Source organism: Flavobacterium sp. LHD-80 (genome assembly GCF_030929605.1).
In the GTDB taxonomy this organism is placed as follows: Bacteria; Bacteroidota; Bacteroidia; order Flavobacteriales; family Flavobacteriaceae; genus Flavobacterium.
In genome coordinates, this window is sequence record NZ_JAVFVS010000012.1 from 230,686 (window position 1) to 346,028 (window position 115,343).

106 protein-coding genes and 5 tRNA genes (1 of these 111 running past the window's edge) are annotated in these 115,343 nt (G+C 33.6%); 52 read left to right on the forward strand and 59 right to left on the reverse strand.

Annotation, left to right across the window (positions count from 1 at the left end):
• A protein-coding gene (locus RB619_RS17940; protein ID WP_308100025.1) for a SulP family inorganic anion transporter crosses the window boundary here: on the reverse strand, positions 1–1,221 show its 5' portion. 309 nt of this gene lie to the left of the window's left edge; only the first 1,221 of its 1,530 coding nucleotides appear in the window; the start codon lies at positions 1,219–1,221; its stop codon lies beyond the left edge, outside the window.
• A 110-nt stretch (positions 1,222–1,331) separates the two neighbouring features.
• Positions 1,332–1,544, reverse strand: a complete 213-nt coding sequence (locus RB619_RS17945; protein ID WP_308100027.1) for a hypothetical protein — start codon at positions 1,542–1,544, stop codon at positions 1,332–1,334.
• Between the two features lie 509 nt (positions 1,545–2,053).
• Between RB619_RS17945 and RB619_RS17950 the strand changes: the two genes are divergently transcribed.
• The 9 genes from RB619_RS17950 (at position 2,054) to RB619_RS17990 (ending at position 9,531) form a co-directional block, all read left to right on the forward strand.
• Entirely contained in the window at positions 2,054–2,536 is a 483-nt protein-coding gene (locus tag RB619_RS17950) for a hypothetical protein (RefSeq protein WP_308100028.1), read from the forward strand.
• Between the two features lie 545 nt (positions 2,537–3,081).
• Positions 3,082–3,261, forward strand: a complete 180-nt coding sequence (locus RB619_RS17955; protein WP_308100030.1) for a DUF3606 domain-containing protein — start codon at positions 3,082–3,084, stop codon at positions 3,259–3,261.
• A 172-nt stretch (positions 3,262–3,433) separates the two neighbouring features.
• Entirely contained in the window at positions 3,434–4,207 is a 774-nt protein-coding gene (locus tag RB619_RS17960; RefSeq protein WP_308100032.1) for a DUF1883 domain-containing protein, read from the forward strand.
• Between the two features lie 327 nt (positions 4,208–4,534).
• Positions 4,535–5,776, forward strand: a complete 1,242-nt coding sequence (locus tag RB619_RS17965) for a TMEM143 family protein (RefSeq protein WP_308100034.1) — start codon at positions 4,535–4,537, stop codon at positions 5,774–5,776.
• 99 nt (positions 5,777–5,875) lie between these two features.
• Positions 5,876–6,340 (forward strand): Mpo1-like protein, encoded by a 465-nt coding sequence (locus RB619_RS17970; RefSeq protein ID WP_308100036.1) that lies wholly within the window; start codon positions 5,876–5,878, stop codon positions 6,338–6,340.
• 261 nt (positions 6,341–6,601) lie between these two features.
• Complete coding sequence (locus tag RB619_RS17975; protein WP_308100038.1) at positions 6,602–7,348, forward strand: hypothetical protein; 747 nt, start codon at positions 6,602–6,604, stop codon at positions 7,346–7,348.
• A gap of 67 nt (positions 7,349–7,415) precedes the next feature.
• A complete protein-coding gene (locus RB619_RS17980) occupies positions 7,416–8,096 on the forward strand; it encodes a metal-dependent hydrolase (RefSeq protein WP_308100040.1) in 681 nt (226 codons plus the stop codon).
• Positions 8,097–8,302: 206 nt separating this feature from the next.
• A complete protein-coding gene (locus RB619_RS17985; RefSeq protein WP_308100042.1) occupies positions 8,303–9,154 on the forward strand; it encodes an alpha/beta hydrolase in 852 nt (283 codons plus the stop codon).
• Positions 9,155–9,339: 185 nt separating this feature from the next.
• Positions 9,340–9,531: a hypothetical protein gene (locus RB619_RS17990; protein WP_308100044.1), complete on the forward strand. Its 192-nt coding sequence runs from the start codon at positions 9,340–9,342 to the stop codon at positions 9,529–9,531.
• 235 nt (positions 9,532–9,766) lie between these two features.
• On the opposite strand, the gene RB619_RS17995 is transcribed toward RB619_RS17990, so the two are convergent.
• Positions 9,767–10,162, reverse strand: coding sequence for a hypothetical protein (locus RB619_RS17995; RefSeq protein WP_308100046.1), 396 nt, complete (start codon positions 10,160–10,162; stop codon positions 9,767–9,769).
• 492 nt (positions 10,163–10,654) lie between these two features.
• On the opposite strand from RB619_RS17995, the gene RB619_RS18000 reads away from it, so the two are divergent.
• Positions 10,655–11,692: a hypothetical protein gene (locus RB619_RS18000; RefSeq protein ID WP_308100048.1), complete on the forward strand. Its 1,038-nt coding sequence runs from the start codon at positions 10,655–10,657 to the stop codon at positions 11,690–11,692.
• Positions 11,693–12,119: 427 nt separating this feature from the next.
• Entirely contained in the window at positions 12,120–12,914 is a 795-nt protein-coding gene (locus RB619_RS18005) for a hypothetical protein (RefSeq protein WP_308100050.1), read from the forward strand.
• Positions 12,915–13,142: 228 nt separating this feature from the next.
• Here the strand turns inward: RB619_RS18005 and RB619_RS18010 are convergent, their stop codons facing one another.
• From RB619_RS18010 to RB619_RS18085, 16 genes are all read right to left on the reverse strand, one after another.
• Positions 13,143–14,234 (reverse strand): glycosyltransferase family 2 protein, encoded by a 1,092-nt coding sequence (locus RB619_RS18010; protein ID WP_308100052.1) that lies wholly within the window; start codon positions 14,232–14,234, stop codon positions 13,143–13,145.
• Positions 14,235–14,551: 317 nt separating this feature from the next.
• Positions 14,552–14,625, reverse strand: a tRNA-Arg gene (locus RB619_RS18015).
• Between the two features lie 74 nt (positions 14,626–14,699).
• Positions 14,700–15,149 (reverse strand): GatB/YqeY domain-containing protein, encoded by a 450-nt coding sequence (locus tag RB619_RS18020; RefSeq protein WP_091492577.1) that lies wholly within the window; start codon positions 15,147–15,149, stop codon positions 14,700–14,702.
• A gap of 228 nt (positions 15,150–15,377) precedes the next feature.
• On the reverse strand, positions 15,378–17,360 hold the full coding sequence (gene ftsZ, locus RB619_RS18025) for a cell division protein FtsZ (protein ID WP_308100056.1): 1,983 nt from the start codon (positions 17,358–17,360) through the stop codon (positions 15,378–15,380).
• A 96-nt stretch (positions 17,361–17,456) separates the two neighbouring features.
• On the reverse strand, positions 17,457–18,878 hold the full coding sequence (ftsA, locus tag RB619_RS18030) for a cell division protein FtsA (protein WP_308100058.1): 1,422 nt from the start codon (positions 18,876–18,878) through the stop codon (positions 17,457–17,459).
• A gap of 6 nt (positions 18,879–18,884) precedes the next feature.
• Positions 18,885–19,607 carry a cell division protein FtsQ/DivIB gene (locus tag RB619_RS18035; RefSeq protein ID WP_133526767.1) on the reverse strand — a complete coding sequence of 241 codons (723 nt, stop codon included), beginning with the start codon at positions 19,605–19,607 and terminating at the stop codon, positions 18,885–18,887.
• Positions 19,594–20,943 carry a UDP-N-acetylmuramate--L-alanine ligase gene (murC, locus tag RB619_RS18040; protein WP_308100065.1) on the reverse strand — a complete coding sequence of 450 codons (1,350 nt, stop codon included), beginning with the start codon at positions 20,941–20,943 and terminating at the stop codon, positions 19,594–19,596. The genes RB619_RS18035 and murC overlap by 14 nt, the downstream gene beginning before the upstream one ends.
• Positions 20,944–21,079: 136 nt before the next feature.
• Positions 21,080–22,168: an undecaprenyldiphospho-muramoylpentapeptide beta-N-acetylglucosaminyltransferase gene (gene murG / locus RB619_RS18045; protein ID WP_308100067.1), complete on the reverse strand. Its 1,089-nt coding sequence runs from the start codon at positions 22,166–22,168 to the stop codon at positions 21,080–21,082.
• Positions 22,169–22,213: 45 nt separating this feature from the next.
• Positions 22,214–23,524, reverse strand: a complete 1,311-nt coding sequence (locus RB619_RS18050) for an FtsW/RodA/SpoVE family cell cycle protein (protein WP_308100069.1) — start codon at positions 23,522–23,524, stop codon at positions 22,214–22,216.
• A gap of 76 nt (positions 23,525–23,600) precedes the next feature.
• Positions 23,601–24,932 (reverse strand): UDP-N-acetylmuramoyl-L-alanine--D-glutamate ligase, encoded by a 1,332-nt coding sequence (gene murD, locus RB619_RS18055; protein ID WP_308100071.1) that lies wholly within the window; start codon positions 24,930–24,932, stop codon positions 23,601–23,603.
• Positions 24,933–26,165, reverse strand: coding sequence for a phospho-N-acetylmuramoyl-pentapeptide-transferase (gene mraY / locus RB619_RS18060; protein WP_308100073.1), 1,233 nt, complete (start codon positions 26,163–26,165; stop codon positions 24,933–24,935).
• Positions 26,166–26,264: 99 nt separating this feature from the next.
• Positions 26,265–27,728 carry a UDP-N-acetylmuramoyl-L-alanyl-D-glutamate--2,6-diaminopimelate ligase gene (locus RB619_RS18065; protein WP_308100075.1) on the reverse strand — a complete coding sequence of 488 codons (1,464 nt, stop codon included), beginning with the start codon at positions 27,726–27,728 and terminating at the stop codon, positions 26,265–26,267.
• Positions 27,725–29,731, reverse strand: a complete 2,007-nt coding sequence (locus RB619_RS18070) for a penicillin-binding protein (RefSeq protein ID WP_308100077.1) — start codon at positions 29,729–29,731, stop codon at positions 27,725–27,727. Before RB619_RS18070 ends, RB619_RS18065 begins: the two co-directional genes overlap by 4 nt.
• Positions 29,722–30,069, reverse strand: a complete 348-nt coding sequence (locus RB619_RS18075; RefSeq protein WP_035651754.1) for an FtsL-like putative cell division protein — start codon at positions 30,067–30,069, stop codon at positions 29,722–29,724. The genes RB619_RS18070 and RB619_RS18075 overlap by 10 nt, the downstream gene beginning before the upstream one ends.
• Before the next feature lie 15 nt (positions 30,070–30,084).
• A complete protein-coding gene (gene rsmH / locus RB619_RS18080; RefSeq protein WP_308100081.1) occupies positions 30,085–30,993 on the reverse strand; it encodes a 16S rRNA (cytosine(1402)-N(4))-methyltransferase RsmH in 909 nt (302 codons plus the stop codon).
• Positions 30,968–31,441, reverse strand: a complete 474-nt coding sequence (locus tag RB619_RS18085) for a division/cell wall cluster transcriptional repressor MraZ (RefSeq protein ID WP_026730580.1) — start codon at positions 31,439–31,441, stop codon at positions 30,968–30,970. The genes rsmH and RB619_RS18085 overlap by 26 nt, the downstream gene beginning before the upstream one ends.
• Positions 31,442–31,818: 377 nt before the next feature.
• On the opposite strand from RB619_RS18085, the gene RB619_RS18090 reads away from it, so the two are divergent.
• From RB619_RS18090 to RB619_RS18100, 3 genes are all read left to right on the forward strand, one after another.
• Positions 31,819–32,583 (forward strand): alpha/beta fold hydrolase, encoded by a 765-nt coding sequence (locus RB619_RS18090; protein WP_035651753.1) that lies wholly within the window; start codon positions 31,819–31,821, stop codon positions 32,581–32,583.
• 43 nt (positions 32,584–32,626) lie between these two features.
• Complete coding sequence (yihA, locus tag RB619_RS18095; protein ID WP_308100084.1) at positions 32,627–33,247, forward strand: ribosome biogenesis GTP-binding protein YihA/YsxC; 621 nt, start codon at positions 32,627–32,629, stop codon at positions 33,245–33,247.
• A 130-nt stretch (positions 33,248–33,377) separates the two neighbouring features.
• Entirely contained in the window at positions 33,378–34,010 is a 633-nt protein-coding gene (locus RB619_RS18100; protein WP_308100086.1) for a hypothetical protein, read from the forward strand.
• An 835-nt stretch (positions 34,011–34,845) separates the two neighbouring features.
• Here the strand turns inward: RB619_RS18100 and gldC are convergent.
• Positions 34,846–35,181 carry a gliding motility protein GldC gene (gene gldC, locus RB619_RS18105; RefSeq protein WP_155102616.1) on the reverse strand — a complete coding sequence of 112 codons (336 nt, stop codon included), beginning with the start codon at positions 35,179–35,181 and terminating at the stop codon, positions 34,846–34,848.
• Positions 35,181–36,137, reverse strand: a complete 957-nt coding sequence (gene gldB, locus RB619_RS18110) for a gliding motility lipoprotein GldB (protein ID WP_308100089.1) — start codon at positions 36,135–36,137, stop codon at positions 35,181–35,183. Before gldB ends, gldC begins: the two co-directional genes overlap by 1 nt.
• A gap of 99 nt (positions 36,138–36,236) precedes the next feature.
• On the opposite strand from gldB, the gene nadE reads away from it, so the two are divergent.
• Together nadE and RB619_RS18120 are read left to right on the forward strand one after the other, a co-directional pair.
• Complete coding sequence (gene nadE, locus RB619_RS18115) at positions 36,237–37,043, forward strand: NAD(+) synthase (RefSeq protein WP_308100090.1); 807 nt, start codon at positions 36,237–36,239, stop codon at positions 37,041–37,043.
• Between the two features lie 94 nt (positions 37,044–37,137).
• Entirely contained in the window at positions 37,138–37,767 is a 630-nt protein-coding gene (locus tag RB619_RS18120) for a response regulator transcription factor (protein ID WP_026730588.1), read from the forward strand.
• Positions 37,768–37,851: 84 nt separating this feature from the next.
• Here RB619_RS18120 and dnaG read toward each other — a convergent pair whose 3' ends face one another.
• The 5 genes from dnaG to RB619_RS18145 all read right to left on the reverse strand — a co-directional run bounded on the left by dnaG (position 37,852) and on the right by RB619_RS18145 (position 43,634).
• The gene (gene dnaG / locus RB619_RS18125) at positions 37,852–39,921 is read right to left on the reverse strand and encodes a DNA primase (protein ID WP_308100102.1); all 2,070 of its coding nucleotides are present in this window, start codon (positions 39,919–39,921) and stop codon (positions 37,852–37,854) included.
• Between the two features lie 129 nt (positions 39,922–40,050).
• Complete coding sequence (locus RB619_RS18130) at positions 40,051–41,082, reverse strand: hypothetical protein (protein WP_308100104.1); 1,032 nt, start codon at positions 41,080–41,082, stop codon at positions 40,051–40,053.
• A 116-nt stretch (positions 41,083–41,198) separates the two neighbouring features.
• Entirely contained in the window at positions 41,199–41,921 is a 723-nt protein-coding gene (locus tag RB619_RS18135; RefSeq protein ID WP_308100106.1) for a hypothetical protein, read from the reverse strand.
• Positions 41,908–42,468, reverse strand: coding sequence for an RNA polymerase sigma factor (locus tag RB619_RS18140; protein ID WP_308100108.1), 561 nt, complete (start codon positions 42,466–42,468; stop codon positions 41,908–41,910). Before RB619_RS18140 ends, RB619_RS18135 begins: the two co-directional genes overlap by 14 nt.
• 188 nt (positions 42,469–42,656) lie before the next feature.
• A complete protein-coding gene (locus RB619_RS18145) occupies positions 42,657–43,634 on the reverse strand; it encodes a polyprenyl synthetase family protein (protein WP_308100110.1) in 978 nt (325 codons plus the stop codon).
• Between the two features lie 157 nt (positions 43,635–43,791).
• Here RB619_RS18145 and RB619_RS18150 point away from each other — a divergent pair, with 157 nt between their 5' ends.
• Entirely contained in the window at positions 43,792–44,652 is an 861-nt protein-coding gene (locus RB619_RS18150) for a hypothetical protein (protein WP_308100113.1), read from the forward strand.
• A 237-nt stretch (positions 44,653–44,889) separates the two neighbouring features.
• Here the strand turns inward: RB619_RS18150 and rlmN are convergent, their stop codons facing one another.
• Positions 44,890–45,939 (reverse strand): 23S rRNA (adenine(2503)-C(2))-methyltransferase RlmN, encoded by a 1,050-nt coding sequence (rlmN, locus tag RB619_RS18155; protein ID WP_308100115.1) that lies wholly within the window; start codon positions 45,937–45,939, stop codon positions 44,890–44,892.
• Between the two features lie 226 nt (positions 45,940–46,165).
• Here rlmN and RB619_RS18160 point away from each other — a divergent pair, with 226 nt between their 5' ends.
• The 3 genes from RB619_RS18160 (at position 46,166) to RB619_RS18170 (ending at position 48,109) form a co-directional block, all read left to right on the forward strand.
• Positions 46,166–46,759 carry a YceI family protein gene (locus tag RB619_RS18160; RefSeq protein ID WP_308100117.1) on the forward strand — a complete coding sequence of 198 codons (594 nt, stop codon included), beginning with the start codon at positions 46,166–46,168 and terminating at the stop codon, positions 46,757–46,759.
• Positions 46,760–46,989: 230 nt separating this feature from the next.
• Complete coding sequence (locus tag RB619_RS18165; RefSeq protein ID WP_308100119.1) at positions 46,990–47,355, forward strand: hypothetical protein; 366 nt, start codon at positions 46,990–46,992, stop codon at positions 47,353–47,355.
• 112 nt (positions 47,356–47,467) lie between these two features.
• Entirely contained in the window at positions 47,468–48,109 is a 642-nt protein-coding gene (locus RB619_RS18170; RefSeq protein ID WP_308100121.1) for an O-methyltransferase, read from the forward strand.
• Between the two features lie 215 nt (positions 48,110–48,324).
• Here RB619_RS18170 and RB619_RS18175 read toward each other — a convergent pair whose 3' ends face one another.
• The 7 genes from RB619_RS18175 to RB619_RS18205 form a co-directional block, all read right to left on the reverse strand.
• The gene (locus RB619_RS18175) at positions 48,325–48,888 is read right to left on the reverse strand and encodes a phosphatase PAP2 family protein (protein WP_308100126.1); all 564 of its coding nucleotides are present in this window, start codon (positions 48,886–48,888) and stop codon (positions 48,325–48,327) included.
• 1 nt (position 48,889) lies between these two features.
• On the reverse strand, positions 48,890–49,237 hold the full coding sequence (locus tag RB619_RS18180) for a twin-arginine translocase TatA/TatE family subunit (protein WP_026730602.1): 348 nt from the start codon (positions 49,235–49,237) through the stop codon (positions 48,890–48,892).
• Positions 49,238–49,492: 255 nt separating this feature from the next.
• A complete protein-coding gene (locus RB619_RS18185; protein ID WP_308100129.1) occupies positions 49,493–51,739 on the reverse strand; it encodes a M1 family metallopeptidase in 2,247 nt (748 codons plus the stop codon).
• A gap of 66 nt (positions 51,740–51,805) precedes the next feature.
• Complete coding sequence (locus RB619_RS18190) at positions 51,806–52,312, reverse strand: DUF6702 family protein (protein WP_308100131.1); 507 nt, start codon at positions 52,310–52,312, stop codon at positions 51,806–51,808.
• A complete protein-coding gene (locus RB619_RS18195; RefSeq protein WP_308100133.1) occupies positions 52,309–53,064 on the reverse strand; it encodes a hypothetical protein in 756 nt (251 codons plus the stop codon). The genes RB619_RS18190 and RB619_RS18195 overlap by 4 nt, the downstream gene beginning before the upstream one ends.
• Positions 53,054–53,782: a carboxypeptidase-like regulatory domain-containing protein gene (locus tag RB619_RS18200; RefSeq protein ID WP_308100134.1), complete on the reverse strand. Its 729-nt coding sequence runs from the start codon at positions 53,780–53,782 to the stop codon at positions 53,054–53,056. The genes RB619_RS18195 and RB619_RS18200 overlap by 11 nt, the downstream gene beginning before the upstream one ends.
• A complete protein-coding gene (locus tag RB619_RS18205) occupies positions 53,769–54,539 on the reverse strand; it encodes a carboxypeptidase-like regulatory domain-containing protein (RefSeq protein ID WP_308100136.1) in 771 nt (256 codons plus the stop codon). Before RB619_RS18205 ends, RB619_RS18200 begins: the two co-directional genes overlap by 14 nt.
• Before the next feature lie 164 nt (positions 54,540–54,703).
• Between RB619_RS18205 and pepE the strand changes: the two genes are divergently transcribed.
• Positions 54,704–55,411: a dipeptidase PepE gene (gene pepE, locus RB619_RS18210; RefSeq protein WP_308100138.1), complete on the forward strand. Its 708-nt coding sequence runs from the start codon at positions 54,704–54,706 to the stop codon at positions 55,409–55,411.
• A 136-nt stretch (positions 55,412–55,547) separates the two neighbouring features.
• Here the strand turns inward: pepE and RB619_RS18215 are convergent.
• Together RB619_RS18215 and RB619_RS18220 are read right to left on the reverse strand one after the other, a co-directional pair.
• Positions 55,548–55,620: transfer RNA gene (locus RB619_RS18215), tRNA-Gly, on the reverse strand.
• Positions 55,621–55,691: 71 nt separating this feature from the next.
• Positions 55,692–55,764 (reverse strand) — tRNA-Gly (locus RB619_RS18220).
• Between the two features lie 134 nt (positions 55,765–55,898).
• On the opposite strand from RB619_RS18220, the gene RB619_RS18225 reads away from it, so the two are divergent.
• Positions 55,899–56,336, forward strand: coding sequence for a GNAT family N-acetyltransferase (locus RB619_RS18225; RefSeq protein ID WP_308100140.1), 438 nt, complete (start codon positions 55,899–55,901; stop codon positions 56,334–56,336).
• Position 56,337: 1 nt separating this feature from the next.
• Positions 56,338–57,930 carry a L,D-transpeptidase family protein gene (locus RB619_RS18230; RefSeq protein ID WP_308100142.1) on the forward strand — a complete coding sequence of 531 codons (1,593 nt, stop codon included), beginning with the start codon at positions 56,338–56,340 and terminating at the stop codon, positions 57,928–57,930.
• Here the strand turns inward: RB619_RS18230 and RB619_RS18235 are convergent.
• Positions 57,919–58,641, reverse strand: a complete 723-nt coding sequence (locus tag RB619_RS18235) for a murein L,D-transpeptidase catalytic domain family protein (RefSeq protein ID WP_308100144.1) — start codon at positions 58,639–58,641, stop codon at positions 57,919–57,921. The genes RB619_RS18230 and RB619_RS18235 overlap by 12 nt on opposite strands.
• 322 nt (positions 58,642–58,963) lie before the next feature.
• On the opposite strand from RB619_RS18235, the gene RB619_RS18240 reads away from it, so the two are divergent.
• Entirely contained in the window at positions 58,964–61,393 is a 2,430-nt protein-coding gene (locus RB619_RS18240) for a DUF5916 domain-containing protein (RefSeq protein WP_308100146.1), read from the forward strand.
• 139 nt (positions 61,394–61,532) lie between these two features.
• A complete protein-coding gene (gene gpmI / locus RB619_RS18245) occupies positions 61,533–63,050 on the forward strand; it encodes a 2,3-bisphosphoglycerate-independent phosphoglycerate mutase (RefSeq protein WP_308100148.1) in 1,518 nt (505 codons plus the stop codon).
• 236 nt (positions 63,051–63,286) lie between these two features.
• Here the strand turns inward: gpmI and RB619_RS18250 are convergent, their stop codons facing one another.
• Positions 63,287–64,537: a DUF445 domain-containing protein gene (locus RB619_RS18250; RefSeq protein ID WP_308100149.1), complete on the reverse strand. Its 1,251-nt coding sequence runs from the start codon at positions 64,535–64,537 to the stop codon at positions 63,287–63,289.
• A 198-nt stretch (positions 64,538–64,735) separates the two neighbouring features.
• Here RB619_RS18250 and map point away from each other — a divergent pair, with 198 nt between their 5' ends.
• From map to apaG, 6 genes are all read left to right on the forward strand, one after another.
• Positions 64,736–65,554 (forward strand): type I methionyl aminopeptidase, encoded by an 819-nt coding sequence (map, locus tag RB619_RS18255; RefSeq protein ID WP_308100151.1) that lies wholly within the window; start codon positions 64,736–64,738, stop codon positions 65,552–65,554.
• A 67-nt stretch (positions 65,555–65,621) separates the two neighbouring features.
• Complete coding sequence (locus RB619_RS18260) at positions 65,622–65,996, forward strand: GxxExxY protein (RefSeq protein WP_308100153.1); 375 nt, start codon at positions 65,622–65,624, stop codon at positions 65,994–65,996.
• A gap of 81 nt (positions 65,997–66,077) precedes the next feature.
• Positions 66,078–66,851, forward strand: a complete 774-nt coding sequence (locus RB619_RS18265) for a methyltransferase domain-containing protein (protein ID WP_308100155.1) — start codon at positions 66,078–66,080, stop codon at positions 66,849–66,851.
• Positions 66,852–66,967: 116 nt separating this feature from the next.
• Entirely contained in the window at positions 66,968–69,868 is a 2,901-nt protein-coding gene (locus RB619_RS18270; protein WP_308100156.1) for a DEAD/DEAH box helicase, read from the forward strand.
• Between the two features lie 82 nt (positions 69,869–69,950).
• Positions 69,951–71,210: a DUF5103 domain-containing protein gene (locus tag RB619_RS18275; RefSeq protein WP_308100158.1), complete on the forward strand. Its 1,260-nt coding sequence runs from the start codon at positions 69,951–69,953 to the stop codon at positions 71,208–71,210.
• A 79-nt stretch (positions 71,211–71,289) separates the two neighbouring features.
• Positions 71,290–71,676 carry a Co2+/Mg2+ efflux protein ApaG gene (apaG, locus tag RB619_RS18280; protein ID WP_012023834.1) on the forward strand — a complete coding sequence of 129 codons (387 nt, stop codon included), beginning with the start codon at positions 71,290–71,292 and terminating at the stop codon, positions 71,674–71,676.
• Here apaG and pdeM read toward each other — a convergent pair.
• The 4 genes from pdeM to RB619_RS18300 form a co-directional block, all read right to left on the reverse strand.
• Positions 71,673–72,308, reverse strand: a complete 636-nt coding sequence (gene pdeM, locus RB619_RS18285) for a ligase-associated DNA damage response endonuclease PdeM (protein WP_308100161.1) — start codon at positions 72,306–72,308, stop codon at positions 71,673–71,675. The two genes, apaG and pdeM, sit on opposite strands and share 4 nt — an antisense overlap.
• Before the next feature lie 6 nt (positions 72,309–72,314).
• Positions 72,315–74,774 carry a ligase-associated DNA damage response DEXH box helicase gene (locus tag RB619_RS18290; protein WP_308100163.1) on the reverse strand — a complete coding sequence of 820 codons (2,460 nt, stop codon included), beginning with the start codon at positions 74,772–74,774 and terminating at the stop codon, positions 72,315–72,317.
• A gap of 183 nt (positions 74,775–74,957) precedes the next feature.
• On the reverse strand, positions 74,958–76,559 hold the full coding sequence (locus RB619_RS18295; protein WP_308100165.1) for an ATP-dependent DNA ligase: 1,602 nt from the start codon (positions 76,557–76,559) through the stop codon (positions 74,958–74,960).
• 186 nt (positions 76,560–76,745) lie between these two features.
• Positions 76,746–77,795 carry a ligase-associated DNA damage response exonuclease gene (locus RB619_RS18300; RefSeq protein WP_308100167.1) on the reverse strand — a complete coding sequence of 350 codons (1,050 nt, stop codon included), beginning with the start codon at positions 77,793–77,795 and terminating at the stop codon, positions 76,746–76,748.
• 192 nt (positions 77,796–77,987) lie between these two features.
• On the opposite strand from RB619_RS18300, the gene pruA reads away from it, so the two are divergent.
• Positions 77,988–79,613, forward strand: a complete 1,626-nt coding sequence (pruA, locus tag RB619_RS18305; RefSeq protein WP_308100169.1) for an L-glutamate gamma-semialdehyde dehydrogenase — start codon at positions 77,988–77,990, stop codon at positions 79,611–79,613.
• Between the two features lie 83 nt (positions 79,614–79,696).
• Here pruA and RB619_RS18310 read toward each other — a convergent pair whose 3' ends face one another.
• The 3 genes from RB619_RS18310 to RB619_RS18320 are packed head-to-tail and all read right to left on the reverse strand — an operon-like array spanning position 79,697 to position 83,229.
• A complete protein-coding gene (locus RB619_RS18310) occupies positions 79,697–81,439 on the reverse strand; it encodes a CocE/NonD family hydrolase (protein WP_308100171.1) in 1,743 nt (580 codons plus the stop codon).
• A 12-nt stretch (positions 81,440–81,451) separates the two neighbouring features.
• Positions 81,452–82,171, reverse strand: a complete 720-nt coding sequence (locus RB619_RS18315) for a LytTR family DNA-binding domain-containing protein (protein ID WP_308100173.1) — start codon at positions 82,169–82,171, stop codon at positions 81,452–81,454.
• Positions 82,168–83,229, reverse strand: coding sequence for a histidine kinase (locus RB619_RS18320; RefSeq protein WP_308100175.1), 1,062 nt, complete (start codon positions 83,227–83,229; stop codon positions 82,168–82,170). Before RB619_RS18320 ends, RB619_RS18315 begins: the two co-directional genes overlap by 4 nt.
• 276 nt (positions 83,230–83,505) lie before the next feature.
• Here RB619_RS18320 and RB619_RS18325 point away from each other — a divergent pair, with 276 nt between their 5' ends.
• The gene (locus tag RB619_RS18325; protein WP_308100176.1) at positions 83,506–84,237 is read left to right on the forward strand and encodes a hypothetical protein; all 732 of its coding nucleotides are present in this window, start codon (positions 83,506–83,508) and stop codon (positions 84,235–84,237) included.
• A gap of 80 nt (positions 84,238–84,317) precedes the next feature.
• Here the strand turns inward: RB619_RS18325 and rsmG are convergent, their stop codons facing one another.
• Positions 84,318–84,947, reverse strand: a complete 630-nt coding sequence (gene rsmG, locus RB619_RS18330) for a 16S rRNA (guanine(527)-N(7))-methyltransferase RsmG (RefSeq protein WP_308100178.1) — start codon at positions 84,945–84,947, stop codon at positions 84,318–84,320.
• Positions 84,948–85,054: 107 nt separating this feature from the next.
• Between rsmG and RB619_RS18335 the strand changes: the two genes are divergently transcribed.
• From RB619_RS18335 to RB619_RS18375, 9 genes are all read left to right on the forward strand, one after another.
• Positions 85,055–86,152 (forward strand): acyl-CoA desaturase, encoded by a 1,098-nt coding sequence (locus tag RB619_RS18335; protein WP_308100180.1) that lies wholly within the window; start codon positions 85,055–85,057, stop codon positions 86,150–86,152.
• A gap of 74 nt (positions 86,153–86,226) precedes the next feature.
• Entirely contained in the window at positions 86,227–87,417 is a 1,191-nt protein-coding gene (locus tag RB619_RS18340) for a pyridoxal phosphate-dependent aminotransferase (protein ID WP_201998461.1), read from the forward strand.
• 472 nt (positions 87,418–87,889) lie between these two features.
• On the forward strand, positions 87,890–88,345 hold the full coding sequence (locus RB619_RS18345) for a PA2169 family four-helix-bundle protein (protein WP_308100183.1): 456 nt from the start codon (positions 87,890–87,892) through the stop codon (positions 88,343–88,345).
• A gap of 131 nt (positions 88,346–88,476) precedes the next feature.
• Positions 88,477–89,061, forward strand: a complete 585-nt coding sequence (locus RB619_RS18350) for a hypothetical protein (protein WP_308100185.1) — start codon at positions 88,477–88,479, stop codon at positions 89,059–89,061.
• A gap of 146 nt (positions 89,062–89,207) precedes the next feature.
• Positions 89,208–91,076 carry a U32 family peptidase gene (locus RB619_RS18355; protein WP_308100187.1) on the forward strand — a complete coding sequence of 623 codons (1,869 nt, stop codon included), beginning with the start codon at positions 89,208–89,210 and terminating at the stop codon, positions 91,074–91,076.
• A gap of 546 nt (positions 91,077–91,622) precedes the next feature.
• Positions 91,623–91,982, forward strand: coding sequence for a hypothetical protein (locus RB619_RS18360; RefSeq protein ID WP_308100189.1), 360 nt, complete (start codon positions 91,623–91,625; stop codon positions 91,980–91,982).
• The gene (purT, locus tag RB619_RS18365) at positions 91,979–93,139 is read left to right on the forward strand and encodes a formate-dependent phosphoribosylglycinamide formyltransferase (protein WP_308100191.1); all 1,161 of its coding nucleotides are present in this window, start codon (positions 91,979–91,981) and stop codon (positions 93,137–93,139) included. The genes RB619_RS18360 and purT overlap by 4 nt, the downstream gene beginning before the upstream one ends.
• Positions 93,140–93,142: 3 nt before the next feature.
• Positions 93,143–93,463, forward strand: coding sequence for a DUF6370 family protein (locus tag RB619_RS18370; RefSeq protein ID WP_308100193.1), 321 nt, complete (start codon positions 93,143–93,145; stop codon positions 93,461–93,463).
• Positions 93,463–94,038 carry a Crp/Fnr family transcriptional regulator gene (locus tag RB619_RS18375; protein WP_308100195.1) on the forward strand — a complete coding sequence of 192 codons (576 nt, stop codon included), beginning with the start codon at positions 93,463–93,465 and terminating at the stop codon, positions 94,036–94,038. The genes RB619_RS18370 and RB619_RS18375 overlap by 1 nt, the downstream gene beginning before the upstream one ends.
• 225 nt (positions 94,039–94,263) lie before the next feature.
• Here RB619_RS18375 and aceA read toward each other — a convergent pair whose 3' ends face one another.
• Complete coding sequence (gene aceA, locus RB619_RS18380) at positions 94,264–95,544, reverse strand: isocitrate lyase (protein WP_308100197.1); 1,281 nt, start codon at positions 95,542–95,544, stop codon at positions 94,264–94,266.
• Between the two features lie 466 nt (positions 95,545–96,010).
• Entirely contained in the window at positions 96,011–97,612 is a 1,602-nt protein-coding gene (aceB, locus tag RB619_RS18385) for a malate synthase A (RefSeq protein ID WP_308100199.1), read from the reverse strand.
• Between the two features lie 208 nt (positions 97,613–97,820).
• On the opposite strand from aceB, the gene RB619_RS18390 reads away from it, so the two are divergent.
• The 4 genes from RB619_RS18390 to RB619_RS18405 all read left to right on the forward strand — a co-directional run bounded on the left by RB619_RS18390 (position 97,821) and on the right by RB619_RS18405 (position 101,677).
• Positions 97,821–99,302, forward strand: coding sequence for a helix-turn-helix domain-containing protein (locus RB619_RS18390; RefSeq protein ID WP_308100201.1), 1,482 nt, complete (start codon positions 97,821–97,823; stop codon positions 99,300–99,302).
• A 6-nt stretch (positions 99,303–99,308) separates the two neighbouring features.
• The gene (locus RB619_RS18395; protein WP_308100202.1) at positions 99,309–99,665 is read left to right on the forward strand and encodes a hypothetical protein; all 357 of its coding nucleotides are present in this window, start codon (positions 99,309–99,311) and stop codon (positions 99,663–99,665) included.
• Positions 99,666–100,166: 501 nt separating this feature from the next.
• Positions 100,167–100,883, forward strand: a complete 717-nt coding sequence (locus RB619_RS18400) for a pirin family protein (RefSeq protein ID WP_308100204.1) — start codon at positions 100,167–100,169, stop codon at positions 100,881–100,883.
• A 260-nt stretch (positions 100,884–101,143) separates the two neighbouring features.
• Complete coding sequence (locus RB619_RS18405; protein ID WP_308100206.1) at positions 101,144–101,677, forward strand: YceI family protein; 534 nt, start codon at positions 101,144–101,146, stop codon at positions 101,675–101,677.
• A 167-nt stretch (positions 101,678–101,844) separates the two neighbouring features.
• On the opposite strand, the gene RB619_RS18410 is transcribed toward RB619_RS18405, so the two are convergent.
• Positions 101,845–102,705, reverse strand: a complete 861-nt coding sequence (locus RB619_RS18410) for a helix-turn-helix domain-containing protein (RefSeq protein ID WP_308100208.1) — start codon at positions 102,703–102,705, stop codon at positions 101,845–101,847.
• 95 nt (positions 102,706–102,800) lie between these two features.
• Here RB619_RS18410 and RB619_RS18415 point away from each other — a divergent pair, with 95 nt between their 5' ends.
• On the forward strand, positions 102,801–103,163 hold the full coding sequence (locus RB619_RS18415; RefSeq protein ID WP_035651659.1) for a DUF983 domain-containing protein: 363 nt from the start codon (positions 102,801–102,803) through the stop codon (positions 103,161–103,163).
• A gap of 71 nt (positions 103,164–103,234) precedes the next feature.
• Positions 103,235–104,110 carry an ACP S-malonyltransferase gene (fabD, locus tag RB619_RS18420; protein WP_308100211.1) on the forward strand — a complete coding sequence of 292 codons (876 nt, stop codon included), beginning with the start codon at positions 103,235–103,237 and terminating at the stop codon, positions 104,108–104,110.
• A gap of 94 nt (positions 104,111–104,204) precedes the next feature.
• Here the strand turns inward: fabD and RB619_RS18425 are convergent, their stop codons facing one another.
• From RB619_RS18425 to RB619_RS18450, 6 genes are all read right to left on the reverse strand, one after another.
• Entirely contained in the window at positions 104,205–104,531 is a 327-nt protein-coding gene (locus tag RB619_RS18425) for a hypothetical protein (RefSeq protein ID WP_308100213.1), read from the reverse strand.
• Positions 104,516–104,707 (reverse strand): hypothetical protein, encoded by a 192-nt coding sequence (locus RB619_RS18430; protein ID WP_308100215.1) that lies wholly within the window; start codon positions 104,705–104,707, stop codon positions 104,516–104,518. Before RB619_RS18430 ends, RB619_RS18425 begins: the two co-directional genes overlap by 16 nt.
• Positions 104,708–104,759: 52 nt before the next feature.
• Positions 104,760–105,665 carry an EamA family transporter gene (locus tag RB619_RS18435; RefSeq protein WP_308100217.1) on the reverse strand — a complete coding sequence of 302 codons (906 nt, stop codon included), beginning with the start codon at positions 105,663–105,665 and terminating at the stop codon, positions 104,760–104,762.
• Positions 105,666–105,786: 121 nt separating this feature from the next.
• On the reverse strand, positions 105,787–106,800 hold the full coding sequence (galE, locus tag RB619_RS18440; RefSeq protein ID WP_155102556.1) for a UDP-glucose 4-epimerase GalE: 1,014 nt from the start codon (positions 106,798–106,800) through the stop codon (positions 105,787–105,789).
• A gap of 16 nt (positions 106,801–106,816) precedes the next feature.
• Positions 106,817–107,257: a nuclear transport factor 2 family protein gene (locus tag RB619_RS18445; protein ID WP_308100220.1), complete on the reverse strand. Its 441-nt coding sequence runs from the start codon at positions 107,255–107,257 to the stop codon at positions 106,817–106,819.
• Positions 107,258–107,260: 3 nt separating this feature from the next.
• Positions 107,261–108,394, reverse strand: a complete 1,134-nt coding sequence (locus RB619_RS18450) for a DegT/DnrJ/EryC1/StrS family aminotransferase (RefSeq protein ID WP_308100222.1) — start codon at positions 108,392–108,394, stop codon at positions 107,261–107,263.
• A gap of 134 nt (positions 108,395–108,528) precedes the next feature.
• Between RB619_RS18450 and RB619_RS18455 the strand changes: the two genes are divergently transcribed.
• Together RB619_RS18455 and RB619_RS18460 are read left to right on the forward strand one after the other, a co-directional pair.
• A complete protein-coding gene (locus tag RB619_RS18455) occupies positions 108,529–109,770 on the forward strand; it encodes a glycosyltransferase N-terminal domain-containing protein (RefSeq protein WP_308100224.1) in 1,242 nt (413 codons plus the stop codon).
• A 349-nt stretch (positions 109,771–110,119) separates the two neighbouring features.
• On the forward strand, positions 110,120–110,335 hold the full coding sequence (locus tag RB619_RS18460; protein WP_109191883.1) for a hypothetical protein: 216 nt from the start codon (positions 110,120–110,122) through the stop codon (positions 110,333–110,335).
• Between the two features lie 209 nt (positions 110,336–110,544).
• Here the strand turns inward: RB619_RS18460 and RB619_RS18465 are convergent, their stop codons facing one another.
• From RB619_RS18465 to mutS, 4 genes are all read right to left on the reverse strand, one after another.
• Positions 110,545–110,922, reverse strand: coding sequence for a DUF1508 domain-containing protein (locus RB619_RS18465; protein WP_308100226.1), 378 nt, complete (start codon positions 110,920–110,922; stop codon positions 110,545–110,547).
• Between the two features lie 230 nt (positions 110,923–111,152).
• Positions 111,153–111,238: transfer RNA gene (locus tag RB619_RS18470), tRNA-Leu, on the reverse strand.
• Positions 111,239–111,249: 11 nt separating this feature from the next.
• A tRNA-Gly gene (locus RB619_RS18475) sits at positions 111,250–111,325 on the reverse strand.
• A 161-nt stretch (positions 111,326–111,486) separates the two neighbouring features.
• Complete coding sequence (mutS, locus tag RB619_RS18480; protein ID WP_308100230.1) at positions 111,487–114,093, reverse strand: DNA mismatch repair protein MutS; 2,607 nt, start codon at positions 114,091–114,093, stop codon at positions 111,487–111,489.
• Between the two features lie 157 nt (positions 114,094–114,250).
• On the opposite strand from mutS, the gene RB619_RS18485 reads away from it, so the two are divergent.
• Positions 114,251–114,679: a DUF1573 domain-containing protein gene (locus tag RB619_RS18485; protein ID WP_308100239.1), complete on the forward strand. Its 429-nt coding sequence runs from the start codon at positions 114,251–114,253 to the stop codon at positions 114,677–114,679.
• Positions 114,680–114,762: 83 nt separating this feature from the next.
• A complete protein-coding gene (locus RB619_RS18490; protein ID WP_308100241.1) occupies positions 114,763–115,299 on the forward strand; it encodes an RNA methyltransferase in 537 nt (178 codons plus the stop codon).
• Positions 115,300–115,343: the final 44 nt, after the last annotated feature.

Genomic DNA, 115,343 nt, shown 5'->3' on the forward strand with positions numbered 1-115,343 from the left:
AAAATGTCTGGCACGAATTCTTTTGGCACTTTCCCAAGCAAAAACCAAAGCCGAGATAATTACACCAATTAAAACCGCTAAAGCTAAATTATGCAATACAATTGTAATTAAGGCAACTAAAATCCCAACAAAAATATCATGTCTTGGCATTTTGTTTATAATTCTGAAGCTTGCCCATTCAAAAGTAGTAATGGCCACCATCATCATTACTCCGACCAAAGCTGCCATTGGCAATTTTCCGATAACGGGAGCTCCAAAAAGAATAATTATTAAAATGGTTAAAGAAGCAATTATTCCCGAAAGTCTTGCCCGTGAACCTGCACCAAGATTCACTAAAGTTTGCGCAATCATTGGGCAACCACCCATTCCGTAGAAAAATCCGTTTAAGATATTCGAACTTCCCTGCGCAATACATTCACGATTACTATTGCCGCGAGTTCCAGTAATTTCGTCCACTAAATTCAGTGTAAGTAAACCTTCAGTCAAACCAACTGCGGCAACAATTACTGAATATGGAAATATGATTTTTAAAGTCTCAAACGAAAGAGGAATATTCGGAATATGAAAAGGTGGAAATCCGCCTTGAACAGAGGCAATGTCTTCAACCGTTTTGGTTTCGATATTAAAGATAATAACCAAAGCAAAAACAACCATAATTGCCACTAAAGAAGCCGGAACTGCTTTTGTGATTTTAGGAAAAACCAAAACAATAGCAATCGTCAGTGCAACTAATCCCAGCATAATATACAGCGGAGTTCCCTGAAGCCAAGAAACCTGACCGTTAATCACAGTTTTAAATTGCTCTAACTGCGACATAAAAATCACAACCGCCAATCCGTTTACAAAACCAAACATAACAGGCTGAGGAACCAATCGAATAAACTTTCCGAGTTTAAAAAGTCCGATACAGATTTGAACCACACCACCAAGCGCGACGGCTGCAAAAACATATTCTATTCCGTGTGATTTCATTAGGGCAATTAAAACAATCACCGTCGCTCCTGCTCCGCCCGAAATCATTCCAGGTCTTCCGCCAAAAATAGCCGTTACTAATCCGGCAATAAAAGCCGCATACAAACCAACCAAAGGTGGAAATCCAGCCAAAATAGCAAATGACAACGACTCTGGAATCATAGTCATAGCGACAGTTAAACCAGCTAAAATTTCGTTTTTGTAATTGACTTTTTGAGTAAAATCGAAGAGTTGGAACGCTTTTTTCATAGACCGCAAATGTAGAGAATATTGGCCGAAAAGAGAACAAGGTATTTGTATCAAAAAAACAGATTACTCAAAGCACAAAACATGATTAATACTCTTTTTAATAAAATAAATTATTCCAGCCTGACACAGGTATACCCCAGACAATGTACATAATCAATTATATTATCGCATTCAAGGTCAACACCTTCGACCCTTAATATCTTATCGCAGTCTTCCAAATCAAAATTAATTCTGTAATCTGGAAACTGACTCTGAATAACAGCAATAACATAATTTTTATCTGCCTCTTTCTGTACATTTGTTTTGAAAACTTCCACTACCATAACCTCTTAGATTTGAGCAATTTAAAGTTAAGAAAAAACTTTCGTTCAAACAATTAGAAAATGTAGCAATTCGGAAATTTTACAATTACATAATAAACTCAAAAACTATTTGTAAAATCACGTATAAATACCTAGTACACAGTCTTTATTAATCACTATACTTGTGTTATAAAATTGTAAATATTATCATGATTTTCGGTAGGTTGAAAATCCAATAAATGTTTATACTAAATTTTGGGGCATAAAGTGAGACAGCAAATAGGCAGCATTTGTGAGTCTCACTTTTATTTTTAAGTTATTATCCACTTCCAAATAATTTTCTTTAAAAGAAGCGTAAACATTAGTGATGTTTGCGCTTTTTAATGACCAAAAGAAATTTATGACCAAACTAATATTTATTAGTACTATCCTAAACTATCACAACTAAACCGCATTTAGGCCATTAGGTAATCTAGTCCTCTTTTAAGTTTACAGAAATAATTTATTTTTTAACTTAAATCAAAAAGATTATGCCTTTAGAAAACCTCAACGGACTTCATTACACTGCTGCCGAAAAAACAAATGTTATTGCGTCAATGACCAGCATGGAGAATTCGCTTACTGCAAAATTTAAAAACCTTACTCCCGAAGAAAGAACGAAGTACGGAAGCGTAAACGAGCAAAACAAACTCTTAATTAACAAAGTAAAAGATTTTAGAAACAGCCAACCCGCAATGAGCAGTCCTGATGTTGACTGGATGGAGTTTCAAAATGATTGTGACTCAAGAGAGTTCCTACAAAACACCATTATGCGTTTAGAAGCTTTGCTGGGCAATCTTAAAAACAACAAAACCCTCCACGATTATGATTGTTATCACGCTGCCTTAACCGATTACGACTACAGCAAATACAAAGCAGGAAGCAAGGCTGCAGGGTTTGAAGTTAAAGTAAAAGAGCTGGCGCAGTTTTTTCCAAGAACTTCTTCAACAAAGCTAACTGACGAACCAGCATAATATAATGTGATTTTAAAAATCAAACCTCCAGAAAATAAATTTTTGGAGGTTTTTTTTATGCTTTATCTCTTCACGCATATGCGTTTAGGTCTTTTTATGAAGTGTTTAAGTTAATTGGCTATCTTTTATTGTCGCGAACCCAAAACTTTAGGCTCTCTGACGTAAAATTTTAGGTTAGCGACCTAATAGTTTAGACTTATTATCTAAAACTTTAGCCTTTCTGCATAAACTTTTCGCCAAATAACCTAAACACTTCATAAAAAGACCTAAACGCTTCGATAAAAACACGTATAAATACTTGTTGGTTGGGGTTTTATTTATTGATATAATTGTTTGAGAATAAATTTAGTGGAATATGGATTTCCGTAAAATATAAAATTACTGAATATTGAAATTTGTTTTCAATGTAGGCAACTATTATAGTAACAAGATTAAAAGACACCTAAATAATGAATTACAAATCAATCTATTTTGACTAGTCGAAAAATTCACAAACACTCATAAGCTGGAGTGGAAATCAGCTAAATTTTAATATTATCATAGATATGTGGAATGATGATTTAAGTAAAAAAAGGCCTCAAGATTCAAGCAAGATTAGTCTTACGGAATCATGGGAGGTTACCTATTGGTGCGGAGCATTGGGTGTTTCAGAAGCTAAATTGCGAGAAGCAGTTAAGGCAGTTGGTCATTCAGCAGCAGCAGTAAGAGGATATCTTGGCAAGTAACAAACCGAGAAAATGTTCTAGGAGGGAGTTTTAAACTTCCTCTTTGTAAAATACTTACAACCCTTTTTCACTTTAATCTACTTAATTACAGTGACGCTTAATGCAACTCCGAGTTATATGATTTACAAATACTCCAATATTAAAAATCTACTATTAAATTAAATCTATCATTATGAATTTCACACATTACGACCTAGGAAGAAAAGAACGAGGACAAATTATAGAAATCACATTATCAGGTAGCGCTGCCAATGTGAGATTGATGGATAGCTCAAATTTTCAGAATTACAGAAATGGAAGAACTCACAGATATAGTGGTGGTCTCGCCAGAAAATCACCAATTCGTCTTGTGGTTCCAAGCACAGGAAATTGGCATGTAACTATTGATATGAATGGACTAAGAGGCACTGTTAAATCAAGTGTAAGAACTTTGCCTGGGGCTTTGCCTGATCTAAGACAACCTGCTCTTTCCACGGTACCCTCTTTAGTTCATAAAGATGATTATTTCCCAGATAATGATGATAATGGTGAAAAAGAATATGACGTCTTTATATCCCATGCATCGGAGGATAAGGACGAAGTTGTAAGACCTTTAGCTAATGCCTTAAAATTAGAAGGTTTACGAGTATGGTATGACGAATTTGAATTAAAAATTGGTGATAGTTTGCGTCGAAAAATAGATAAAGGATTAGCGAATAGCAAATTTGGAGTTGTTGTTCTTTCGAAGAATTTCATAAAAAAAGGATGGACAAACTATGAACTAGATGGAATTATTACTAAATCAGTAAGTGGCGAGCAAATTGTATTACCAATTTGGCACGATATTACAAAAAAAGAGGTCATGGATTTTAGTCCATCTCTAGTTGATAAATTAGCCAGAAATACCGCATCTTATACCGTCGAAGAAATTGCAATCGAGATTGCAGAAGTAATTCGAGAATCATAATCTTTATCAAAAAAAAAAAAAACGTATAAATACCTATTGCCTCCATTTTAATTAATGGTAATATTGCAACCGAATAATTTTTACTGTAGAATTTAATTTTCCGAAAGGTAAATTAGTAAAATATTGTCATTTTTTTTGAACGCTAAAATGAGATTTCAGATCGCTTGCTACGATTCGAAATCTCTTTTTTTTGTAAATATTATAAACCGTTTCCTGCTTTCGGAAAGTTAAACTTGATACTGAACTGCAATCAAATAGGAGAAGCTATTAAAACTTCATACATTTGTAGCTTCCATGCCTAAGAACAAGTTAAGCCCAAAAATCAATATGACACGAGAACATTATATTCCATTCAACAAGGAATTCTTACTCGAACAACAAATTACTGCTCTTGCAGAAGACACAGAAAAAGCTGCTGCTTTTAGAAATCTATTCGAAATAATTGAGCATTATTATCATTACGAATCTTTTAATCTCAATAAAAATCTAAAACAAAACTACGCCTTATTTGATCCGGATTTAAGCGAAAAAGAACGCGAAGGATTTATTGGCAAAAGTGATTTTTCTGTCTTTAAAGAAACATTGCAAACAGTTTTAGACCGCGGTAATTATCACAGAATTGACAAGAAAACTCTAGAAACAGCTTTTGCAGAATCTGATTTGATTGGCCTGGATTTATCGATTGATTTTAATGCTTTTAAAGATTATGAACTATACGTTCGCGGTCATCATCAAGCAACAGAAAAAATTTCGAAATACTTTTTCTGGAAGAAAGAAGTCGAAATTGAATACTACGATCGTGTCTTAATTTATTTGAATTATAGCGACGCTGATTATTTAAGCGAAAAGAAAGTCAAATTAGGAAAAATGCCTATCGACCCGGGTTCTATTGCTTTGAAAATCTTTAAACGAGTTCCTAAAAACGATCTTGAAACGATTTTCCCAAATGCTATTCCGAGAATGTCTTTGAAGGATAAATTGTTGCTTTGGGTTCCGGGAATTTTTGGTGGAATTTCGTTATTAAGTGCCAAAGTAATTCCGGCCTTAATTAATATGTATAATGCTTATGAAACTGGCGAAGCTATCGATTTGCTAAACAGCAAAACTTCACTAAATCAAGGTTTAATCGCTTTAGGGATTTTGTCTATTTATTGTTTCCGCCAATACAACAACTTTGTAAACAAAAAAATAAGGTATTCTAAAATTCTTTCTGACAGTTTGTATTTCAAAAACCTCGGAAACAACAGCGGTGCTTTTTATTCCCTTTTAAATTCATCTGAAGAAGAAGTTTTAAAAGAAACCATTTTAGCTTATTCTTTTTTAAACCGAAGCACGCATCCGCTTACGGCTGAGGAACTGGATGCGCAAATAGAATCTTGGTTTGAATTAAAATTAAAAACCGAATTAGATTTTGATGTAAATGATGCTTTATTGAAATTGAAGAGCATTGGCCTTGGAAATGAAAACAACGGAAAATGGAGCGTTATTCCGTTAAACGATGCGCTTATCAAAATTGACGAATTGTGGGATAATGTGTTTGACTATAATAAAGTGAGTCTAGAAAACTAAAAACTCAAAAAAATCTCATTCTTTAGTTATTGTTTTCATGTCATAATTGTAAAAGAAATTTCATTAGATTTACGACAACTAACTATTAAAACCACAAAAATGAGAACATTAGATCAATGGTTTGCAGAATATGCTGTAAGTCACCAAAACCCAAAAAACAAAGCCATACATTACATTTGCGTACCGGCCATCTTCTTTTCAATCGTAGGATTGTTAATGAGTATTCCGAGTAGCATTATTGCCAATACTTTAAAACTGAATGCACCAATTATCGAAAATTGGGCTTTTGTGGTTTTGCTTTTTGTTCTAATTTTTTATATCCGATTATCTGTGGGAATGGCTATTAAAATTGCCGTTTTCTCAGCAATTTGTCTGGTTGCAAACTATTACATTGGTCAGTTTGTACCGTTATGGATCTTCTCAATTGGCGTTTTTGTTATTGCATGGATCGGACAATTTTATGGTCATAATATCGAAGGCAAAAAACCATCTTTCTTAAAAGATCTTCAGTTTTTATTGATTGGTCCAGCTTGGGTTGTAGAGAATTTGTTTTCTCGAAAATAGATTTTAATGGCACACGGATGACGCAGATTAAAACGGGTTAAAACGGATTTTACACAAGCTTGTCATTTCGAGGGACGAGAAATCTCCGCAAGAAACTCCATGATCTAAATCGTCAATCTTTGTAGAGCTACTCGCGAAGATTCCTCGTTCCTCGGAATGACAAAAATGCGTTAAAAACAACACAAAAACATTATTAATCACTAATTACCAGATACTTACAAAATATTCTCATAACTTTATCTTTCGATAAATAAAATAGTTATGAAAATAAATGCCAAAGAAGTCAAAATTGAAAGTTATGATGTTTTTACCTATAGACGCATCAGACGCGCGATTGGATATCTAGGAATAAGTCTGCCCATACTTTTGGTAGGCTTTTCTTTAATTTCTTTTTTTCAAACGCAAATTCAGCCTTCTATCAGCGATTATTACTACACAAATTTGAGGGAGATTTTCACCGGAACTTTGTGTGCTGTCGGTTTATTTTTAATCCGATACAAAGGCCACGGAAATACTTCAATTTGGAAAAACGATAATTTATTGACCAATGTTGCCGGAATCATGGCCATTGGCGTAGCTCTAATTCCGACAAATCCCGCTGATTTTTCTCAAAAAATATACACTTTCATTCCATCGGCTAAAACTTGGCTTGGCTGGCTTCATTATGGTTTTGCTGGCGTTTTCTTTTTAATCTTGGCTTTGCTTGCAATCAATGTTTTTACAATTGGCCAAGTAAACGAAACTAGAACTCCTAAAAGCATTTTAAATGAAAACAACATATATAAATTTTGCGGTTACACCATTTTAGTTTCATTAATTCTCGTTCCCATTTCTGGAAAATTTAAACTGTTTGCTTATTCAACTTTGGTTTTTGAAACTATTGCGCTTTTTGCTTTCGGAATTGCTTGGCTCATTAAAGGGCGCGCGCTTGGCGATCAAGGAAAAATAGGCCAGAAATTATATCAAGAAAATAATGCTGTTGATACTGAAAAAATATTGGAAGAATGAACGGCATATCATTTGCCCCTAAAATCTCAAACTATTTAATAATTATTAATTTCTAAATTATACTATTATGAAAGTAACGTATTACGGGCATTCTTGTTTTTCGGTTTTGGCTAATGGAAAACATCTCCTCTTTGACCCTTTTATCACACCAAATGAATTAGCAAAAGACATTAATGTTGACGAAATAAAAGCCGATTATATTTTTATTTCGCACGCACATTATGACCACATACTTGATGTTGAACGAATTGCAAAAAATACTGGAGCCAAGGTTTTAGGCAATTTTGAAATTTACAACTGGCTCTTAAAAAACGGAATCGAAAATGCGCATCCAATCAATCCCGGCGGGAAGTTTGATTTTGACTTTGGAAGAGTAAAATGTGTTATTGCACAGCATCCGAGCAGTTTTATGGATGGAAGTTATGGTGGCATCGCAACTGGTTTTGTACTAACAACTCCCGACGGAAATTTTTATTACAGCGGCGATACAGCGCTTACGCTGGACATGAAGCTGATTCCGAAATTTACCAAATTAGATTTTGCTGTTTTCCCAATTGGCGACGGACTCACAATGGGAGTTGAAGAAGCCATTGAAGCTTCAAAACTTGTTGAAGTGACAAAAATACTAGGCGTCCACTATGATACTTTTGGTTTTATTATTATGGATCATCAAAAGGCAACTGATGCTTTTACAAACGCAAATCTTCATTTGTTTCTTCCAAAAATTGGAAGCACAATTGAAATTTAATTTTTCTAAATACCGCTAAATGACATTCTTTTAGCGAAATAAAACAAAAAAATAATCTCAAAAATATTGCGAATGCCTATTGATAAAAATATTTTATGAAAGGCATTAAAATTGTTTTCATTTAATTTATTAGTAACCAAAAACGCAAAAAATAGCGAGCTTAAATCAGCACTATTTCTTTGATGTTTAAAATAAATTTATCAATTATGAATGCACATAAAACAACCGCCACTACTTCGGAAACACAATTTGCTGATTTATCAGACAGAAAGATTGCTTATAGATCAATTGGCAACGGAACTCCGCTTATCTTAATTAACCGATTTAGAGGAACGATTGATACCTGGGATCCTTTATTTCTGGATCTTCTTGCCGAAAAATACAGGGTAATTACTTTTGATTATTCGGGAATTGGTTATTCAACTGGAACTTTGCCAACAGATGTAAAGGAAGTTGCTAAAGACGTAAAAGATCTGGCAGATTATTTAAAAATTGAGAAAGCCATTTTTATAGGCTGGTCGTATGGCGGGCTGGTTACGCAAGCCGCAATGCATCAATATCCAGACTTGGTTACGCATACCGTATTGCTAGGAACGGGACCAATCGGAAAAAGAGTTGTCCCACTTGAACAATCTTTTCTAGATCACGCTTTAAAACCAATAAATGACCTTAATGATGAAATTGTACTTTTCTTTGAACCAGAATCTGAAGAAAGCAGAAAAGCAGCAAAAGCGTCACACGACCGAATTGTACAACGAATTGATGTTTCTAAAATTCCATCAACTATGGATGTTTTTCAACTGTATTTTGCAGGAGGAGAAAACGCCGCCGAAGACAAAGAAAATTACAGAGATAAACTGAAAACCACAAAAACACCAATTTTGATAATTTCTGGAGATCACGACACTAGTTTTGCTGTTGAAAACTGGTATCCGCTTACGAGACAATTACCTACAGCGCAATTAATTTTATTGCCTCAAACAGGGCATGCGCCACAACATGAGCACGTTAATCTAGTTGTAAACTATATTGATCTTTTCTTAGAGAGTACGAAATAGTTTTAAAACATAAAATCAAAATGGGGTAAAAAGAGAATTTCTTTTGCCTCATTTTTTTATAAAACCAATTTTTATTACTACATAAAAACTTAGGAATAATTTGTTGTAAAACATTCCCTATATTAGTAAAGCAAAATTTTAAAACCATTACAAACAATATTGACCAATCTTTAAAACCTTAAAATATGGAAAATAAAAAACCAATATCATTTACTTTGCTAGTTGTAGTAATCATTTTAGGTGCAACATTGTATAAGCAATTCGATTTTAAAACACTACAATTTGAAAAACCAGCGCTTGCAACTCTTTATCTAATTGTTTTCGTAGTGTCGCTTTACTTTCTAATAAAAAGACCTAAGAAAAGTTCTGAAAAATAAATAAAGGCATAATTTTTCAGCTAGAATAGAAAAATTACAAAACAAAAAGCGCAAACTCTAAATTTTAAGAGTTTGCGCTTTAGTATGTTTTATCTGCAGAATTTTTTAAATAAAAAGTTTTATAATCACTAAACAATAAACGAGTCTACGTCAACTCTTTACTCTTTACTCTTTACTCTTTACTCTTTACTCTTTACTCTTTACTCTTTACTCTTTACTCTTTACTCTTTACTCTTTACTCTTTACTCTTCTTACTTTCCGACAATTGTGCTTCTAAATATAAAATTACTTTTTTAAGACTTTCAATAGTTTCTTTTCGGGCTTCAGCAAGCTCTTTGTAATTAATGGCTTCTTCAGCATCTTCTTGAATGGTTTTATTGTATGAAGTACTTTCCTCGTGTACAGCATTTGAATTTAACATACTTCCATTTCCTGTTAAAAGCCATTCAACATTAATATCTGGATACTTTTTTAAGATATTTTCTAATTTATCAACACCTATTGTCTTATTGTTTTTCAATTGACTGGCAAAAGAACCATTGGACATGCCAACCTCTTTCTCAAAAGCACTTATTCTAATGCCTTTAAAATCAAGAAATTGCTTCAATCTTTTTAAAGTGTTTTCAGTCATCTAATATTAAATTTAGAAAATTTCCTACATTTTCTATTGTTTTAGGAAATATCTTACTATATTTGTCCGGTTGTTAATACAAACACCGCAATGAGCAAAAATATAAAATCTCGACCAAGTTATAATCAAGATATCTTAAAGATTATAAAAGACAGGCATGGATATTCGTATGATTATATCCGAAAGTCAATTCGAGGCGACCGAACAGGTATAATTTGCGATATGCTCAAAGCTGAATATCACAAACTTAAAAACGAATCAACAAAAGCTATAGAAATTAGAGCCAAGAAATTATAAATATAAGCTCAATAATTACGTCTTCCTCTTTCTCATAAAAAATTATTCGTCTTATTTTGTTATAATCAAAACATTTAGTGGCAAAAAAAGAATAAAATGACAAGTATTTTTATTTTTTTTTTAATTTAACAAAAATAAACTTATAAATAATTATAACTTTTTATCAAGAATACTAAAATCGTAGAAATAAAAAAAATGAAAAAACTTACATGCCTTTTATTATTAATTCAAAGTGGATTTTTAATTGCACAAAGTAAAACAGTTGTGAGCTCAAATGGAGAAAAAGTAACCATTAGCCCTTATGCAAATAATGGATTAACCGCTAATAGTGGCTATATACAGTTAGGCGGTGCCTTAACTCATCCTTCTGTTTTAGCAACATCCTCAACTAATACTTTAACTTTTACAGGATTGACAACAGGTGCCGCCTCTGACAATATATTAGTAACTGATGCAAGTGGGGTTTTAAAATCAATTCCCAGATCAAGTTTTGGAGGTGATAATCTAGGAAGTCATCTTGCCGAAAAAAACTTAAATATGGCAACTTTTGACATTCAAAATATAAGAAATGCTTACATCAAAAATGATTTACAAATATTTGATCGCACAACTTCTAATACAAATTATTTCGGAATATATAAAAATAATGGTTTTTTTGGTATTTGGAATAACTCAAAAAACACCAATGCACTAACAATTGATGAAAGTACAAACAAAACTAGTCTGAGTTCTGCACAAATTGCAAAAGGTATAGATGGACTTGCGCCAGCAGCAGGCGCAATTGCTACAGCAGCAGATGCCTCTGGAAATATAGTATGGAAAACACCTTTAACCAAAGATGCTAAAACCCCTAAATTGGTAGCGGTTGCAAAAGTTGCCACTTTTAGAACTACAGGTACTAATGTTTTTTTTGACAGTTATGTGATTAATCCTGAAAATGCATTTTCAGGGAGTATTTCAACTGGAACTTATTATACAATTCAGAATAGCGGCTTGCATCAAATATTTGTTAATTTAACAGTAGCCACTCCAACAGGGGATTGGTATTTAAGAATATTGAGAAACGGAATTGTTATCGCAGCTATTGACGCAGCTAAAGCCTCAGGAGCATCTGCACCATTATTTGCAATTGATGATTTTGTAGTAGGTGATAGAATTAGTGTAGATATGGGCGGGAATGCAACAGGCTATACACCAGGCCTAACCAAAATTGCAATATTTAGATTTGAGTAAAAAAATAACCTTGTAAAATACAAACTATTTCAATCTCAAAAAAGGTCATGACTATTTTGTATCTGACATACTTAAGAGACATAATTATAAATAGAGACAGACCTATAATGGCGCCATAGCAAAAAAAATAAAAACAATTAATAAGGTATCATATCATAAGACAATTAATTATCGATACTCACAGCATTAAAACTTAAAAGAGTCAATAATAAATATTGACTCTTTTAATACCAAGCAAAAACAATAGAAAAGACACAAACTTTTTTCTTGTCTTAATTTATCACAACTAGAACTTTTAAAGGTAAAAGCTTCTGCAAGACACATTTAATTTTGCATTTGTTTTTATGAGAGAAAAAAGAGGTACAAAATATCTTTTCTGTCTCATATATAAGACTTTAAAAATCATAAATAGTTAAAATAATTTAAAATGAGAAAAATTACCTGCATGTTATTATTAATCCAGAGTGGATTTATGATGGCACAAACAAAAACGGTTGTTACCCAAAACGGAGAAAAACTAACCATTAGCCCATTGGCCAATAACGGGCTATCGCAAAATAATGGTTATACACAATTAGGCGGTGCGTTAAACCATTCAACCACTATTCAAACCAGCTCAACAAATACCCTTGCTCTATCAGGTTTAATTAGTAGTACTGATAATAATGATGCACCAATAGTAGTTGCTAATGATGGTACACTAAAAAAAGGAGCTTTTCCTGTTATAAACATTGTACCAAATGAAGTAGGAACAGTAATTGCCATAGATGGAAAACTTGAAGTAGCACAAGAAATAACCGCAATGATGTCATCTGACTTTGTTACTTCTGGAAGCGGTATTATAAAAATTGGAAACATAAACAATGTAATTATTGATAATAAAAATAAGTTTATTGGAAATTCAAGCACGAATCAATTCAGTGTTGCTGATGTAGGTACGTATCTGGTTACAATAAATGTTCAGCTTTTCGGAACAACAACAGGGAACCCTGTAATTGGTATTGTAGATAATAATACCGGTCAATGGGTAGCGAGAGTTAATGATGGTATAGGTACTAACGCATACACTTTCACACTTATAACTTCAATTGTTATGGATCCTTCTCATACTTACTCTTTTGGTTGTGCAAATAATGTTGGAACTCTAACAGTTAGAGCTTTTAGTACTGGAGGTACAGGAAATGGTCCAATATCTTTTTTCTCTGTTAAACGTTTAAAATAAAAATCGCCTAAAAAAGCAATAATTAAAGGTTGAGAGATTTACAAAACAAAGTAAATTTTTAAATTAATCACCACTCAGAAATCAAATTTTGAGTGGTGTTTTTACGTTTAAGAAATACCTGTAAGCTCTAAAAATCAATAGCACTAGAACATTAAATTCCTTTAAAAAGCAATTCTTGCTAGAGCGACAAAACTTTGAATGATTAAATTATTTACTGGCAAAAATGCATCAAGGCTTTATATAGAATTGCAGATTTTTTTTATATTGTTCAACATTTGGATAAGCAGAAATTAATTTCTGTGTGCAATATAACCCTTCGGCAAAAAAACCAATATAATAGGCATGGACACTAACAATTTCAATCGGGCCATTTCCTCCATTTGCATTTTTATCTATAAATAATTTATCTTCTTTTGTTGACTCTACTTTTATAGCCAATGATGCATACATATAAGCCCTAACGTGATCATTTTTTTCATGATAATATTGCGCCAAAGCAAAGACCGGCTCTGCCCGCCATGGGCGTTCTTGAAAGGCTTCTAAAAGAATTTTTTCGGCATCTACAACAGAAGACAATTTCAATAAACTTGCCCCCCATTTGTATTTAGCATACCAACGCTCTTCCTCCCATCCAATAACATTGTATCTAGCTTCATACCATTGCTTTGCAGTGTTATAATCGCCAATATCATAATAAGAATTAGCTAAGTAAAATAAATATCTTGGATTCTCTGGTTCTGTTTTAAGAGCCTCTTTTAAAAGTTTTATGTCCCTTTCATATTTATCAACTTTAGCCCCTCCGTCACCAATATCATTAATCTTTAATGAGCTCAAAATAGTATCTTGCAAGTCGCCAATATATAAATATTCATGTGTAGGAGCCATGTATTTCATTTCAACATCAGCTCGCACCAAACGAACGTTAGAATACTCAAAACTATTATCATGACACTGCATAATACTATAAGCTGGATGATTTAATTTGTTTTTATCAAACAATGAATCTACCATTAATTGCATATCAGCATCTAAAAATAACAAATACCAATCTTCCAGCTTATTATCCGTATTTATTAGATACTCTTTTGCATAATAAACAGCATTTGTTCTATTAAACCCAAAATTTACCCATTGATCTTGGACTACTTTATAAAGAATTCCTTTGGATTTTGCCCAATCTTCAATTATTTCAACAGTATTGTCTGAAGAACCTGTATCGCAAATCACCAAGGCATCTATAGTAGTTTCTACTGAATTAAGCAGACGCGAAATAATTTTCGCCTCATTTTTAACAATCATATTTAAAAGAATCTTTGCCATTTTATTTTAGATGAGTAGTAATTATTAAAAAACACAAAAAGTGTCCGTTTAAAAAGAAAGAAATAACCTATAGTTAATTTATACAACATTAACAATAAATATATTAGAATACAAAAATAACACTTTTACAACATGCAAAGATAGTAAAAATACTACAAAATTATTTTATCAAGCTAATTAAATATTTCCCAAACTAAACGCATTTTTTGAGTATGTGCTCTTAATTTTTAAATCATGATTATAACAGATTGAAAGACCGATAAAATAACCCCAAAAAAAAGCCTGAGAATCTATATTCTCAGGCTTTACTTTTTTAGTGACCCCGGAGGGGTTCGAACCCCCAACCCTCAGAGCCGAAATCTGATATTCTATCCAGTTGAACTACGAGGTCAATTTTATTTTAGAGTTCAGATTTTAGAGTTCAAATTCAATCTAAAATCTGAACTCTGAAATCTAAAATTATATTTACGAAAGTAATTTCTTCACAATTGTAGAAATGGTTTTTCCTTCAGCAGTTCCGCCTAATTGAGCAGATGCTAATCCCATAACTTTACCCATTGAAGCAATTCCAGAAGCTCCTGTTTCTGCAATAATTTTTGCAATTACAGCTTCTACTTCTTCTTCACTTAATTGAGCAGGTAAAAACTTCTCGATTACCGCTACTTGAGCCAATTCTGGTTCAGCTAAGTCAGGACGGTTTTGTTCTGTAAAAATTCTTGCGCTTTCTTTACGAGTTTTAACCAATCTCTGAAGCAATTTAATTTCTTCATCTTCTGATAACTCTTCTTTAGATCCTGAAGCTGTTGAAGCTAATAATAATTCCGACTTAACTGCTCTCAAAGCTTCTAAAGCTACTGTATCTTTTGCTTTCATGGCCGTTTTAATCTCGTCCATGATTTGTGTTTGTAAACTCATGTTTATGTTTTATTTAAAATAAGCAAATGCCTATTAATTGATATATTAATTTGGAATTTGTTCTCGACTAGTTTATCCTGAGCGAAGCCGAAGGGCTCGAACTGACAATAAGATTCACTTTAAAAACCTATTTAGGAAGTCAAATTTCTAAATTCAGTGCGAAGATAAAAAAAATAACCCGAAAATTAAATCCAATTTTCGGGCTATCCTAATATTATGATTTTAAAATTAATCTACGTTGTCGTGCAAAAATGAATTATTTGAACGCAATTGCAAATCATTATTGCTGTCTGTTCCAACTGAAATTCTAGAATTAGTATTGTTTGACTGAGAATTAGACAAATCAATTCCTAATCTTTTGTAAGCAGGCTCTTTTTCCAACTCATCAATTCTTGAAACATTATTGTGGAATTTATAATTAAATTCTTTTAGTTTCTTTCTTCTTTCTTCAGCTCTTAAACGAAGTGTTTCTTCAATTGTCAATTCCATAGGAGAAACCTCTGCAGTTGTTGTAAAATCAGGCTGACTTGCAAAATCAACTCTTGGTTTCAACTGAATATTTAATTCTTCAGGAACAACATCTTCAACCACTTTTTCAACTGGTTTTGAAGCCATCAAATCATTCTCCACTTCCATATATTCTTCTAACGAATACTTGATAATTCCGTTATCAGAAAGTTCAGTTACCGGAACAAATGAAACCGGGTCGTTTACTTTAATATTACGAGTTTCGTTTGTTAATTCAAACATGATTTTAGTTTCCTGTTCAGCAACTGGTTCTTTTTTAACCTCTGGTTCTGATCTAAAAAGTGGCAAATCAAATGAAAAAGTAGTTTGTTCTTCTTTTTCAAAAGTTCTTTGCTGCACTGGCTTCACTTCTTGAAAAGCCTGTACTTCTGGAGTTGAGATTTTAAAATCGATATCTGTTATTGGAGAAACAATTTCAAACGTCACATCAAGATTTTTAATAAACTCAGACATCACAACCAACTCTTCTTGATTGATTGTTGGAGGTGTTACCGGAGCAACTGGAGTTTGCGCTACGGGAGCAACCGTATCTTCCATTAATTCAAAAACAACTTTATCCTCAGATTTTGCAGTAGGTGTTTCAGCATTTAAATCAAAAGAAGTAAGTGGTCTATTCGTTAAATTATGAACACTTCTTTGCTCGTCTTCTAACGTGTGAATGATTTTCTTTGGCTCCGTATTAACGATTTCGTTTTGTTGTTCAACATCAAAACCAGTAGCAATAATAGTTACAGCAATAGCTTCACCAAGAGTTTCGTCTTCACCAACTCCCATGATAATATTTGCGTTGTAACCTGCTTCTGCTTGTATGTGATCGTTGATTTCTCCGATTTCGTCAAGCGTTATTTCATTAGATCCAGAAACGATAAGCAACAATACGTTTTTGGCACCTGTAATCTTATTGTCATTTAACAACGGAGAATCTAATGCTGATACAATCGCATCTTTAGCTCTGTTTTCTCCTTCTGACACCGCAGATCCCATAATAGCCGTTCCGCTGTTTGCTAAAACTGTTTTAGCATCGCGTAAATCGATATTTTGAGTATAGTGGTGTGTAATTACTTCAGCAATACCTCTAGAGGCAGTTGCCAAAACTTCATCTGCTTTAGAGAATCCGGCTTTGAAACCCAAATTTCCGTAAACTTCTCTTAATTTATTATTATTAATTACGATCAACGAGTCAACTTGTTTACGTAATTTTTCGATTCCTAAAAGTGCTTGTTCCTGACGTACTTTCCCTTCAAACTGAAACGGAATCGTCACGATACCAACTGTTAGAATTTCTCTTTCTTTTGCTAATTGCGCGATAACCGGAGCAGCACCTGTACCAGTACCACCACCCATACCAGCGGTAATAAATACCATCTTAGTACCACGGTCTAACATTTTTTCAATATCGGCAATACTTTCAATAGCAGACTGCTGTCCTACGTCAGGATTTGCTCCTGCTCCAAGACCTTCTGTCAAATTCATACCTAACTGAATTTTGTTAGGCACCGAACTGTTTTGCAGTGCTTGTGAATCGGTATTACAAACGATGAAATCAACGCCTTTAATACCTTGTTTAAACATATGGTTGATAGCGTTGCTACCTCCTCCACCTACACCTATTACTTTGATTACATTTGATTGGTTTTTTGGTAAATCAAATGAAATGCTTCCAAATTCTGAGTTGCTCATCATCTTTTTGGTTTTTAATTCTTATTTAGTACATTTTTTACTTCGTGACTTGGGGCCAGAAAGTAATCCTTCTCTTTATTATCTCTATTCGGCTTATATTTATTCAGCGTTGTCTAAAAAATCTTTGATTTTATCGACGTATCTGTCAAAAAATGATCTCCTAATTTTGGTTTCTGTAGATTCTGCTTCTACTTTATTTGTTCTTGTCTCTCTTGGTTCTTCAATAGTTTCTACTCTTTCAACGTAGTTTTCTTCTACTTCGTATCGTTGCTGAATAGGTTGTTGTTGCTGCGCTGGAGCGTTTCTGTAAACTACTTTTGACTGTTCATTTACAATTTCCATTCGAACAGCACTTTGTGTACTGTTTTCGATGCTGTTCATCACTAAACCTACCGCTGTTGCAAACAATGGGCTCGAAATTTCTTCGCTTGAATTTCCAGCTAAATGCTCATTTGGATATCCAATTCTGGTATCCATACCAGTAATATACTCTACTAATTGTTTAATGTGTTTTAGTTGAGCTCCACCACCTGTAAGAACAATTCCTGCAATTAATTTTTTGCGAGGATCTTCGTGTCCGTAAGCCTTAATTTCTGCAAAAACCTGTTCAATAATTTCCACAACACGCGCATGGATGATTTTTGATAAATTTTTAAGTGAAATCTCTTTTGGCTCTCTTCCTCTTAAACCTGGAATAGAAACAATTTCGTTGTCTTTATTTTCTCCCGGCCAAGCTGATCCGAATTTTATTTTTAAAAGCTCTGCTTGTTTTTCGATAATCGAACAACCTTCTTTTATATCGTCAGTAATTACATTTCCTCCAAAAGGGATTACTGCAGTATGACGAATAATTCCATCTTTAAAAATGGCTAAATCTGTTGTTCCACCTCCGATGTCTATCAAAGCTACACCTGCTTCTTTTTCTTCTTGACTTAAAACTGCATCTGCCGAAGCTAATGGCTCTAATGTCAATCCTGAAAGTTCAATTCCTGAACTCTGAATACATCTTCCAACATTTCTGATTGAAGAAGCCTGACCAACTACAACGTGAAAACTAGATTCTAATCTTCCACCGTACATTCCGATTGGCTCTTTAATCTCAGATTGTCCGTCAATTTTAAATTCCTGTGGTAAAACGTGAATAATTTCTTCACCCGGCAACATTGCCAATTTATTTACCTGATCAATTAAAAGCTGAATATCTTTTTCGCCAATAACCTCTTCAGGATTACTACGGCTAATGTAATCTGTATGCTGTATACTTCTAATGTGTTGTCCGGCGATACCAACAACAACATCTTTAATTTTATAACCTGAATTGTTTTCTGCTTCAAGTATTGCTTGCTGAATTGACTGAATAGTTTGCGTAATGTTGTTTACAACTCCTCTCGCAACACCCAGACTTTTGGATTTCCCAATACCCAAAATTTCCAATTTGCCATACTCATTTTTCTTGCCTATCATGGCAACTATCTTTGTCGTTCCAATATCTAGACCTACTGCAATGTTATCTTTTTCCATTTTCTATTATTTTGTGCAAACTACTTGTTCCGTAAACCTAAGGTCAATTTTATTGTATTTGTATAACGAACTATCTAAAACTGCTTTTTGAAAAAACGCTTTATAGTTTCTAAATTTTTTATCAACATTCATCGTTCTGCCAAAATCTATGAAGTAATCATAGTTTCGATTAAACATTTTTAGGCTGCCATTAGGCATAATTTGTATCGCAATGATGTTTTTTTTCAAAAACGCATCGTCATAAATTGTGCGAAATAAAGCAGCTAAATCTTCGTTATTTTTTTCATTTATCGCCCCCGAAACAAGAGGAACTCGCGCTGTAAAATTGTCTGACAAAGGCATTTTATTCCCCTCGTAGTCAATATAAAAAGATTGATCACCATCATAAACTCGCGCTATTGGTGTCTTCTGTTTTACTACCGCTTTTAGAACTCCGTCGATACTTACAAAAACATCTGACTTCTCAATCATGTCTTGCGTATCAAGGGTTTTTTCTATCTTATTCAAATCTAGTTCATCTTTTCTAATACTGGAAGCGTCTCTTTTATTTTCTATCAACAATTTATTAACCGTTTCAGCCTTTACAAAAAGCGCATTTTCTCCTACAAAAACAACCATAGATTTTTTCAATTTTCTATCTCCATTTCGATGCTGAGCGAAAGAATATAGAAAAAGTACAAGCCCTAAAATGAGTACTAATCGAATATTTGTCCAATTAAATATTTTCATTTAGCATTTTTTTGATTGACGGAACCATTTCTCCAATATCTCCAGCTCCAATTGTCACAATTATTGGCGCATCACTGGCTTTGATTTGCGCTAATAAATCATTTTTTGCAACAATTTTTTTGTTCGAATTTGTCATTTTCCCCAACAGCCATTCTGATGTAACCCCTTCCATCGGCAATTCACGCGCTGGGTAAATATCCATTAAAAATACTTCATCAAATTGTGAAAGGCTTTCTGCGAATCCCTCAACGAAATCTTTTGTTCGACTGAATAAATGAGGCTGAAAAATCGCCAACACTTTCTTTCCTGGATACAATTCCCTAACTGCCTGATGAACAGCATTTATTTCCGTTGGATGATGTGCATAATCATCTATATAAACTAACTTATCTGATTTAATTTGATAAGAAAAACGTCTTCTGATTCCTCTGAATGAAGCAATGGCTTTTGCAATAGACTCGGTCGGGGTGCCGAAAGTTTTTGCCATCGCAATAGCCATTAATCCATTCATTAAATTATGTTTTCCAGGCAATCCAAAATGAAGATCTTTCATAATTTCAGATGGCGTTTGCACATCAAAAACATAACTTCCGTCTTCAATTCGAACATTATAAACCTTATAAACTGCATCTTCATTTATAGCGCACTGAACTCCTTCTAAAGGCAATTCTTTGGTTATAAAAAGATTGTTTTTATCTTCTACTTTTGAAGCAAATTCAACAAACGAAGCCTCGATTGCATCACTTGTTCCATAAATATCCAAATGATCTGCATCCATTGAAGTTACACACGCAATATTTGGATGCAAATGCAAGAACGATCTGTCGAATTCATCAGCCTCAACAACTGTAACTGTTTTCCCAGTTCCAATTAAATTTGAATTATAGTTTTCTACAATTCCACCAACAAATGCCGTAACATCTGCTCCACTTTCATATAAAATATGTCCAAGAATACTTGATGTTGTTGTCTTACCGTGTGTTCCAGCAACTGCAAAACTAAAAGTGTCTTTGGTGATAATCCCTAAAACCTCTGCACGCTTTTTAATTTCGTAATTTCTTTCAATAAAATAATTCCACTCTGAATGCGATTTTGGAACAGCTGGCGTAAAAATCACCAGCGTATTCTCAACATGATAATCAGTCGGAATCAAATTGATATTATCTTCAAAATGAATATCAATACCACTTTCAATTAATTCACTTGTCAGCATTGATGGCGTTTTATCGTAACCTGAAACCTGTTTCCCGATATATTTGAAATAGCGGGCCAGAGCACTCATTCCGATGCCTCCAATACCAATAAAATAAACGTTTTGTATTTGATTTAAATTCATTTCTTATTTGCTTTTTTTTCGCTTTAAGCAATAAGCTTTAAGCTTTAGGCCTTTTCTACCCTTGTCTTTATTATTTTATTCTTTTTCTTTAAGCAACAAGTTTAAAGCTTACAGCCTATAGCTTACTGCTTATAGCTTAACGAATTAACTTCACAATTTCAGCTACAATATCTTGTGTCGCTTTTGGCATTGCCAGTTTTTTTATGTTTGAGCTTAATTGTTTTTGTTTTCCTTCATCTTTCAGAAGCGCTTCAAAAACAATACTAAATTCATTGTCTAATTCTGATTCTTTCAATAAAATGGCACCTTTAGCATCAACAATTGCTTGCGCATTTTTTGTTTGATGATCTTCAGCAACATTTGGCGACGGAATAAAAATTACTGGTTTCCCAACAATACATAATTCCGATACTGATGATGCTCCAGCACGTGAAATAATCACATCGGCAGCTGCGTAAACAAAATCCATTCTTTCAATAAAATCAACCACTTTTACATTTGGCTGATTGTACTTTTTATAATCCTCAAAATATAACTTTCCGCATTGCCAGATTACCTGAACATCTTGCGAAAGAAAATTTTGTAATTCTTTTTCAATTAACTGATTGATTCTTCGTGCGCCTAAACTTCCGCCTAAAACCAATAACGTTTTTTTATTCGGATCTAAACCATAAAACGCAATTGCTTCATCTCGCTTGCTTTCAATATCAATCAAATCCTGACGAACTGGATTTCCAGTCAACACAATTTTTTCTTTTGGAAAAAATCGTTCTAAATTTTGATACGCGACGCAAATTGCATTTGCTTTTTTGCTCAATAATTTATTTGTTATTCCTGGAAAAGAATTCTGTTCCTGAATAACAGTTGGAATTCCCGCACCGCCTGCCGCCTGCAATAATGGTCCGCTGGCAAAACCTCCTGTTCCAATAACTACATTTGGCTTAAACTGCTTGATAATTCTTCTTGACTCTAATAAACTTGTTGCCAACTTTAATGGAAACATCATATTCTGTAAAGTCAATTTTCGTTGTAAACCTGCAATCCAAAGACCTTTTATTTCATAACCTGCCTGAGGCACTTTTTGCATTTCCATTTTATCTTTGGCACCTACAAAAAGAAATTCAGCATCAGGAAATTGTAATTTTAATTCATTTGCAATCGCAATTGCAGGATAAATATGCCCTCCTGTTCCTCCTCCGCTAAGTATGAATTTATACTTTGTCATCTTTCTAAGAATTACAACTTTTTAAAAAATCTTTATATTTTAATCTTATCTGTTCAAAACTGCATTCATCGGATTTTTGGAATTATCTTCGATTGAATACATTGCTTCTTCTTCGTAAAGTTCGTCAGCAGGTAAATCTTCTTCTGCTAATTCTTTATCAATTAATCTTTGAAGCGCTTCTTTTCGTCTTTCTTTCTCTTCTTTTTCCTCAGCGATTTCTTCTTCTTTTTTAGTCACACTGATGATAATTCCAAGACCTAAACACGTCATCCAGATTGAACTTCCTCCTGAACTTATCAGCGGAAGCGTTTGTCCTGTTACTGGCAACAATTCTACAGCAACCGCCATATTAATCATCGCCTGAAATATCATTGGAAATCCGAGTCCGACGACGACTAATTTCCCGAATAACGTATTGGCTTTGTGTGATGCGATAACAAATCGAAACAAAAGCAATAAATACAAAATTAATATTGCCACACCTCCAACTAAACCATATTCTTCGACTACAATTGCATAAATAAAATCGGAAGAAGATTGTGGTAAAAAGTTTTTCTGAACACTTTTTCCTGGCCCGAGTCCTCCAAGTCTTCCAGATGCGATTGCAATTTTTGCTTTCTCAATCTGATAATCATCCTCATCAGGTTTATCTGTGGTAAAGTTCATAATACGACTTTCCCAAGTTGAAACCCTGCTGAAAAATCTAGAATCAGGAAAGGCTTTCGCTACCAAAAGGAAGAACGTCAGCATAACAAGTCCTGAACCTATAATAATTCCAATATATTTTAATGGATATTTTCCAATGAACGTAAGCATTAAAACCATTGCAAAAATCAATGCAGTGGTAGAAAAGTTTGCAGGCAAAATCAATGCCAGCGTAATAAATACCGGAATCCAAAGCTGTATAAATGACACTTGAAAAGGTTCGTTCTCCTCTTTCTTTTTTGACAAATAACGAGCCACAAATATGAACAAAACAATGGAAGCCAAAGTCGAAGTCTGAAATGTAATTCCGATAAACGGTACCTGAATCCAACGGCTTGCATTTGCTCCTGCAATAACAGTTCCTTTCAATAATGTATAAAGCAACAAGAACCAAACAATAGGCAAAGCAATTTTTGAAATCGCTCTAAAATAATGATATGGTACTTTGTGCACCCAATAAATAATCAGGAATCCAATACAAATGTGAGCCAAATGTTTCACCAAATACCCCAATGTATTCCCCGTTCCATGACCAATGTATGCCAAATTACTACTCGCACTAAAAACAGGCATAAACGAAAACAGCGCTAATAAAGCCACGAATGACCATATTACTCTATCTCCTTTTAATTTGTTAACCAATTCTTTCATAGTGCTTAGTTTCAGGTTTTTCTTGTTTCAAGTTTCAAATTTCTCCTAATGTGAAACTTGAAACCTTAAACTATTTTTACAAATTATGTACTGCTTGTTTAAATTGTTTTCCTCTGTCTTCGTAGTTTTCGAATAAATCGAAACTTGCGCAAGCTGGAGACAATAAAACAGCATCACCTTTTTCTGTTAATCTTTGAGCAGTTTTTACCGCATCGTTCATATTGTTCACTTCAACCATAATATCAACAACGTTCCCAAAAGCATCAATAATTTTACGGTTATCGATTCCTAAGCAGATAATTGCTTTTACTTTCTCACGAACTAATGACATTAATTCGTTGTAATCATTTCCTTTATCAACACCTCCAACAATCCAAACTGTTGGCACATTCATACTGTCTAAAGCAAAGAAAGTTGCATTTACATTTGTTGCTTTTGAATCGTTGATATATTGTACGTTTTGTATTTTTAATACTTTTTCTAAACGATGTTCTACACCTTGGAAATTAGATAAACTTTCACGAATTGTTGCATTTCTAATTTGCATCAATTTTGCTACAGAGCTTGCTGCCATTGCGTTTTTCATATTATGTTTTCCTTCTAACGCAATGTGTTCCGTGTCCATTGTAAACTCTTCTTGGTTGATCTTTATTTCCATTTTGTTGTTATTTATAGAAGCCCCCTCTGCAAAACTTTTTGTTAATGAGAAAGGAATTAATTTTGCTTTCGTTGTATTATTTTTTAACCATTCTGCACTTGCTTCATCGTCTGCATCATAAATCAAGTAATCCGTTTCGGTCTGATTCATTGTTATCCTGAATTTCGAATCGATATAATTTTGATATTTATACTCATATCTATCTAAGTGATCCGGGCTAATATTCGTAATTATGGCAATATCTGGTCTATAATCTATGATTCCGTCTAACTGAAAACTGCTTAATTCAAGAACGTATGCATCAAACTTATTTTCGGCCACTTGCCAGGCAAAGCTTTTTCCTATGTTACCTCCCAATCCAACATTCAAACCAGCTGATTTCAGTAAATGAAAAGTCAACATTGTTGTTGTTGTTTTACCATTACTTCCTGTAATTCCAATTGTCAGTGCTTCTGTATATGGTTTTGCAAATTCAATTTCTGAAATCACCTTTACTCCAGCAGCAATTAATTTTTTTACAATCGGAGATTTTTCAGGAATTCCAGGACTTTTCATCACCACATCGGCATTCAGAATAAGATCTTCAGTGTGCTGTTCTTCTTCCCAGGCAATTTTATTAATGATAAGAACTTCTTTGTAACTCTCTTTAATCTTTCCAAAATCAGACACAAAAACTTCGTATCCTTTTTTCTTCCCCAGAATAGCGGTTCCAACACCACTTTCTCCTCCTCCTAAAACTACCAGCCTCATCTATCTTAATTTTAAAGTAACGATTGATAATATGGCTAACATGATGGCAACAATCCAGAAACGGGTCACAATTTTACTTTCGTGATATCCTTTTTTCTGGTAGTGATGATGTAACGGAGACATCAAGAAAATTCTTCTTCCCTCACCGTATCGTTTTTTAGTGAATTTGAAATAACTCACTTGCAGTACCACTGAAAAATTCTCTACTAAAAAGATTCCACACAATAACGGAATCAATAACTCTTTACGAACGGCAATTGCTAAAACTGCAATGATTCCACCAATCGTCAAACTTCCCGTGTCTCCCATAAAAACAGATGCAGGATAAGAATTGTACCAAAGAAAACCAATCAATGCTCCTACAAATGCTGATATAAAGACCGTCATTTCTCCCGAATTTGGGATGTACATAATATTCAAATAATTGGAAAAAATAATATTTCCCGAAACAAATGTAAATATCCCGAGCGCGAGTACGGAGACCGCAGAGGTTCCGGCCGCAAGACCATCAATTCCATCAGTTAAATTTGCTCCGTTAGAAACCGCTGTGATAATAAAAATTACAACCGGAATAAAAATTAACCAAGCCCATTTTTCATAACCTTCGCCTGTCCAAGCTAATAATTCAGCATAATCAAATTCATTGTTTTTTACGAAAGGAATAGTCGTTGCCGTTGATTTTTCTTCCACCGGTGCCGGTAAAACCACTGTTGTATTAGTAGATGTTTTAAAAACATCTGTTCTTCCAGTATCTGTACGAACAGTTACTGCAGGATTAAAATAAAGAACAGCACCCACGATTACTCCCAAACCAACTTGACCAATTACTTTGAAAATTCCTTTAAGCCCTTCTTTATCTTTTTTGAATATTTTGATATAATCATCAATAAAACCAATTGTCCCCATCCAAAGTGTAGTTACAATAAGCAATACGATGTAAATATTATGCAAACGAGCAAACAACAAAACAGGCACAAGTGTTGCAAAAATGATAATCAGTCCACCCATTGTTGGCGTTCCTGCTTTTTCATTTTGACCTTGAAGACCTAGCTCACGAACTGTTTCACCAACTTGTTGATTACGCAAAAAGTTAATGATTCGTTTTCCATAAATCGTTGATAAAAGCAACGAAAGCATTAATGCTAAAGCTGATCTAAAAGTGATGTACTGAAAAACTCCCGTTCCTGGCACATCTAATGTTTTGTCTAAATATTCAAATAAATAGTATAGCATATATATTGGTTTATTTGGTTAATCGTTGATTTGTTTATTCGTTTGTTTTTGATTTAATAATTATCCGATTAAACGAATAATCAATTCACCGGTTAAACTTTATTTTTTTAATTGATCTAAAATTTCTTTTACAGTTTCCATATCATCAAAATGATGGCGAACACCGTTTATTTCTTGATACGTCTCATGTCCTTTTCCTGCAATAAGAATAATATCATTTGGCTGAGCCAATTGACAAGCCGTTTTTATAGCTTGTTTTCTGTCTGTAATTCTTAATATTCTTTTGTAATTATGAGCTTCAACTCCTTTTTCCATTTCGTCTAAAATCACTTCTGGATCTTCGTTTCTTGGATTATCGGAAGTTAAAATTGCTTTGTCACTCAAGTCTGAAGCAATTTTTGCCATAATTGGTCTTTTCGTTTTATCTCTATTTCCGCCACAACCTACAACTGTAATCAATTGTTCGTTTTTTGTACGGATATCATTGATCGTTTTTAAAACATTATCTAAAGCATCTGGCGTGTGTGCATAATCGACGATTGCTGTAATGTTTCCTTCTGAAACAATATATTGAAAACGTCCCGAAACACTTTCTAAATCAGACAGTAAGCGTAACGCTTCAAGACTATCCATTCCTAATTCAATTGCAGTTCCATAAATTGCTAAAACATTGTATGCATTAAATGTTCCAATCAATTTTACCCAAACTTCATTATCATTTACTTTTAGCAGTAAACCAGACAATTGGCTTTCTAAAATTGTTGCTTTAAAATCGGCATACGATTTCAAGGCATATGTAAACTTTCTTGCAACCGTATTTTGCAACATTACAGTTCCGTTTTTATCATCAATGTTTGATAAAACGAAAGCCGTTTTTGGCAATGAATCAAAGAACGATTTTTTTACATTTCTATATTCTGCAAAAGTTGGATGATAATCTAAATGGTCGTGCGACAAATTCGTAAAAATACCGCCAACAAAATGTAATGCCTCTGTTCTTTTTTGATGAATTCCGTGTGAACTCACTTCCATAAAACAATGCGTTACCCCAGCTTCGATCATTTCATTTAAATAATGATTAATCGTAATAGAATCTGGTGTTGTATGCGTTGCAGGATATTCTGTTTCGTCAACCATAATTTTTACAGTTGATAATAACCCAACTTTAAAACCTGCTTTTTTAAACAATTGAAACAACAATGATGCGATTGTAGTTTTACCGTTTGTTCCCGTTACTCCAACTAATTTTAATTTTTCAGATGGATTTCCGAAATAATTTGCAGCAATAAAAGCCAAAGCTGCATTCGTATCTTGTACCTGAATATAAGTAATCCCTTTTTCAATAGTTGAAGGCAAAGTATCACAAATAACTGCAATAGCACCAAGTTCAATTGCTTTTTGAATGTAATCATGTCCATCAGAAAGTGAACCGCGAATGGCAACAAAAATATCACCTGATTCTACTTTACGAGAATCAAATTCAATTTTTTGAATGTCAATTTCTGTCGAACCTGTTACCGACTCGATTGCTACTTTATATAATATGTCTTTCAGTATTTTCACGATAATTCTAATACTATAATTGCGTTTCTACTAATATTTTGACCAGCTTGAATCGATTGATTCTTCACTTTTCCTACTCCGTTTACTTTTACTTTTAAACCTAAATTTTCAAGTAAAGCAATTGCATCCATTCCTGGCATTCCTTTTAAATTCGGAATTACACTTGTTTTTGTATTTGATACTTTTTCAAACTTAGCATAACTGATTTCCTGTTTTGGAATTTTAGAATCCAGCTGCTTTATTTTATTTGTTGAAGGCGCATCTGTAAATATTTTTTGGGCAATTCTTTTAAAAACTGGACCCGCAACGTCTGCTCCGTAATAATTATTTTTTGATGTATTAGGTTTATGAACCACTACAATACAAGAATATTTTGGATGATCTGCTGGAAAATACCCAACAAAAGAAGACGCATAATACATTCCTTCTCTTCCCGCTTTACCATAATTCACCATAGCTGTTCCTGTTTTTCCTGCCATTGGAAAATCTTTCGAATACAACTTAGACGCAGTTCCTTTTTTTACCACATTTTGCAAAACTGCTTTTACTTTTTTAAGCGTTTCAGGCGAACAAACCTTTGGATTAATTACTTCTGTATCAAACTTTTTAATCGTTTTATTCCATTCCTTTATTTCCGAAACAAACTGTGGTTTTACCATTACCCCATTATTCGCCACCGAATTATAAAAAGCTAAGGTCTGCATTGGAGTAACTGAAACCGAGTATCCAAAAGCCATCCACGGAAGTGAAATTCCTGACCAGCTTTTATCTCCAGGATGTGGAATAATTGGCCTTCCTTCTCCTTTAAAATGCAATCCTAAAGGTTTATCTAAACCAAAACTTTTAATATGATCTACAAATTTTGACGGATTGCTTTTATAATTATCATAAACTGCCTGAACCATTACCGTATTTGACGAAAGTTCAAATCCGCGAGCTAAGGAAACTTTTCCGTAACCCCCTTTATGCGAATCACGTACAGATCTTCCATAATATTTAACCACACCATCGTGACTATCATAAACAGTGCTTGTATCGGCCACTTTATCTTCTAGAATCGACATTAAATCGACCAATTTAAAAGTCGATCCTGGTTCGTGAGACTCTGCTACAGCATAATTTGTAGTTTCAATATAAGACCCGTCTTCCTGTCTTCCTAAATTTGAAATCGCTTTTACATAACCCGTTTCAGTTTCCATTACCACCACACAGCCGTGATCTGCTTCATATTCTTGAAGTTGTTTCAATAAAGCATGATGTGCAATATCCTGAATAAAAACATCAATTGTCGAAATCACATCGTAACCATCAATAGGATCTACTTCGTTTACATCACGAATTGGTTTCCACTGGCCTTTTGCAATTTTTTGTTTTAGAATTTTTCCGTCTTTTCCGTTCAAATAACTTTTAAAAGCCCATTCAATTCCTTTTCCAACTTCAATTCCTGTTGCTGGATCAATTCGGTCGTAACCAATGGTTCTTTCAGCAATCTTCCCTATCGGATGTTTTCTAACGGTCTCTTGTTCAATTATGATTCCGCCTTTAAAAGCACCTAAACTAAATAATGGAAAACCTTTAATTTTCACATAATCCGTATAACTTAAATTACGGGCAATCAAATAATAACGATTTTTATTTGCTCTGGCTTTTCTTAATTCCTGTTCGTAATATCCTGCAGGTCTATCCAAAACAGTCGCCAATGAATCTGATAATGCTTTTACATGCTTCTCAAAAGTTTCAGTTTTTGGCGCTTTAGCATCAAAACGAATTTCATAATTCGGGATTGATGTTGCCAACAAACTTCCGTCAGCCGAGTAAATATTTCCTTTGTTTGCCGGAATTACAAAATTTCGAACCGTACGCTGTTTCGCCAGTTTTCTATAGTAATCTCCTTCAACCCATTGAATATTGGTTAATTTAACGACAATAGCAATTGCCATCATAAAGATGAAAACTGCTACGAGGTAAATTCTGTAGGATATATGTTTATCGTCTACTGCCATATTCTTTTAAAGAAACTTTTTTCTTCTTCTTTTTTAACTTCTATTTTTATTGGAGGAACCGTTGATGGAAAAATCTGCTTTTCAAGCATTTTGTCCGAAATCGTTGATTCCATTTTTAATTTCATCAATTCTGAACGTCGATCTACAAATTCTGATCTTAATTCTTTTACTTCATTATTTAGTTTTGCAATTTCAAAAACCTTTTGTTCGTATCGCTGTGTATTGGCAATCATCAAAATGGCAAGCAAAATGATAAAAACAATGAATCGCCAATTTTTAATTGCGTCATCATTGATCAAGAATCTTGCTTTTAATATGCCAAATACTCCACTTTTCATTTTTCTACCTTAATATTATATCTTCTCTGCAATTCTCAATTTTGCGCTTCTTGCTCTATTGTTGATTTTAATCTCAGCTTCATCAGGAACAATTAATTTTCCGATAGTTTTAAACGGAACTGAAAAATTTCCGTAAAAATCGCGTTCTGGCTCTCCTTCAAACATTCCATTTTTGATAAATCTTTTTACCAATCTGTCTTCTAAAGAATGATATGAGATTACAGAGAATCTTCCACCTGGATTTAAAATTTCTAATGACTGCTCAATAAATTCTTTCAGAACGTCCATTTCCTGATTTACCTCAATTCGAATGGCTTGATAAATTTGAGCCAATATTTTATTTCGAATTTTCTCAGGAAGATATTTTTTCAAAATCTCTTTCAATTCATCTGTTGTTTTGATCGGATAACCTTGTCTTGCCTCAACAATTGTTCTTGCCAAAACCGGCGCATTCTTCAACTCCCCATAATCAAAAAAAACACGACGTAAATCCTGTTCTTCATATTCGTTAACCACCCGATAAGCATTTAAATCATTTTTTTGACTCATCCGCATATCCAGTTCGGCATCAAATCTTGTTGAGAAACCTCTTTCTGGAACATCAAACTGATGTGATGAAACACCTAAATCAGCTAAAATTCCGTCGACACTTTTTACACCGTGAAAACGAAGAAATCTTTTTATGAATCTGAAGTTTTCATTAATTAAGGTAAACCTTTCATCTGGCAGTGCATTTGCGAGTGCATCCTCATCTTGATCAAAAGCAAATAATTTTCCATTTGGCCCCAAGCGTCTCAAAATTTCTTTTGAATGACCACCGCCTCCAAAGGTTACATCCACATACACACCATCTGGCTTAATATTTAAACCATCAACTGTTGGATGAAGCAAAACCGGATTATGATATTCCATTGTCGTCGTCATTAATATTTCCCATTACCTCCTCGGCTAAATCAGCAAAATCCATATCTTCGCCGCTTATTGATTTTTCGTATAAATCTTTATCCCAAATTTCCACAATATTAACCGCAGAAGAAAAAACAACATCTTTAGAAATACTTGAAAAAGCCACCAAATCTTTTGGAACCAGCAATCTTCCTAACGCATCAATCTCTACCATTTTAACACCAGCAGTAAATCTTCGAATGAAATCATTGTTCTTTTTTACAAAACGATTAAGCTTGTTGATTTTTTGCATCATCAAGTTCCATTCTTCCATTGGGTACAATTCTAAACACGGCTGAAAAACGGAACGCTTCAAAACGAAACCGTCCTGAAGAGAGGAAGCCAATTGCTTTTTCAAAGGTGCAGGCATCATTAGCCTTCCTTTAGCATCAACTTTACACTCATATGTCCCTACAATTGTGTTCAAAAAAATCAATTAAGATGTTATAGGACAAAAATATAAAAAATATTACCACATTTTACCACAATATACCACTTTGTTAATAAGTTTAACCACTTTTCTACCACCTAAACTAAACAATAGACAATCAATACTTTAACTTATTATTAGCGTTTTCTTAATATCATTAATCATTCAAAAATAATAAGCACTAATTTTCTTAAAAAAATGCTTATTATGCCGATTTCTTAACATTTGCCATTTTTCTTAAAAAGCACTCTAAAACCTGATTTTTAACCACTTAGATATTCTACAAAAATTATCTAGTTAAAAAACGGCAGCAAAAATTCATTTTTATTTATTAAACCCTATATTTGTCGAAATTGAAATTGGCATTAGATTAAATGGACAAACACTACAAAAAAGAAGGCAAATACAGCTATTTTGAAGCTGGAGAAGGAACTCCTATCGTAATTTTACACGGGTTAATGGGAGGCCTTAGTAATTTTGATGGTGTAGCGCAATATTTCCCATCGAAAGGATACAAAGTTGTTATCCCGGATTTGCCAATCTACACACAAAGCATTTTAAAAACTAATGTGAAAAGTTTTGCTAAATACGTAAAAGACTTCATCACCTTTAAAGGTTTTGATAAAGTTATTTTATTAGGAAATTCATTGGGCGGACACATTGCGTTGTACCACACAAAGTTATATCCTGAAAAAGTTGCTGGACTTGTAATTACCGGAAGTTCTGGACTTTATGAAAGTGCAATGGGCGACAGTTACCCAAGAAGAGGCGATTATGAATACATCAAAAAGAAAGCTGAAGATGTATTTTATGACCCAAAAATTGCAACTCCTGAACTTATTGATGAAGTATACGCAACTGCAAATGACCGTATTAAGCTGATTAAAACTTTAACGATTGCTAAAAGTGCAATTCGTCATAATATGGCTAAAGATTTACCAAAAATGACAGTGGAAACCTGTATTATTTGGGGTAAAAACGACTCTGTAACACCTCCAAATGTTGCCGAAGAATTTGATAAATTATTGCCTAATTCAACTTTGTATTGGATTGACAAATGTGGACATGCCGCTATGATGGAACATCCTGATGAATTCAACGAGATTCTTGAAAAATGGCTTACTGAGCAGAAATTTTAGCATTCGACTTTCGACTTTTAAGAAAGTTTAAAAACAAAAAAACATGAAAATTACTTCTGCCGAATTTATTGTCAGTAATTCTGATGCTTCTAAATGCCCGGCTGAATTTTTACCGGAATACGCATTTATTGGCCGATCAAACGTGGGTAAATCTTCGTTGATCAACATGATTACCAATCATAAAAATTTAGCAAAAACATCAGGAAGACCTGGAAAAACACAATTAATAAATCACTTTAAAATCAATAATAATTGGTTTTTAGTCGATTTACCAGGTTATGGTTATGCTAAAGTTTCTAAAAAAACAAAATCTGTTTTTCAGCAATTTATTACAGATTATTTTGAAAACAGAGAACAGCTTGTATGCGCTTTTGTTTTAATCGACATTCGCCACGAAGCTCAAAATATTGACATTGAATTTATGTCGTATATGGGAGAAAGCGAAATTCCGTTTTGCATTATTTTCACCAAAGCCGACAAAATCAGCAGAACAAAAGTTGATTCGCACATAGCAGCATACAAAAAACAAATGTATGCCAACAACTGGGCTGAAATGCCTCATTATTTTGTTACCTCATCGACAGAATCAATTGGAAAAGAAGAGCTTTTAACTTATATCGACGAAGTAAATCAAGAAGTTTTTAAAAACAACTCTGGCTTTTAAATTCTGAACTTTTAAAATACACAATAAAAAAAATCCCAAATTCCAATTTTATCCCGAGGCTTCGGGAGGAATTTGGGATTTTTTTATTGGGATTTCTTTTCCTACTTTTGAACGAATTAACTTATCGTTCATGAAAAAAACCAAATTCATCTGTAGTATAATTTTACTTTTTGTCCTTTTCTCTTCTTGTAGCACGCCAACATTTCTTTTTTTAACACCTAAACAAACTGGGGTCGATTTTTCATCAGGAAAATGGCTTTTAAACGAAATTGACGCACCTAAAAACTCTAAAGATCACTTAACAGCCGAATCCATGGAATTCTTTAGAAAAAACCTTGGCGAACGCATATCCTACATTCATGATGTAAATGGATTGCTTGTTCCTCGAAAAATTCCTTTAAATCCCAATAAAACAAAATTAAAAGAATTGAAAGAAGGTACAGGATTTGACTTCTTCATCAATATTTCCACAAAAAAGAATAAAAGTGACTTCTCTACAATCGAACTATATCAGACTGACAGCGAAACAGGAAAAAATGAAGCTTCGGTAATTGTTGAAATTTATGATTTAAATCTGCAACAAATAATTTATTCCCAAAATGTAGTGGGAATCACAAGAAAAGAAGCTTCAGAACCAATGTGGCAAACTGAAAAATCAGATAAACTTATAGACAATATCGCATTTTATAAAAACTCCAACCAATTGATGACAAAAGCGTTGAAGAAAATTTTTAAAGACATCGATAAAAAATCAGTGAAATAAGTTCCAAAGTTTAAAATACTCAATAAAAAAAAATCCAAATTCCAATTTACGCTGAGGCTTCGGGAGGAATTTGGATTTTCTTTATTGAAATTTTCTTTTCGTTGTTCTTCTAAAATTCAAGACTTTCCATTCTTTATAAATCAAAAACTGATACAGAATATAAAAAAGAGAATTGAAAAACCAAAAATCAATTATAAACGGCTCTGTAGATAACACCGAATCACTATTTCCAGACAGAAAAATACCCGCGCTGCTCGTGACATAAATAATTAGCCCATTACAGAAATAGAAATAATTATGCTTATGTTTTTTAAAATTTGAAATAATAAAATAGAACGCATAAAACAATAAAGGAATAGAGGTTATTGCCACTTCTATCAAATTAAACTCCCAATAAAGCGAGGGTTTATTATAATATTGGCACCCTAAAAAAAGCAGTACCAAAACAAACACAATTACCATAATCCGCTTTAATTTCTTATTCGAAAAACTTTTATAAAAAAACAAGTTTAGGATAACGAACTGGAAAATAAAATAGTAATGCGAAAGGAAAAAATTAGAATTAGGGTATAAAAATCCGATAATATTGCAAAACAATTCCACACAAAATAAAAGAACCAAATAAGCCGTAAAAATACGATATAGTACATCTCTGTTTTTAGAGGTAATAAAAAACCGAATCGCATTTGCAAGTAAGAAAAACAATCCGACAAGGCTTACAATAAAAGGAAACAGCATACTCTATGATTTACGACAATTTACGAAATAAAAACAAAAAATCCCAAAACCAATATTTTAAAATTGGAATTTGGGATTTTTTATATTTGAATTTAATTTACTTTGTCAATTCCAGTTTTTCTGCAAAATAATCACAGAAATCTTTCATAGTATCTGACATTTTTTCGTCATCAGTCGCACGTTTGAAAGTATCTGCCATTGCAACTAAAGTTTGGTGAAAGAAAATTTTCATTTCATCAACCGGCATATCTTTTGTCCACAAATCGATACGCATCGTTTCTTTTGCTTTGCTGTCCCAAATAGAAAGCATAATCGCTTTTGCTTCTTCTGCCTGAACACCGCCGTCCTGCGCACTCCATGTTAATTTTTCTGGAACGCGGTTTTCATCTAATTCTATATTGAATTTTATTTCTGAGTTTATTGTATTTGACATTATTTCTTAGGTTTATATTTTGACTTTTCGAAAATTTCTTTCGCATTAACTTTTAATAATTCTGGCAAAGTTACGTTGTTATTTTTCATATAGGAACGTACAATCTGCCAACCAATCCAAGCACCTACTCTTCCTGGAGAATCGTTGTCGATTTCTAAATAAAATTTAGAAAACGGAGCTGGAGCAATAAATCTTGTTGTAAGTTTTGGATCATCGCTGTAAAGCATTTCTTTTTCCATAAAATAACGCCACATATAGGCTTCATTTTCTTCACACCATTTGATTTGTTCTGGTGTATACCCCATTTTATCAGCATCTGAATATTCAGGCAAAAGCAAATCTTTGGCATACAATTGCTTTCCTTCAAAAATCATTTGAGAAACCAAATTTCTTTCGCCGTAAACTGGAATGTTTCTGTAAGTAAAACTAGAAACCACATCTGGCATGATTTGTTTCTCTTCAAAATTTTGTTTCACATAATTAGGGAACTCATAAAATTTGTGCTCTTTCCCCAAATACAATTCTAATGCAACAATTACCAAACTGTCTGCATAAATTGCTTTCGCATTATAATCCATTTCTCCAATAACGGTAATTACTTTTGGTGTTTTCGTTTTTGGAAAATAATATTTCACATGCTGAAAAAGCGAATTGAATTCCTGACGCACTGGTTCAAAATTGCTGTATTTTTTTTGCACTTCGCTATACACTTCACGCCAAATTGGTTCTTGCATTTTTTGAATCCAAACAGCATCATCATTTCCTGCTGGAAAAAAGTACGGATACTGCTTTTTTATTTTTCCAAGATCTTCAGGTTTTGCTTCAAAAAAAGCCTTATCAAAGCGTTCTACTTTAATGTCAACCGGAATTTCTTCAACTTCTTTTTCGACCTTGCTTTTTTGTTCACAAGACAAAAAAAACACGCATAGAAGCAATGTAAAGCGATATAATTTCATTTTATTTTAATTAGATTTGTGTTGCATAAATTTAAATAAATACATACTTAAAAATATTTGTGCAAATATACATCCCTGTATCTTAAAACTTGAACTATTATGGCTAAAAAAAGTACCATTCAAACAGAAAAAGTAAATATCCACATTGTAGAGTGGCTAAAAAATTATGCTGAACGAGCAAAAGTAAACGGTTTTGTAATTGGAATTTCTGGTGGAGTTGACTCTGCTGTTACCTCAACTTTATGCGCTCAGACGGGTTTACAAGTTTTATGTGTTGAAATGCCGATTCATCAAGCTGAAAGTCAAGTTTCGAGAGGAAGAGAACATATTGACCAATTAAAAAAACGTTTCTCTAATGTTTCAAGTGTAGAAACTGATTTAACGGCCACTTTTGAAGCTTTTAAGGCATCGGTTCCAAAAACCGATGACGAAGCAAAGATTAATCTTTCTTTAGCCAATACACGTGCTCGTATACGAATGACTTCTTTATATTATTTAGCAGGAATTCATGGTCTCTTGGTTGCAGGAACTGGAAACAAAGTGGAAGATTTTGGAGTAGGATTTTATACAAAATATGGAGACGGAGGAGTCGATTTAAGTCCGATTGCCGATTTAATGAAATCTGATGTTTATGCTTTAGGAGAATTTTTAGCAATTCCGCAATCAATTTTAACAGCAGCTCCAACAGATGGATTATTTGGCGATAATCGTACTGATGAGGACCAATTAGGAGCAAGTTATGACGAACTTGAATGGGCGATGTTAGCCGCGGAGTCAGGAAAAACGGCAGATGACTTTGATGGGAGAGAAAAAACTGTCTTCGAAATTTATAAACGATTAAACACCAGCAACAAGCATAAAATGGATGCAATTCCGGTATGTTTAATACCAAAAACGTTAAAATAAAACTTTTTAACATTTGTCAGCTATAAACTACAGAATTTATTTATTAATTTTACCGTTCCAAAAACATGATAACAATTCTAAAAAGGTAAAAATTATGATTAAAGTATGTCTAGCAGACAATCATCCTGTGACGCACTTTGGCGTTAAGTCTTATTTCAAAGACCACGATCAAATTTCAATTGTTGCCAACGTAGGCAATTTTTCAATGGTTAGAGACATTCTTCAGACGAAGGAGATCGATATCCTAATTCTAGATCTAGAGTTAGAAGGTCTTTCGAGCATCTTTGAAGTTAAATCGATCCTGAAAAACTTCCCAAAAACAAAAATTGTAATTTTTAGTGACCTCGCTGAACAAATGTATGCTCCAAACGCAATTAAAGCAGGAGTTTCAGGGTATGTACACAAAACAGAAAAACTTGAAACATTAGGTCTTTCTATTATTAAAGTACATGAAGGAAAAATTATTATCAATGAAACAGTTCGCAAAAACATGGCCCTTATTGCTAAACAAAGCAAAAGCGAACGTTTGTACAGAAAACTTTCTAATCGCGAGATTGAAGTTTTGCGTTACTTAAGTGACGGAAAGAAAAACAATGAAATTTCTAAAATCTTAAATCTGAACGAAAAAACGATCAGTACTTACAAATTAAGATTATTGACTAAATTGAATGTTACTAATTTAGTTGACTTAGTAAACAAAGCTAAGACTTTAGAAATTATTTAAATTAATGGTTGATTTGCTACGGCAAAACCATCAGTCATAAAAAAAAGCTCTATATTGTTTATCGATATAGAGCTTTTTGATTTTTTAGTGATAAGGAACTACTACCCTACCTAATTTCTTCGAAAAATTATTGAGCAGTTTCGAATAATCTACAACCATTGACAATACTTCTGAATTGTCTTCCTGCGGATCTGTCATCAATGAATTTTTCAAATCATGAATTATTTTTGAAACCAAATACCAGCGTAACGAAAATATCGTATCTGAAACATTTTGCTCGATAGTTACATTTTTATGTTTTGGGAAAATATTCTGCCCTTCCCAATCATGAATAACGACTTTTTCATCTTCCATCAAAATATTGGTCACTTCCTGCGCAAATTCTGGAGGTAAATGCATCAAATATTTATCTAAACTGAAGGTTTCGTTTTGATTATAAAAATCAATTAAGCCACTGAAGATATTCTGAAATAAACTATTCGACAGTTCAATCTCATCTTCCTGCAGACTTAAATATATTTTTTCGAATACTTTATATTCTCTTTTTTCAGAAACCTCTTTTACATTTCCTTCTTCATCGGCTTTTAAGAAAACATCTTCAAAATTTTCAACAACACTTCCGTACAAAAGAAGAATTTCAATGACTTTTCTTTCGAATTCATATAAAATATCTACTTTTTGTTCCTGCACTGCTGCATAACCTTGATCTCCCGGATAATCATAACCCTCCGGCGGTCCAGTTCTAGGATCTTCAGGATCTCCTCCTGAGAATGTACCTGCTTGTGGAGGCTGATTTCTATGAACTTCAAAAGGTTTTTGTTCTTGCTTTTGCTTTTTATTCGCTTCTGCAATATCTTTTTGAATTAGCTGTGCCAAAGTGCTCACCAAGACTTGCTCAGAAATATCCATTATTCGGGCACATTCCTGAACATAAACTTCACGCTGAATGCGATCTGGAATTTTCGAAATACTAACAACCATATCCCGAATCAAATCGGCTTTTTTTATTGGATCGTTTTTAGCTTCGTTCATTAATATCGAAGCCTTAAACTGTATAAAATCTTTACTGTTGTTTTCTAAGTAAGCAACTAATTCGTCATGCGAATTTTTTCGAGCGAAACTATCTGGATCTTCTCCGTCAGGAAAAGAACAAACTCTTACATTCATTCCTTCTTCCAAAATCAAATCGATTCCTCGAATAGACGCACGCAGTCCGGCAGCATCTCCGTCAAAAAGTACAGTAATATTTCGCGTCAAACGATTAATCAAACGAATTTGATCTGGTGTCAAAGCGGTTCCTGATGAAGCCACAACATTTTCAATTCCCGCTTGACTAAACTGAATTACATCGGTATAACCTTCAACCAAGTAACAATTGTTTTGTTTGGCGATGGATTGTTTGGCGTGATAAATTCCGTAAAGCACTTTACTTTTATGGTAAATATCACTTTCTGGCGAATTCAGGTATTTTGCCGCTTTTTTGTCATTCGTCAAAATACGTCCTCCAAAACCTAAAACTCGGCCCGACATACTTTGAATAGGAAACATCACACGGCCTTTAAATCGGTCAAAAGGGCGATCTTCTCTAGCGATGGTTAAACCAGTGCTTTCTAAAAATTCTAATTTATATCCTTTCCCTAATGCCTCTTTAGTCAAAGCATCCCAAGTTTCAGGAGAATATCCTAAATTGAATTTTTTAATGGTTTCATTCGTAAATCCTCTTTCTTTAAAATAAGATAAACCAATCGCTTTTCCTTCTTCAGAATTTAATAAAATGTCCTGAAAATATTTAGCTGCAAATTCAGAAACCAAATACATACTTTCGCGAATATCTGTATTTGCTTTTTCTGCTTCAGATTGTTCGGTTTCTTCAATTTCGATATTGTATTTTTTTGCTAAATACCGAATGGCTTCAGGATAAGTAAACTGCGAATGCTCCATCAAAAATTTAACCGAGTTTCCGCCTTTTCCTGTACTAAAATCTTTCCAGATTCCTTTTGCAGGCGAAACCATGAACGAAGGAGAACGCTCATCTGAAAACGGACTCAAACCCTTAAAGTTACTTCCCGCGCGCTTTAAATTCACGAAATCGCCAATAACCTCCTCTACTCGAGCAGTTTCAAAAACAGTATCAATTGTATTTTGTGAAATCAAAACGTAAATTTATTTTTAAAGTTGGAAGCCTGTAAAAGTACATAAATCCATCCTGAAAATTTATTTTTTAAACTAAAAAAAGTGCCTCTTTCAAAGCACTTTTTCTACTAACTAAACTTAATACTGTAATTAATTGAAATCAAATCGAAGTCCCATTGAAATATTGTTTTCCTTAACTAAATTGTCCTGAAACAACGGATTCAAATCGTATTTTACATATAAGCTTAATTCTCTGTAACCAATGTAAGAACTTACTCCGTAAATGAAATTATTCACATTGTATTCGCCTTTTATGGTACTTTTATATTTCAAATCTTCTTCTTCAAATTTTAAAATCTGTTTTGATTTTACGTTAATTCCGGCGTAACCTCCAACTCCAAAACGGAAACTTTTATGCGTTTTAAAATAGGTTTTTCCATCTTTTACTGTTGGTCTTGTAAAATCAAATTCTAAATGCGCAGGAAGAACCAAATACACATTTCTAAAACGAGATTCGGTTAAGTTTACAGCATTTGTCTGTAAATTCGTTTGATCACCATTTACCACAAAATAACGATTGTCTGTTGGGCGAATATTATTGTACATTAATGAAAGTCCGTATTTAGCGTGAAGCAAATTATCATTTTTCATTAATCTTGAGTTATAAGTAAAACCCCATTCGTAAAAATGCGAACCTATAAAACTGTAATTTGAATCCTGATATTTCCCGTCGACCATCGTGTTATTTAAACCCAGTGCAAAAACAAATTGAGAAGTCGTTCTTCGCTCGCTACGAATAGAATCTTTTTTGCAATCATTTTTTGCCCAACGAATGTAATAAGAAGCTGGTATATCTTTTTGTTTTATTTTTCCATCTACTTTTTCCTGTACTAGCTCGTTCAATTCATTTTGAGCTAAAGTCACTTTTTCTTCAATTATAATCGCTCTGGCTTCTGCCAATTCTTTTTTGCGTTTATCCGCTTGTTCCTGTGTAATTTTTCCTTCCGATAATTGCACGTTTACGGCTTCTACTTCTTGTTTTAAAGTTTCTTTTTCTTCTTTAGTAACTTTCTCGATTTTATTGGCAATTTGTCTTGCTCTAGCTTCAAAAGTTTCTTGCCCCATAACCTTGCTTACAAATAAGAAAATTAAAATTACGAGATGAATGGTAAAATTTTTCATGATTGATTTTTTAGATTGATTGTGATTGATGATGATTAATTATTAATTGTTAATTATGAATTATGAATTCTTTGCTCTTGCTTCTTTGTTCTTGCCTCTTTATTCTTGCTTCTTCCTCACTCCTGCTGATTTCTATTTGCCAAAGTCACTTTTACAGTCTGATAATTTTTGTTGACTTTTGTGATTACTTTTTCTCGAAACGACTGTTCTAATTCGCCGTCAACTTGATTCAACAGATCATTAGCATTGACTTTAATTTTTGCTTTTGGCTTCGCTGAATTTTCCGCAACAATTGTTTTTTCTGCCGAATCCAATAACTGATCTACGTTTTCTTTTTTAGGCGTTTCGACAATTGTTGTTTGATTATTAACTGATTTTTTTTCTTGATTGTTTTTGATGATGATTGAAGACTCCGCTATTTGATTTGATTCATTTTTATTGATTTTATTTGATTTCTGTATTGAAGGGTTTTGATTATTTTTTTCTTCTTTATTTAAAGTTTCTTTTGAAGGATTTTCAGAAACAGCGATTTCAGTTTTAGAAGAATCGATGTTGTTTAAAATTGGTTCTTCAACTGAATCTTTTTCAGTTTCTTTTTCAACTACTGCATTTTTTGGAGTTTCAACAGTATTTTCTTTTTGGTTGAAAAAGAAAGTTCCAACCAATAAAAATCCGACAACACTTGCGGCGATGTACAGCCATTTTCTGTTTTTCTTTTTAGGTTTTTCTTCGGCAACACTCAACATTGCGTCTAATCGATCCCAGGCTTTATTGCTTGGCTCAATCTCGCGTTGATTTAGTTTTTCACGGAAATCCTTTTCAAAATTATTCGGTTCCATTATCTTGTTTTTTTAAAATAGTAATTTGTGTTTGCAGCATTTTTCTAGCGTGCGATAATTGCGATTTTGATGTTCCCTCATTAATTCCTAACATCTTGGCAATTTCATTGTGTTTGTAACCTTCGATCGCATATAAATTGAAAACCATTTTATAACCGTCCGGCAAAGCGTCAATTAAAAACTGAATTTGTTCAACTGTAAACTGACTGTCGATTTCGTTGAAACTTTCCTCAACAAAAAATTCATCTTCGGCAAATTTTACTTTTTTCTGAACCCTTAAGTAGGAAATACATTCGTTAACCATAATTCGGCGAATCCATCCTTCAAAACTTCCTTTGTGTTCAAAATTGCTTAAGTTGGTAAACACTTTCATGAAAGCCGTTATCATAACATCTTCCGCCAATTGAATGTCTTTTATATATTGGCGACAAACACTTAACATTTTCGAAGAATATTTACCGTAAATCTGTTGCTGTGCCTGACGATTATTTTCGACAGCCAGCTTTATGATTTTGGTTTCTTCTTGATGTAACGGAATAATTTTCATTAATAAGCTTTCGGTTTTGGTTTTAGAAACAGACTTCTATTAGCATAGACGCATAGAGTTTTGAAATGGTTGCATGGGAATGAAAAAATAATTGGACGATCAGAAAATTTGTCAATTAGATAATTGATTCACAACAAAGTAAAAACAATTATCTAATTGACAAATTTTCTAATTATCTAATTAAAAAATTATTTCTTTCTTTCGATTACGTAGTTCACCATCAAAGTCAGCGCCTCTTTATACTCTGAATCTTCGAAGTTTTGAAGTAGAGAAAGTGCTTCTTGCTGGAATTCGACCATTTTGTTTTCGGCGTAAGCCAAACCATTATTATCTTTTACAAAAGCAATAACTTCTTTTACGCGTTTTTTGTCTTTGTTGTGGTTTTTGATGGAGTTTATCAGCCACTTTTTTTCTTGCGGAGTACAAGTATTCAAAACATGAATTAAAGGCAAAGTCATTTTTTGCTCTTTAATATCGATTCCGGTTGGTTTTCCGATGGCTTCTTCGCTATAATCAAACAAGTCATCTTTTATTTGAAATGCCATTCCGATAAGCTCTCCAAACTTTCGCATATTTTCAACCTGCACATCATCTTCAATTACCGCTTTTGCACCAAGTGCACAACAAGCAGCGATAAGTGTTGCGGTTTTCTTTCGGATGATTTCGTAATAAACATCTTCGGTAATATCTAATCTTCGGGCTTTTTCAATTTGAAGCAATTCGCCTTCGCTCATTTCGCGAACGGCAACAGAAATGATTCTGAGTAAATCAAAATCGCCATTATCAATTGAAAGCAGCAAACCTTTTGAAAGTAAATAATCTCCAACTAGAACCGCAATTTTATTTTTCCAAAGCGCATTGATAGAGAAAAATCCGCGTCGGCGATTACTGTCGTCCACCACATCATCATGAACTAAAGTTGCGGTATGAATCAATTCGATTACCGAAGCTCCACGATACGTTCTTTCGTTTACAACACCGCCAGAAACCATTTTTGCAGTTAAAAAAACAAACATCGGGCGCATTTGCTTTCCTTTTCGATTTACAATATAATAAGTAATTCGGTTCAGCAGCGCGACCTTTGAAGTCATCGATTCATGAAACTTTTTTTCAAAAAGTTCCATTTCGTTAAAAATGGGCTGTTTTATTTGGGAAGTGATATTCATTTCGATTTCAAATATACTATTTTTAATAAAAAAACGTTGTCTATTTTATGTTAGTATATCAATAATTTGCATACTAATATAAATTCACCACCAAAACACATTCTAGTTAAAGCCTAATTTGAGTTCATTAATTAAAATCATGCAAAACTAATTTATTATGAAAACAAAAATTTTCTTTATTGGAACATTAGCAGCTTTATCTTTTTTTGTCAGCTGTAACTCTGACGAAAAAACAAATGACGGATCATCTGCAGCAATTACGAAAGATGAAATCATTACAAATTCTAAAATTGATGCCTCAATTGATGATGTAACGAATATTGCTGAAGACCAATTTAGCGCACAACAAAACGTAACCGCAAAACCAAGCGGTGTGGTAAAAAATTTCCTTCCGAGTTGTGCTACTATTACAACAGTATTAACTAATAACACCTGGACTAGAACTGTAGATTTTGGTGCTGAAGGCTGTACACTTGGAAACGGAAACACTGTAAAAGGAAAAATGATTGTTTCTTTTTCTAATGATTTTGCATCTTCTACACAAACCATTAGTTATACTTTTGATGGATTTTATCACAATGGCAAAAAACTTCAAGGAAGCAAAAGCATAGTTCGAACTGTAAAAACAACCGATTTGCTTGCAACAGCACACCCTGTTTTTACCGCTGCAATCGACTTGACTATTACTTTTGATGATGGAGGTGTTTATACTCGAAAAGGCACGCTGGTTAAAGAACAAGTTGAAGGTTTTGACACTTGGTTCAACTGGGATGACAATGCTTACCTAGTAACTGGAAGCGGTACAACGACTTTCCCTAACGGAGATACTTTTTCTGCTGAAATTACTACCCCATTACAATTTAAAGCATCATGTAAAAAATCATATCCTGTAAAAGGAGTTGTATCTGTAACTAAAAATGGCGCTACAGCAGTTATTGATTATGGCAATGGAGACTGCGATAGCCTTGCAACAATTACAAAAGACGGAGTGACAGAAGAAGTTGATTTGAAAAAATAAATCCTTTTTGCCTAAAAAAAAGCATTAATAACAAGATTATGTCTCGTTTTTAATGCTTTTTTTGTTTATTTAATTTAGTCCCTACGGGACATTATTGTTATGATTTTCGAATATCTAGCTACCAATATTTCACTACCAACATTTTAATTCTAACGGAGTATATCGTGTTACTTTAGAAAAAAAAAATTCAAGAAATTCTCTTTCTTCTTTGCTCTTTCTTCTTTCTTCTTTTACGAATTATACTTCAGCTTCTTTATTTGCTAATTGTCCACAAGCGGCATCAATATCTTTTCCACGGCTGCGTCTTACTTTGACAACAATGCCAATATTCTCTAAAGCTTTTATGTAAGCTAAAATCGATTCCTCTGAAGCTTGTTGAAATTCCCCGTCATCAATTGGATTATATTCAATTAAATTGACTTTACAAGGAACATATTTACAGAATTTAACCAAGGCATCAACAGAAGCTTTATCATCGTTGATTCCTTTCCAGACTACATATTCGTAAGAGATTTTACTTTTTGTCTTTCTGTACCAATATTCTAATGCTTCGCGTAAATCTTTCAAAGGGAAATTTTTACTGAAAGGCATAATCTTCGCACGCGTTTCATCAATAGCTGAATGCAGCGAAACTGCCAATTTGAATTTCACATCGTCATCGGCCATTTTTTTGATCATTTTCGGAATTCCCGAAGTCGAAACCATAATACGTTTTGGCGACATTCCTAAACCTTCTGGCGACGTAACCATATCGATTGCTTTAATGACATTGTTGTAATTCATTAAAGGCTCTCCCATTCCCATAAAAACAATATTAGAAAGCGGGTGATTGTAATACAAACGGCTTTCTTTGTCAATTGTCAAAATCTGATCGTAAATTTCGCCTGGTTCTAGATTTCGCATACGCTTTAATCTTGCAGTAGCGCAAAAATTACAATCTAAGCTACAACCCACTTGGCTCGAAACACAAGCAGTTGTTCTAGTTTCCGTCGGAATCAAAACAGATTCTACCACTAAACCATCGTGCAAGCGTACAGCATTTTTCACCGTTCCGTCACTGCTGCGCTGCATGGTATCAACCTTAATATGATTGATTACAAAATTATCCTCAAGCATTGAACGTGTTGTTTTGGCAACATTAGTCATGTCTTCAAAACTATGCGCTCCTTTACTCCACAGCCATTCATAAACTTGATTTCCACGAAAAGCTTTGTCATTATTTGCGACAAAAAAATCTCGTAACTGCTCTTTTGATAAGGCTCTTATATCTTTTTTCTCCATTTGCATGCTGCAAAGTTAATCACTTTTGTCATTTTTTTTGATTTTTTAGAATCTCTCTTCTTCAAAAACATTTTTTTACCATTTTATTATAAGTCTTTAATAAAACCTTAACCATGATTTTTATCAGCTCTTTTACTATTCCTTCACAATACATTTGACTCAGGAAAAAGATAGCATTTATAATCAATTTCAAATTATAAGCCATCTAGTTTTAACTAAATACCACATACAAATGAGACCAATCAAATCAATTTTATTAGCCGTAGTAATTACATTCTCAATTCAAGCAACTGCACAAAAGAGATTCAGTTTAGCAAAATCAACTTTTGAAGTAGCAGGAACATCAAACATACACGATTGGGTTATGAAATCTTCAGAAGGTGTCGGAAGCGCTTTTCTAACCATTACAGATTCAAAACTTACAGACATTAAAAACTTAACCATTACATTGCCTGCAGAAAGCATAAAAAGTAGCAAAACCAGCATGGACGATGTTGCGTATGAAACTTTAGACACTAAAATGTATAAAAACATCAAATACGTTTTAAAATCTGCTGAGAAAGTAAACGAAACAATGTGGATTCTAACTGGAACCTTTACCATTGCAGGCGTTAGTAAAGATTATAGAACACAAGTAAAAGTAACAACTTATGACAATGGCACTTTTGTATTTCAAGGTTCTAACCGAATGTCTTTTACTGATTTTGAAATGACACCTCCATCAGCAGCACTTGGCGTGGTTAAAGCAGGCAAAGAATTGACAATATTTTTCAATATCACTTTAACTGATTTTGCAAAAAGTGAAAATGTTTTAGTTATTAAATAAACTCTTGGCAACGCGTTGAATTGAACAATAGCAGCTTATAAATTATCTTAAAATAAATTTATCAAAAAAAAGAAGTTTCTATTCTAAAAGTAAAAAATTTGGCACAAGAATTGTCTAGCACTTAAAAGAATAATAATCTTACAAAGCGCGCAATAATTTTAAAATTTGTATTTTTATTCTTCAACGATATAACCTTTTATTTTTTAATAAACCTAAAAAGAAAATTCATTATGAAAAAACAAATTTTAAGCTTAGCTGTTGTTGCTTTATTAGCATTCGCTGTACAATCATGCGAGAAAAAAGAACCAAAACCTGCAGATGAAGAATTAACTCTTGGAAACAAAGTTGACTCATTAACAACAGATATTGAAGAAGTTAAAGATACCGCAGTAAGCAAAACAGAAAAAGCGGCTCAAGACGTGAAAGATGCAACTAAAAAAGCAGCTGATGATGTTGAAACTGCAACAAAAAAAGCAGCTGAAGACGTAAAAGATGCTACTAAAAAAGGAGCTCAAAAAGTAGAAAATGCAGCGAAAGCAGCAAAAGACGGAACTGTAAAAACAGCAAAAGAAGTAAATGAAGCTTTGAAAAAATAGTTTTATTTAAAATTGAATCAGAAAACCATTCGCCTACCCGAATGGTTTTTTTATGCACCAAAAATTGAGTTTATATTTTGTATTTTTGCATCAAATTTATAAGACTCTACAAATGCATTTTATTTCACAAGAACTTGAAGATTACATCGAACAGCATTCTGAAAACGAACCAGCTTTATTGGCAAAACTGAACAAAGAAACCTATCAAAAAATTCTTTTGCCAAGAATGTTGAGCGGTCATTTTCAAGGACGTGTTTTGAGTATGCTTTCTAAATTGATTCGTCCAGTAAATATTCTTGAAATAGGAACTTACACAGGTTATGCTACTTTGTGTTTATGCGAAGGAATGCAAGACAGTGGTCAATTGCATACGATTGATATTAAAGAAGAATTGGTTGATTTTCAAAGAAAATATTTTGATGCCTCGCCTTGGGGGAACCAAATTTTTCAGCATTTAGGAGAAGCAATAGATATTATTCCGACAATCGATGTGAAATTTGATTTGGTTTTTATTGATGCTGATAAAGAAAACTACCTGAATTATTGGGAAATGATTGTTCCAAAAATGAACAAAGGCGGCATTATTTTATCGGATAATGTTTTGTGGAGCGGTAAAATTCTGGAACCAGTTCATCCAAATGATGTGAGTACAAAAGTACTTTTAGAATACAATCAGCTTTTAAAAGATGACCCGAGAGTGGAAACAGTTTTATTGCCCATTCGTGATGGATTGACGGTTTCAAGAGTATTGTAAAATTAAAAATTCAATAGCCTCCAGCTTTAGCTGGAGATAATGGAGCTCATAAGAAAAAGGCTTTAGCCAAATACTCTGTGTGTATTTTGGCTAAAGCCTTTCTTTTTAAATGAAATACCACAAACTAAAGCTGGAGGCTATTCATATAATTTGATATTACGATATTAAAAAACTTAGAATCTCAGGATCTTAGAAACTCAGAATCTTTAAAAAAACTATCCCGGAAAATATTGAGGTTTTAATTTTCGGTAAACTAAATAAATCAAAGACCCAAAAAGTGCTCCGAAGAAATACCCAGCCAAAATATCACCTGGAAAATGCAACCCTAAATAAATACGGCTGTAAGCAAAAACTAAAGGCCATAAAAATATAAATCCTAAATACTTGAAACGGCTTTTTAAAACCAAAAATAAAAAGGTTGCAACAGCCATAGTATTTGCAGCATGTCCAGAGAAGAAACTGTATGATTTCCTAACTTGAACAACGCGAATAAATGTATTTAATTCTGGATTATTACACGGACGTAGGCGTTCAAAAGTATGTTTGAACAAATTACATGTCTGATCTGTAAAAGCGATTAAAACTGCTATGAAAAGTAATAAATACAAGGTTTGTTTTCCTCCTATTTTTTTATAAATAAAATAGAACATCAACAGAAAAAGAGGTGTCCAATACAACTGATTTGTAATAATCAGCCAAAGTTTATCGTATGTTTCAGAACCTAAACCATTCAGATACACAAAGAGATTTGTATCTAATTCTTGTATTTTTTCAAGCATATTACATTTGACGTTTTATAGGTCCTGAAAGTGAATCAATATCTTCTTTTACTTTATCAATTTCTGTTGCAGTATCTCCTAAAAGATTTCCTGAATCTCCTATAATATTAGATTTTGCTTCATTTATTTGAGCATTGATATTGCCTGTTATACTATTAAGCGATTTGGTATCAAGACCGTTTGCCTCAGCTCCTTTTTGAATCTCGCTTTTAATATCATTGGTAGCGTTTTTTAACTGCGCCATAGCTTTTCCCATTGTACGGGCAATTTCTGGCACTTTGTCTGAACCAAAAAGCATTAATACTATAAACAGTATGAAAACTAATTCTCCTCCTCCTATACCGAACATATCTTTAATTTTTGTGTGGTCACAAAGATATTAAATTTTGCTGCGTAGAGTTTTAAAATTTACTTAAAAAAACAAGATAGCTTGGTGAAGTAATAACTCAATAAAGCACACAGATAACGCGGATGAAACGGATCCTCAACGATTAAATATAAAAATCAGTTAAATCCGTGTGATCCACTTGCCATTTTCAAAATCAGCGCGGGTAACAGATAGGCATAAAAAAAGACTCTTTCGAGAGTCTTTTTAGTTTTATTCTTAATCAAATTTTGATTTTTCTTCAGCTTTTGGCCAAGCGTTGTTGGTTACATCAATATCAGCAGTCATTAATTTTGGGTCAATTTGAATGCTTTTGATCGCTTTTGAAGTTGCATAAACTTTTTTAGCTGTATCATTATTCTTTCTCCAAATTTGCGCTGGATATTGGTAATTATCTTTTGTACCATCTTCATAAGTGATCTCTACTAAGATTGGCATAATCATACCTCCTGGTTTATTGAACTCTACTTCGTAGAAATATTTCGGAGATTTTAAACTTGCTTTTTCTTCTGCTGTAAAAGTCTTGCTTACGTAATCTGACAATAACTTAACATCTTCAACTTTTAATGCTTTTTTGCTAGAAGCATTAACTTCTGCATTATCTCCAGAAACCAAGTAAACGAAAGGTCCTTTATCTGTTCCAAAACGTCCTTTTCTAACTTTTACATCTTTTAAATCAGCTGTTGGAGTTTCAGAAACGTAATATTGTTTTACCTCTTTAATTCCGATATCTACAAAATCAGTTGAGTAAAACCATCCTCTGAAAAACCAATCCAAATCAACCGCAGATGCATCTTCCATTGTTCTAAAGAAATCTTCTGGAGTTGGGTGTTTGAATTTCCATCTGTTTGCGTATGTTCTGAAAGCATAATCAAACAATTCTCTTCCCATAACTACTTCTCTTAAAATATTAAGACCCGTAGCTGGTTTTCCGTAAGCGTTATTTCCAAATTGAGCAATTGTTTCAGAGTTTGACATAATTGGCTCTAAAAACTTTTGGTCACCGCTCATATAAGGAACGATATTTTTAGCTGGTCCACGTCTTGAAGGGAAAGTTGGATCTAATTCTTGTTCTGCTAGATATTCTAAGAACGAGTTTAAACCTTCATCCATCCAAGTCCATTGACGCTCGTCTGAATTTACAATCATTGGGAAGAAAGTGTGTCCTACTTCATGAATAACAACACCAATCATTCCATTTTTAACTTCTTTGCTAGTTACTCCATTTTCGTCAGGACGACCAAAGTTCCAGCAAATCATTGGATATTCCATACCTTGATCTTCTGCCGAAACAGAAACTGCTTTTGGATAAGGATAATCAAAAGTATGAGATGAATAACTTTTTAAAGTATGTGCAACTGTCATAGTTGAAGTTTCTCCCCAAAGCGGATTTGCTTCTTTTGGATAGACAGATTCTGCCATAACAATTTTGCCTCCTAATTTTACAGCCATTGCATCGTAGATGAATTTTCTTGACGAAGCAATTCCGAAATCACGTACATTTTTAGCACTGAATCTCCATGTTTTTTTCTTTTCAGAAAAACCTTTTTCAGCAGCTTCAGCTTCAGCCTGTGTTACAATTACAACAGGTTTATCAAACGATTTTTGAGCCTGCTCGTAACGTTTTACTTGTTCAGCCGTGAAAACTTCGCTTCTATTTGTCAATTCTCCTGTAGCATCAATCACGTGATCAGCAGGAACTGTAATGTTTACATCGAAGTTTCCGAAAGGAAGAGCAAACTCTCCGCTTCCCCAGAACTGCATGTTCTGCCATCCTTCAACATCATTATAAACTGCCATTCTTGGGTAGAATTGAGCAATTACATATAATTTATTTCCGTCTTTTTCGAACAATTCATATCCAGAACGTCCACCTTCTTTTCTATAGTTGTTGATATTGTACCACCATTTTATAGCTAAAGAGATTTTTTCACCTGGTTTTAAAGGAGTTGCCAAGTTAATACGCATCATTGTTTCATTGATTGTATATGACATCGGACTTCCCTTAGCATCTTTTACCTGCTCAATATTAAAACCGCGTTCTAGATCTTTTTTCAAATATTTACTTGAAAAACCATCTAACGGCAAAACCTGATTGATTTTTTCACTTTCAGCTAAAGAAGATTGTGTATTGGCTTTAGCTTGATTTTGATCCAGCTGAATCCATAAATATTCTAAACTGTCTGGTGAATTATTAGAATAAGTAATAACCTCAGAACCTGTAAGTTTTGAGTTTTTATCATCTAATTCGATATCAATTTTATAATCTGCCTGCTGCTGGTAATAAGCTGGTCCAGGAGCTCCAGATGCCGTACGGAACATATTTGGAGTTGCCAGCAAATCATACATTTGGCTAAATTTGTTTGTGTCGTACTTTCCTTGTTGCCTTGGAACCGCTGGAGTATTTGCTTTTTCTTGAGCAACTAGCATTGCTGGAAAAAGTAATAATAATGAAAGTTTTTTCATAAAAGCTTAATGGTAATTTTATCAGGGTGTGAAAATAACAATTAAAATGATAATTTCACACCTCCATTAATACTTTAACACTTCTTTCCTTGAAGATTCTGTAAAAAGCACACTCTTTTTTGTACCAAACGCTGAAATATGTGTAATGTTTTGCTGCTCAGCATTCCAATCAACTAAAATTGAGTTTGAAATTTCGAGTGTTTTAAATTTCTCAATATCTTTTATTCGGGAATAACAAACCAAAACATCATCAGACTCCACTTCTTTAGACAAAAAAGTTATTGCTTTTGACTGGCCATTTACTTTGATGGCGAAATTTTCAGCCAAATATTTTTTTAATAATTCTATATCTTCTGGAGTTTCCTTATCAGTTCCAACAAATGTTTTTTTATGATATTTTTTCTCCAATCCTTTATTCAAATCGTCTACAAATATACGGGAAGTAATTTGAATCATTTTTTTTTCAGAAGCATAATTCACCTGAAAAACACCCATGTAAAACTTATGAAATGCAAATGCGGAAAGCGATAAAAACAATATCCCGATTAAAGGATAAATTAATCTATTTTTCATTTTTGAACAACGTTCGATTTTTTAAATTCTTTATTCTTATTGATTAAAAAATCAATCAATTCAAATTTTTGATCTGGATTAACGTGTCTTTTAGATTCTGGGTCATTAGAACAATACATTAAAAACAAATCTATTTCATCCTCTTTCAATCCTAAAGTTTTAGTAAAAAAGTCAGGTTTGAAATTATCCTTTGTATAAGCAACAAAAGCAATATCTGATATTTCTTCTTCTTTTACATCATCTTTTTTCCTCAAAAGTTTTTTGACATCTTTAAATATTCTAACAAAATCAGTTCCATATTTAATCGTCTGATCAGAGTACATTGCAGTATTTTTTGCAGTTGACTGTTGATCATCTTCAAATTGCATATCTACAATAGCCTGAGAACCTACTCCCAGCGTTTTTACTTTTAAATCTTTACGAACAACAACTTCTTTTAATTGATTGTTTACCAATTCTAATGGTACTGTAAAAAGAATTTGTGCACAATCTTTTTCAGTCAACACAATTTTTTTTGACTGAAATGCCATTCCTGTAAACACTAAAGTGTCTTTTGGTCTTGCCAAAATATCAAACAATCCCCCAGCACCTATAAAAGTTCTGGTGTTTGCATTAATATTCATTACATGACCACTTTCTATTGACAATGATGTATTTACCACTTGTCCGTGAAGTGGTATTCTGGTTGTATTTTGCCCTAATGCAATTTGACAAAACAAGCAAACAACGAATACTGATAAACTATTTTTCATTTTCGAGGATAATTAAATATTTTCTGGCTAAATCTGTGATTAAAAACATACTCATTGTTTTGTTCTTTGTATTCAAAGATACGGCAAATTGAGCATCATCCACACAAAATAATTGAAATCCTTTGATATCATCGACAGGAATTTTTAACCGATCCGTATAATAATTCTCTTCAAAAAGATATTCCATTTTCCTAAAAAGCATCTCCTTTTTCTCGACAACTACTTCCTTTTTCAGCATTGCTGTACGTCCAGAAATTTTATTTAATATTTTATCAATAGAGGTCGAAGTCGCTGTGTAAACTTTCCTTTCGGCCGGCGTATATGTTTTTTGCCCATATGGCACAATGCCAAGATTTTGAGTCGTGATTTGGGAATTTTCATTCACAACAACTTCCTTCAATTCAATTTCCTTGGCTGTCATTTTGATCTGAAGCTTATCCAAATTCAAATCTTCTGGAGTAATTCTATGTTTAAGCGGATCAAGGTTTACAGATGAAAAAACAAGGACATCACCTTCTTTAACCGCAATCGAAAACATTCCGTTCACATCTGAAATTGTCGAAACCTGAGTCGTATTATTGATAATATTTACGCCATCCACAGAAGTTGACTGTTCCAAAATTTGTCCAAGAATTTCTTTTCGGACCAAATTTTGCCCAAAACCAAATTGCGCAAGCAACAAAAAGAGGATTATATTTATAGTATTATTTGATTTCACTTGCAATTATTTCTTTGTATTTGGTTGCCAATTCCGCCAGCAAAAACTCCGTTGAAGTTTTATTTTTTGAGTTCAAAATTACAGTAAACTTATCATTTTCGACTGCATAATATTCAAAGCCTTTTACATATTCTAAAGGAATTTTGAGTCGGTCAACAAAATGCTCCAAAGTAAACATACGTTCCAAAAGCTTCATAAAAGCTTCTTTCTTCTCTACTTCGGCTTCTTTTTTAAGCATTGCTGTTCTTCCTGAGAAAAAATTCAGCAATGGGTCTGCAGAAATTGAACCGCCCGCCATAGCATTACTGCTGTTCGCTTCAGGATTTAAAGCTGTCGCTGTATGCAATCTTCTTTCCGCCTGAGTATATGATTTTTGCCCACCAGGAACAATCCCTAAAGACACGGCATTTATTCCGTTGTAATTTCGAACTACCACTTCCTGCAATTGATGCATAACCATACTTAATCTCACAGTAAAATTGATATCTGAAAAATTATCAGCCGTTAATAAAACTCTGTTTTCTTTGAATTGTATTGATGAAAAAACAAGCGTATCGCCAACATTTGCCAAAATTGAAAAGGCTCCAGAAGCATTTGTCACTGTCATCTCTTCAGTCTGAGCATTAACTACATAAACACCTTCTAAATCAGAACTGCTAGATGCTATTTTCCCGTTGATTACAGTACGTTCTTGAACCTGCGAACAAACATTTTGTCCCCAAATCACTAGAAAAAAACAAGCAATTTTATTAATCAAAATGATAAAAATTTAAAATTATTCTTAAAGCCGTAAAAATATCTTAATGTGTTCCAAATTTAATATTAAGGACTTGGTAAAAATATGTTAATTAAACCTCGACAATTATTACCAAACTGTGAGTTTTTAATATCTTTAGCCTACAGAATCAGATTTTAAAAATTATGAAAAGCGTTATCATTGCCAGCACTTCTACTCTTCATGAAGGCAGTTATTTAGAGTATTTATTACCTACTTTACAATCTCATTTCAAAAATTGCAAAACTATTTTATTTATTCCTTACGCAAGACCAAGCGGTATCTCGCATGACGATTACACTCAAAAAGTTTCTCAGGCTTTTGCAGGAATTAATATTTCCGTAAAAGGAATTCACGAATTTGAAGATGCTCAAGAAGCCATCAAAAATGCTGAAGGAATTTTTACCGGCGGAGGCAATACTTTTTTATTGGTTACACAATTATACAGACATAACATCATGCAACTTCTTGCTGAAACTGTAAAAAACGGAACTCCGTATTTAGGAACTAGTGCCGGAAGCAACATTTGTGGATTATCAATGCAAACCACAAACGACATGCCTATAATTTACCCTCCTAGTTTTCAGACTTTAGGATTAATTCCGTTTAACTTAAATCCGCATTATTTAGATCCAGATTTGCAGTCGAAACACATGGGAGAAACTCGCGAAACTAGAATTAAGGAATTTCATGCTTTTAATTCGATTCCGGTTTTAGGTTTAAGAGAAGGAAGCTGGCTCGAAGTAAAAGGAGAAAAAATCACTTTGAAAGGAAATTTGAAAGCTCGTTTATTCAAACAAAATGAGACTCCAACAGAATTAGAAACAGAAAGCGATTTGAGCAATCTGAAATAATTTCGAAACCATATAAGTTGTATAAGCCCATTTAATTAAAGCTTCAGCAAAAAACGTATTTTACTTATATAACTTATATGATTTTAAAAAGAAATAAAAACAAAAAAGCCTCAAACATTGTTTGAGGCTTTTGAAGAGCGAAAGACGAGGCTCGAACTCGCGACAACCAGCTTGGAAGGCTGGAGCTCTACCAACTGAGCTACTTTCGCATTAATAGGGTGCAAATATAAATAATTTTAATTTCTAAAAAAATAAAAATCTAAAAATTATTTATTTTTAGAGCGAAAGACGAGGCTCGAACTCGCGACAACCAGCTTGGAAGGCTGGAGCTCTACCAACTGAGCTACTTTCGCATTGGTGGTGCAAATATAAAAAGAAAGTTAAGTTCAAAACAAGCTTTTGGGCAAAAAAAATCAATAAAAATCAACAAAAAATTATAACCCATTTAAAATTAAAAAGTTATAAAATCAATTATTTTTCAAAAATTATGAATATTATCAAAGAAATCCCGTCAAAAGAAACTTATATCGTTCGTCAACCTGTCTTAAGAGAGGGAAAACCTATAGAAAGCTGTATCTTTGAAGGAGATGATTTAGAGACAACACATCATTTTGGTTTATTTGAAAACAATAATTTAACAGGAATTATTTCATTATTTTCTCAAATCAATCCTATATTTGCCGAAAAAAATCAAGCGCAGATTCGCGGAATGGCGGTTTTGCTAACACATCAGAAAAAAGGATTTGGTGAAGCTTTAGTCAAACATTGCGAAACCTACTGCAATGAAAACAATGTCGATTTGATTTGGTTTAATGCCAGAACCGTAGCTGTAGGTTTTTATAAAAAAATGAACTATCAGACTCTAGGTGAAGCGTTTGACATAAAAGATGTTGGCGAACATTACCTGATGTATAAAAAATTATAAAATGAAAAAACTTTACTTTTTTTTGGCAATATGCATATTTATCGGTTGTAAAAAAGACGAACCGAAAATCATTCCTGTTGTCAAAAAAAAGGCACCTGCAATTATTCTTACAGATGAAAGGTCAGTCGAAATAGACACTGCAATAATTGGTTCTTATAAAAGTGAAACACTTAAACAATTTTATAATTCATCTGAAAATAAAACGGTTTGGGGAAATCTAAAAAAAAGAACTTACGTTTTATCTCAACTGCAAAATTCTGACAAATTAGGCTTAGAACCAGAAGATTACAAATCTACGCAGTTGCAAAAATTCGAAAAAAGAGTCAGCTCGCTTACCGATATTGAATTAGCAACTTATGATATTTTATTGACGTATAACTTTGAAAAATATTTAAATCATCTCTTCAAAGGAAAATTAGACCCAAAGAAAATTTATACCGATTGGGATTTGGAAGAAAAGGTTTTAGACGTAAATAATGTACTTATAAAAGCCTTTAATAAAAACAAATTAGACAGTATTGTCGACAATATTCAGCCAAAATCAGAAACTTATAAAGAACTGCTTAAAGCGCTAGAAATCATTGATACTTTTCCAGATGACAATATCGAAAAGATAACTACTGATTCTTTGACAAAAAAAATAAGTTTAAACGAAAGCAATGCTGCATTAATCAACATCAAAAAAAGACTGCTGTTTTGGGGAGACATGAGTGGAAAAGACAGTTTAACCACTCTTTATAACGCAAAAACATTTGAGTCAATCAAAAGATTTCAAGAACGACACGGCTTAGCTGCTGACGGTGTTGTCGGGCAAGGAACAATAAGAGAGCTCAATTATTCTAAAGAGAAAAGAAAACAGCAAATTATCGCCAACTTAGAACGCTGGAGATGGTTTACAGCCGATTTTGCCGAAAATTATTTCATAATTAATATCCCGGATTATAGCTTAAATGTTGTTGAAGAACATGACACGACTTTGGTTCGAAATATTGTAGTAGGAACCAGCAAAAGAAAAACTCCTATTATAACCTCAACTTTAAAAACGGTCGTTTTCAACCCTACTTGGACGGTTCCTCCTACTATTTTAAAGGAAGATGTTGTTCCTGCCATGAAAAGAAACAGAAATTATTTAGCAAATAAAAACATAACCATATATGATACTGCCGGACATGTTGTTGAACCAACTGCATGGAACGAGAACAAACCTAACAATTATAGATACGTTCAAAGTCCAGGTTACACGAATTCGTTGGGAGTTATGAAAATTTTATTTCCAAACCATCATAGCGTTTATTTGCATGACACCAATCATCGTAACTATTTTGGCCGAAGCAACCGCTCTTTGAGTTCCGGTTGTGTTCGTATAGAAAATCCGTTGGAACTTGCTGAACATATTTTAAACGATACCGTACGATTTTCAAAAGTAAAAATTGATACTATAATTGCTTCTAAAAAGACAATGAGTTTCAAAATCACAAAAAAATACGCTTTGTATCAATGGTATTGGACGGCTTGGAGCAAAAAAAATCAGCTCATTTTTAGAGCTGATATTTATAATCTAGATTCGGATTTGTATGCTAAATTAAGAAATTAGCTTTTCTTCCATAGAGAAACTTCTTGATGGATGATAAATATACAAACACGATTTGCCTTTTATTGCTTCAATTATCTTGTCTCTTAATTCAAAAGGAATTGCTGGACAACCTTGGCTTCTACCTAATCTTTTGTGATCTCTTATAAAAGATTCTGACACATAATCAGCGCCATGCATTACCACACCTCTTTCACGAGCATTGCTGTTAAATCCTCTCTCCAATCCATCTAAACGTAATGATGCTCCGTGTTTTCCTTGATAAATTTCGCCTGTAGCATAAAAACCAAGACTGCTTTTATAAGATGAATTATTATTTGAAAATGATGAAGCAAATTCTTCACCTGTATTACGACCATGCGCCACTAATGACTGATACAAAATAGTATTACTTGCTAAATCAATTACCCACAGACGTTTGCTGTTTGAAGACAAACTAAAATCTATAAGTGTTAAAATGTCTTTTTGAACAACTCCTTTTTCTTTAAGGATATAAAAACCCTTTAAAGCCTCAGTAAAAGTTTTAAGTTCTGGCAACTGAAAATGATTCGAATTTAGAGAGCTGTAAACGCTTTCAATCTTTGCATCAACTGTAAGTTTTTCAACAGCCGCAATTTTTTTAGTTGCAGTAATTTTAGTTTCGGGAGTGTTTTTTGAATCTTTACCAAAAGATAATAAAAAAAACACCAGCAGGGGAAAAGTTTTGTAAATCATTGAATTTCTTTAGGTTAAAAATAAAATTTGGGTAGGGCAAAAATAGAAAAATTTTATAGCGATTGAAAATCAACACGTTGAATCAGTGCGTTTTTGTTTAAATTTTAACAGTATAATAGTAAAATTTTTGCATTTTGAAGGAAAAACCGATGTTTTTGTAAGATATTTACTTATGTTAAATTTCTAAACGTTTTTATGCATTTTCTTAAAGAAAATACAATTAAACATTATTTTTGCCCCTTAAAACTGTAACAATTAGAATAATTAATAGTCTATTAATGCAGTAATGCCTATTTAATCCGCGATTCTTTTTTAAAATTTCATGAAAAAATTAGTTTTCTTAAGTCTTCTTTTATCCACTTTTTGGAGTTACAGCCAGAAGAAAATCCTTCAGGCTCAATCAACTGTGGAATCTATTTCGATTGACGGAAAACTAGATGAAGCCGCTTGGGAAAACGCGCCTATTGCTACCAATTTTATCATGTTTGAACCTGATAATGGAAAAGCAATTCCCGACGGAAAAAAAACAGAAATCAAAGTTCTTTATAATAATGACGCCATTTATATTGGCGCCATGATGTATGATGACGAACCAAATAAAATTTTAAAAGAAATCTCCCAGCGTGATAATTTTGGAACAGCCGATATTTTTGGTGTTTTTGTAAACGGTTTTAATGACGGTCAACAAAATTTTGAGTTTTTTGTTTCTGCTGCTGATGTTCAAGGGGATTGCATCATGACGGATGCTATTGGCGAAGATTATTCTTGGGATGCTGTCTGGCTCAGCAAAGCCAGAATTACAGACAAAGGCTGGATTGTCGAAATTAAACTTCCGTACGCGGCTTTACGTTTTTCGGCAGAAAACAAACAAACCTGGGGAATTAATTTTTTCAGAGAAGTAAAACGCGAACGTAAAAAATATACTTGGAATTTAATTGATACTAAAATAGGGACTTTTACGCAGCAAAATGGTGAATTGGCTGGAATTGAAAACATCAAACCTCCTACTCGATTGTTCTTTTTGCCTTATGCTTCTTATTATTTAAATGCTGCAGATGGCCAGAAAACGTATGGCCAAATGAAAGGCGGTATGGACATTAAATACGGAATTAATGATGCTTTTACACTTGATGCTATTTTAATTCCAGATTTTGGACAGACAAAATATGACGATCGAATTTTGAATCTAAGTCCATTTGAACAGCAGTTTAATGAAAATCGTGCTTTTTTTACAGAAGGAACTGATTTGTTTAAAAAAGGAAACATCTTTTATTCAAGAAGAATTGGAGGAAGTCCGTCTATTGATCCCGCTTTAAATGACAATGAGGAAATCATTGAAAATGTTCAGAATGTTAATCTTATCAATGCTTTAAAAGTTTCAGGAAGAACAAAAGAAGGATTAGGAATTGGGGTTTTAAATGCTGTTACTGAAAAAACATATGCAACTATAAAAGATACTCTTTCGAACGAAACAAGACTTGCTATTGTTGAACCTTTGACAAATTACAATGTTTTAGTTCTAGATCAGCGTTTCCGCAAAAACTCATCGGTTACTTTTATTAATACCAATGTTACCCGAAACGGACATTATAGAGACGCGAATGTAACAGGATTGGCTTGGGACTTAAATACAAAAGCAAACACATACAGTTTATATGGAAATGCAAAATACAGCCATATTAATAAGGAAGAAGATAAAAACGGCGTTTATACCACAATTGGTTTTGCAGAAACAAGTGGAAAATACCGTTACAGTGTAGGTTCTGATTTTGTGACTAAAGGTTATGATCCAAATGATCTTGGAATCAACTTTTACACCAATTATTACAATTTTTATGGCAATGCCAATTATAGAATCCTAAACCCAACAAAGCTTTTCAACAGCTTTAGAGTCAACTATAATATGTATGCCGAATTCAATAAAGAATCTGGACTAATTCAAGACAACAGCATTAATGTGAATGTAAACCTGACAACTGTAAAAAACCATTATTTCGGTATGGGATTTACTGTTTATCCTATGGAATCTCACGACTATTATGAACCTCGAGCCGATAACAGATATGTAATTATTCCGAGAAAGTTCGAATCTTGGGCAAGTCTTTCAACGAATTACAACAACAAATTTGCATTAGACTTAAATCCATCGATTTCAATTGCCGACGAACCGGGAAGAATGGCTTACGGGGTCGATGTTGGTCCGAGATATCGTTTTAATGACAAGTTACTTTTGACTTATTATTTCAGCTTTTTCAGAAAAAACAACAACAAAGGTTATATCGACAATGTAGATGGAGACAACAATGAAAGCACTCCAGACAATATTGTTTTTGCTAATCGAAATGTCATCACGTATTCCAATACGCTTGGCGGAAAATATGCTTTAAACAGTACAATGACTTTTAATTTATCAGTGAGGCAATATTGGTCGTATGCCGAAAATAAAGACATTTTACAATTAGAACAAGATGGCACACTGACGCCTTATCCAGAATATACCGATAATAAAAACTCTAGTTTTTATTCTTGGAATGCCGATTTATCGTATTCTTGGTGGTTTGCACCAGGAAGTCAGGTTTCAGTTTTATACCGAAATAATGCTGATAATTTTGAGCGCGTTATTGACAAACAATTCAAGGACAATGTAACGGCTTTGCTGAATAATGAGGCCTTAAAACATGTTTTTTCAATCAGTGTGAAATATTTTATTGACTATAATGCTGTCAAAAATAAGCTTAGAAAGAGAGCTTAGCGTGAATTAATTTTAAAAAATAAGTGCTTCTTTAATTAAATTATTATTTTTTAATACGCTTCATTTTATTAAATATAAATGTAGCGTGCTCTTCTTGCAAAGTATAGAAATGATTTATCTTTGTAGAAAACAAAAAGTAATGAACAAAAAAGTTATCCTTATGATTTTAGACGGTTGGGGAAAATCTCCTGACCCTAAAGTATCTGCAATAGACAATGCAAATGTTCCTTTTATAAACAGTCTTTACAAAAATTACCCAAGCGCTCAACTTAGAACCGACGGATTAAATGTTGGTTTACCTGAGGGGCAAATGGGAAACAGTGAAGTTGGACACATGAATCTTGGTGCCGGAAGAATTGTATATCAGGATTTAGCCAAAATTAATTTAGCTGTAGCACATAAAACTTTAGCCAAAGAACAAGTTTTAATTGATGCTTTTACTTACGCAAAAGAAAACAATAAAAAAGTACACTTTTTAGGATTAGTTTCTGATGGAGGTGTTCACTCTCATACTTCGCACCTTCGCGGTTTAATTGATGCTTCTCAAGAATATGGATTAGACCAAGTTTACGTTCACGCTTTTACAGACGGACGTGATGTTGACCCAAAATCTGGAGCAAAATACATTCACGATTTAGACGAATACATTAAAGATACTCCGGTGAAAATTGCTTCTATTGTTGGTCGTTACTATGCAATGGATCGCGACAAACGTTGGGAACGGGTTAAATTAGCTTACGATTTACTTGTAAACGGAGTTGGAACGCCATCTAAAAATGCTGTTGCAAGTGTTCTTGCCAGTTATGAAAAAGAGGTTACTGATGAATTTATCGAACCAGTTGTTATTGTTGATGAAAGTGAAAAACCATTAGCAACCATTGTTGAAGGCGATGTTGTAATTTTCTTCAACTTTAGAACTGACAGAGGACGTGAACTTACTGAGGCGCTTTCGCAGCAGGATTTCCACGAACAAAATATGCATAAACTAAACTTGTATTATGTAACATTGACAAACTACGACGAAACGTACCAAAACGTAAAAGTGGTTTACAATAAAGATAATATTACCGAAACACTTGGTGAAGTTTTAGAAAAAGCAGGCAAAAAACAAATCAGAATTGCTGAAACTGAGAAATATCCACACGTGACATTTTTCTTTTCTGGCGGAAGAGAAACTCCTTTTGAAGGCGAATCTAGAATTTTAAGAAATTCTCCAAAAGTAGCTACCTATGATTTACAGCCAGAAATGAGCGCTTACGAACTTGCTGATGCTCTTGTTCCTGAATTAAATAAAGGCGAAGTTGATTTTGTTTGTTTAAATTTTGCAAACGGAGACATGGTTGGACATACTGGAATTATGGAAGCGGCAATTAAAGCTTGCGAAGCTGTTGATGCTTGTGCCAAAAAAGTAATTGACGCCGCTCTTGCAAACAATTACACTACAATTGTAATTGCAGATCACGGAAACTGCGAGACAATGATTAATCCTGATGGAAGCCCAAATACTGCACACACAACAAACCCAGTGCCGATTATTTTAGTAGACAAAGAATTGAAAAATATTCAAAATGGTGTTTTAGGTGATATCGCTCCAACAATTTTAGAATTAATGGGAGTGCCGCAACCAAATGCAATGACTTGTCATTCGTTATTATAATCTCTTAAACCATATAAGTTATATAAGTTCATTTTAAACAGAACTTAAAAAAATCTCGCAAAGGCGCTAAGTCGCAAAGAAAAATAAACTTTACGTCTCTGCGTCTTTGCGAGAACTATTTTATACCAGAATGTAAACCTTAAAAAAGTGCAATTAAATTTATGCTTCTTATATGATTTTTTCTTTTCCCAAAGGAAACAGTACGAATTTATATTTACTTATATCACTTATATGGTTTAAAAAACAAAATGATAAAGCTGCTCAACACCATAAATCACAAGCCCAATAATTCCTCCAACTAAAGTTCCGTTGATTCTGATGTATTGAAGATCTTTTCCAATTTCTAATTCTAATTTTTCAGAAACCTCTTTTCCGTCCCAGCTTTTTACAGTTGACGAAATCAAATCTCCAATTACTTTTTTATTGTTCAAAAGAATCGAAAGCATGTCATTTTTGATAAAATTATTGATTTTGTCAATCATAACCGGATCTTCTTTGATTCCGTTTCCAAAAGTTTGAATCAAGCTCGAAATACTGTTTTTTATTGATGACTCATCTCCTTTTTCTAAATCATTTGTAATGGAAAGTTTTATTTCATCCCAAATTCCGTTGATGTAATCCTGAACTTCTTTTTTGCCAACAAAACCCAAAATCATATCGTTAATTTTGACTCTCATTTCTTCGGAGTTTTTTACCTTTTCTAAGAAGTTGAAAATGTATTCATCGATTTTTAAACGTACTGCACTTTCCGGTTTTTTGGCTTCATTTAAAAAATCTTGCAGACCATTAAAAACACCTTCCGTAATACTTTTATCGGCCAATCCAAAACTCAAAAATGGTGTCGATGCTTTTACTTTTTGTCTTATTAATTCTTTGTTGTTTGTCAATTCCTCGCTCATTACTTCGAGAAGATTGGTCAGCATTTGATTTTTTAAATCTCCTTTTTGTAACGGCTCTAATGCAACGGCAACCCAATTTCCAAAATTTATTCCTTCGATTTTTTCCTTAAACTGAACCTGAATAAAATTTTTAACATCCTCGTCTTTTATCGTTCGTAATATTCCCGGAATAATATTTACCGAAACTACATTAGCAATTTTATCGGCGTTTTCTTTCTGTGAAAGCCAATCTGAAGCTTTAGTCGCAAAGTTGAATTCATCTAGTTTGATTTCTAATTTTTCCTTATCCAGAAATTCTTCAGAAACGAAATTCCCAAGGTTTTCTCCAATTTCATTTTTCTTGGTTGGAATAATTGCCGTATGCCAAATCGGAATTCCAAGCGGATGACGAAACAAAGCTACAACTGCAAACCAATCGGCAATTCCGCCCACCATTGCGGCCTCGCTAAAAGCCTGTAAAATTGGAATTTTAAAGTAAATTGCAATTATAAAAAGAAACACCGCAAAACCTAAAAGCGACAAAGCCGTTGCTTTCATTTTCTTTAATGCTTTTATTTTAGCTATATCTTGATCTGTAGAAATTTCCATGATTTTGGCATTTTACTACTAATTTATGGCTTTTTTCTGAGATAATAAATTAAAAAAGTTTGCCACGAATTTCACGAATTTACACGAATTAAAATTTAATGGAATTATTCACACAATACAATTAGTGATAATTCGTGAAATTCGTGGCGAAAAAAATAATATAAAATTGTACTTTTGCGGACTGAAAATCTGAAAAATATGATTATCCAAAAAACTAGAGAGGAAATCGAGTTGATGCGCGAAAGTGCTTTGATCGTATCTAAAACATTAGGAATGATTGCTTCTGAAATTAAAGAAGGAGTTACTACATTATATCTTGACAAATTAGCTGAGGAATTCATCCGTGATCACGGTGCTGTTCCAAGTTTTCTTGGCTTGTATGATTTCCCTAATTCACTTTGTATGAGTCCGAACGCTCAGGTTGTACACGGAATTCCGAATAATACGCCTTTAAAAAGCGGAGATGTTATTTCGGTAGATTGTGGTGCATTCAAAAATGGATATCATGGTGATCATGCGTATAGTTTTGAAATTGGCGAAGTTGCTCCGGAAGTGAAAAAACTTTTGAGAGTTACTAAGGAATCATTGTACGTAGGAATCAGAGAATTTAAAGCTGGAAATCGCGTGGAAGATGTTGGAAATGCGATTCAGAAATATACGGAAGCTCACGGTTACGGAGTTGTTCGTGAATTAGTTGGACACGGTGTTGGACAAAAAATGCACGAAGAACCAGAAATGCCAAACTACGGAAAACGCGGACGCGGAAAACTTTTCGTTGAAGGAATGGTTGTGGCTATTGAACCGATGATTAACATGGGAACAAGAAATATCAAACAATTAAAAGATGGTTGGACAATCTTAACCGCTGACGGAAAACCAAGTGCGCATTTTGAGCACGATGTTGCCTTAATTGATGGAAAACCAGAATTATTATCGACTTTTCAATACATCTACAAAGCTTTAGGAATCGAAAGCAATGAAGAAGATGAATTCAGACAAATACCACTTATTTTATAACACTAATTTCACGAATTATCACGGATTAGTGTTATGATAAAAATTACACTAAAACGAAATAAAAATAATGAGTGAATTGTATTTAAGAGAAGAATCCTATAAAATTATTGGGATTTGTATGGAGGTCCATAAAATATTAGGAAAAGGACATAGTGAAAAGGTTTATGGCGATGCTTTAGAATATGAATTTCAAAAAAATGAGATTCCGTATAATCGAGAATTAAGATATAATATCGTTTACAAAGAGATTATATTGCCGAGTTACTATTTTGCAGATTTTGTTGTTTTCGATGAGATCATTTTAGAACTCAAAGCAATTGCAACATTAACAACAAGTGAAATTAAGCAGACATTAAATTATTTAGCTGCGTCACAAAACAAACTTGGCTTGTTAGTCAATTTTGGAGAAGACAGCCTTAAATACAAAAGAATAATACTTTAACCCAAATCAAAAGTTCGTGAAATTTCAGCATAACGTTAATCCGTGTAAATTTGTGAAATTCGTGTTCAAATTTATTTAACTGTGAAAAAACTATTTAAATTAGTACTTAATACAATCCCGCGCCCATTATTAATTCGTTTGAGTTATGTGGCGCGACCAATTTTAGCTTTATCATTAAGAGGAAGCCGATTTACTGATCCGATTGACGGAAAAAGTTTTCGCTCTTTTCTTCCTTACGGATACGGGAAACAGCGTAATAATGTCCTTTCGCCTAGTACGCTTTCTTTAGAAAGACATCGTTTGCTTTGGTTGTATTTAAATGATCAAACTGATTTTTTTACAGCTCCAAAAAAGGTTTTACACTTTGCTCCAGAACAAGCTTTTTATAAACTTTTCCGCAAACAAAAAAATCTGGATTACACAACAACCGATTTATTTTCGCCTTTGGCAGATGTAAAAGCAGATATTTGTAATCTTCCTTTTAAAGACAATGAATACGATGTCATTTTATGTAATCACGTTTTAGAACATATTCCGGATGACACGAAAGCAATGCAGGAATTATTCCGAGTTTTAAAACCGGGCGGAATGGCGATTTTGCAAATTCCACAAGATTTAAATCGTGAAGTTACCTTTGCAGATGATTCGATTACAGATCAAAAAGAACGTGCAAGAATATTTGGTCAATATGATCACGTTCGTATTTACGGACGCGATTATTTCGACAAATTAAGAAGCATTGGTTTTATAGTAATAGAAGAAGATTATACTAATAAAATTGCACCAGAGTTGGTAGAGAAATATTGTTTGGCAAAAGGAGAAATTATTCCACTTTGCTTTAAACCAGAAAATTAATTTTTCCACCATATAAGTAATACAAGTTCATTTAAAAAGTTTTCAGAATAGCCCTATTTTGAAAACTTTTTACTTTTATAAGCCTAACCAAAATCATACCAACCAAATCTCAAATCTTGGAACCTACAAAACCATTTCAATTTTGTTTTGACATCAGTTTTGACAAAAATCTTAATGCCTTTATTCCAACTGTTTATATTGTTGAGAATACTACTGAAATTAAATATCTGGACAAAAAAGCAACTCCTGGCGTATTGGAAAGCTTTGGAATTGTTTTAGAAAATTTAGATTCCAATACCAAAAAAATACTAAATGCTTGCGAATCTTTGAAGCCTGACTTTATTTTCAAGAAATTCAGTGCCAAAATCAAATCGGCAAAAACGATTATGGATCTGCAAAAGGATTCTAAAATTGAGTTTGCCATTCGTCAACATTTAAAATTTCATTTAAGCTCGTTTTACAGTTTAATTGTTCAGGAACAATTTCCGTTGTCAATTAATCTTGGTCCCGAAAAAGATTTTTATCGTTCGAGAGTTGATGTAAATCCGCTCTGTTTTGAACCTCAAATTCAATTTGACAAACACGACGAAGGCATTACTTATACGCTTTCTTTAAAAGAAAACGAAACTTCTTTTTTGCCAATGAATAGCAATGTTGATATTCTTCTAGACGAACCGGGCTGGTTGATTATCAATAAAAAATTAGGTCAGTTAACAGCGCTTAATGCTAAAAAATTAATGCCTTTTTTAAAGAAAAAATCAATTGAAATTCCATCAAAATTAGTCGATGATTATTTCAAAAGTTTTATTCCTGAAATAGCTAAAAAAATTGACATTGAAGCAAATGGTTTTGAAATCGAACTTCGTGATAAAATCATTTCGTGCACGATTCAGCCTGTTCATGACTTTTTCAAAAACTGTTATTATCTTAATCTTTATTTTGATTATGATGGTTATTCGTTTGATGCTTCCAAAAGAAAAAAAACACATTCATTTGTGGATTTTAGCGTTGCCAATCAGCCAAAAATTATCCAATTTAAAAGAAATACAGACGAGGTTTTATATACAGACAAATTAGCTGAACTTGGTTTAAAAATAATCAAAAATGAATTCTTCGGATTGAATTCAGAAACAGAAAACCCTGATCCTTTTGTCAATATTCAATTTGTAATTGATCATAAAGAAGAACTAGAAAGTTTAGGTTTTACTATTCAAAATTTAAAACTCGAAAGCAAAGAAATCATCACAGCAAATCATACTGTTTCTGCATCAAAAGACACTAGCGGAGATTGGTTTGATATCAAAATCATCATTACAATTGGGAATTATAAAATCAATTTCAGCGAAATAATTCCGAATATAAAAAGTAAAGAAAGACTGTTTTTACTGCCTGATGGAAACTACTTTTTAATTCCGTTAGAATGGTTTAGTAAATATGGTTCTTTGGCCAAATTAGCCAAAACTGAAACCGGAAATCTTCTTTTGCGAAAAAGTAATTTTACTGCTTTGGATGCCATTCCGGAAATTAAAGATGATGTAACTTATAAAGCAGAATATGTTGCTTCCGACTTATTGAAAGCCACTTTAAGACCGTATCAAATTGATGGTGTAAAATGGCTTTTGGGACATTTTAATTCCAATTTAGGTGCCTGTTTGGCTGATGATATGGGACTTGGAAAGACGTTGCAGACTTTAGCCGTTTTGGTTGCTGTTCAGGAACAATTAGGTTTTACCACGAAAACCACCAATTTCGATTTATTCGCCAACGAAACTACCATCGAAAGAGAACCGCTTAAAGCCTTGATTGTTTTACCTTCTTCATTGGTTTTTAACTGGTTTAATGAATCTGGGAAGTTTACTCCCCATTTTTCAAGAATGCAATACGTGGGCAATGACAGAAAACAATTAGCAAGCCGATTAGCTTCAACCGATTTGATTTTTACCAGTTATAGTGTTATTCATCGTGATATTTCAATTTTAGAAAAATATGATTTCCGTTATTTGATTTTGGACGAAAGTCAATACATCAAAAACAAAAATTCTAAGATTTTTAAAGCCATTAATAAAATAAGTACAGCTCATAAAATTGCTTTGAGCGGTACCCCGATTGAGAATTCGCTTGATGATTTATGGTCGCAAATGCAATTTATAAATCCGGATATTTTGGGAACTTATAATTTTTTCGCAGAAAACTTTAAAATTCCGATTGAGAAAAAACAAGACGAAAATAGTTTAGCCGAATTGAAAAATCTGGTTCAGCCTTATATTTTGCGACGAACCAAAGAACAGGTTTTAAAAGATTTACCCGAATTATCAGAGCAGATTTACTATTGCGATATGGATCCCGAACAGGAGAAATTATACGAAAAAGAAAAATCGAAAGCACGTAACTTTTTACTGAAAACCGACGGATCAAATCCTGATAAAATCAGCATTATCAATACTTTGATGAAGTTGAGACAATTGAGTAATCACCCAAAAATGGTTGATTTGGAGTCAGAAATTGATTCGGGAAAATACATTGCTGTTACGAATTATCTGGAAAATTTGGTGAAAGGAAAACAGAGAGTGATCATTTTCAGTTCGTTTGTTACTAATTTGAACTTTTATACGGATTGGTGCAAAGAAAACAAAATACAATATTGCGAAATTACCGGCGAAACTCCAGCCAGTAAAAGAGAACAAGAAGTAAAGCGTTTTCAGGAAAAAGAAGAGCCTTTGTTGTTTTTTATTTCGCTTAAAGCGGGAGGTGTTGGTTTGAATATTACCAAAGCTTCTTATGTTTTGTTTTTAGATCCTTGGTGGAATCCTTTCGCAGAAAAACAAGGCGTTGGACGAGCGCACCGAATTGGACAATTGAATAAAGTAAATGTGATTCGTTTTATTTCGAAAAATACCGTTGAAGAAAAAATTATCAAATTACAGGAAAATAAAAAACTGTTGTCGGATTCTCTTTTAGAAGAAAGTTTTGTAAACGACGAAATCGAAACCAATCTGGAATATATTTTAGGTTCGTAATAAATTGTTTTTTTAACCAATAAATTGGCATCTTCTTACGTTTAATAAAATTCTTATATTTACAATCTTACAACGTAATAAGATGCCAAAATTTTTATTTCAAAGTTTTCTTTTCCTTTTAATTTTTACTTCGGCGAAAGCCCAAGAAGTTCAAACAGAAATAGCTCCTCCCTATAATATTAAAACAGCTTCATTTGTTCAAAATGACAGTAATGTGGTTCCGATTTTTGAATTGGGCTCCGTTTTTTCATTTCAATTTGATGATTTATTTGGCAACGAGGCCAATTATTATTTTGAAGTAGTTCATTGTGACTACAATTGGATTCCGACAGATATTCCGAAAACCGATTACGTTCGCGGTTTTGACAATCAAAGAATTACTGATTTATCAAATTCCTTTAATACGCTTCAAGGTTATTCGCATTATAAACTTTCTTTCCCAAATCAATTTACAACGCAATTGCGAATTTCAGGCAATTATATGCTGAAAATTCTCAATGAAGACAAAGATGTAGTTTTTTCAAGAAAATTTGTTCTTTACGAAAATCACTCAACTGTTGCCTGTCTCGTAAAGCGAAGCCGAAACCTCAGCAATATTGATTTTAAGCAAAATTTGGAATTTACAATACTTTCTAATGATATTGTTTTTCAGACACCGTTGCAAAACGTAAAAGTGCTTTTGATGCAAAATGGCGATTTCAATACAACTATCAAAAATATTCAGCCTCAATATACCATTGGAAACCAAATGGTTTACAAATATGATAAAGAAACACAGTTTTGGGGCGGAAATGAATTTTTGTATTTTGAGAATAAAGATATTCGCGCGGCGAGCAATAATGTGGCAAGAATTGGAACCAATAATGATGTTTACAGCTCTTTTTTATACACCAATCATGCGAGAGGAAATCAGATTTACACTTTATATGAAGATGTAAATGGCAACTTTGTAGTTAAAAACATTAATGGCTTCAATCAAGATATTGAAGCAGATTATGCTTGGGTTTATTTTAGTCTTTCAGCGCCAGCTTTTCAATTAAACAAAGACATTTATATTGTTGGAATGTTCAACAATTACAGTCTTTCACCAGAATACAAAATGGATTATAATTCAGAAAAAGGAGTTTTTGAAAAAGCCGTTATGATCAAACAAGGTTTTACGAATTACCAATACAGAGTTGCTGATAAAAAAGGCGTAATTGATTACGAAAATGCGGTTGATGGAAATTTCTACCAAACTGAAAATGAATACACCATCTTAGTTTATTATAAAGAAAGTTCTGACCGTTACCAAAGAGTCATTGGAAAAGGAAACGGAAACTCAATAAACATCGTTAATTAAAACAATGTTAACGTTTTCACTTCAATCATTTTTTTTCGTAGCTTTGTGCCTATAACTCACACAGATTTACTAGGTTAGTATGGTTTCTCAAATTACACGAGGCATAAAAATATCGGTTTTGACTAGTTTTGAAGGCACTTACTTCAAGAACTACAAGATTCACTTTGCTTTTAGTTACGTAGTTACGATCGAAAATCACAGTAAAGACTCTGTTCAATTAACTTCTCGCCATTGGGAAATTTTTGATTCCTTAAATGACTTAGACATTGTTGACGGCGAAGGCGTAATTGGCAAAAAACCAGTTTTAAAACCGGGCGAAAATCACACTTATAGCTCTGGCTGTTTATTGTCATCTCCTTATGGTGCTATGAAAGGTCATTTTAATATGATCAATTTTACTACAACTAAAACATTCAAAGTAATTGTTCCTACTTTTAGAATGTGTGCGCCTTTTGCATTGAATTAAGACATCGCAATTTCTATTACTTCTTCGTTTGTAATCGCATAAACTTGGTCATTTTCTTCGGGAATTAGATAAAAATTACCTGTAAATTCTCCAAAAGAAGGAAAAATCATTTGATGTGGTTTTCTAAAAAAACAAGCTAAACTCAAAAATTGTCTGCCCATTCCTTTTAATTTAATACCGGGATGAATGTGTCCACAAAAATTAAAAAAGTTTTCTTTTTCTGAAGGATGATGTGTAAGCAAAAAAGTATCAATTATTAATTCCGAATAAATTTCGATATTCAAATCATCATAATATTTTCTTGAAATTATATCGTGATTGCCTTCCACTAAAATAATTTGCTGAGAAATAGTTTTAATCCAATCTGCAAAAATGTTCCATTCGTTATTGATTTTACTGTGGAATAAATCGCCGAGAAAAATAATAATTTCAGCATCAAATAAATCCAAAACTTCATTTAATCTCGTAAAATTTTCCAAAACTGCTTTCTCCGGAATCGCCATTCCGTGTTTTCTGAAATGCGCGATTTTCCCCAAATGCAAATCAGAGATTAAGAGGATTTTCTTTTCTTCCCAAAATGCAGAACCGGATTGATGTAAAGTGAAATTTTGATTATTGATACTAATTCTCATGCTTGTTTATTTCATATAACTCGCTGTCATTTTTTTTATTCTTTCCTGCAAAGTTTCGCTGGATATTTTTTCTCGCAAACGATCTGTAATAATCGGGAAACTAAATGGCGTTGGTTTCTTGCATTGTTTCCAAATAATATTTTGACTGTTAATTCGCTCCATTGCCTGAATCAAACGGCCTTCTTCTAACTGATGTTCAAAGGTTTCGATAAAAGCCTGTTGCAAAAGTAAATTATCAGGTTCATAATCTCTAAAAACTTCAAAAAGCAATTGTGAACCACTTTGCAAATGTTTTGTTTTAACTGGTTTTCCGGGCATTCCAGTAAAAACCAAACCTGCGATTACAGCAATATCACGAAATTTTCGGCGCGCCATTTCGGTTGAATTTAAACTTTTCTGCAAATCGTGATGGACATATTCCGTAGAAAACAAATTATTATCAAAAACCGACTGCATATCAATTTCTTGATCCGAAAGCAATTCGAATCCGTAATCGTTATACGCCAACGAAAAAGTAATTGGCGACAATAAACTGATTCGATACGAAATTAAACTTGCCATTGCTTCATGAACATAACGTCCTTCGAAAGGATAAAAAATGGCATGAAAACCTTCTCTTGTTTTAAAGGTTTCAATTAAAAATTCATTATTATTAGGCACAATACTTTCCTTTCTTTGTCTGTCAAAAATGGGTTTTAAGGCTTTTAATTCTGGAGTTAAATTGTCTGTGTTTGCGGTATATAATTCTTCCCGAAGCAATTCACTCATTTGTGCTGATAACGTCATTCTTCCTCCCATCCAACTTACGACTCGCGCTGTTTTTTTAGGATCAGCTTTTCGAACTAGAACCTGCATGTTTTTAATTTGAAACAATTCGAGTCGCCTTCCGGCAAAAGTAAAAACATCGCCTCGTTGCAGTTTTGAAGCAAACCATTCTTCGATTGTTCCTATAAAACCGCCACTTAAAAATTTTACGTTTAAAACTGCATCGCCTACAATGGTTCCCATTTGCATTCGATGATGCATGGCAATAAAACGGCTGTTAATTTTATAACGTCCGTCTTCCTCGATTTCTACTTTTTTGAATTCGTCGTAGGCTTGTAAACTCTGACTTCCGTTTGTGATGAAATTCAAAATCCAATCCCAGTTTTCTTTAGTTATGTTTTGATAGCAGAAAGTTGTTTTGACTTCTTCAAAAATTTCATCGGGAAAAAATCCGTCAGAAACGGCGAGTGTATTCAGATATTGAACCAAAACATCCCAACTGTTTAAATATGGCATTCGGTCTTCGACAACGGTTTTAGCAACTGCTTTTTTTAATGCAGAAGCTTCAATTAGTTCCATAGCATGTGTGGCAAGAAAATAAATCACACTTTCTTTTCCCGGCTGATGTCCGCTTCTTCCTGCTCTTTGCAAGAATCGTGCAACTCCTTTTGGTCCACCAACTTGGATAATCGTTTCAACAGGCGCAAAATCAACCCCAAGATCTAAACTAGAAGTACAAACCACGACTTTTAATTCTTCATTTCTAATGGCATCTTCCACCCATAAACGAGTTTCTCTGCTGATACTTCCATGATGCATCGCCATTTCTCCGGCAAATTCTGGATATCTTTCTAAAATCGCCTGAAACCAAATTTCGCAGGCCGAACGTACATTGGTGAAAATCAAAGTTGTTTTACTTCTTCGAATGATTTTGGCAACCTCATCAATTAAATGCAAACCCATATGTCCGCGCCACGGATAGGTTTCCATTTTTTCAGGCAAAATCGATTCGATTTTTATTTTTTTATTGATGTGTGCTTTTATTAAAACGGAGTTTTTATACGCTTCTGTGTCATGCCCTAGCAAAACTTCTTGCGCTAATTCAAGATTCCCAATTGTGGCTGAAATTCCCCAAATTCGCATTTTTGGTGCGATTTTTTTTAATCGCGAAAGCGCCAATTCCATTTGAACGCCACGTTTAGTTCCCATTAATTCGTGCCATTCGTCAACTACGATAGCACCGCAATTGGCAAATGTTTTCTCATATTGTTTTGATGCTAACAGAAGCTGTAAACTTTCGGGCGTTGTAATTAAAAGATCGGGCATTTTGTTTTTCTGCTTCGTTCTTTCGCTTTGCGAAGTATCTCCGGAACGAATTCCGACAGTTAATGGTAAATCTAAATCGGTAATAATTCGTTCTGCGGCTTGCTTTATTTCTACAGAAAGCGCTCGCAAAGGCGTAATCCAAATGGCTTTTAATCCGGGCTTGTGTTTGGTTTGATAATCGGGATTTTTTTTAAGATAATCGAGAACTACAGGAAACCATAAGGCATAGGTTTTTCCGCTTCCGGTTGGAGCGTTTAATAAACCATTTTTTCCCTGCAGAAAAGCCGTCCAGGTTTGTGTCTGGAATGGAAAAGATTTCCAACCCTGACTTTTAAACCAGTTTTCAGCTACTACATATAATTCGTCCCTGTTCATTTATAATGTTTTGACTCATCGCATAATTAATTTAGACACATAGAAACATAGTTTGTAAAACCGCATAAAGGCGTTTCACTTGCATTAACAAACATAGCTATGTGTGAAAATCTAGATTTTTTTTTTAACTCTTTTTCAGCATTAAGAACTATGTTTCTATGTGTTTAAAAAAAATTCAACGTATTACGAAATCATATTTTTTAAATCTTCAATCGTATTCGCTTCTTCTATTTTTTTGTCTTGTCGCCATCTCAAAATTCTTGGGAATCTTGTTGCGATTCCGCTCTTATGCCTTTTGGAAAGAGAAATTCCTTCGAAACCAATTTCAAAAACCAATTGTGGCGTCACGCTTCGGACTGGGCCAAAACGTTCTAAAGTATTCTTCTTTATAAAGTCATCCACTTTCCTAAATTCAGCATCAGTCAAACCGGAATACGCTTTTGCGAAAGTTACGAGTTCTTTTTCTCCATTTTCATTATTCTGCCAAAGCGCAAAAGTATAATCTGTAAATAGATTTGAGCGTCGTCCGTGTCCTCGCATGGCATAAGTCAAAACAGCATCAATTACCAAAGGTTCTATTTTCCATTTCCACCAATCCCCTTTTTTTCTTCCAACTTGATACGGAGAATTATTTCGTTTAATCATCAAACCTTCGCTTTTCATTTCGCGGGCACGTTCTCTTTCCTTCGCTACATCTTCCCAAGAAGTTAAAGTAACTCGTTTTGAAAGCTGAAAAGATTTGGTTAAATCTTTTATTTCATTGTATAAATCTTCTAACAATTTTCTTCTTTCTATATACGGTAAATTTCGAATGTCTTTTCCTTCCCATTCTAAAATATCATACGCTTTTAGAATAACTGGAACTTTTTCAAGCAGATTTGCCGATATTGTTTTGCGTCCAATTCTGACTTGTAAATCATTAAATGTTCCGATTTCCTTTTCAGGAAAAGCTAAAATCTCTGCATCAATTACAGTTCCGTTCGGAATCAATCCGACGAAAGATTTAAACTCTGGATATTTATCGGTAACCAGCTCCTCTCCTCTTGACCAAATGTAAATTTCGTCATCTCGAATAATCGTTTGCGAACGAATTCCGTCCCATTTATGTTCAATCGACCAATCTTCTGGATTTCCTAAATCTTCGACTTCACCTTCAATTGGATACGCCAAATAAAACGGATACGGTTTTGATAAATAATCGGAGCTTTTTTCATCTAAAATCAATTCCTGAAACGTGATCGTATTCGGATTCCAATTTCCCATTAATTTATAAGCCAAAGCATCTTCATCTACATTTTCTGCTTTTGATAAAGCTCTTGTCATTAATTTTTGGCTTACGCCGATTCTGAAACTTCCGGTAATTAATTTGGTAAAAACGAAACGTTCGTAATAATTGAGCGTTTTCCAATTTTCATGCAAATATTCTTTTTTCTCCGAATCGGTTTTCTTTTTTAAAGCAATGATTTCCTGTAGAAATTCTGTTAAACTTTTATCAGAATGTTCTTTTGTAGTTGGAATTATTAAGGCAATGGTTTCGGCCAAATCGCCCACAATATGATAACTTTCTTCAAAAAGCCATAACGGAATATTAGCGAGTTCGTTTGCCCAAAGTCTTAACAAAGTAGTATTAACAGGTCTTGCCGGACGACGATGCGAAAGAATGGCAATTGTCCATACTTTATCTTCGGGCGATGCATTTTTAAAATACGTCGTCAGCGCGTCGACTTTTACGTTCGTTTTATTTGAACTGTCAAGTGTTTTTATAAGTTGGGCGAAATTTTTCATTTACATCATAATATTTAAACTCGTTGCGCATAATTTTTAAACACATAGAAACATAGGTTTTAATGCTAAAAAAAGAGTTTAGAAAAAATCTAGATTTTCACACATAGCTATGTTTGTTTATGCAAGTGAAACGCCTTTATGCGGTTTCGATAACTATGTTTCTATGTGTTAAATTATTCTCCAATATTAATTTTCAGAAATAACCGAAGTTTCATTTTGATCTACTTCTTTTTCCTCTTTTTCCATTTCAGCAGTTTCACCTTCGTATTGTGTTTTTTCGGTTCTGGCATCGTAACCTAATTCTCTTAAATATTTGGCGAAAATATCAGTATAACCGTGCGTGCAAATTACTCGCTCTGCGCCAGTTGCTTTGACGCTTTCTAATAAAGAATGCCAGTCGCAGTGATCGCTTAACACAAATCCTTTATCGATCGCGCGTCTTCGTCTTGCACCTCTAAAAGCCATCCATCCGCTGGCGGAACCGGTTACAAAAGGCGTCATTTTTCTGATCCAGATACTTCCGTGCGCACTTGGCGGAGCGAGCACAATATTTCCTAAAAGTGCTTCTCTTTTGGTTTCTCTGGTAATTAATTCGGTTGGAGGAAAATTAACCATCGGACGCAAAACATTTGTCATATTTTCGATTGCGCCGTGCGTGTATATTTTTCCGATATCAGTATCTAAGTATTTTAAAAGTCTTTGTGCTTTTCCCAATGAATATCCAAAGAGAATTGAAGTTCTTCCTTCGGCCTTATTTTCGGCCCACCAATTATTGATTTCTGAAATTACTTCCGCTTGCGGTGTCCAATTGAAGGCCGGTAACCCGAAAGTGCATTCGGTTATAAAAGTGTCGCATCTTACCACTTCATACGGAGTTGAAATTCCGTCATCTTCCGTTTTATAATCTCCCGTAAAAACCCAGACTTCGCCTTTATGTTCTACACGCACTTGAGAACTTCCAATAATATGCCCAGCGGGATGAAGCGAGAATTTTACATTATTGATTACAAAAGTTTCTCCCCATTCTTTTCCGGTTACAGTTATTTCGCCTAAACGATGACGAATAATCGGAATATTGGTGTGATGTGTAATATAATTTTGATTTCCCCAGCGCGAATGATCAGCATGTCCGTGTGTAATTATAGCGTTCTTAACAGGACGCCACGGATCAAGATAAACATCGGCTTGCTGGCAGTAAATACCTTTATCATTAAAAGCTAAAAGTGGTATTTTCATAGTAATATAATTAAAGCATTCTTTTCAGAAGTAACTCAAATTTAAAGCTTTATATAAAGACCTGTTTTACAACTTCATTCAATTAGTTTATTAAATTACAACTTTTTAATATTGTATTGTGATATAATCAAATTATCATTTGTACTTTTGTAAAAAATTAAACAATTCGTAAATTTTAAAATAATTTATCCCATGTTAAAAGGATTCTTTCATGTACCAAAAGCGGTAAACGAGCCTGTAAAAAGCTACGCACCGAACTCACCAGAAAAAGCAGCTGTTCAAGCAGCGTACACCACAATGTGGAATTCTCAAATTGACGTTCCATTACACATTGGAAGCGAAGAAATTAGAACTGGAAACACAAGAAATATTACAGCTCCTCATGATCATAAACATGTAGTTGGAAAGTATCATTTAGCTGAAAAACAACATATCGAAAAAGCAATTGCAAATGCTCTTGAATCAAGAAAAGCATGGGCAAATATGGCATGGGAACAACGTGCTGCTATTTTCTTAAAAGCTGCTGAATTAATCGCTGGTCCTTACAGAGCGCGTATTAATGCTGCTACTATGATTGGTCAATCTAAAAATATTCACCAGGCAGAAATCGATGCTTCTTGCGAGTTAATCGACTTTTTACGTTACAATGTTGAGTTCATGACTCAAATCTACAACGATCAGCCAAAATCAGATTCTACTGTTTGGAACCGTGTAGAATACAGACCATTAGAAGGTTTTGTTTACGCAATTACTCCGTTTAACTTTACTGCTATTGCTGCAAACTTGCCTGCAAGTGCTGCAATGATGGGGAATGTTGTTATTTGGAAACCAAGTGACAGCCAAGTTTTCTCTACAAAAATCATTCTTGATGTTTTCAAAGAAGCTGGAGTTCCTGACGGCGTTATCAACGTAGTTTTTGGAGATGCTTTAATGATTACAGATACTGTTTTAGCTAGTCGTGATTTTGCTGGTGTTCACTTTACAGGTTCAACTCACGTATTTAAAGATATTTGGGCTAAAATTGGTGCAAACATTCACAATTATAAAACGTACCCAAGAATCGTTGGTGAAACAGGCGGTAAAGATTTTATCATTGCTCACCCAAGCGCAAACGTAAAACAAGTAACTACAGGTATTACTCGTGGTGCTTTTGAATTCCAAGGTCAAAAATGTTCTGCTGCATCTAGAGCTTATATTCCTCAAAGTTTATGGCCAGCTGTAAAAGAACAATTGATTACTGATGTAAAATCTATGAAAATGGGTTCTCCAGAAGATTTTGGAAACTTTATTACAGCAGTTATTCACGAAGGTTCTTTTGATAAATTAGCTAGTTATATCGACCAGGCTAAAAAAGATGCTGATGCTGAAATCATCATTGGTGGAAATTACGATAAATCTGTTGGGTACTTTATTGAGCCAACGGTTATTGTAACTACAAATCCAAAATATACTACAATGGAAACCGAATTATTCGGACCAGTTATCACGATTTATGTTTACGAAGATGCTAAATGGGAAGAAACTTTAGAATTAGTGGATACTACTTCTGAGTATGCTTTGACTGGAGCTGTTTTCAGCCAAGATCGTTATGCTATTGAAGTAGCTACTACTAAATTACAAAATTCAGCTGGTAACTTCTACATCAATGACAAACCAACTGGAGCAGTTGTAGGTATGCAACCGTTTGGTGGTGCAAGAGCTTCTGGAACTAACGATAAAGCAGGTTCTGCATTGAACTTATTACGTTGGGCTTCTCCAAGAACTATCAAAGAAACTTTTGTAACTCCAGAAGATTACAGATATCCGTTTTTGGGTTAATTTTGTTTCAAGTTTCAGGTTTCAAGTTTTGTGACCTGTCCCTATAAAAAAGCCGAATCTTTTACAAGATTCGGCTTTTTCTTTTATTTCAGAATTGGAATTTTTACAAAACTATCATTGTACCATTTTATTTTTAATGGTTCTTTGGCATCTTCAATACTTTCTTCGGTGACTATTTTTCCGGTTCCGTAATTTATTTCTGAAAACGGATTTTTATTTACATTCAATGTAATTAATAGCCTGCTTCCTTTGCTTAATTGTTTGCTTACTAAGTGTGTATTTGTAAAAGGAATCAATTCAACACTATCTGGTTTCAGCAAATTTCTTTTTTCAATATCTTTAGCATAGCTGGCTCGACCAATAAAATAAGCCAAATGAAAATACTTCCCATCAGGCATTACTTCGTATAAAGTCACACCAATATCCATGTCTTTTTTATTAATGCTGGCTTTAATTTCTCCTAAAAATGAGCCATTCACAAGTATAGACTCTTTTATAGGATCGCTTATAAAAACATAGCCGTTTGTTGTGTCAACTTGTTCATTAATAATTGAATCTGGGTAATAAAAATTATTACTATTCACTCTGTCTGCAAAATCAACTTCTTGTGATAAATAGCCTTTTTTAGCAGGTTTTTTGCTATTCAATGAATAAAAATCACCCGATTTAGTATTGGTCAGATAAAATGTGAGAAAGTCGTTATTCATTTTATCAATAGACGAAGCGCTTCTCCATTCATTAGCTCCCATTACTTGATAATTAACTCGATCTTTTAATATTTCTGGTTTGGGTTTATTTTTAAAAATATAATCAAACCATTGATAGGTTATTTTGTTCGTATTTATCAAAGCATCTGCATCAACTTTGTAGCCATTAAGTACAGCAGTTCCTCCTTTTTGCGCACCAAAATGACTGTAAGGACCTATAATTAAATAAGAATCAGCTTTTGTATTATATTTTTGAAGTTCTCTTAAATAATACAAACTCGAATTTTGAGAATCGTTGTAATATCCATCAAAAGCTAATATTGGAATGTTTATTTGAGCAAAATCATTTTTGTGCGGCGCCATTTTTTGCCAATATTCATCAAAAGAGAGGTGTTTGATCCATCGCTGAAAAAGTCTGTTTGGAGTTCCATCAATACTATCCAGTTTTTTGTAAGCGACGCCTGATTCCCACCATCTCCATTGCATTTTTCTAAAACGCTGTCTGTCATTTCCCGCAACTGTATCCAGATATTTATTGTTTCCAACATAAAACGCCCATTCGTAATTCGGATTTACAAATACATTATTCTCCATTGGCAAACCCATTCCGGGTCTGTTGGCAACGTAAGGAACTATTGTTTTAAGGGCCGGATGCATTTTTTTACAGGCAGCCCATTGTGTAAATCCATTGTAACTGCCGCCATACATGCCTACTCTTCCATCACACCATTTTTGTTTACTGATCCAGTCGATAACATCGTAAGCGTCATTACCATCATTTTCGTATGGAAATATTTCGCTAGGACTAAAGCGTTTTCCTCTTGTATAGGCAATTACCCCCACATAATCATTGTCTGCAGCCACTTTTAAAGATTTTAAATCTCTTCTTTGATCTGAAACATAAATCGTAAATTGAAGTATAACAGGTTTCGGAACAGTAATTTCTTTTTTTCGTACTATTATTGCCGATATAAAAGCGCCGTCTCTAGTCTTGATCATCACACTATCCTGAATTTCATAAGCACTTTTTAAATCATCTAATTTTGTTTTCCTCGTTTGTTGTGAGAATACATTCGATACCAATAAAATAAGAAATATAAAATTTAAAGTCGTTTTCATATAATCGTTCTATTAAATTCCGTTGCTGTTTTTAAATTTTACCGATTGACGTTTTGAAACCTTTAGCAATTCTCCTGTTTTTAATTTTATTTCTAATCCGCCTTCAATTGTTTTGCGCAGATCATCAATGTATTTAGTATTTACTATTTCGGTTCTATTAATTCTGAAAAAGACATTTTCATCCAGCATTTCTTCCCATTGACGAAGAGATCGTCTTTGCATCGCCTTTTTGTCTTGAAAAAAAAGTCTGCTGTAATTTTCTAAAGATTCAATCAAATAAATTTCGTCTAATTTGACAAAGAATCTTTTCTCTCCATCTTTAATAAAAATTCTTCGATCATGTTCTTTTGAATTATTTGCAGAAGATTCTGAACCCAAAGTGTTTCTTATTTTTTCAATTGCCTTTAAGAAACGCTCTTCTCTAATGGGTTTCATTAAATAATCTAGAGCACTTACTTCAAATGCTTGAACTGCATATTGATTGTAAGCTGTAATAAAAAGTACTGCCGGCACATTATCTAACGATTCTAATAAATCAAATCCAGATTTTTCAGGCATTTCAATATCCAAAAAAATCAAATCAGGCCTTTTTGTTTCGATCAAATCCTTAGCATCATCAGCATTTTCAGCCTCGCCGATAATACTAAAATCTTCATAGGATTTTAAAGCTTGTTTGAGTTCTTCTCTAGACAAACGTTCATCATCGACTATTATAACTTTTATCTTTTTCATTTCGATGGTATTAAAATCGTTGCCAAAACCGTCTCATCATCCAATTCTTTAATTTCAAAAAAAGCATTTCCGTTATATTGTAAAAGCAATCGCTCTTTTAAATTTTTTAATCCAATTCCTGAATCTTTTATCTCTTCGCTTAATTTACCTGAATTTTGAACAGTAATTTTGATGAAGTTGTTTTCTGTTTCTGTTTTTACTGAAATAAATCCACCATTTTTTCTTTTTTCAATTCCGTGTTTTATGGCATTTTCAACCAATGATTGAATGCTGAAAGGCAGAATTAAAAGACTTAATTCTTTTTCACTTATCTCAATTTTTATTTGCAGTCGTTCTTCAAAACGTATTTTTTCTAGTTCTAGATAATCCTTAACCAGATTAATTTCGTCACTTAAAGGAATTACTTTTTCAATATTACTGTTTAAAGAATTTCGCAGCAACTCAGACAAAAGATCGATTGCTCTTCTAGCTGCATTCGGATTTTCTAATACTAGATATTTTATATTATTCAATGAATTAAAAAAGAAATGCGGATTAAGTTGTGCACTCAAATTGTTGAGCTGTGTTTCTTTTACTAAAAGTGATAATCGGGCGTTTTCTTTTACGGTTTGCAATTCAAGACGTGAATAATGATAAAGATGATAGGCCAATATCCAAATAGACATTAATCTCGTTCCTGTAATAAAAATTTGCAATTGCACCGATTTAAAAAACGCGATAAATGGCAACGAATTTCCTTTTAAAATAAAGAAGCGAACCAGATATAATTTACCAGCAATTAAAACAGTGTATACTAAAGAAAGTATCAAGACACCAATTATCATTTTTGGAATCAGTGTTTTTAAATTTAATTTATCCCAACCTCTTTTTAAAGCAAAATTTCGGTAAAGATGCGTCAAACCGATACCAATTGAGACATCCAATATTAAGTCTGCAATACCTACTTTCCAGATAAAATTACTGCTAAGAAAAGCTTGAAAACCCCAATAAAAAGAAGCTATAATCCATCCCGAAATCTGAATTTTCCAGTAAGTCGCTATTGTTTTAGTTATTTTCAAAGTATAAAGATATAAGTGTTGTAGTAAAGGTATTTCTCTAATACAGACTGAACAAATAAAAGTACATGAAAGAAAAATAATAGGTGACGAATGAACATTTTAAATTAAAAAATACAATTTGTAATACTTTTCCTATTTAATTAAAAATCAATACATTAAAAAATCAAAAAATCTTATTCTATTACTTTTTAAACTTCTTATTCCACTTAAAAGATTGAGACACCTATAAATTTGCTTTGAAAAAAAATAATTTCATTATATCATAAATAATAGCATATGAGAAACTTAAACAACGTACCTGAAATAATTCTAAAATCAAAAAGTGTTGGACATCCAATCGATTTTAAATGGAACAATAAAAAGATGGAAATGTTTTTAGATCCATTAGAAGGAAACGAAGAATTAGAAAATGTACTTTCTCAAATTGGACATAAAGCTTGCATGGGATTAACTGCAGCTTTACTAGAATGGGTATCATGGCGTTTCACCGGATATTCTACAGCAACAAATGATATTCAAAAACGCATAGAAGCGCTTTGGTGTTCCATACATAATAGTCATGAAACAGATCCTTTAGTTTTTGATACTGATTTAGAAATTACAGATTCTGGCTCCATAAACGGACCATTATGGGTTGCACTTATGAATGTGAGAATGGTCGATGTGAGATACAGAAAAGGTTCTTATTTTCTTCAAAGTGAACTCATCGGACTAGTATTGCTTGCACGTTATATTACACCAAAGAAAAAATCTTTCGACAAATGGTTTAATGACACCATTACAGCTCTACTAAACTCATATCCATGCACTTATAACTACAAAGATGCGGATCAAAGTGACGAAGATGTTTATGACTCATCTGCAGAAACTGTTATATGCCGAGAATTCTTCTTTGATTCAAAATTTCATTATACGCCTGCTGCCTGCGAAATAGCACTGCACAATTTCATCAACAATTTAGATCATAAAGCGAATCCGTTTTTGCATTTATCAAAAAAAGCATCTTAATATTGCCTACTATTAATTCAAAAAATAACCCGGAAGAATTTTATTAATTCTGTCCGGGTTATTTATCTTAAATCTTTAATTTATGGTTTGAACTTTAGTGGTAAATGCACCACTTTTTTCGTTTCAAAAAATTCATCATCAAAATGATCTGCCAAATCGTATAAAGTTGCTTTTGGAAAATCTTTTAATTCTTCAGCCAAATCTCCGCCTTTTAAATATAGAATTCCGTTTTTTAAAGTGTGTTTGTGCTGTTTCTTAATTTTATCATGTATCCATGAAACAAAATCGGGCATGTTAGTTACGGCACGGCTTACGATAAAATCAAAATCACCTTTAACTAATTCGGCACGTTTTTGTTCTGCTTTTACATTTTTTAATTCTAATGCCTCGGCAACACCTTGAACCACTTTTATTTTTTTGGCAATAACATCAATTAAATAAAAACGAGTTTCAGGAAAAAGAATCGCTAACGGAATTCCAGGAAAACCACCTCCGGTACCAACATCTAAAACCGTTGCACCAGGTTCAAATTTCATGATTCTCGCAATTCCTAAAGAATGCAAAATGTGTTTTGTATATAATGAATCGATGTCTTTTCTAGAAATGACATTGATTTTTTCATTCCAATCGTGGTATAAAAAGTCTAATTGTTGAAATTGTTTGATCTGAATATCGGTCAAATCAGGAAAATATTTCAATATCTCATCCATTGCTCAAATTTTTTAACAAAAGTACTACTTTACGATTGAAATATTTAACTCAATTTTGCAAATTGAGAATTTATAATAATTACCTTTGAAAACTATTTAAAATAATTATGAATAACCCTGCACCTACATTTGCAAGACAAGACAATCTGAAGTTTTTCAGAACACTTAACTCTCGCGTTAACAATTACTTCAAGGAAAACAATATTCAGAAAACTGGAAACTGGAAACTGCATTTAAAAGCTGTTATTCTTTTCGCTGTCTTTTTAACTCCTTACTTTTTGATTCTTACACTTAATATGCCTTTTTGGGTAATGTTATTGTTATCAATAGTAATGGGAATTGGAATGGCTGGCGTTGGAATGAACGTAATGCACGACGGAAACCATGGTTCTTACTCGAACAAAAGCTGGATCAATAAATTAATGGGCGGCACCATTTATGTTTTAGCCGGAAATGTTTACAATTGGCAGGTACAGCACAATGTATTGCATCATACATATACCAATATTCCTGGACATGACGAAGATCTTGATGCAGGAAGAATTATCCGTTTTACAGAACATGCAGAATGGCATAGTTTTCACCGTTTTCAGCATTATTATTCGGTTTTCTTATACGGATTACTGACTTTCAATTGGGCAATCACAACCGATTTTAAGCAAATGCGTAATTATTTGAGAAGAAAATTATCGTACGGAGAACCAAAAAGTCCTAAAATTCTTTGGACAACTTTAATCATCACAAAAATTATTTACGTAGCAATCTGGATTGTTTTACCAATGGTAATTGGAATTACATGGTGGAAAGTGCTTTTAGGATTTTTTGTAATGCACTACACTACAGGATTAATCTTAAGTATTGTATTTCAATTAGCTCACGTTGTGGATCATACAACAAATCCAGAACCAAATGAATTAGGAGAAATGGACAATACTTGGGCCGTTCACCAATTGTATACTACAACTAACTTTGCACCAAAAAATGCAATTGTAAATTGGTACACAGGCGGATTAAACCACCAAATCGAACATCATATTTTCCCAAATATCAGTCACATTCATTATGGCAAAATTGCAAAAATCGTAAAGGAAACTGCAAAAGAGTGCAACTTGCCTTATTACGAATACAAAACAATGAGAAGTGCTATTGTTGCTCACTTCAAGCATTTACGTGATTTGGGTATGAAACCAGAATTATCTGTTTAAAAACTAAAAAAAATCTATTAATAATTAACCTTCCTTAATAAGCGCATCAAATTAAGGACATCAAAAATTTTATAATGAATCATATTCTTTCGGACAGAATCAACAATCTTGCTACTTCGCAAACATTAGCAATGGCTGCATTGGCACGCGAATTAAAAGCACAAGGAAAAGACATTATCAGTTTAAGTTTAGGCGAGCCTGATTTCAATACGCCAGACTTCATTAAAGAAGCAGTAATAAAAGCAGTAAACGAAAATTATAGCACATATTCTCCAGTAGAAGGTTACCTTGAATTGAGAGAAGCAATCTGCAGAAAATTCAAAAGAGACAATAATTTAGAGTATAAACCAACTCAAATTGTAGTTTCTACAGGAGCAAAACAATCATTATACAACATTGCACAAGTAATGTTAAACGACGGTGACGAAGTTATCTTGCCAGCACCATACTGGGTTTCTTATTTCGAAATCGTAAAACTTTCTGGCGGAGTTCCAGTTGAAGTTCCAACTTCTGTTGAAACAGATTTCAAAATCACTCCAGAGCAATTAGAAGCGGCAATCACACCAAAAACAAAAATGATGTGGTTTTCTTCTCCATGTAATCCTTCAGGATCTGTATACAGTAGAGAAGAATTGACAGCACTTGCAAAAGTGTTAGAAAAACACCCAAATATTTACGTAGTTGCCGATGAGATCTACGAGCACATCAATTTCTCAGGAACTTTCTGCAGTATCGGTTCAATTCCAGGAATGTTAGACAGAACAATCACGGTTAACGGAGTTGCAAAAGCATTTGCAATGACAGGATACAGAATTGGTTACATTGGAGCACCAGAATTTATCGCAAAAGCGTGTACAAAAATTCAAGGACAAGTAACATCTGGAGCAAATTCAGTTGCACAAAGAGCTACAATTACAGCTGTAGATGCAGATCCAAGTGTTTTAAACCACATGGTTCAGGCTTTCCACGGTCGTAGAGATTTAGTAGTTGGATTATTAAAAGAAATCCCAGGAGTAAAAATCAACGTTCCAGAAGGTGCATTCTACGTATTCCCAGACGTTTCTTCTTTCTTCGGAAAAACATTAAAAGGACACGAAATTAAAGATGCAAACGACGTTTCGATGTATCTTTTAGCTGAGGCAAACGTTGCAACAGTAACTGGAGATGCTTTCGGAAATCCAAACTGTATTCGTTTCTCTTACGCAACAAGCAACGATATTTTAACAGAAGCATTACGCAGAATCAAAGAAGCTTTGACTGCATAACAATATAATAAGTTTTATTAAAACGGCTTAAGGTTCAAAAGTTTCATCACTTTTATACTTTAAGCTGTTTTTTTTTATAAAGTTATTTTGGGCATGTCCCTCCGGGTCGGGCTTTCGGCTATATCTTTTATTCCGCTCCGCTTCATAAAAGGATACCGCCTCAATCCCTCACGCAAACTGTAAATGAGAAAATTCATTTTCAAAAGAAATATTTTAATTGCCTCCAGCTTTAGCTGGAGGTCAAGATAAGCTTCTATACTGGCTTTAGCCAAATTACACATTTCGCTAAAGCCCAATTCTAATCCATTTAACCTGCTCCAGCTAAAGCTGGAGGCAATTAAATAAATAAAACAGATCAACACTTTCAAAATTCCCATTCCACAATATTGTAAAACGACAGTTATAATCCTGTAAAACATAACGTTTTAGAAATCGTCAACTTTGTAATGTATTAATTAAAAAACTATTAGTCATGACAAATACAGATGTAAACACAGATGAAACCGTAAAAACTTTAAATGGATTAATTTCAATTCTTGAAGACGGAAAACTAGGATATACAAACGCTGCCGAACACGTAGAAAATCTAGCCATGAAAGCCGATTTTCTTGATTATGCACGCGAACGTGCTTTATTCATTGTAGAACTACAAGACGAAATCAACAAACTTGGTAAATCAACAGACACTTCTGGCGGAGGACCATTGGGCGCTCTACACCGCACTTGGATTGATATTAAATCATCATTTACAGGAGGCGACACTAAAGCAATTATCAACGCTTGTGTTACGGGTGAAGAAGCTGCAATCGAAAAATACAAAGCAGCACTCGAAGAAAATCATCTTGAACACAGTCAGGTTTACATTGTTTCAAAACAATTAAACAGTATTCAAAACACTTTATCACAAATTAAAATGAGAGCACTTTAATTTCATTAAAGCTTTTTATTTTAGAAAAACTGCCTAGTTTAAATAACTAGGCAGTTTTTTTGTTTTTTGTTAAAACTGAGAAAGAATTCTTATTTTAGTCGCAACCAATTTCTAACCAAAAAAACCTTTTTATGTCATTACACTATTTGGCTACTATTATTTTTGCAGCATTATTTTCCTCTCATTCTCAAGCACAAACAACAGGTAAATTTATTAAAGCATCTATAGGTTACGGATCCAGCGCTTCATATTACATCGAAGATTATGGTAGTCAAGATGAAATAGATGTCATGGGAGGTGGCCTTTATCTTCAAGGCGAATATATTATTGGGTTAAAACCATGGTTTAGCATAAGACCGTACGCTGGAGCCATTTTTGAATCTGTTGATAAAGATCAAAATGTGCAAAATCAACCTCAATACAAAGTAACAACTAACGCCTTTTTAATGGGAGGAAAAGTTCGTATTTGTGCACCAATTCCATGGGTTGCTCCATTTATTGAAGGAGGCCTTGGAACTTCAATAGGTAAATTCGAAACCTTTACGCCAAACGTTAATTTTAATAAAAGTACTATTTTAATGCATATCCCATTTAGTGTAGGACTAGCAATTGGCAGAAAAAATAGTCTAGAAATTGGAATTTCCGGTTACTTTCATCCAGCGGCAAAACAGTCTACGGCAATATTTGCTGTTGGGTATACTTTTCCTTTGAATTAATGTAAGCTTACTTTTTTCATTTATCATCATTCCATATTAAGTTAACAATTTCAAAAAAATCGCTTCATCACTAGCAAACTCGAATAATTTATTAGACCTTTGCACACTTTTTTTCGGGAATACCACAAAAGTCTAAAGTTTTAGAAATGAAGAAGAAAATCGAAATATTAGCACCTGCTAGAGATTTAATTGGAGGAATCGCAGCCATAAACAGTGGTGCCGATGCTGTATATATTGGTGCGCCACAGTTTGGTGCACGTTCTAACGCCAACAACTCTATTGAAGATGTTGCTGAGCTTGTAAAATACGCACACTTATTTAACGCACAGGTTTTTGTGGTTATGAATACCATTTTGTACGATAACGAATTAGAAACGTGTCGCGCAATGATCTGGGAACTTTATGAAATTGGTGTCGATGCCTTGATCATTCAAGATATGGCGATTATGGAAATGGAACTTCCTCCTATAGTACTTCACGCAAGCACGCAAGCTAATAATCGTGACGCCGATAAAATCAAATTCCTAAAAGATGCTGGAATCAAACGTGTCGTTTTAGCACGTGAATTAAACCTTCATCAAATTAAAACAATCTACGACGAAGCTGATGTTGAATTAGAGTTTTTCGTAACCGGAGCTTTATGTGTTTCTTTTAGTGGGAACTGTTATATGAGTGTGGCAAACGGAGAACGAAGCGCTAACCGTGGTTCTTGCGCTCAAAACTGCCGTTTACCATATAACTTAATCGACGGAAACGGAGAAACTTTAATCAAAAACAGTCACTTACTTTCGATAAAAGATTTAGATGTTTCTGATCAAATTCCGAATTTAATTGAAGCCGGAATTGTTTCTTTCAAAATCGAAGGAAGATTAAAAGATGTAGCTTACGTTAAAAACAACGTTTCTTATTTACGTCAAAAATTAGACAGCTATTTAGAAGGAAGTGATAAATACACAAAAGCTTCTTCTGGAAAATGTACGTATACTTTTGATTCTACTTTAAGCAGAACTTTCAATCGTGGTTATACCGATTATTTCGTAAACGAAAGACACGCTAGTATTGGTTCTTGGGAAAGTCCAAAATCAAAAGGTCAATATATTGGTAAATTAATCAGAACTGTTGGAAACGCTTACGAAATCGAAAACGGCGAATTGTTAAACAACGGTGACGGACTTTGCTTTATCAACGAAAATAACGAAGCTGACGGAATCTACGTAAACAAAGCCGAAAACGGAAAAGTTTATCCAAACGTTTTAAAAGAAATCAAAGACGGGACTTTCATTTACCGTAATAACGATATTGCTTTCATCAAAATTGTAGAAAGAGAAGACAGTGCGATCCGTAAAATCGGAACGACTTTATTACTTACCGAAAACGAAAACGGTTTTGAATTAATCGCAACCGACGAAGACGGAAACGTAAGCACCGTTATTTTAGAACACTCAAAAGAGCAGACAAAAACCGGCGAATCAATCGAAGAAAACATAAAAGTTCAACTGGCAAAAACAGGTTTTACGCCATACAGCGCCGACGAAATCAATATTATGTTTTCTCAAAACTGGTTCCTTCCAATTTCGAAAATCAACGAAATGAGAAGAACGGTTTACGAGCAATTATCAGAAATTCGTTTGGCAAATTACAAACGCGAAGAACACCAATTGGTAAAAACGTCACATCCGTATCCTGAAACTAAATTGGATTTCATGTACAATGTTTCGAACAAAACGGCTCGTAAATTCTACGAACGTCACGGTGTTACTGAAATCGAAAAAGCATTCGAATTGCAATGGGATCCAGGAAAATCTCGTGTAATGACAACGAAATATTGCATCAAATACGAATTAAAAAAATGCCCGATTCACCAAAAAGACATTGTTGGCGTTAAGGTAAAAGAGCCATTAGTATTAAAACAAGGCGAGCTTGAATACAAACTAAAATTCAACTGCAAACCCTGCGAAATGGAAATCTGGGAAAAAGATGCTGAATTTGAAATTGAAGAAGATCATTTTCATTAATATACAAGCCGATACTTTTTAAAAGAAGTATCGGTTTTTTATTTTGGGCGTGTCCCGCCGAAAAGGCGGGTCGGGCTATCCGTTACAAGTCCTCGCACTTCCTTCGTCAGGCTGTGGGCTTTCCACTGCTATCCCTCACACGAACGGGTTAACAAGAACTTTTGCGTTCATAATTTCATTTCATATTTCCCTCAATCTTGTCATTCCGAGGAACGAGGAATCTCCACGAGTAGCTCCACAAAGACTGGCTTATTGGAACGGAGTTACTTGTGGAGATTCCTCGTTCCTCGGAATGACAAACTATGTGGTTACTTTATCTAAAAGGCAAATTAGTTATTAAATTAAATCGTCCAAATCTCCAAAATCTGCGTGAGAATAAGTTCCATTTATTTATCTTTACTCTTTAAATTAATTTAAATGGAATCAAACAAAGACATTCAAAAATACTCAATCATTGCCGGGATTTTTGTGTGTGCTTTTTTTCCTTTTTTAATTTTTTCCGAAAGCTATTTCATTTTCCAGTGTATACAAATATGTAATTTCGGTATGTTTTGGAATCCAATTTTCTGGGGAATCTTATTTCCATTATTTGTAGTTTTCCTATTCTGGAATACCGCTAAAAGAATAAGCCGATCATTAAATCAAATACATTATTTCAAAGCTTGTTCTCAATTTTCTTTTGGAGTAAGTTTAAAAATTATAACCGCTCTTTTTACAATATATATTGTTGGATTATTCGTAAACGGAACTTCATCAATATTTAACGTACAAATTCCTTATCAAATTTTATTTTCAATACTGATGATTTTATTTTTATCATTTGTATTAATGATTCTGACTTTTATAAGCAGTTTACTGATTGTAAAAGCAAGCCAAAACACCCAATCTTTAAATCAAACAAAATGAAAATACTACTCCTAGGTTCAGGCGAATTAGGCAAAGAATTTGTCATTGCCGCACAACGAATCGGACAAACCATAATTGCAGTTGACAGTTACGAAAATGCGCCGGCAATGCAAGTTGCTCACGGTTTTGAAGTCATTAATATGCTAGACGGCGAAGCTCTTGATAGAATTGTAGCCAAGCACCAACCAGACTTTATAGTTCCTGAAATAGAAGCCATTCGCACCGAACGTTTTTACGATTACGAAAAACAAGGCATCACCGTTGTTCCTTCAGCGAAAGCGGCAAACTTCACCATGAATCGTAAAGCCATTCGTGATTTAGCCTCGAAAGAACTTGGGCTAAGAACCGCAAAATATCAATACGCAACTTCAGCAGAAGAACTACAAAAAGCCGTTCAGGAAGTTGGAATTCCTTGTGTAGTAAAACCATTAATGTCTTCATCTGGAAAAGGACAATCGACAATTAAAACAGAAAGCGATATCGAAAAAGCATGGCAATATGCCGTTGCAGGTTCGCGTGGTGATGTTATCGAAGTTATTGTAGAAGCTTTTGTCAATTTTGATTCGGAAATTACGCTTTTAACGATTACTCAAAATAATAACCCGACTTTATTTTGTGCTCCAATTGGTCACAGACAAGAAAGAGGCGATTATCAAGAAAGCTGGCAACCAGCTTTGGTTTCAGAAAAAGACTTGTACGAAGCACAGGATATGGCCGAAAAAATTACCGAAGCCCTTGGCGGAGCTGGACTTTTTGGTGTTGAATTTTTCCTTACTAAAGAAGGCGTTTATTTCTCTGAGCTTTCACCTCGTCCACACGATACTGGAATGGTAACGTTGGCCGGAACACAGAATTTCAACGAATTCGAATTGCATTTGAGAGCCATTCTAAGTCTTCCTATTTTCGAAATTACTTTAGAAAAAGCCGGAGCAAGTGCCGTAATTTTAGCATCAGAAGATTCTGCAAATCCAACTTTCAGCGGAATCGAAAAAGTAGCCACTTTACCAAAAACTGATTTCAGGATTTTCGGCAAACCTACTTCAAGACCGTACCGCCGAATGGGAGTTGTTTTAAGCCACGATTCACTTGCGACTCCAATTAGCGAAATAACAGAACGCGCCAAAGAAACGGCAAAATTAATAACTGTAAATTCATAGAAAATGAAAAAACTTATATTCATGATTTTCCTTTTTATTGGGATTTCAACTCAGGCACAAGACAAAAAGAAATTTGATAAACCAACAATTGTTGAAGCTTCATGCGGAGAATGCCAATTCGGGATGAAAGGTAAAAGTTGTGATTTAGCGGTTCGCATCGACGGAAAAAGCTATTTCGTTGATGGAACGACAATTCACGATCACGGAGACGCACACGCCGAAAAAGGGTTCTGCAATGCGATTAGTAAAGCTTTAGTTACTGGAGAAATTAAAGGAAACAGATTTAAAGCAACTTCATTTACCTTAATCGACGATAAAAAATAATGGCTTTAATTCTTGAAAACATTGCCAAACACGTTTCTCTGACACCAGAAGAACAGGCGCTTTTTTTATCTAAACTGGAAACCAACACTTACAAAGCCAAAACGCTTTTATTAAATGCCGGCGAAGTTTGTAAACATTCCTATTTTGTGAACTCAGGTATCCTAAGAAGTTTCAATATCAACGATAATATTGTAGAACACGTTCTTTCTTTTGCCTGCGAAGGCTGGTGGATGAGCGATATGTACAGTTTTTTTTCGCAAAAACCAGGACAGCTTTTTATTGAAGTTCTCGAAGAAGCTGAAGTTGTTTCGTTATCTAAAGAAAATCAAGAACAATTGTATCTTGAAATTCCAAAATTGGAACGCTTTTTCAGGATTTTAATTGAAAACTCTTTAGTTGCGAATCAACAGCGATTAATGGATAATTTGAGTTTACCTGCTGAAGAACGTTTCGATAAATTCACTAAGAAATATGGAACATTAGTTCATAAAGTTCCTCAAAAACAAATCGCTTCTTTCATTGGTGTAACACCCGAATTCTTCAGCAAAATGAAAGCACGTCTTTTGAAGAAATAGTTTTTTTGCCACAGATTTCACAGATTGAAAGGATTAAAAAAGGTTGCCACAAATTACACGAATTTTCACTAATTAAATTTGTTTAAAAATAAAATTCGTGCGAATTCGTGTAATTCGTGGCGAAAAAAAATCCTTTTAATCTGTGACTCGAGCGATAGCGAACAGGCGAAGCAAATCTGTAGCGAAAAAATAAAGCCAGTTCAATGAACTGGCTTTTCTCTTGAATTAAAATTGCTCAACCTCTGTAGAATGTTCCATTGCGGTTATTGCTGATTTTCCTAGCATTACTGTGTTTTGAACAGCGTCAAAATAAGAAGTTCCTACGAAAGCCTGGTGTTTTACGGCTCTGAATCCGTTTTTCTGCAAAGCGAATTCGCGTTCCTGCAATTCAGAATATCCTGCCATTCCGCGTTCTTTATACGCTTTAGACAATTCAAACATACTAGTATTCAATGCATGAAATCCTGCTAAAGTGATGAATTGGAAACTATATCCCATTGCCGCCAAATCTTCCCTGAATGTTTCCATTTCAGCAACCGTTAATTTTGCAGCCCAATTGAAAGACGGAGAACAATTGTATGCCAGCATTTTATCTGGGAATTCTTTTTTAATTGCTTTTGCAAATTTTCTCGCATAATCTAAATCGGGATTACTAGTTTCCATCCAAATTAGATCGGCATAAGGCGCGTAGCTCAAACCTCTTGCAATTCCCTGATCAATTCCATTTTTAACATAGAAGAAACCTTCGGCAGTTTTTTCTCCTGTTAAAAACTTTCTATCTCTTGGATCTGCGTCGCTCGTTAATAAATTAGCCGCATCAGCATCTGTTCTGGCAACAATTAAAGTTGAAACTCCCATTACATCTGAAGCCAAACGCGCCGCAATTAATTTATTAATCGCTTCCTGAGTTGGCACCAAAACTTTTCCGCCCAGATGCCCACATTTTTTAGCCGAACTTAATTGATCTTCAAAATGCACTCCAGAAGCTCCGGCTTCAATCATCGACTTCATTAATTCGAAAGCATTTAGGTTTCCCCCAAAACCAGCTTCGGCATCAGCCACAATCGGAACCAGATAATCTTTTTTATCTTCAATATTATTTACAGTCTGAATTTGATCAGCCCGCAGTAAAGCGTTGTTGATTTTTTTTACCACCATCGGAACGCTGTTTACCGGATAAAGCGATTGATCAGGATACATTTCGCCTGCCAAATTTGCATCAGCAGCTACCTGCCATCCGCTTAAATAAATCGCTTCTAAACCTGCATCAACTTCCTGAATCGCCTGATTTCCAGTCAACGCCCCCAAACCCGCAACATAATCCTGACTTTTTAACTTTCTCCATAATTTCTCTGCACCTATTTTCGCAATAGAATGCTCAATTTTATAAGACCCTTGAAGCGTTACTACTTCACTCGCAGTGTAAGGACGTTCAACACCTTTCCATCTCGGGTTCGTGATCCAATCGTTAATCAATTCCTGAATTCTGTCTTCTGTTGTTTTCATAAATAGTATAGTTAAGTTGGTTAGTAAGTAATAGTGTTCAGTTCACAGTTAAAAGTGTTCAGTTTTTAACTGGAAGTTTTTTTTAAACACATAGAGACATAGTTATCCTTTGTGGTTAAAGGCGTTTCACTTATTTCAATGCACATAGCTATGTGTGAAAACTAGTTTTTCTTCTTCCTTTTTATTTAAAAACCAAAATCTATGTTTCTATGTGTTTACACAATTTAAGTCTAAGTTTGATTTTCATTGTATTTGCCTGATCTGCAAAATCTGCGGGAAAAAATTATCGCTCGCAGATTTGACAGATTGAGCAGATTTTTTTTTAACACATAGCACATAGTTATGCTTTGTGGTTAAAGACGTTTCACTTGTTTCAATACACATAGCTATGTGTGAAAAACTAGTTTTTTCCTTTTCCCTTTTTACAGAAAAATTAAAATCTATGTTTCTATGTGTTTCAAATAAATCATAAGTATTTATAACACGGAATAGTTAGAAAATCCACAAAATGTAGATTTACAACCAGTCTTTCAAGCATTTTTTCTGCTAATGGAAACTGTTGTTTTTCATAATTTTCTGCCCCTAATTCGGCTTTGATTTTTCTGAATTCATCTAAAGCCAATTCATGATAATACGCTAAATCTAATTTTCGTCCATTATCTAAAATCACTTTGTTTTGAAGCCATTGCCATAATTGCGATCTCGAAATTTCGGCCGTTGCGGCATCTTCCATCAAATTGTGCAATGCGGCAGCACCTTGTCCGTTCAACCATGAAGCCAGATATAAAACTCCAACGTTGATATTTTTTCGAACACCATTTTCAGTTATCATTCCAATTGGTGGTTCAATCAAATCCGCTTCTGTGATTTTTCGATGTTCTCTTTTAATGTGAATCTGATTTGGAGTTGGCATTCCTTTATCAAAAATTTCTTTTGCCAAGGAAACCAAATCTGGGTGCGCTACCCAAGTTCCGTCGTGTCCATTTTTTACTTCACGCTCTTTATCGGTTCTTACTTTTGCGAAAGCAATTGCATTGGCTTCTTCATTATTTCGAATCGGAATCTGTGCGGCCATTCCGCCGATCGCATGAATTCCTCTTTTATGACATCTTTGAATAACCAAATTTGAATAGGCATTCATAAAAGGCGAAGTCATAGTCACTTGATCACGATCCGGAACGATGAATTTTGGATTTTTTCTGAACTTTTTGATGTATGAAAAAATATAATCCCAACGTCCGCAGTTCAAGCCAACAATATGTTCTTTCAATTCGTAAATGATTTCATCCAGCTGAAAACTTGCTGTTATGGTTTCAATCAAAACTGTCACTTTTATCGTTCCTCTTTCCAGTTTCAAATAATCCTCGGTAAAATCAATTACATTGTTCCACCAGCGTGCTTCTAGATAATGTTCTAATTTCGGAATGTAGAAATACGGCCCTGAATTGTTTTCTAAAAGGCGTTTATGATTATGAAAAACATACAAACCAAAATCTATCAAAGAACCCGAAACTTCTTTTCCTTCAATTAAAAGATGCTTTTCTGGTAAATGCAAACCTCTCGGACGTACAATTAGCGTTGCGATTTTTTCATTTAAATGATAGGATTTCTGTTTTACCAAATCCGTATAAGTGATTGTTTTGTTTACCGCATCGATTAAATTTACTTGACCGTCCATCAAATTTTGCCAAGTTGGCGAAGTGCTGTCTTCAAAATCGGCCATGAAAGTTTTTGCACCGGAATTCAATGCGTTGATAATCATTTTTCGATCAACTGGTCCAGTAATTTCAACTCTTCGGTCTAACAAATCTTTCGGAATTTCTCCAGCTTTCCAATTGCCTTCTCTCACGCTTTTGGTTTCCGGAATAAAAACCGGCATGATTCCCTGATCAAAAGTGACTTGTTTTTGTTCTCTCTGTAAAAGCAATAGTTTTCGTTGTGATTCGAATCTTCTATGCAATTCGGTTATAAAAGCAATGGCTTCTTCTGTCCAGATTTTTGGATAACGAAGCTTCTTTTCGGCTAAAAATTCCATTGCCGTTTCGGTAATTTCTAATTGGTTTTTCATAGCTGTGGTTTTATTTTTTTATTAGAAAAAAATCTCGTCGTTACATCATTGTTCATTCATTTCAGAATATCAAAATCGTAACGTTTTGATTTTTAATAATTTCTACATGACAATATTATAAAAAAGTTTTTTACAAAACAAGCGAACGTTCGCTAAAAATGAAAAATAATTTTTTGGCGATTATTTTTAGAATAACTATATTTGGTTCATGGATATCGAAAAAGACTATATAAAGCTGATCTTCGGACTAAAATTGAAGCAAGTCAGAACACAAAAAAATCTGTCTCTTTTTGGCTTGGCCAAACTGACAAATCTTTCAAAATCGTATTTAAACGAGATTGAAAAGGGAAAAAAATATCCAAAAACAGACAAAATTTTATTGCTCTGCGAACATTTGGATGTGACTTACGACCAAATGGTATCTTTGAAACTCGACAACAACCTCGCTCCGATTGGCGAAATATTGAAATCCGGAATTTTAAAAGAGATTCCGCTCGAGCTTTTCGGGATTCAGGAAGCCGATTTAATTGATATTATTGCGAATGCTCCAGCAAAAGTCAATGCGTTTATTAGTACGATTATCGAAATTGCTCAGCATTATAATTTAAGCCGTGAAAGTTTCTTTTTGGCTTCTTTGCGTTCTTATCAGGAAGCGCACAGTAATTATTTTGAAGATTTAGAAGAAAAAGTAATTGCGTTTTCGAAGTCATTTCAGATCAATTTGGATTCTAAAATCACCGTAGAAGAATTAGAAGCAATTTTAAAAGAAGAATACGAATACAACATTAAAGAAATTGCGTTTGCAGATCAGGAAGCTTTAGACGATTTGCGTTCGATTTATGTTCCGAAAAGCAAAACTTTACTGCTTTCAACCGAACTAGACGCTCCGCAAAAAGCGTTTATTTTAGCTAAAGAAATTGCTTATAATTATTTAAAAATTTCCGATCGTTTACTGACTTTCAGCTGGATTAAATTTGAAAATTTCGATCAGGTTTTGAATAATTTTTACGCTTCTTATTTTGCCGGTGCTTTATTATTGCCTAGAAAATTAGTCGTAGATAAAATCAATACTTTTTTAGAAAATGAAAATCCAAAACCGGAAGAATTTGTTCAATTAATTGAAAGTTTTGAAGTTTCGCCTGAATCTTTTTATCAGCGATTAACGAATTTATTACCGAAAGATTTTCAGCTGAAAAACTTATTCTTTTTAAGATTATCACATAAAATTGGTTCCGATTTTTATCAGATAAATAAAGAATTACACATTACGCACCAACAAGAACCGCATGCTAACGAAACCAACGAACATTACTGCAGAAGATGGGTTTCAGTTAAAACGATTGACGAAGCGATCAAGCAAAACAAATCTCATTTTTTTGATGCACAAATATCGAGTTATGCGAATAGCGGAAACGAATATTTAGTATTTTCATCGGCCACAAAAGATCCTTTTGCAGAGAATTATATCCGCAGTATTTCTGTTGGTATTTTGATTAATCCGACAATGAAAAAGAAATTCAAATTCATTGACGGAAAACCTTTGGTGAAACGGATTGTTGGTGTAACTTGTGAGACTTGTTCCGTACAAGATTGTTTGGAAAGAAGCGCTCCGCCGACTGTTTTGGAAAAAGAGAAACGTCATGAGAATACGGATGCAGTTGTTCAGCAGTTTATAAATCAATATAGTTAAATCATTATGAAATATCTCGCTTTGCTAATCACTTTAGTTTCGATTAACTTCATTCAGAAAACGGATAAACTTACTGGCCGTTATAATTATTTGATTGAAGACTACGGCTTATACGTCCAAAAAGACAAAATTACTTTTAAGGATAGTGTTTTTATTTTTGACAACAAATACATGCCAAAAGGAAAAATTTCATATGGGAATGTAATACTGTTGGAGAATTTCATAAATACTGATTTAATTATAAGTATCTCAAAAGATCAAATCAAAAAAGATACTATTCAATTTTATATACATGACAAAAGTGGTGGTGGGAATTATCTTGATATTTCTTCGGGAAAAGGAAAATTGATTAGGATTAAATAACAGAAGTTTTTTTTAATAATCTCGCAATCCCGATAGCTATCGGGAGCGAAGTCGCAGAGTTTTATTTTTCTGTGAATATAATCTCTTAAACACAATCTTGTCATCTCGACGAAGGAGAGATCACACTAGAAATTCCAATCCTATAGTCGCCAATCTTTGTCGAGCCACTTGTGAAGAATGGATTAAAATCCATCCCTACAATATGTATTGTTCCTTCGGAACGTTTTCCCTTTATGTCTATTCAACTTATGAAAACAAAAACTTCTAAATTAGCCCCGATAGAAGTGGAAATCCTTTTGTGTCTCGTTTCTTTAACGAGACACAAAAGATTGAAACGGATAGCGGGACTAAACGTCTTTTGAAAACCAAAATTTCTGCTCCTAAAAAACCTTAGAATCTTAGCCACTTAGAACCTCAGAACCTTTTCTTAATCTACATTAAGTGCTTTTCCTTGACCTTGACCGTATCTTTGTACCATAAAATTAACAAAAGGACAAAATCATGGAAAATATAGTATTGCACAAAGCAGAAACAAGAGGAAATGCAAATCACGGTTGGCTAAACGCTTATCATAGCTTTAGTTTTGCGAGCTGGTACAATCCGGATAGAATTCAGTTTGGAGCACTTCGTGTTTTGAATGATGATACAATTGCTGGTGGAATGGGTTTTGGAACTCATCCTCACGATAATATGGAAATTATTACGATTCCGCTTGAAGGTGATTTGGCTCATAAAGATAGCATGGGAAATACTGAAATCATTAAAAATGGTGATATTCAGGTTATGAGTGCCGGAACTGGAGTTCAACACAGTGAGTTTAATCCGAATGCGGATCAACAGACTAAATTGTTGCAAATCTGGTTGTTTCCAAACAAAAGAAATGTAACTCCGCGTTACCAACAAATTACTTTAAATGTTGACGACAGACATAATAAATTATCTCAAATTTTATCTCCAAATGCTGATGATGAAGGAGTTTGGATTCACCAAGATGCCTGGTTCAACATGGGGAATTTTGATTCCGGAATCGCTACAGAATACAAAATTAAAAAAGAAGGAAACGGAGTTTACGCTTTCGTTTTGAAAGGAAACGTTACGATCAACGGTCAGGAATTAAATACTCGTGATGCCGTTGGAATTTCAGGAACTGACACTTTAACGATAAAAGCAAATACAGATGCTGAATTTTTATTGATGGACATTCCGATGAACTATTAATTTGAAGATTACAATTAATACTTTTTTTTTTGAGAAACGATATTTAAGTTGATTTTCAGCTTATTATCGTTTCTTTTTTTGTTCCAAATTTCATCAGGATTTTTTTGACTTTGCTCAGAGCGACAACAAAAAATATGATAATCAAAAAGTATCACATTTTTTATTTCTTAATCTAGGTTAAGTGTGTTACGCTTACTACCACCGTAACTTTGTCCTATCAAAATGAAACAAATAAATTAATTATTTAAAAAAATAAAATTATGGCAACTACAAAATGGTCAATTGACCCAACACATTCAGAAATTGGTTTTAAAGTTAAACACATGATGTTTACAAATGTTTCAGGTAAATTTGGAACTTATGACGCTACAATTACTACAGAAGGAGATGACTTCGAAAATGCAGATATCCAGTTTTCTGGTGATATCGCTTCAATCGACACTGCAAATGCAGACAGAGACGGACATTTAAGAAGCGCTGATTTCTTTGATGTTGAAAACAATCCAAAATTGACTTTTAAAGCTTCAGCTTTCAAAAAAATTGATGCTGGAGATTATCAATTAACTGGAGATTTAACAATCAAAGGAATTTCTAAAGAAGTGAAATTCCCAGTAGAATATAGCGGAATCCTGACTGATCCTTGGGGAAATACAAAAGTAGGTTTAAGCATTGAAGGAAAAATCAATCGTAAAGATTGGGGTTTAAATTGGAACTCAGCTCTTGAAACTGGAGGGGTTTTAGTTGGTGAAGAAGTTCGTTTAAACATCGAATTACAATTCGTAAAACAAGCTTAATACTTTATAATAGGTTTTAATTTGGTTGGTTAAGAAGCCTGTACTTTTTCTCGCAAGTGCAGGCTTTTTTTTTTTGCTTTTAGGAGCGGGGCTTCGACTTCGCTCAGCCTGACAATCGTATTCTTAAAGATATTGTATGTCAGGCTGAGCGAAGTCGAAGCCCTTTTTTACTTTGCATTTCTAAATTCTGTTGGAGATATTCCGGTTTGTTTTTTGAAGAATCTGGAGAAATAGGAATAATCTTCGTAGCCAACTTTGAATGCTACTTCGTTTACGGCTAATTGTTTGTCGATCAGCATTCTTTTTATTTCTAGAATTACCCGGTCCGTGATGACTTCTGTGGCGGTTTTTTGGAGGATTTCATTGCAGATTCTGTTTAAGTGTTTTAGTGTAATATTCAGTTTTTCGGCGTAGAAAGATGGGAGTTTTTCTGTTCTAAAATGTTCCTCTAAAAGCGATTCAAACTTGTTGATTTTAATGTTGTATGAATGCGTTTGATGCGAATAGGTTTCGCTATATTTTCTGGAAATTTCGATATGAATAGAATCTAATAAATTCAGCATTTTATCGAGTTGAAATTTATTATTTTGATTATTTTCCTGAATCAGCAAATCAAAATAAGGGAGGATTTTTGAGATTTCTTTTTCTTCAAAAACCATTTCTGGGCGGTTGTGAATTGAATGATAAAAATTATAATCGTTGATGTTCTTCTGTCCGAAATATAAATTATATAATTCCTGCGAAAATATAATCACAAAACCTTCAATATCTTCAGACAAACTCCAATGATGCATTTGTCCAGGCTGAAGCACAAATAAACTTCCTCTTTTTATTTCAAATTGATCAAAATCAACTTCGTGTTTTCCTGAACCTTTCGTAAAAAATACCATTAAATAAGAATCGTGCCGATGTGGTTCTTCGACAAAACTGTGGCTTTTTAGATGTTCTTCAAAAGTATTCACATAAAAATCACGATGAATGTCGTTACAGCTAAAATTCTGAACACTATAAACGGGATACTTTTTCATAAAAATGTCTTTATTGTGCTATAAGTAGCGAAGATACTAAAAAGACTTTTATCCAACTCCGAATTACCTTTGTATAAATAAAAAACAACAAAGTCATGTCAAATGCATTAACTCATATTTTAAGCAACGAATGTCCGATTTGTCACAAAGGAAAAGTATTTACAGACAAAAGTATTTTTTTGACTTTCGGTCTTCCAAAAATGAACGAATACTGCAGTCATTGTAATTACAAATTTCAAAAAGAACCTGGTTACTTTTTTGGGGCAATGTATGTAAACTACGGATTAACAGTCGCTCAGGGAATTGCAACATATTGTATTGCTCAGTTTTTCTTTGAGAAAAATTTCGATTTAAGAATCATTCCGATTATTGCTGTTGTGATTACTTTGCTAACTTCTTTTAATCTCCGATTTTCACGATTAGCATGGATTTACATGTTTAAGGATTATACGAAATAAAAAAGTGTTATTTTTGCCTTTCAATTGAAACTAATTTTCAATTCAAAAAAATAAAAAAACAAATTAGACAAATGAAAGCATACGTATTTCCAGGTCAGGGCGCACAGTTTACAGGAATGGGCAAAGACTTATATGAAAACTCGGCTTTAGCCAAAGAATTATTCGAAAAAGCTAATGAAATTTTAGGTTTTAGAATTACAGATATTATGTTTGAAGGTACTGCCGAAGAACTAAAAGAAACTAAAGTGACGCAACCAGCTGTATTTTTACACTCGGTTATTTTAGCTAAAACTTTAGGAGAAGATTTTAAACCAGAAATGGTTGCAGGACATTCTTTAGGAGAATTTTCAGCTTTGGTTGCTAACGGAACTTTATCTTTTGAAGATGGCTTGAAATTAGTTTCTCAACGTGCTTTAGCAATGCAAAAAGCCTGCGAAATCACGCCATCTACAATGGCTGCGGTTTTAGGTTTAGCTGATAATGTTGTTGAAGAAGTTTGCGCTTCTATCGACGGAATTGTAGTTGCTGCAAACTATAACTGCCCAGGTCAATTAGTAATTTCTGGCGAAACTACAGCAGTTGAAAAAGCTTGTGAAGCGATGAAAGCTGCAGGAGCAAAACGCGCTTTAATCCTACCTGTTGGTGGAGCTTTTCACTCGCCAATGATGGAACCAGCAAGAGAAGAATTGGCTGCTGCTATTGAAGCAACTACTTTCTCAACTCCTATTTGCCCAGTTTACCAAAACGTAACAGCAAATGCGGTTTCTGATGCAAACGAAATTAAAAAGAACTTAATCATTCAATTGACAGCTCCTGTAAAATGGACACAATCTGTACAGCAAATGATCGCTGATGGTGCAACTTTGTTCACTGAAGTTGGCCCAGGAAAAGTATTGGCTGGTTTGATTAATAAAATCGATAAAGAAGCTGCCACTGCTAACGCATAATTAGTGTTCAGTATTCAGTTTTTAGCGATCAGTTAAAAACGATACTCATAAAAAAATCCTCATAAACTTTAAACAGTTTATGAGGATTTTGTTTTTATAGCTCTTTTGCTTCTGCGTTGTAATTATTTAAAATTCCAGTAATCAAATAATTTTGATTTCTTTTTTCAAAAAATACATACCAAGTTGTTCTGGTATTGGGTTTATAAAAAATATATTCTGAACCTAAGTAACTAAGAGATTTTGGAGTTTTCTTATGCGGAGATTTTTTTATTCTTTCTAGAATTGCATTATGTATATCAGAAACATAATCTTCCGCAGATTCAATAAAACCAAAATATTCCTTTTTATATAATGTTACAACTAAATCATCCAGATATCGAATTACTTCTGGTGTAAAAATAACTTCTATTTTCCCCACCATTCTCTAATTCTTCTAATAGATTCAGCTTTTGCTTGCTCTGGTGTTAATCCTTTTGCAAACTCGGCATCAAAATCAAAAGTTTCAGGGTCTATACCTTTAAATTTAGGTTTTTGAACTTCGTATTCTACTCTTGGCTCTTCAACCTTGTTTTTTTTATTTTCTTTATCCGAATTCATTATTCCTACATTTTTAATTCTTACAAATTTACAAAATAAAATGAATCAAAATTTATAATGCTTTCTTTTCCTTCTTCTTATAATTCACAATAAAAACGCCAAGAATAATAAGTGCAGTGGCAATAATAAAATCGATTGTAATGATTTCATCTAAAAGAAGCCAGCCTAAAAATACTGCAATTATAGTATTTATGTAGGACAAAATAGAAACCTGAACTGCCGTAACATGCTTTAAAGCATAATTATAACAGAAAAAAGCAATCACAGATCCAAAAATTGACAAATACAAAGCTGCCAAAACACTTCTGGAAGTCCACGAACTGAAATCTGGATTTGGCGAAAAAATGGATGCCAAAACCAACTGAATGCAAGAGGCAGATGTAAATTGATAAAACAAGTTAAGCACAATATTGTTTGATTTATTAGCGTGTGTTTTGGTATAAATTGTTCCAATAGCCCAAGCCAAAATTGCAAAACCCATGAACATCATTCCGGTTCGGTAATCAGGATCCAAAAACGACCCAAGTCCGTCTTTAAAAATAAAAACGACTCCAGAAAATCCAATTAACACTCCAACAAAACCTTTAAAACTCATTTTTTGCAAGCCAACTAAAATGCTTCCAAGAAATATCAATATGGGAGATAATGCACTTATTACAGAAGCTAATCCGCTTGGCAATGTTTGTTCAGCAATTGTGGTAAAACCATTCGCAATTACAATCATTAAAACTGACGGAACAAGTTGTTGCTTGAAATTTCCCCAACCAATCCATTTTAGTTGTTTTTTAAACAACAAAATAGTCATCATTATTAATCCCGCAAGTCCTTGACGAATTGAAGTTACAAACCAAGGCGGAATCGTTTCAACCGCAACTCGAATTCCTAAAAAGGTGGTTCCCCAAACAATTCCAATAGCTGCAAGAGCAAAAATCAATTTATAATCTAAACTTTGTTTCATAAAAGTGAAATTCCATTTAAAAAAAATACCAAATAATCACAGATCGATTATTTGGTATTTTATTTTATTAATTAGACACACCGCAGTATGCCTCTACAATATATTTTTTTTCTAAATTTTCTTAAGAACGAACTTTCTGTTCCCATTTCCAGGCACTTGCCATTGCTTCGTCTAAACTTAGTTCCGCTTTCCAGCCTAAAACATTATTTGCTTTATCTGTATTTGCATAAGCTTCAGTAATATCACCTTCGCGGCGCGGTTTAATTACGTATGGCAATTTTTTATCACTTACTTTTTCAAAGCTATGAATCACTTCAAGAACTGAACTTCCTTTTCCAGTTCCTAAATTAAATGTTTCAACTTTTGCTAAATTCTTTTTATTCAATAAACGCTGTAATGCAATAACGTGTGCTTTTGCTAAATCTACAACGTGAATATAATCACGAACAGCTGTTCCATCTGGTGTTGGATAATCATTTCCAAAAACAGACAATTCCTGACGCAATCCTACTCCAGTTTGTGTAATAAACGGAACTAAATTTTGAGGAACTCCTAATGGTAATTCTCCAATTTCAGTTGAAGAATGCGCTCCAACCGGATTAAAATAACGCAATAAAATAGCGCTGATATTAGTTACTTTAGCTGTATCGGTAATGATTTCTTCTCCAATTTGCTTTGTATTTCCGTAAGGCGACATTGCTGTTTGTACAGGTGCATCTTCTGTAATTGGCATTTTTTCAGCTTGACCGTAAACCGTACAAGACGAGCTAAAAATAAAACTTGCCTCAGGTTTTTGCTGTAATTCCTGCAAAAGATAAACTAAACTGCTAATGTTGTTTTCATAATACAACAATGGCTGTTCAACACTTTCACCAACTGCTTTTGAAGCTGCAAAATGAATTACTCCAGTAACGTCATTATGTTTTTTAAAGAAATCCTGAACGGCACTTTTTTCTCTTAAATCAATTTTTTCAAATAAAGGCGTTTTTCCCGTAATCGCTGTAATTCCTTTTAAAACATCTTCTGAAGAGTTTGAGAGATTATCAATGATCACAACTTCAAAGCCTTCATTTTGCAATTCGACTACGGTGTGAGAACCAATAAATCCTAATCCTCCTGTTACTAATACTTTCATTTTTTTTTGGTTGTTTTTATGTAGTTAATTTATAAGCTTGCCTCGCAATAAGTGTCCATTTATTTTTTTGCTTTTGCCAAACAAGCATTATTCCTATTTTAATATCTTTATCAACACCGCCATCTTTAGTATGAGCCACGAGTAAATGTCTTACAATCGCAACATCATTTTGAATTGCAATGGTTTGGTCTTGAAAATCTATGGTTACAAAATCCGATTTTCCGCTAACAATTCCATCAATAAATTCTGCCTGATTTTGAAAAGTTCCATTCGAATGAACATAACTCAAATTTTCTGCTGTTAATGCTTTCAATTTTGCGCCATCAGCATCAATCATCGCTTTACGCAAAATTTCAACCTGATCTTTAACAGCTGTCTCCTCTTTTGCATTTGATTTTTGAGCAAAAGCCGAAACTTGAAGAAGTATTGCTAAAATTAAAACAGAAAATCTATTCATAATTTATTTGTTTAAAAATTCTAAAACCGAATCCGTAATAAATTTAATTTGTTCGTCGTCAAGCTCTGTATGCATTGGCAAAGCAATTACTTCCTGAACTAATTGATTGGTAACTGGAAATTGCTCTTCTTTATAACGTGTATCAACATAAGCTTTTTGAGAATGCAACGGAATTGGGTAATAAATTGCACAAGGAATTTGCTTATCCTGCAAATGTTGCAATAAAGCATTTCTGTCAGCATCAATAATTCTTAATACATATTGATGAAAAACGTGATCATTTTCATTAGCATCAAAATCGGGCGTAATGATATGTGCATTTCCTGCAAAAGCCGCATTGTATTTTGTTGCCGCTAAACGACGCGCTTTATTATATTCATCAAGTAAAGGCAATTTTGCATTCAAAACTCCAGCCTGAATACTATCTAAACGAGAATTCACTCCCACAACATCGTGGTGGTAACGCTCATACATTCCGTGATTTACAATTCCGCGGATAATGTGCGCTAATTTATCATCATTTGTAAAAATTGCTCCACCATCTCCATAACAACCTAAGTTTTTAGATGGAAAAAATGAAGTTGCTGCAACGTGACCAATCACTCCAACTTTAGTTTTTACACCAGATTTAGAAATATAATCAGCCCCAATTGCCTGAGCATTATCTTCAATTACGTATAAATTATGTTCAGCTGCAATTTCCATAATTGCATCCATATTTGCAGCGCGTCCAAATAAATGTACTGGAACAATAGCCTTAGTTTTTGGCGTAATAGCTTTTTTAATTGCTTCGATATCAATGTTCATATTTACCATATCAACATCAACTAAAACTGGAGTTAATTGCAACAAAGCGATAACCTCAACAGTAGCTGCAAAAGTAAAATCGGCAGTAATAACTTCATCTCCTGGCTTCAAATCTAATCCCATCATGGCAATCTGCAAAGCATCTGTTCCATTTGCACACGGAATTACGTGTTTAGCGCCTAAATAGTCTTCAAGATTTTTTTGAAACTGATGAACCAATGGTCCGTTTATGTAAGTATTTGTATCTAAAACTTCCTGAATTGAAGCGTCAACAGTAGATTTTATTTTTTCATATTGACTCTTTAAGTCAACCATTTGTATTTTTTTCATTTTGAATAACATTTAAAATAAAGACCTGATTTGTAAACATAATCTTTAAAAGGAGCAACAAAAATAGTTATTTAATACCTGCAAACCAATGAAAATAATCGAAAGAAATGTAATTTAGCCACAAAAATAAACAGATGCTTTTTTTATACAATTTAGTTATTTCTATTGCGGGGTTTTTTCTGAAAATCGTGGCGCTTTTTAGTCCGAAAATTAAGCTTTTTGTAGAAGGTCGAAAAAATGTTTTTTCAATTTTAGAAGAAAAAATACAGCCGGAGGACAAAACAATCTGGTTTCATTCGGCCTCACTTGGCGAATATGAACAAGGACTTCCTGTCATTGAAAAAATCAAAGAAAAATATCCGTCGCATAAAATCATTGTAACCTTTTTTTCACCATCTGGATACGAAGTGCGTAAAAATAACACAGTTGCCGATGTTACTGTCTACCTGCCTTTAGACACTAAAAGCAATGCAAAGAGATTTCTAAAATTAGCCCATCCGGAACTGGCATTCTTTATTAAATATGAATTTTGGCTTAACTATTTAAAAGAATTAGAAAAAAGCAAAACACCAACTTATTTGATTTCCGGCATCTTTAGAGATAATCAGATGTTTTTTAAATGGTATGGCGGTTTTTACCGAAAAGCCCTGAAAGCTTTTACCTATTTTTTTGTTCAGAATGAAAAATCAAAAGAAAAAATTGAAACCCTAGGTTTTCAAAATGTAATTGTTTCTGGAGACACACGTTTTGATCGCGTTGCTGCTATATTAGAAAGAGATAATACTGTTGCCTTTATTGAAAAATTCAAAAACAATGGGCCAACAATTGTCATAGGAAGTTCTTGGCCAAAGGACGAAGCTTTATTAGCTAATTACATTAATCAAGCTTCGGACAATGTAAAATTCATAATTGCACCACATAATATTAAAGAAGATCAAATTTCGAGTCTAAAATCTCAAATTACAAAATCTGCGGTTTTGTTTTCAGAAAAAGAGCAAGTATCTGATTTAGCAAATTATAGCGTTTTTATTATTGATACGATCGGCTTATTAACCAAAATATACAGCTACGGGACAATTGCCTATGTTGGTGGCGGTTTTGGGAATCCTGGAATACACAACATCTTAGAGCCGGCAACATTCGGAATCCCAATTTTAATTGGCCCGAATTACTCCAATTTTGCCGAAGCAGTTTCATTAGTAAAATTAGGAGGTTGCATTTCTATTTCTAACGAAACAGAATTGAAAAGTCATTTTGATCGTTTATTAACCGATGAAGTATTTTTTAAAGAAAAAAGCAAAATCTGCAGCGACTTTATTCAAGACAATAAAGGCGCTACAAACTGCATTATGAAAATAGTTTCAGAAACAATTTGAAATTTCCAAACCAACAAAAGCTTCCAAAACAGAAAAAACAGCCTTTAAAAGCATTAAAAAGAAGCAAAATCAAAACGATTCGTTTAAAGAATATTCGATAAAAAACAAAATAAACTGCAACTGAGTGAATCTAAAACATTAATTTTGATGCTGAATATGCAGCGAAAAATAATTTCCGCAAAAAATACCATAATATAATATTTTTTTAGTATTTTGGCATGTTTTTTGATAAATAAGATAATCGTGAGCGATGAAAATATTTTAAAAAAAAAGTGAAAAAATATTTTACATATTAAAAAATTTATATCTTTGCCACGAATTAATAATTAACCTTTTATAATAAAGTAAGATGAAAAAAGTATTTTTAAGTTTAGCTGTTGTTGCTGTATTAACTGTTGTATCTTGTAAAAAAGCTGACGCTGCTGCTGAAGCTCCTGCTGTAGATTCTGCTGCTGTTGCTGTTGATTCAGCTGCTGCTGTAGTTGATTCTGCTGCTGCAACTGTTGATTCTGCTGCTGCTAAAGTTGACTCTGCTGCTGCTAAAGTAGAAGAAGTAAAAAAATAATTAGAACTTAAGTTCTAAAAATTTTAAAACCATCATAGCGATGGTTTTTTTTATGCTTAAAATTTAGCAAATAGCAATAAAATAAAATTCCAAATCCCAAAAATACGTAGCATATTTTAGGATTTGGAATTTTGCATTATTAAAAAGCTTCACATCGCCTCAACAAGTTCTTTATTGGAATTTAGAATTTTAAAATACCGGGATTTCATCTATTCCATTTCTTCTTCTTCAACAACCTCTTCATCTTCAAAAATCGAATCATTTGAAGAAAAGTCCAAAATCTCTGATTTTACAGCATAAGTAACAATTTCTTTTATTCCTTTCTGCAAAAGCAATTCCGTACTGTATTTACGGCTTGTTGCAAAATGAACCTCACCTAACATCAATTTAAAAAAATACTTCCCTCCAGAACCTTTAAATTTCAAAAACTTCGCAAGCTCAATATTCGCCTTGAATTTCTGAATATCTTCTTCGCACTCAAATCGCAGCTCATAGCTCAAACTTGTAAAAATCACTTTTCCCTTCCTAGAAGTGAATGTAAATTTATACTCATCATTAAACCGCCTGCTGATTACGAATGCACCCATTTAGAAATTTTAGATTGTTGATTTTAGACTTTAGACTTTAGACTTTAGACTTCTTAGATTCTTAGATTCTTAGAATCTTAGAATCTTAGAATCTTAGAATCTTAGAATCTTAGAATCTTAGAATCTTAGAATCTTAGAATCTTAGAATCTTTAAAATCAATTTACTTCGCAAATTGATTTTAACCAAGTTTACACCATAAAAAAAGCCTCTTCAAAAGAAGAGGCTTTAGTACTCAGAGCGGGACTTGAACCCGCACGAACATTGCTGTTCACTGGATTTTAAGTCCAGCGTGTCTACCAATTTCACCATCCGAGCATTGTATGGTTTGGAGCGAAAAACGGGGCTCGAACCCGCGACCTCGACCTTGGCAAGGTCGCGCTCTACCAACTGAGCTATTTTCGCATTTCAAATTCTATTTAAGAACTCGCAACACTTGATTTGTTTCGTATTGCGAGTGCAAATTTAGGACATTTATTCAATTACACAAGCGTTTTCTGAAAAAATATTTTACTTATTTTATAACTTTCTGATAACCTAAACTTTAAACTTGAAAATTTTTAATTTTATTTTTTGACTAACATTCTTTTGATTTCATTCAGCTTCATCAGCGCTTCAACCGGAGTTATAGCATTTATATCAAGCCCTAAAATCTCTTCTTTTATTTCTTCCAACAAAGGATCATCCAAATTAAAGAAACTCATCTGCATTTCGTCATTAGCCGCTTTTATTCCGTTTAAAGCATCGCTCGAATGATTTTTTTCTAATTTCTTTAAAAGCTTTTGTGCTTTAGAAATAACCAACTGAGGCATTCCAGCCATTTTTGCGACATGAATTCCAAAACTATGTGCACTTCCTCCTTTTACCAGTTTACGAACAAAAAGAACAGTATCTTTCAATTCTTTCACAGCGACATTAAAATTCTGAATTCTTGGAAGCGATTCGGTCATTTCGTTTAACTCATGATAATGCGTTGCAAAAAGCGTTTTTGCTCTTCCTGGATGTTCATGCAAAAATTCGGCAATAGCCCAAGCAATCGAGATTCCATCATATGTACTGGTTCCTCTTCCAATTTCATCCAAAAGAACCAAACTTCTGTCTGAAATATTATTCAAAATCGAAGCTGTTTCATTCATTTCGACCATAAAAGTCGATTCTCCCATCGAAATATTATCAGAAGCTCCTACTCTAGTAAAAATCTTATCTACAATTCCCATTCTAACACTGTCCGCAGGAACAAAACTTCCCATTTGAGCCAAAAGTACAATTAGAGCCGTTTGTCTCAAAATAGCAGATTTACCAGACATGTTTGGTCCAGTAATCATAATAATTTGTTGGGTTTCTCTATCTAAATAAACATCATTAGAAATATATGGTGTCCCAACTGGCAATTGTTTTTCAATTACAGGATGCCTTCCTTCTTTGATTTCTAACTCGAACGTATCATCAATTTCTGGACAGACATATTTATTTTCAATGGCCAATTGCGTAAAAGAACACAAACAATCTAATTGCGCAACCAAATTGGCATTCATTTGAACCGGCTTGATATAAGTCGAAATCCAAGCCACTAATTGCTCAAAAAGATCGGTTTCTATTTTATAGATCCTTTCCTCGGCTCCTAAAATCTTAGTTTCATATTCTTTTAATTCTTCAGTAATATAACGCTCTGCATTTACTAAAGTCTGTTTACGAATCCATTCTTCAGGAACTTTGTCTTTATGCGTATTTCGAACTTCAATATAATATCCAAAAACATTATTGAAAGATATTTTCAGCGAAGAAATTCCGGTGCGCTCCGACTCTCTTTTTTCAATTCCTTCTAAATATTCTTTTCCAGAAGTTGAAATCGCGCGAAGTTCATCTAATTCTTCATTAATACCTTTTGCAATTGCATTTCCTTTTGCAATTGCAACCGGCGCATCTTGATTTAAGGTCGTTTTAATTTTTTCTCTTAATAAATCGCAGGCATGCAGACTATCTCCAATGATCTTCACAGCTTCCTGCGGACTCTCAAGTGCCAAGGTTTTAATTGGAATAATGGCATCTAGCGATTCTTTCAAATAAACAATTTCACGAGGCGAAACTTTTCCGGCTGCAATTTTAGAAATCAAACGTTCTAAATCTGAAATTTGTTTAATTTGATATTGAATATTATGGAGTATTTCAGGATTTGATTTCAAATAAGAAACCACATCATGGCGTCCTTTTATTTTGTTTTTATCCTTTAAAGGAAGTGCCAGCCATCGTTTCAACAAACGTCCTCCCATTGGCGAAAGCGTTCTGTCAATAACATCTAAAAGTGTTACAGCATTTGGATTATAACTGTGATACAATTCTAAATTTCTGATTGTAAAACGATCCATCCATACATATGCATCTTCAGCAATACGCTGAATTGCCGTAATATGCTGGACGCGATTATGCTGTGTTTCTGACAAATAATACAAAATTGCTCCAGAAGCAATAATTCCTTCTTTCAATTCTTCGACACCAAAACCTTTTAAGGAAACTGTCTGAAAATGTTTTGTAAGGGTTTCTAAAGCATAATCTTCTTTGTAAATCCAATCTTCCAGATAAAAACTGTGAAAATCATCACCAAAAGTAGTTTTAAAATCACCTTTGTTATTCTTTGGAACTAAAACTTCACTTGGGTTAAAATTCTGCAAAAGCTTATCAATATATTCTGCATTTCCTTGAGCGGTTAAAAACTCACCTGTCGAAACATCTAAAAAAGAAATTCCGATATTTTTATTAGCAAAATAAACCGATGCTAAAAAGTTGTTTGATTTAGACTGTAAAACCTCATCATTTAAAGAAACCCCTGGAGTTACCAATTCGGTCACGCCACGTTTTACAATAGTTTTCGTCATTTTTGGATCTTCAAGCTGATCGCAAATTGCTACTCGAAGTCCGGCTTTAACCAATTTTGGCAAATAGGTATTGATAGAATGGTGTGGAAAACCAGCCAAAGCGGTTTCAGTTTCTGAACCCGCACCTCTTTTAGTCAACGTAATTCCAAGAATTTTAGAAGCTCTGATAGCATCTTCTCCAAATGTTTCGTAAAAATCCCCTACTCTGAAAAGCAGACATGCATCAGGATATTTTCTCTTGATTTCGTTGTACTGTTTCATTAAAGGTGTTTCTTTCACCACTTTTTCTTTAGCTGCCAAATCGATATGTTTTTAAATGAAAATTAAGACAGCGAATTTATAATTTTTTAGTGGCATATCGAAGGCTTCAAAAATTAAAATATTTTAAGAGATTTTTAAGTTGACATTTAAGAATTTTACATAGATTTGTTCTATCATTTAAACAAAGACTATAAAAATGAAAAAAATAATTTTATTTGTTATGCTTGCTGTAGCTGGAGTTACAGCTTCTAACGCACAATCTGCTAAAAAAGGAACTGCAAAAGTTGCTAAAATCGAAGGTGCAGGAATGGCTTTTGAAACAGAAACTATTGACTACGGAACAATTGCTCACAATGCTGACGGAAAACGTGAATTCGTTTTTGTTAACAACGGAACAAAACCATTAATCATTACAAACACGCAAGGTTCTTGCGGATGTACTGTTCCAACTACGCCAAAAGAGCCAATCGCTCCAGGCGCTAAAGGAATTATTGGTGTAAAATATGCTACTGACAGAGTTGGTGCTTTTACAAAAACTGTAACTGTTACTTCTAACGCTGAAGGACAGCCAACAAAAGTACTTACTATTAAAGGTACAGTTTTACCAGATCCTGTAAAAAGCTAATCTGAAAAATAAAACAAAATAAAATAATTGAAAAAGCTTCCTTATCTTTGGAAGCTTTTTTTATGACCTGAATGCAACACAAAATGAGAAAACTTGAAAATAGCGAATTAGACCGCAAATCGATTGAAGATTTTAAAAAATCAGACAAAACACCTTTAATTTTAGTTTTGGATGATATTCGTAGTTTACACAATATTGGTTCTGTATTTAGAACTGCCGACGCTTTTTTGATTGAAAAAATCATTTTATGCGGTATTACAGCTACACCGCCAAATAAGGAAATTCATAAAACTGCTCTTGGCGCCACAGAAACTGTCGCTTGGGAACATTATGAAAATGTTCTTGAGGTTATTGAAAATCTAAAAAAAGAAAACGTTCTGACTCTTGCTATTGAACAAGTTGAAAGCGCTATTTTTCTTCAAGATTTTAAAGTTGAAAAAAATCAGAAATATGCTTTAGTTTTTGGAAATGAAGTTTATGGTGTTGCACAGGAAGCAGTTGCAATTTGTGACGGCTGTATCGAAATTCCACAATTAGGAACCAAACACTCTTTAAATATTGCTGTAAGTGCAGGAATTGTGGTTTGGGATTTATTTCAAAAATTAAATTGGCCAAACTAACAATACACAGTTTTTTTATTGAAAAATGTGATTTTTAAATGACT

What these genes read in the sequence shown, in the direction of transcription:
- RB619_RS18075 (WP_035651754.1), bottom strand. Translation starts at nt 30,069, where the DNA reads ATGAAAAGTGGAGTATTTGGCATATTAAAAGCAAGATTCTTGATCAAT.
- RB619_RS17970 (WP_308100036.1), top strand. Translation starts at nt 5,876, where the DNA reads ATGAGAACATTAGATCAATGGTTTGCAGAATATGCTGTAAGTCACCAA.
- RB619_RS18375 (WP_308100195.1), top strand. Translation starts at nt 93,463, where the DNA reads ATGGCTTTAATTCTTGAAAACATTGCCAAACACGTTTCTCTGACACCA.
- RB619_RS18250 (WP_308100149.1), bottom strand. Translation starts at nt 64,537, where the DNA reads ATGGAAATTTCTACAGATCAAGATATAGCTAAAATAAAAGCATTAAAG.
- RB619_RS17990 (WP_308100044.1), top strand. Translation starts at nt 9,340, where the DNA reads ATGGAAAATAAAAAACCAATATCATTTACTTTGCTAGTTGTAGTAATC.
- RB619_RS18485 (WP_308100239.1), top strand. Translation starts at nt 114,251, where the DNA reads ATGAAAAAAATAATTTTATTTGTTATGCTTGCTGTAGCTGGAGTTACA.
- RB619_RS18010 (WP_308100052.1), bottom strand. Translation starts at nt 14,234, where the DNA reads ATGGCAAAGATTCTTTTAAATATGATTGTTAAAAATGAGGCGAAAATT.
- RB619_RS18310 (WP_308100171.1), bottom strand. Translation starts at nt 81,439, where the DNA reads ATGAAAACGACTTTAAATTTTATATTTCTTATTTTATTGGTATCGAAT.
- RB619_RS18450 (WP_308100222.1), bottom strand. Translation starts at nt 108,394, where the DNA reads ATGAAAAAAATACAAATGGTTGACTTAAAGAGTCAATATGAAAAAATA.
- RB619_RS18435 (WP_308100217.1), bottom strand. Translation starts at nt 105,665, where the DNA reads ATGAAACAAAGTTTAGATTATAAATTGATTTTTGCTCTTGCAGCTATT.
- RB619_RS17950 (WP_308100028.1), top strand. Translation starts at nt 2,054, where the DNA reads ATGCCTTTAGAAAACCTCAACGGACTTCATTACACTGCTGCCGAAAAA.
- RB619_RS18150 (WP_308100113.1), top strand. Translation starts at nt 43,792, where the DNA reads ATGAAAACAAAAATTTTCTTTATTGGAACATTAGCAGCTTTATCTTTT.
- pepE (WP_308100138.1), top strand. Translation starts at nt 54,704, where the DNA reads ATGAAAAGCGTTATCATTGCCAGCACTTCTACTCTTCATGAAGGCAGT.
- RB619_RS18410 (WP_308100208.1), bottom strand. Translation starts at nt 102,705, where the DNA reads ATGAAAAAGTATCCCGTTTATAGTGTTCAGAATTTTAGCTGTAACGAC.
- apaG (WP_012023834.1), top strand. Translation starts at nt 71,290, where the DNA reads ATGGTTTCTCAAATTACACGAGGCATAAAAATATCGGTTTTGACTAGT.
- map (WP_308100151.1), top strand. Translation starts at nt 64,736, where the DNA reads ATGATTATCCAAAAAACTAGAGAGGAAATCGAGTTGATGCGCGAAAGT.
- RB619_RS17995 (WP_308100046.1), bottom strand. Translation starts at nt 10,162, where the DNA reads ATGACTGAAAACACTTTAAAAAGATTGAAGCAATTTCTTGATTTTAAA.
- RB619_RS18180 (WP_026730602.1), bottom strand. Translation starts at nt 49,237, where the DNA reads ATGTTCGGTATAGGAGGAGGAGAATTAGTTTTCATACTGTTTATAGTA.
- rsmH (WP_308100081.1), bottom strand. Translation starts at nt 30,993, where the DNA reads ATGACGACGACAATGGAATATCATAATCCGGTTTTGCTTCATCCAACA.
- RB619_RS18405 (WP_308100206.1), top strand. Translation starts at nt 101,144, where the DNA reads ATGGCAACTACAAAATGGTCAATTGACCCAACACATTCAGAAATTGGT.
- RB619_RS18415 (WP_035651659.1), top strand. Translation starts at nt 102,801, where the DNA reads ATGTCAAATGCATTAACTCATATTTTAAGCAACGAATGTCCGATTTGT.
- RB619_RS18145 (WP_308100110.1), bottom strand. Translation starts at nt 43,634, where the DNA reads ATGAATATCACTTCCCAAATAAAACAGCCCATTTTTAACGAAATGGAA.
- murG (WP_308100067.1), bottom strand. Translation starts at nt 22,168, where the DNA reads ATGACAAAGTATAAATTCATACTTAGCGGAGGAGGAACAGGAGGGCAT.
- RB619_RS18275 (WP_308100158.1), top strand. Translation starts at nt 69,951, where the DNA reads ATGCCAAAATTTTTATTTCAAAGTTTTCTTTTCCTTTTAATTTTTACT.
- RB619_RS18240 (WP_308100146.1), top strand. Translation starts at nt 58,964, where the DNA reads ATGAAAAAATTAGTTTTCTTAAGTCTTCTTTTATCCACTTTTTGGAGT.
- RB619_RS18390 (WP_308100201.1), top strand. Translation starts at nt 97,821, where the DNA reads ATGGATATCGAAAAAGACTATATAAAGCTGATCTTCGGACTAAAATTG.
- RB619_RS18000 (WP_308100048.1), top strand. Translation starts at nt 10,655, where the DNA reads ATGAAAAAACTTACATGCCTTTTATTATTAATTCAAAGTGGATTTTTA.
- RB619_RS17980 (WP_308100040.1), top strand. Translation starts at nt 7,416, where the DNA reads ATGAAAGTAACGTATTACGGGCATTCTTGTTTTTCGGTTTTGGCTAAT.
- RB619_RS18315 (WP_308100173.1), bottom strand. Translation starts at nt 82,171, where the DNA reads ATGAAAAAGATAAAAGTTATAATAGTCGATGATGAACGTTTGTCTAGA.
- RB619_RS18135 (WP_308100106.1), bottom strand. Translation starts at nt 41,921, where the DNA reads ATGGAACCGAATAATTTTGAAAAGGATTTCCGTGAAAAACTAAATCAA.
- RB619_RS18355 (WP_308100187.1), top strand. Translation starts at nt 89,208, where the DNA reads ATGAAGAAGAAAATCGAAATATTAGCACCTGCTAGAGATTTAATTGGA.
- RB619_RS18165 (WP_308100119.1), top strand. Translation starts at nt 46,990, where the DNA reads ATGAAAAAACAAATTTTAAGCTTAGCTGTTGTTGCTTTATTAGCATTC.
- RB619_RS18090 (WP_035651753.1), top strand. Translation starts at nt 31,819, where the DNA reads ATGGACAAACACTACAAAAAAGAAGGCAAATACAGCTATTTTGAAGCT.
- ftsZ (WP_308100056.1), bottom strand. Translation starts at nt 17,360, where the DNA reads ATGATGAGCAACTCAGAATTTGGAAGCATTTCATTTGATTTACCAAAA.
- RB619_RS18100 (WP_308100086.1), top strand. Translation starts at nt 33,378, where the DNA reads ATGAAAAAAACCAAATTCATCTGTAGTATAATTTTACTTTTTGTCCTT.
- RB619_RS18005 (WP_308100050.1), top strand. Translation starts at nt 12,120, where the DNA reads ATGAGAAAAATTACCTGCATGTTATTATTAATCCAGAGTGGATTTATG.
- RB619_RS18020 (WP_091492577.1), bottom strand. Translation starts at nt 15,149, where the DNA reads ATGAGTTTACAAACACAAATCATGGACGAGATTAAAACGGCCATGAAA.
- RB619_RS18400 (WP_308100204.1), top strand. Translation starts at nt 100,167, where the DNA reads ATGGAAAATATAGTATTGCACAAAGCAGAAACAAGAGGAAATGCAAAT.
- RB619_RS18140 (WP_308100108.1), bottom strand. Translation starts at nt 42,468, where the DNA reads ATGAAAATTATTCCGTTACATCAAGAAGAAACCAAAATCATAAAGCTG.
- rsmG (WP_308100178.1), bottom strand. Translation starts at nt 84,947, where the DNA reads ATGGATGAGATATTGAAATATTTTCCTGATTTGACCGATATTCAGATC.
- RB619_RS18370 (WP_308100193.1), top strand. Translation starts at nt 93,143, where the DNA reads ATGAAAAAACTTATATTCATGATTTTCCTTTTTATTGGGATTTCAACT.
- RB619_RS18230 (WP_308100142.1), top strand. Translation starts at nt 56,338, where the DNA reads ATGAAAAAACTTTACTTTTTTTTGGCAATATGCATATTTATCGGTTGT.
- RB619_RS18160 (WP_308100117.1), top strand. Translation starts at nt 46,166, where the DNA reads ATGAGACCAATCAAATCAATTTTATTAGCCGTAGTAATTACATTCTCA.
- gpmI (WP_308100148.1), top strand. Translation starts at nt 61,533, where the DNA reads ATGAACAAAAAAGTTATCCTTATGATTTTAGACGGTTGGGGAAAATCT.
- RB619_RS18340 (WP_201998461.1), top strand. Translation starts at nt 86,227, where the DNA reads ATGAATCATATTCTTTCGGACAGAATCAACAATCTTGCTACTTCGCAA.
- RB619_RS18325 (WP_308100176.1), top strand. Translation starts at nt 83,506, where the DNA reads ATGAGAAACTTAAACAACGTACCTGAAATAATTCTAAAATCAAAAAGT.
- RB619_RS18345 (WP_308100183.1), top strand. Translation starts at nt 87,890, where the DNA reads ATGACAAATACAGATGTAAACACAGATGAAACCGTAAAAACTTTAAAT.
- RB619_RS18430 (WP_308100215.1), bottom strand. Translation starts at nt 104,707, where the DNA reads ATGAATTCGGATAAAGAAAATAAAAAAAACAAGGTTGAAGAGCCAAGA.
- RB619_RS18225 (WP_308100140.1), top strand. Translation starts at nt 55,899, where the DNA reads ATGAATATTATCAAAGAAATCCCGTCAAAAGAAACTTATATCGTTCGT.
- RB619_RS18290 (WP_308100163.1), bottom strand. Translation starts at nt 74,774, where the DNA reads ATGAACAGGGACGAATTATATGTAGTAGCTGAAAACTGGTTTAAAAGT.
- mraY (WP_308100073.1), bottom strand. Translation starts at nt 26,165, where the DNA reads ATGCTATACTATTTATTTGAATATTTAGACAAAACATTAGATGTGCCA.
- fabD (WP_308100211.1), top strand. Translation starts at nt 103,235, where the DNA reads ATGAAAGCATACGTATTTCCAGGTCAGGGCGCACAGTTTACAGGAATG.
- rlmN (WP_308100115.1), bottom strand. Translation starts at nt 45,939, where the DNA reads ATGCAAATGGAGAAAAAAGATATAAGAGCCTTATCAAAAGAGCAGTTA.
- RB619_RS18170 (WP_308100121.1), top strand. Translation starts at nt 47,468, where the DNA reads ATGCATTTTATTTCACAAGAACTTGAAGATTACATCGAACAGCATTCT.
- RB619_RS18130 (WP_308100104.1), bottom strand. Translation starts at nt 41,082, where the DNA reads ATGAAAAATTTTACCATTCATCTCGTAATTTTAATTTTCTTATTTGTA.
- RB619_RS17975 (WP_308100038.1), top strand. Translation starts at nt 6,602, where the DNA reads ATGAAAATAAATGCCAAAGAAGTCAAAATTGAAAGTTATGATGTTTTT.
- RB619_RS18260 (WP_308100153.1), top strand. Translation starts at nt 65,622, where the DNA reads ATGAGTGAATTGTATTTAAGAGAAGAATCCTATAAAATTATTGGGATT.
- murD (WP_308100071.1), bottom strand. Translation starts at nt 24,932, where the DNA reads ATGAGGCTGGTAGTTTTAGGAGGAGGAGAAAGTGGTGTTGGAACCGCT.
- purT (WP_308100191.1), top strand. Translation starts at nt 91,979, where the DNA reads ATGAAAATACTACTCCTAGGTTCAGGCGAATTAGGCAAAGAATTTGTC.
- RB619_RS18335 (WP_308100180.1), top strand. Translation starts at nt 85,055, where the DNA reads ATGAATAACCCTGCACCTACATTTGCAAGACAAGACAATCTGAAGTTT.
- RB619_RS18395 (WP_308100202.1), top strand. Translation starts at nt 99,309, where the DNA reads ATGAAATATCTCGCTTTGCTAATCACTTTAGTTTCGATTAACTTCATT.
- RB619_RS18120 (WP_026730588.1), top strand. Translation starts at nt 37,138, where the DNA reads ATGATTAAAGTATGTCTAGCAGACAATCATCCTGTGACGCACTTTGGC.
- RB619_RS18465 (WP_308100226.1), bottom strand. Translation starts at nt 110,922, where the DNA reads ATGGGTGCATTCGTAATCAGCAGGCGGTTTAATGATGAGTATAAATTT.
- RB619_RS17960 (WP_308100032.1), top strand. Translation starts at nt 3,434, where the DNA reads ATGAATTTCACACATTACGACCTAGGAAGAAAAGAACGAGGACAAATT.
- yihA (WP_308100084.1), top strand. Translation starts at nt 32,627, where the DNA reads ATGAAAATTACTTCTGCCGAATTTATTGTCAGTAATTCTGATGCTTCT.
- pdeM (WP_308100161.1), bottom strand. Translation starts at nt 72,308, where the DNA reads ATGAGAATTAGTATCAATAATCAAAATTTCACTTTACATCAATCCGGT.
- RB619_RS17965 (WP_308100034.1), top strand. Translation starts at nt 4,535, where the DNA reads ATGACACGAGAACATTATATTCCATTCAACAAGGAATTCTTACTCGAA.
- RB619_RS18070 (WP_308100077.1), bottom strand. Translation starts at nt 29,731, where the DNA reads ATGGCAGTAGACGATAAACATATATCCTACAGAATTTACCTCGTAGCA.
- RB619_RS18195 (WP_308100133.1), bottom strand. Translation starts at nt 53,064, where the DNA reads ATGAAAAATAGTTTATCAGTATTCGTTGTTTGCTTGTTTTGTCAAATT.
- nadE (WP_308100090.1), top strand. Translation starts at nt 36,237, where the DNA reads ATGGCTAAAAAAAGTACCATTCAAACAGAAAAAGTAAATATCCACATT.
- RB619_RS17985 (WP_308100042.1), top strand. Translation starts at nt 8,303, where the DNA reads ATGAATGCACATAAAACAACCGCCACTACTTCGGAAACACAATTTGCT.
- aceA (WP_308100197.1), bottom strand. Translation starts at nt 95,544, where the DNA reads ATGAAAACAACAGAAGACAGAATTCAGGAATTGATTAACGATTGGATC.
- RB619_RS17955 (WP_308100030.1), top strand. Translation starts at nt 3,082, where the DNA reads ATGTGGAATGATGATTTAAGTAAAAAAAGGCCTCAAGATTCAAGCAAG.
- RB619_RS18445 (WP_308100220.1), bottom strand. Translation starts at nt 107,257, where the DNA reads ATGAATAGATTTTCTGTTTTAATTTTAGCAATACTTCTTCAAGTTTCG.
- RB619_RS18460 (WP_109191883.1), top strand. Translation starts at nt 110,120, where the DNA reads ATGAAAAAAGTATTTTTAAGTTTAGCTGTTGTTGCTGTATTAACTGTT.
- RB619_RS18235 (WP_308100144.1), bottom strand. Translation starts at nt 58,641, where the DNA reads ATGATTTACAAAACTTTTCCCCTGCTGGTGTTTTTTTTATTATCTTTT.
- RB619_RS18360 (WP_308100189.1), top strand. Translation starts at nt 91,623, where the DNA reads ATGTTTTGGAATCCAATTTTCTGGGGAATCTTATTTCCATTATTTGTA.
- RB619_RS18455 (WP_308100224.1), top strand. Translation starts at nt 108,529, where the DNA reads ATGCTTTTTTTATACAATTTAGTTATTTCTATTGCGGGGTTTTTTCTG.
- RB619_RS18035 (WP_133526767.1), bottom strand. Translation starts at nt 19,607, where the DNA reads ATGAAAATATTTAATTGGACAAATATTCGATTAGTACTCATTTTAGGG.
- RB619_RS18295 (WP_308100165.1), bottom strand. Translation starts at nt 76,559, where the DNA reads ATGAAAAATTTCGCCCAACTTATAAAAACACTTGACAGTTCAAATAAA.
- aceB (WP_308100199.1), bottom strand. Translation starts at nt 97,612, where the DNA reads ATGAAAAACCAATTAGAAATTACCGAAACGGCAATGGAATTTTTAGCC.
- ftsA (WP_308100058.1), bottom strand. Translation starts at nt 18,878, where the DNA reads ATGGAAAAAGATAACATTGCAGTAGGTCTAGATATTGGAACGACAAAG.
- murC (WP_308100065.1), bottom strand. Translation starts at nt 20,943, where the DNA reads ATGAATTTAAATCAAATACAAAACGTTTATTTTATTGGTATTGGAGGC.
- RB619_RS18490 (WP_308100241.1), top strand. Translation starts at nt 114,763, where the DNA reads ATGAGAAAACTTGAAAATAGCGAATTAGACCGCAAATCGATTGAAGAT.
- galE (WP_155102556.1), bottom strand. Translation starts at nt 106,800, where the DNA reads ATGAAAGTATTAGTAACAGGAGGATTAGGATTTATTGGTTCTCACACC.
- RB619_RS17945 (WP_308100027.1), bottom strand. Translation starts at nt 1,544, where the DNA reads ATGGTAGTGGAAGTTTTCAAAACAAATGTACAGAAAGAGGCAGATAAA.
- gldC (WP_155102616.1), bottom strand. Translation starts at nt 35,181, where the DNA reads ATGTCAAATACAATAAACTCAGAAATAAAATTCAATATAGAATTAGAT.
- RB619_RS18185 (WP_308100129.1), bottom strand. Translation starts at nt 51,739, where the DNA reads ATGAAAAAACTTTCATTATTATTACTTTTTCCAGCAATGCTAGTTGCT.
- RB619_RS18300 (WP_308100167.1), bottom strand. Translation starts at nt 77,795, where the DNA reads ATGAAAATACCACTTTTAGCTTTTAATGATAAAGGTATTTACTGCCAG.
- RB619_RS18190 (WP_308100131.1), bottom strand. Translation starts at nt 52,312, where the DNA reads ATGAAAAATAGATTAATTTATCCTTTAATCGGGATATTGTTTTTATCG.
- gldB (WP_308100089.1), bottom strand. Translation starts at nt 36,137, where the DNA reads ATGAAATTATATCGCTTTACATTGCTTCTATGCGTGTTTTTTTTGTCT.
- RB619_RS18050 (WP_308100069.1), bottom strand. Translation starts at nt 23,524, where the DNA reads ATGAAAGAATTGGTTAACAAATTAAAAGGAGATAGAGTAATATGGTCA.
- RB619_RS18175 (WP_308100126.1), bottom strand. Translation starts at nt 48,888, where the DNA reads ATGCTTGAAAAAATACAAGAATTAGATACAAATCTCTTTGTGTATCTG.
- pruA (WP_308100169.1), top strand. Translation starts at nt 77,988, where the DNA reads ATGTTAAAAGGATTCTTTCATGTACCAAAAGCGGTAAACGAGCCTGTA.
- RB619_RS18425 (WP_308100213.1), bottom strand. Translation starts at nt 104,531, where the DNA reads ATGGTGGGGAAAATAGAAGTTATTTTTACACCAGAAGTAATTCGATAT.
- RB619_RS18350 (WP_308100185.1), top strand. Translation starts at nt 88,477, where the DNA reads ATGTCATTACACTATTTGGCTACTATTATTTTTGCAGCATTATTTTCC.